This is a genomic window from Amycolatopsis sp. NPDC098790 (assembly GCF_044759945.1).
GTDB lineage: Bacteria > Actinomycetota > Actinomycetes > Mycobacteriales > Pseudonocardiaceae > Amycolatopsis.
The window spans coordinates 884,255-997,917 of record NZ_JBIWAI010000001.1; the positions used below are offsets into that span (position 1 = coordinate 884,255).

The 113,663-nt window shown below is 70.8% G+C and carries 103 protein-coding genes, 1 tRNA gene and 1 pseudogene (2 of these 105 running past the window's edge); 34 read left to right on the top strand and 71 right to left on the bottom strand.

What is annotated here, in order from left to right; all coding sequences use genetic code 11:
• Window positions 1-99: the 3' end of an HAD family hydrolase gene (locus ACIQWX_RS04525; RefSeq protein ID WP_400869388.1), read on the top strand. 699 nt of this gene lie to the left of the window's left edge; only the last 99 of its 798 coding nucleotides appear in the window; the start codon falls outside the window, past its left edge; it ends in the stop codon at window positions 97-99.
• Here the strand turns inward: ACIQWX_RS04525 and ACIQWX_RS04530 are convergent.
• The 3 genes from ACIQWX_RS04530 to ACIQWX_RS04540 form a co-directional block, all read right to left on the bottom strand.
• Window positions 96-824, bottom strand: coding sequence for a lysophospholipid acyltransferase family protein (locus ACIQWX_RS04530; protein WP_400865464.1), 729 nt, complete (start codon window positions 822-824; stop codon window positions 96-98). The genes ACIQWX_RS04525 and ACIQWX_RS04530 overlap by 4 nt on opposite strands.
• A 1,166-nt stretch (window positions 825-1,990) precedes the next feature.
• Window positions 1,991-3,574, bottom strand: a complete 1,584-nt coding sequence (locus ACIQWX_RS04535) for a hypothetical protein (RefSeq protein WP_400865466.1) — start codon at window positions 3,572-3,574, stop codon at window positions 1,991-1,993.
• Window positions 3,571-5,283, bottom strand: coding sequence for a hypothetical protein (locus ACIQWX_RS04540; RefSeq protein ID WP_400865469.1), 1,713 nt, complete (start codon window positions 5,281-5,283; stop codon window positions 3,571-3,573). Before ACIQWX_RS04540 ends, ACIQWX_RS04535 begins: the two co-directional genes overlap by 4 nt.
• Before the next feature lie 152 nt (window positions 5,284-5,435).
• Here ACIQWX_RS04540 and ACIQWX_RS04545 point away from each other — a divergent pair, with 152 nt between their 5' ends.
• Window positions 5,436-7,370, top strand: a complete 1,935-nt coding sequence (locus ACIQWX_RS04545; RefSeq protein ID WP_400865471.1) for a DUF6541 family protein — start codon at window positions 5,436-5,438, stop codon at window positions 7,368-7,370.
• Between the two features lie 268 nt (window positions 7,371-7,638).
• On the opposite strand, the gene ACIQWX_RS04550 is transcribed toward ACIQWX_RS04545, so the two are convergent.
• From ACIQWX_RS04550 to ACIQWX_RS04580, 7 genes are read right to left on the bottom strand one after another with little or no spacing between them, the layout of a single operon-like run.
• On the bottom strand, window positions 7,639-8,610 hold the full coding sequence (locus ACIQWX_RS04550; protein WP_400865473.1) for a YbhN family protein: 972 nt from the start codon (window positions 8,608-8,610) through the stop codon (window positions 7,639-7,641).
• 11 nt (window positions 8,611-8,621) lie between these two features.
• Entirely contained in the window at window positions 8,622-9,866 is a 1,245-nt protein-coding gene (locus ACIQWX_RS04555; RefSeq protein WP_400865475.1) for an acyl-CoA reductase, read from the bottom strand.
• Window positions 9,863-10,915: an acyl-protein synthetase gene (locus ACIQWX_RS04560; RefSeq protein ID WP_400865478.1), complete on the bottom strand. Its 1,053-nt coding sequence runs from the start codon at window positions 10,913-10,915 to the stop codon at window positions 9,863-9,865. The genes ACIQWX_RS04555 and ACIQWX_RS04560 overlap by 4 nt, the downstream gene beginning before the upstream one ends.
• The gene (locus ACIQWX_RS04565; protein ID WP_400865480.1) at window positions 10,912-12,306 is read right to left on the bottom strand and encodes an AMP-binding protein; all 1,395 of its coding nucleotides are present in this window, start codon (window positions 12,304-12,306) and stop codon (window positions 10,912-10,914) included. Before ACIQWX_RS04565 ends, ACIQWX_RS04560 begins: the two co-directional genes overlap by 4 nt.
• Window positions 12,303-13,040, bottom strand: a complete 738-nt coding sequence (locus ACIQWX_RS04570) for an SDR family NAD(P)-dependent oxidoreductase (protein ID WP_400865483.1) — start codon at window positions 13,038-13,040, stop codon at window positions 12,303-12,305. The genes ACIQWX_RS04565 and ACIQWX_RS04570 overlap by 4 nt, the downstream gene beginning before the upstream one ends.
• A complete protein-coding gene (locus ACIQWX_RS04575) occupies window positions 13,033-13,278 on the bottom strand; it encodes an acyl carrier protein (RefSeq protein ID WP_400865486.1) in 246 nt (81 codons plus the stop codon). Before ACIQWX_RS04575 ends, ACIQWX_RS04570 begins: the two co-directional genes overlap by 8 nt.
• 10 nt (window positions 13,279-13,288) lie before the next feature.
• Window positions 13,289-14,008 (bottom strand): UDP-N-acetylglucosamine acyltransferase, encoded by a 720-nt coding sequence (locus ACIQWX_RS04580; protein ID WP_400865489.1) that lies wholly within the window; start codon window positions 14,006-14,008, stop codon window positions 13,289-13,291.
• A 149-nt stretch (window positions 14,009-14,157) separates the two neighbouring features.
• Between ACIQWX_RS04580 and ACIQWX_RS04585 the strand changes: the two genes are divergently transcribed.
• Entirely contained in the window at window positions 14,158-15,264 is a 1,107-nt protein-coding gene (locus ACIQWX_RS04585; protein ID WP_400865492.1) for a DegT/DnrJ/EryC1/StrS family aminotransferase, read from the top strand.
• The gene (locus ACIQWX_RS04590) at window positions 15,261-16,217 is read left to right on the top strand and encodes a Gfo/Idh/MocA family protein (RefSeq protein WP_400865495.1); all 957 of its coding nucleotides are present in this window, start codon (window positions 15,261-15,263) and stop codon (window positions 16,215-16,217) included. Before ACIQWX_RS04585 ends, ACIQWX_RS04590 begins: the two co-directional genes overlap by 4 nt.
• Here the strand turns inward: ACIQWX_RS04590 and ACIQWX_RS04595 are convergent.
• The 7 genes from ACIQWX_RS04595 to ACIQWX_RS04625 form a co-directional block, all read right to left on the bottom strand.
• Window positions 16,214-17,605 carry a M28 family metallopeptidase gene (locus ACIQWX_RS04595; RefSeq protein WP_400865497.1) on the bottom strand — a complete coding sequence of 464 codons (1,392 nt, stop codon included), beginning with the start codon at window positions 17,603-17,605 and terminating at the stop codon, window positions 16,214-16,216. The two genes, ACIQWX_RS04590 and ACIQWX_RS04595, sit on opposite strands and share 4 nt — an antisense overlap.
• Window positions 17,606-17,645: 40 nt before the next feature.
• Complete coding sequence (locus ACIQWX_RS04600; protein ID WP_400865500.1) at window positions 17,646-18,353, bottom strand: hypothetical protein; 708 nt, start codon at window positions 18,351-18,353, stop codon at window positions 17,646-17,648.
• Window positions 18,350-18,856 (bottom strand): SigE family RNA polymerase sigma factor, encoded by a 507-nt coding sequence (locus ACIQWX_RS04605; protein WP_400865502.1) that lies wholly within the window; start codon window positions 18,854-18,856, stop codon window positions 18,350-18,352. The genes ACIQWX_RS04600 and ACIQWX_RS04605 overlap by 4 nt, the downstream gene beginning before the upstream one ends.
• Before the next feature lie 215 nt (window positions 18,857-19,071).
• Entirely contained in the window at window positions 19,072-19,698 is a 627-nt protein-coding gene (locus tag ACIQWX_RS04610; RefSeq protein ID WP_400865505.1) for an acyltransferase, read from the bottom strand.
• The gene (locus tag ACIQWX_RS04615) at window positions 19,685-20,881 is read right to left on the bottom strand and encodes a glycosyltransferase family 4 protein (protein WP_400869390.1); all 1,197 of its coding nucleotides are present in this window, start codon (window positions 20,879-20,881) and stop codon (window positions 19,685-19,687) included. The genes ACIQWX_RS04610 and ACIQWX_RS04615 overlap by 14 nt, the downstream gene beginning before the upstream one ends.
• A gap of 32 nt (window positions 20,882-20,913) precedes the next feature.
• Window positions 20,914-21,843 (bottom strand): NAD-dependent epimerase/dehydratase family protein, encoded by a 930-nt coding sequence (locus ACIQWX_RS04620; RefSeq protein ID WP_400865508.1) that lies wholly within the window; start codon window positions 21,841-21,843, stop codon window positions 20,914-20,916.
• Window positions 21,844-21,865: 22 nt separating this feature from the next.
• Window positions 21,866-22,999, bottom strand: a complete 1,134-nt coding sequence (locus ACIQWX_RS04625; RefSeq protein WP_400865510.1) for a DegT/DnrJ/EryC1/StrS family aminotransferase — start codon at window positions 22,997-22,999, stop codon at window positions 21,866-21,868.
• A gap of 127 nt (window positions 23,000-23,126) precedes the next feature.
• Here ACIQWX_RS04625 and ACIQWX_RS04630 point away from each other — a divergent pair, with 127 nt between their 5' ends.
• Window positions 23,127-26,240, top strand: a complete 3,114-nt coding sequence (locus ACIQWX_RS04630; protein ID WP_400865513.1) for an ATP-binding protein — start codon at window positions 23,127-23,129, stop codon at window positions 26,238-26,240.
• An 11-nt stretch (window positions 26,241-26,251) separates the two neighbouring features.
• Window positions 26,252-27,439, top strand: a complete 1,188-nt coding sequence (lhgO, locus tag ACIQWX_RS04635) for an L-2-hydroxyglutarate oxidase (RefSeq protein WP_400865516.1) — start codon at window positions 26,252-26,254, stop codon at window positions 27,437-27,439.
• Here the strand turns inward: lhgO and ACIQWX_RS04640 are convergent.
• Both ACIQWX_RS04640 and serS read right to left on the bottom strand, forming a co-directional pair.
• Complete coding sequence (locus ACIQWX_RS04640; RefSeq protein WP_400865518.1) at window positions 27,436-28,437, bottom strand: DUF3558 family protein; 1,002 nt, start codon at window positions 28,435-28,437, stop codon at window positions 27,436-27,438. The two genes, lhgO and ACIQWX_RS04640, sit on opposite strands and share 4 nt — an antisense overlap.
• A gap of 64 nt (window positions 28,438-28,501) precedes the next feature.
• On the bottom strand, window positions 28,502-29,764 hold the full coding sequence (gene serS, locus ACIQWX_RS04645) for a serine--tRNA ligase (protein WP_400865520.1): 1,263 nt from the start codon (window positions 29,762-29,764) through the stop codon (window positions 28,502-28,504).
• Between the two features lie 119 nt (window positions 29,765-29,883).
• Here serS and ACIQWX_RS04650 point away from each other — a divergent pair, with 119 nt between their 5' ends.
• Window positions 29,884-31,173 (top strand): aspartate aminotransferase family protein, encoded by a 1,290-nt coding sequence (locus ACIQWX_RS04650; RefSeq protein WP_400865523.1) that lies wholly within the window; start codon window positions 29,884-29,886, stop codon window positions 31,171-31,173.
• 490 nt (window positions 31,174-31,663) lie between these two features.
• On the opposite strand, the gene ACIQWX_RS04655 is transcribed toward ACIQWX_RS04650, so the two are convergent.
• From ACIQWX_RS04655 to ACIQWX_RS04670, 4 genes are all read right to left on the bottom strand, one after another.
• Window positions 31,664-32,569 (bottom strand): haloalkane dehalogenase, encoded by a 906-nt coding sequence (locus tag ACIQWX_RS04655; protein WP_400865526.1) that lies wholly within the window; start codon window positions 32,567-32,569, stop codon window positions 31,664-31,666.
• A gap of 68 nt (window positions 32,570-32,637) precedes the next feature.
• Complete coding sequence (locus ACIQWX_RS04660; protein WP_086678937.1) at window positions 32,638-33,090, bottom strand: DUF350 domain-containing protein; 453 nt, start codon at window positions 33,088-33,090, stop codon at window positions 32,638-32,640.
• Between the two features lie 45 nt (window positions 33,091-33,135).
• On the bottom strand, window positions 33,136-34,302 hold the full coding sequence (locus ACIQWX_RS04665; protein WP_400865531.1) for a glutathionylspermidine synthase family protein: 1,167 nt from the start codon (window positions 34,300-34,302) through the stop codon (window positions 33,136-33,138).
• Window positions 34,303-34,854: a hypothetical protein gene (locus tag ACIQWX_RS04670; protein WP_400865534.1), complete on the bottom strand. Its 552-nt coding sequence runs from the start codon at window positions 34,852-34,854 to the stop codon at window positions 34,303-34,305.
• Window positions 34,855-35,008: 154 nt separating this feature from the next.
• Here ACIQWX_RS04670 and ACIQWX_RS04675 point away from each other — a divergent pair, with 154 nt between their 5' ends.
• The 4 genes from ACIQWX_RS04675 (at window position 35,009) to ACIQWX_RS04690 (ending at window position 38,243) form a co-directional block, all read left to right on the top strand.
• Window positions 35,009-36,037 carry a septum formation family protein gene (locus ACIQWX_RS04675; protein WP_400865537.1) on the top strand — a complete coding sequence of 343 codons (1,029 nt, stop codon included), beginning with the start codon at window positions 35,009-35,011 and terminating at the stop codon, window positions 36,035-36,037.
• Entirely contained in the window at window positions 36,037-36,387 is a 351-nt protein-coding gene (locus tag ACIQWX_RS04680; RefSeq protein ID WP_364464078.1) for a metallopeptidase family protein, read from the top strand. The genes ACIQWX_RS04675 and ACIQWX_RS04680 overlap by 1 nt, the downstream gene beginning before the upstream one ends.
• An 89-nt stretch (window positions 36,388-36,476) precedes the next feature.
• On the top strand, window positions 36,477-37,718 hold the full coding sequence (locus ACIQWX_RS04685) for an MFS transporter (protein ID WP_400865540.1): 1,242 nt from the start codon (window positions 36,477-36,479) through the stop codon (window positions 37,716-37,718).
• 39 nt (window positions 37,719-37,757) lie between these two features.
• Complete coding sequence (locus tag ACIQWX_RS04690; protein ID WP_400865542.1) at window positions 37,758-38,243, top strand: hypothetical protein; 486 nt, start codon at window positions 37,758-37,760, stop codon at window positions 38,241-38,243.
• On the opposite strand, the gene ACIQWX_RS04695 is transcribed toward ACIQWX_RS04690, so the two are convergent.
• From ACIQWX_RS04695 to pheA, 3 genes are all read right to left on the bottom strand, one after another.
• Complete coding sequence (locus ACIQWX_RS04695; protein ID WP_400865545.1) at window positions 38,240-38,881, bottom strand: DUF4232 domain-containing protein; 642 nt, start codon at window positions 38,879-38,881, stop codon at window positions 38,240-38,242. The genes ACIQWX_RS04690 and ACIQWX_RS04695 overlap by 4 nt on opposite strands.
• 122 nt (window positions 38,882-39,003) lie before the next feature.
• Entirely contained in the window at window positions 39,004-39,621 is a 618-nt protein-coding gene (locus ACIQWX_RS04700; RefSeq protein ID WP_400865547.1) for a histidine phosphatase family protein, read from the bottom strand.
• Window positions 39,618-40,526 (bottom strand): prephenate dehydratase, encoded by a 909-nt coding sequence (gene pheA, locus ACIQWX_RS04705; RefSeq protein WP_400865550.1) that lies wholly within the window; start codon window positions 40,524-40,526, stop codon window positions 39,618-39,620. Before pheA ends, ACIQWX_RS04700 begins: the two co-directional genes overlap by 4 nt.
• A gap of 90 nt (window positions 40,527-40,616) precedes the next feature.
• On the opposite strand from pheA, the gene ACIQWX_RS04710 reads away from it, so the two are divergent.
• The 3 genes from ACIQWX_RS04710 (at window position 40,617) to ACIQWX_RS04720 (ending at window position 42,590) form a co-directional block, all read left to right on the top strand.
• Window positions 40,617-41,231, top strand: a complete 615-nt coding sequence (locus ACIQWX_RS04710) for a macro domain-containing protein (protein ID WP_400865553.1) — start codon at window positions 40,617-40,619, stop codon at window positions 41,229-41,231.
• Between the two features lie 113 nt (window positions 41,232-41,344).
• On the top strand, window positions 41,345-42,277 hold the full coding sequence (coaA, locus tag ACIQWX_RS04715) for a type I pantothenate kinase (RefSeq protein WP_400865556.1): 933 nt from the start codon (window positions 41,345-41,347) through the stop codon (window positions 42,275-42,277).
• 166 nt (window positions 42,278-42,443) lie between these two features.
• Window positions 42,444-42,590: a hypothetical protein gene (locus ACIQWX_RS04720; protein WP_400865559.1), complete on the top strand. Its 147-nt coding sequence runs from the start codon at window positions 42,444-42,446 to the stop codon at window positions 42,588-42,590.
• Between the two features lie 4 nt (window positions 42,591-42,594).
• On the opposite strand, the gene ACIQWX_RS04725 is transcribed toward ACIQWX_RS04720, so the two are convergent.
• The 3 genes from ACIQWX_RS04725 to ACIQWX_RS04735 all read right to left on the bottom strand — a co-directional run bounded on the left by ACIQWX_RS04725 (window position 42,595) and on the right by ACIQWX_RS04735 (window position 46,630).
• Window positions 42,595-44,106, bottom strand: a complete 1,512-nt coding sequence (locus tag ACIQWX_RS04725) for a hypothetical protein (RefSeq protein WP_400865562.1) — start codon at window positions 44,104-44,106, stop codon at window positions 42,595-42,597.
• Window positions 44,107-44,295: 189 nt separating this feature from the next.
• Window positions 44,296-45,621 carry a DUF6880 family protein gene (locus tag ACIQWX_RS04730; RefSeq protein WP_400865564.1) on the bottom strand — a complete coding sequence of 442 codons (1,326 nt, stop codon included), beginning with the start codon at window positions 45,619-45,621 and terminating at the stop codon, window positions 44,296-44,298.
• 88 nt (window positions 45,622-45,709) lie between these two features.
• Window positions 45,710-46,630 (bottom strand): nitrate- and nitrite sensing domain-containing protein, encoded by a 921-nt coding sequence (locus ACIQWX_RS04735; protein WP_400865567.1) that lies wholly within the window; start codon window positions 46,628-46,630, stop codon window positions 45,710-45,712.
• A gap of 133 nt (window positions 46,631-46,763) precedes the next feature.
• Between ACIQWX_RS04735 and ACIQWX_RS04740 the strand changes: the two genes are divergently transcribed.
• The gene (locus tag ACIQWX_RS04740) at window positions 46,764-47,075 is read left to right on the top strand and encodes a nucleotide pyrophosphohydrolase (protein ID WP_400865570.1); all 312 of its coding nucleotides are present in this window, start codon (window positions 46,764-46,766) and stop codon (window positions 47,073-47,075) included.
• On the opposite strand, the gene ACIQWX_RS04745 is transcribed toward ACIQWX_RS04740, so the two are convergent.
• From ACIQWX_RS04745 to ACIQWX_RS04755, 3 genes are read right to left on the bottom strand one after another with little or no spacing between them, the layout of a single operon-like run.
• Window positions 47,072-47,356: a hypothetical protein gene (locus ACIQWX_RS04745; RefSeq protein WP_400865573.1), complete on the bottom strand. Its 285-nt coding sequence runs from the start codon at window positions 47,354-47,356 to the stop codon at window positions 47,072-47,074. The genes ACIQWX_RS04740 and ACIQWX_RS04745 overlap by 4 nt on opposite strands.
• 23 nt (window positions 47,357-47,379) lie before the next feature.
• Window positions 47,380-47,928 carry an AAA family ATPase gene (locus ACIQWX_RS04750; protein WP_400865576.1) on the bottom strand — a complete coding sequence of 183 codons (549 nt, stop codon included), beginning with the start codon at window positions 47,926-47,928 and terminating at the stop codon, window positions 47,380-47,382.
• 25 nt (window positions 47,929-47,953) lie between these two features.
• Window positions 47,954-49,465: an exonuclease domain-containing protein gene (locus ACIQWX_RS04755; protein WP_400865579.1), complete on the bottom strand. Its 1,512-nt coding sequence runs from the start codon at window positions 49,463-49,465 to the stop codon at window positions 47,954-47,956.
• A 410-nt stretch (window positions 49,466-49,875) separates the two neighbouring features.
• On the opposite strand from ACIQWX_RS04755, the gene ACIQWX_RS04760 reads away from it, so the two are divergent.
• Window positions 49,876-50,463: an excalibur calcium-binding domain-containing protein gene (locus ACIQWX_RS04760; RefSeq protein WP_400865581.1), complete on the top strand. Its 588-nt coding sequence runs from the start codon at window positions 49,876-49,878 to the stop codon at window positions 50,461-50,463.
• Window positions 50,464-50,515: 52 nt separating this feature from the next.
• Here ACIQWX_RS04760 and ACIQWX_RS04765 read toward each other — a convergent pair whose 3' ends face one another.
• The gene (locus ACIQWX_RS04765) at window positions 50,516-51,334 is read right to left on the bottom strand and encodes a hypothetical protein (RefSeq protein ID WP_400865584.1); all 819 of its coding nucleotides are present in this window, start codon (window positions 51,332-51,334) and stop codon (window positions 50,516-50,518) included.
• The gene (locus ACIQWX_RS04770; RefSeq protein ID WP_400865587.1) at window positions 51,335-55,360 is read right to left on the bottom strand and encodes an AAA domain-containing protein; all 4,026 of its coding nucleotides are present in this window, start codon (window positions 55,358-55,360) and stop codon (window positions 51,335-51,337) included.
• A gap of 223 nt (window positions 55,361-55,583) precedes the next feature.
• Here ACIQWX_RS04770 and ACIQWX_RS04775 point away from each other — a divergent pair, with 223 nt between their 5' ends.
• A complete protein-coding gene (locus ACIQWX_RS04775) occupies window positions 55,584-57,827 on the top strand; it encodes a helicase-associated domain-containing protein (protein ID WP_400865590.1) in 2,244 nt (747 codons plus the stop codon).
• On the opposite strand, the gene ACIQWX_RS04780 is transcribed toward ACIQWX_RS04775, so the two are convergent.
• Together ACIQWX_RS04780 and ACIQWX_RS04785 are read right to left on the bottom strand one after the other, a co-directional pair.
• Window positions 57,824-58,462 carry a class F sortase gene (locus tag ACIQWX_RS04780; protein WP_400865597.1) on the bottom strand — a complete coding sequence of 213 codons (639 nt, stop codon included), beginning with the start codon at window positions 58,460-58,462 and terminating at the stop codon, window positions 57,824-57,826. The genes ACIQWX_RS04775 and ACIQWX_RS04780 overlap by 4 nt on opposite strands.
• On the bottom strand, window positions 58,459-58,947 hold the full coding sequence (locus ACIQWX_RS04785) for a calcium-binding protein (RefSeq protein WP_400865600.1): 489 nt from the start codon (window positions 58,945-58,947) through the stop codon (window positions 58,459-58,461). Before ACIQWX_RS04785 ends, ACIQWX_RS04780 begins: the two co-directional genes overlap by 4 nt.
• 284 nt (window positions 58,948-59,231) lie before the next feature.
• Between ACIQWX_RS04785 and ACIQWX_RS04790 the strand changes: the two genes are divergently transcribed.
• Window positions 59,232-59,858 carry a response regulator transcription factor gene (locus ACIQWX_RS04790; RefSeq protein ID WP_043788689.1) on the top strand — a complete coding sequence of 209 codons (627 nt, stop codon included), beginning with the start codon at window positions 59,232-59,234 and terminating at the stop codon, window positions 59,856-59,858.
• 211 nt (window positions 59,859-60,069) lie between these two features.
• Here ACIQWX_RS04790 and ACIQWX_RS04795 read toward each other — a convergent pair whose 3' ends face one another.
• From ACIQWX_RS04795 to ACIQWX_RS04815, 5 genes are all read right to left on the bottom strand, one after another.
• Window positions 60,070-61,347: a GAF domain-containing protein gene (locus tag ACIQWX_RS04795; protein WP_400865603.1), complete on the bottom strand. Its 1,278-nt coding sequence runs from the start codon at window positions 61,345-61,347 to the stop codon at window positions 60,070-60,072.
• Window positions 61,348-61,406: 59 nt separating this feature from the next.
• Window positions 61,407-64,955, bottom strand: coding sequence for an ATP-binding cassette domain-containing protein (locus ACIQWX_RS04800; RefSeq protein ID WP_400865606.1), 3,549 nt, complete (start codon window positions 64,953-64,955; stop codon window positions 61,407-61,409).
• Window positions 64,952-65,959 (bottom strand): cytochrome d ubiquinol oxidase subunit II, encoded by a 1,008-nt coding sequence (gene cydB / locus ACIQWX_RS04805; RefSeq protein ID WP_400865608.1) that lies wholly within the window; start codon window positions 65,957-65,959, stop codon window positions 64,952-64,954. Before cydB ends, ACIQWX_RS04800 begins: the two co-directional genes overlap by 4 nt.
• Window positions 65,960-66,187: 228 nt before the next feature.
• Window positions 66,188-67,657, bottom strand: a complete 1,470-nt coding sequence (locus ACIQWX_RS04810) for a cytochrome ubiquinol oxidase subunit I (protein WP_400865611.1) — start codon at window positions 67,655-67,657, stop codon at window positions 66,188-66,190.
• A gap of 38 nt (window positions 67,658-67,695) precedes the next feature.
• Entirely contained in the window at window positions 67,696-68,688 is a 993-nt protein-coding gene (locus ACIQWX_RS04815) for a S41 family peptidase (RefSeq protein ID WP_400865613.1), read from the bottom strand.
• Window positions 68,689-68,874: 186 nt separating this feature from the next.
• On the opposite strand from ACIQWX_RS04815, the gene ACIQWX_RS04820 reads away from it, so the two are divergent.
• Both ACIQWX_RS04820 and ACIQWX_RS04825 read left to right on the top strand, forming a co-directional pair.
• Window positions 68,875-69,462, top strand: a complete 588-nt coding sequence (locus tag ACIQWX_RS04820) for a TMEM165/GDT1 family protein (RefSeq protein WP_400869392.1) — start codon at window positions 68,875-68,877, stop codon at window positions 69,460-69,462.
• A 56-nt stretch (window positions 69,463-69,518) separates the two neighbouring features.
• Entirely contained in the window at window positions 69,519-70,184 is a 666-nt protein-coding gene (locus tag ACIQWX_RS04825) for a DUF998 domain-containing protein (RefSeq protein ID WP_400865616.1), read from the top strand.
• Here ACIQWX_RS04825 and ACIQWX_RS04830 read toward each other — a convergent pair.
• Window positions 70,181-70,816, bottom strand: coding sequence for an IclR family transcriptional regulator (locus tag ACIQWX_RS04830; RefSeq protein ID WP_400865619.1), 636 nt, complete (start codon window positions 70,814-70,816; stop codon window positions 70,181-70,183). The two genes, ACIQWX_RS04825 and ACIQWX_RS04830, sit on opposite strands and share 4 nt — an antisense overlap.
• Window positions 70,813-71,667: a hypothetical protein gene (locus tag ACIQWX_RS04835; protein ID WP_400869394.1), complete on the bottom strand. Its 855-nt coding sequence runs from the start codon at window positions 71,665-71,667 to the stop codon at window positions 70,813-70,815. The genes ACIQWX_RS04830 and ACIQWX_RS04835 overlap by 4 nt, the downstream gene beginning before the upstream one ends.
• A gap of 86 nt (window positions 71,668-71,753) precedes the next feature.
• Between ACIQWX_RS04835 and ACIQWX_RS04840 the strand changes: the two genes are divergently transcribed.
• The 3 genes from ACIQWX_RS04840 (at window position 71,754) to ACIQWX_RS04850 (ending at window position 75,545) form a co-directional block, all read left to right on the top strand.
• Window positions 71,754-72,926, top strand: coding sequence for a homogentisate 1,2-dioxygenase (locus ACIQWX_RS04840; RefSeq protein WP_400865622.1), 1,173 nt, complete (start codon window positions 71,754-71,756; stop codon window positions 72,924-72,926).
• A gap of 71 nt (window positions 72,927-72,997) precedes the next feature.
• Window positions 72,998-74,806 (top strand): substrate-binding and VWA domain-containing protein, encoded by a 1,809-nt coding sequence (locus ACIQWX_RS04845; protein ID WP_400865625.1) that lies wholly within the window; start codon window positions 72,998-73,000, stop codon window positions 74,804-74,806.
• 1 nt (window position 74,807) lies between these two features.
• Window positions 74,808-75,545: a hypothetical protein gene (locus ACIQWX_RS04850; RefSeq protein ID WP_400865627.1), complete on the top strand. Its 738-nt coding sequence runs from the start codon at window positions 74,808-74,810 to the stop codon at window positions 75,543-75,545.
• Here the strand turns inward: ACIQWX_RS04850 and ACIQWX_RS04855 are convergent.
• Window positions 75,542-76,750 (bottom strand): MFS transporter, encoded by a 1,209-nt coding sequence (locus ACIQWX_RS04855; protein WP_400869396.1) that lies wholly within the window; start codon window positions 76,748-76,750, stop codon window positions 75,542-75,544. The genes ACIQWX_RS04850 and ACIQWX_RS04855 overlap by 4 nt on opposite strands.
• Window positions 76,751-76,846: 96 nt before the next feature.
• On the opposite strand from ACIQWX_RS04855, the gene ACIQWX_RS04860 reads away from it, so the two are divergent.
• Window positions 76,847-77,764 (top strand): LysR family transcriptional regulator, encoded by a 918-nt coding sequence (locus ACIQWX_RS04860; protein ID WP_400865630.1) that lies wholly within the window; start codon window positions 76,847-76,849, stop codon window positions 77,762-77,764.
• Here ACIQWX_RS04860 and ACIQWX_RS04865 read toward each other — a convergent pair.
• Window positions 77,731-78,762, bottom strand: coding sequence for a hypothetical protein (locus ACIQWX_RS04865; protein WP_400865633.1), 1,032 nt, complete (start codon window positions 78,760-78,762; stop codon window positions 77,731-77,733). The two genes, ACIQWX_RS04860 and ACIQWX_RS04865, sit on opposite strands and share 34 nt — an antisense overlap.
• 161 nt (window positions 78,763-78,923) lie before the next feature.
• Between ACIQWX_RS04865 and ACIQWX_RS04870 the strand changes: the two genes are divergently transcribed.
• Entirely contained in the window at window positions 78,924-79,718 is a 795-nt protein-coding gene (locus tag ACIQWX_RS04870; protein ID WP_400865636.1) for a DUF2470 domain-containing protein, read from the top strand.
• Here the strand turns inward: ACIQWX_RS04870 and ACIQWX_RS04875 are convergent.
• On the bottom strand, window positions 79,710-80,171 hold the full coding sequence (locus ACIQWX_RS04875; RefSeq protein ID WP_400865639.1) for a PPOX class F420-dependent oxidoreductase: 462 nt from the start codon (window positions 80,169-80,171) through the stop codon (window positions 79,710-79,712). The genes ACIQWX_RS04870 and ACIQWX_RS04875 overlap by 9 nt on opposite strands.
• A gap of 22 nt (window positions 80,172-80,193) precedes the next feature.
• Between ACIQWX_RS04875 and ACIQWX_RS04880 the strand changes: the two genes are divergently transcribed.
• The 3 genes from ACIQWX_RS04880 (at window position 80,194) to ACIQWX_RS04890 (ending at window position 82,938) form a co-directional block, all read left to right on the top strand.
• On the top strand, window positions 80,194-81,006 hold the full coding sequence (locus tag ACIQWX_RS04880; RefSeq protein ID WP_400865641.1) for a CPBP family intramembrane glutamic endopeptidase: 813 nt from the start codon (window positions 80,194-80,196) through the stop codon (window positions 81,004-81,006).
• 40 nt (window positions 81,007-81,046) lie between these two features.
• Window positions 81,047-82,234 carry an arginine deiminase gene (locus ACIQWX_RS04885; protein ID WP_400869398.1) on the top strand — a complete coding sequence of 396 codons (1,188 nt, stop codon included), beginning with the start codon at window positions 81,047-81,049 and terminating at the stop codon, window positions 82,232-82,234.
• 149 nt (window positions 82,235-82,383) lie between these two features.
• A complete protein-coding gene (locus ACIQWX_RS04890) occupies window positions 82,384-82,938 on the top strand; it encodes a ferritin (protein WP_400865644.1) in 555 nt (184 codons plus the stop codon).
• Between the two features lie 70 nt (window positions 82,939-83,008).
• Here ACIQWX_RS04890 and ACIQWX_RS04895 read toward each other — a convergent pair whose 3' ends face one another.
• The 4 genes from ACIQWX_RS04895 to ACIQWX_RS04910 all read right to left on the bottom strand — a co-directional run bounded on the left by ACIQWX_RS04895 (window position 83,009) and on the right by ACIQWX_RS04910 (window position 86,192).
• The gene (locus ACIQWX_RS04895; RefSeq protein WP_400865647.1) at window positions 83,009-83,833 is read right to left on the bottom strand and encodes a hypothetical protein; all 825 of its coding nucleotides are present in this window, start codon (window positions 83,831-83,833) and stop codon (window positions 83,009-83,011) included.
• A complete protein-coding gene (locus ACIQWX_RS04900; protein ID WP_400869400.1) occupies window positions 83,830-84,342 on the bottom strand; it encodes a SigE family RNA polymerase sigma factor in 513 nt (170 codons plus the stop codon). Before ACIQWX_RS04900 ends, ACIQWX_RS04895 begins: the two co-directional genes overlap by 4 nt.
• Window positions 84,343-84,537: 195 nt before the next feature.
• A complete protein-coding gene (locus ACIQWX_RS04905) occupies window positions 84,538-84,891 on the bottom strand; it encodes a DUF952 domain-containing protein (RefSeq protein WP_400865650.1) in 354 nt (117 codons plus the stop codon).
• 134 nt (window positions 84,892-85,025) lie between these two features.
• Complete coding sequence (locus tag ACIQWX_RS04910) at window positions 85,026-86,192, bottom strand: cytochrome P450 (protein WP_400865652.1); 1,167 nt, start codon at window positions 86,190-86,192, stop codon at window positions 85,026-85,028.
• A gap of 53 nt (window positions 86,193-86,245) precedes the next feature.
• Between ACIQWX_RS04910 and ACIQWX_RS04915 the strand changes: the two genes are divergently transcribed.
• Entirely contained in the window at window positions 86,246-87,127 is an 882-nt protein-coding gene (locus ACIQWX_RS04915; RefSeq protein WP_400865655.1) for a DUF5926 family protein, read from the top strand.
• A gap of 586 nt (window positions 87,128-87,713) precedes the next feature.
• Here the strand turns inward: ACIQWX_RS04915 and mca are convergent.
• Together mca and ACIQWX_RS04925 are read right to left on the bottom strand one after the other, a co-directional pair.
• Window positions 87,714-88,559 carry a mycothiol conjugate amidase Mca gene (gene mca, locus ACIQWX_RS04920; RefSeq protein ID WP_400865658.1) on the bottom strand — a complete coding sequence of 282 codons (846 nt, stop codon included), beginning with the start codon at window positions 88,557-88,559 and terminating at the stop codon, window positions 87,714-87,716.
• On the bottom strand, window positions 88,556-89,905 hold the full coding sequence (locus tag ACIQWX_RS04925) for a DHA2 family efflux MFS transporter permease subunit (protein ID WP_400865661.1): 1,350 nt from the start codon (window positions 89,903-89,905) through the stop codon (window positions 88,556-88,558). Before ACIQWX_RS04925 ends, mca begins: the two co-directional genes overlap by 4 nt.
• An 89-nt stretch (window positions 89,906-89,994) precedes the next feature.
• Between ACIQWX_RS04925 and ACIQWX_RS04930 the strand changes: the two genes are divergently transcribed.
• Entirely contained in the window at window positions 89,995-90,591 is a 597-nt protein-coding gene (locus ACIQWX_RS04930; protein WP_400865664.1) for a TetR/AcrR family transcriptional regulator, read from the top strand.
• On the opposite strand, the gene ACIQWX_RS04935 is transcribed toward ACIQWX_RS04930, so the two are convergent.
• From ACIQWX_RS04935 to ACIQWX_RS04995, 13 genes are all read right to left on the bottom strand, one after another.
• Entirely contained in the window at window positions 90,588-91,601 is a 1,014-nt protein-coding gene (locus tag ACIQWX_RS04935; RefSeq protein WP_400865667.1) for a DUF4328 domain-containing protein, read from the bottom strand. The two genes, ACIQWX_RS04930 and ACIQWX_RS04935, sit on opposite strands and share 4 nt — an antisense overlap.
• Window positions 91,602-91,603: 2 nt before the next feature.
• Window positions 91,604-91,963, bottom strand: coding sequence for a rhodanese-like domain-containing protein (locus tag ACIQWX_RS04940; RefSeq protein ID WP_400865670.1), 360 nt, complete (start codon window positions 91,961-91,963; stop codon window positions 91,604-91,606).
• A 52-nt stretch (window positions 91,964-92,015) separates the two neighbouring features.
• On the bottom strand, window positions 92,016-93,644 hold the full coding sequence (locus ACIQWX_RS04945) for a cation acetate symporter (RefSeq protein WP_400865673.1): 1,629 nt from the start codon (window positions 93,642-93,644) through the stop codon (window positions 92,016-92,018).
• Window positions 93,641-93,991, bottom strand: coding sequence for a DUF485 domain-containing protein (locus tag ACIQWX_RS04950; protein ID WP_400865676.1), 351 nt, complete (start codon window positions 93,989-93,991; stop codon window positions 93,641-93,643). Before ACIQWX_RS04950 ends, ACIQWX_RS04945 begins: the two co-directional genes overlap by 4 nt.
• Window positions 93,992-94,108: 117 nt before the next feature.
• On the bottom strand, window positions 94,109-95,899 hold the full coding sequence (locus ACIQWX_RS04955; protein WP_400865679.1) for a cation acetate symporter: 1,791 nt from the start codon (window positions 95,897-95,899) through the stop codon (window positions 94,109-94,111).
• A gap of 30 nt (window positions 95,900-95,929) precedes the next feature.
• Complete coding sequence (locus ACIQWX_RS04960) at window positions 95,930-96,460, bottom strand: hypothetical protein (RefSeq protein WP_400865682.1); 531 nt, start codon at window positions 96,458-96,460, stop codon at window positions 95,930-95,932.
• A 13-nt stretch (window positions 96,461-96,473) separates the two neighbouring features.
• On the bottom strand, window positions 96,474-97,310 hold the full coding sequence (locus ACIQWX_RS04965) for a LytR/AlgR family response regulator transcription factor (RefSeq protein WP_400865685.1): 837 nt from the start codon (window positions 97,308-97,310) through the stop codon (window positions 96,474-96,476).
• An 82-nt stretch (window positions 97,311-97,392) separates the two neighbouring features.
• Window positions 97,393-98,784, bottom strand: coding sequence for a glycoside hydrolase family 16 protein (locus ACIQWX_RS04970; protein ID WP_400865687.1), 1,392 nt, complete (start codon window positions 98,782-98,784; stop codon window positions 97,393-97,395).
• A 158-nt stretch (window positions 98,785-98,942) separates the two neighbouring features.
• Window positions 98,943-99,788, bottom strand: a complete 846-nt coding sequence (locus ACIQWX_RS04975; protein WP_400865690.1) for a S49 family peptidase — start codon at window positions 99,786-99,788, stop codon at window positions 98,943-98,945.
• 19 nt (window positions 99,789-99,807) lie between these two features.
• Complete coding sequence (locus ACIQWX_RS04980; protein ID WP_400865692.1) at window positions 99,808-101,124, bottom strand: histidine kinase; 1,317 nt, start codon at window positions 101,122-101,124, stop codon at window positions 99,808-99,810.
• A gap of 245 nt (window positions 101,125-101,369) precedes the next feature.
• A complete protein-coding gene (locus tag ACIQWX_RS04985) occupies window positions 101,370-102,230 on the bottom strand; it encodes an Fpg/Nei family DNA glycosylase (protein WP_400865695.1) in 861 nt (286 codons plus the stop codon).
• Window positions 102,231-102,269: 39 nt separating this feature from the next.
• A complete protein-coding gene (locus ACIQWX_RS04990; RefSeq protein WP_086677814.1) occupies window positions 102,270-102,704 on the bottom strand; it encodes a DUF983 domain-containing protein in 435 nt (144 codons plus the stop codon).
• A gap of 104 nt (window positions 102,705-102,808) precedes the next feature.
• A complete protein-coding gene (locus ACIQWX_RS04995; protein WP_400865699.1) occupies window positions 102,809-104,344 on the bottom strand; it encodes a sigma-70 family RNA polymerase sigma factor in 1,536 nt (511 codons plus the stop codon).
• 188 nt (window positions 104,345-104,532) lie between these two features.
• Here ACIQWX_RS04995 and ACIQWX_RS05000 point away from each other — a divergent pair.
• A tRNA-Gly gene (locus ACIQWX_RS05000) sits at window positions 104,533-104,605 on the top strand.
• A gap of 202 nt (window positions 104,606-104,807) precedes the next feature.
• On the top strand, window positions 104,808-106,274 hold the full coding sequence (locus ACIQWX_RS05005; protein WP_400865701.1) for a phosphocholine-specific phospholipase C: 1,467 nt from the start codon (window positions 104,808-104,810) through the stop codon (window positions 106,272-106,274).
• A gap of 6 nt (window positions 106,275-106,280) precedes the next feature.
• Here ACIQWX_RS05005 and ACIQWX_RS05010 read toward each other — a convergent pair whose 3' ends face one another.
• From ACIQWX_RS05010 to ACIQWX_RS05020, 3 genes are all read right to left on the bottom strand, one after another.
• Window positions 106,281-106,574, bottom strand: a complete 294-nt coding sequence (locus ACIQWX_RS05010) for a YiaA/YiaB family inner membrane protein (RefSeq protein WP_400865704.1) — start codon at window positions 106,572-106,574, stop codon at window positions 106,281-106,283.
• Window positions 106,575-107,421: 847 nt separating this feature from the next.
• Window positions 107,422-107,820: an immunity 7 family protein gene (locus ACIQWX_RS05015; RefSeq protein WP_086676128.1), complete on the bottom strand. Its 399-nt coding sequence runs from the start codon at window positions 107,818-107,820 to the stop codon at window positions 107,422-107,424.
• Between the two features lie 22 nt (window positions 107,821-107,842).
• Window positions 107,843-108,382, bottom strand: a complete 540-nt coding sequence (locus ACIQWX_RS05020; protein ID WP_400865707.1) for a DUF2716 domain-containing protein — start codon at window positions 108,380-108,382, stop codon at window positions 107,843-107,845.
• 134 nt (window positions 108,383-108,516) lie between these two features.
• Between ACIQWX_RS05020 and ACIQWX_RS05025 the strand changes: the two are divergent.
• Window positions 108,517-109,038: pseudogene (locus tag ACIQWX_RS05025) on the top strand (alpha/beta fold hydrolase); the annotation flags it as partial.
• A 136-nt stretch (window positions 109,039-109,174) separates the two neighbouring features.
• On the opposite strand, the gene ACIQWX_RS05030 reads toward ACIQWX_RS05025, so the two are convergent.
• From ACIQWX_RS05030 to ACIQWX_RS05040, 3 genes are all read right to left on the bottom strand, one after another.
• Complete coding sequence (locus tag ACIQWX_RS05030; RefSeq protein WP_400865710.1) at window positions 109,175-110,650, bottom strand: serine/threonine-protein kinase; 1,476 nt, start codon at window positions 110,648-110,650, stop codon at window positions 109,175-109,177.
• Between the two features lie 67 nt (window positions 110,651-110,717).
• Window positions 110,718-111,323: a hypothetical protein gene (locus ACIQWX_RS05035; protein ID WP_400865712.1), complete on the bottom strand. Its 606-nt coding sequence runs from the start codon at window positions 111,321-111,323 to the stop codon at window positions 110,718-110,720.
• 107 nt (window positions 111,324-111,430) lie between these two features.
• Window positions 111,431-113,185 carry a hypothetical protein gene (locus tag ACIQWX_RS05040; protein WP_400865715.1) on the bottom strand — a complete coding sequence of 585 codons (1,755 nt, stop codon included), beginning with the start codon at window positions 113,183-113,185 and terminating at the stop codon, window positions 111,431-111,433.
• A gap of 162 nt (window positions 113,186-113,347) precedes the next feature.
• On the opposite strand from ACIQWX_RS05040, the gene ACIQWX_RS05045 reads away from it, so the two are divergent.
• On the top strand, window positions 113,348-113,663 hold the 5' end (the start) of the coding sequence (locus ACIQWX_RS05045; protein WP_400865718.1) for a hypothetical protein. It continues 815 nt past the right edge of the window; only the first 316 of its 1,131 coding nucleotides appear in the window; its start codon is at window positions 113,348-113,350; the stop codon falls past the right edge of the window.

Sequence of the window (113,663 nt, forward strand, 5' to 3'; positions counted from 1 at the left end):
ATGGAGAACGGGCACCCGAAGGTCCAGGACGTCGCGGACGAGATCACCGGTCCGGCCGGCGAAGACGGCGTCTCGCAGGTCCTGGAGCGCTGGTTCTAGCGCTGGTCCAGCTCGGCCGCTTCCTCCGGGGTCGGCGCGGTGCCGCCCAGGTGGGCGGGCAGCCACCAGCGTTCGTCCTCGGAGGCGGGCCGGTCCGGGTACTCGGCCTGGGCCCGCTCGAGCAGCGCGCTCATCCGGGTGCGCAGTTCCTTCGTGACGACGTCCCAGTCGTCGCCCTTGGCCGGGTGCATCGGCTCGCCGATGAGGATCGAGATCGGCACGTGCCGGCGGGTCAGGTCCTTCGGACGGCCCTTGGTCCAGAGCCGCTGGGTGCCCCACAGCGCCATCGGCACGACCGGGACGCCGGCCGCCGCGGCCATCCGGACGGCGCCCGACTTGATCTCCTTGACGGTGAACGACCGGCTGATCGTCGCTTCCGGGAAGACGCCGACGACCTCGCCGTCCTGCAGCTTCGCGAGCGCCTCGCGGTAGGAGGCGAGGCCCGCGTCGCGGTCGACGGAAATGTGGTGCATGCCGCGCATCAGCGGCCCGGCGATCTTGTTGTCGAAGATCTCCTTCTTCGCCATGAACCGCGTCAGCCGCTTGGCCGGGCGCGCGCCGAGGCCGCAGAAGATGAAGTCCAGGTAGCTCACGTGGTTGCACGCGATGACCGCGCCACCGCGGCGCGGGATGTGCTCCGCGCCCTCGACCCGGATGCGGTTGTCGAGCACCCGGAACATCGTCCGGGCCGCGGCGATCACGGGCGGGTACACGAAGTCGGCCATCGCGCCAGGTTACGGGACCGTAGGTTCTTGACCACCGTTCAGCGGTGAAGGCCACAAACCGGGCGAAGCTCACGCCGAACGAACGACCACTAGGCTTTTCGCGTGGGGACAGTGACTGAATCGCGCGTCAGACCAGCCGGCCACCGAGTCGCGGTGTACCTGGGCCTGGCCACGGTGACACTGCTCAACCTCATCTCCTACGCACCGGTGCAGCCGAACGCGCACGAAAAGGCGTGGGGCGACGCCGCCGAGTACTACGCCATGTCGGTGCAGACCGGTGCCCAGGTCGACAACCCCTTCGCGCTGCGGATGCTCAGCCCGTGGCTGGTCCACACCGTCAACCGGTTCACCGGGATCTCGCTGGACTCCGTGTGGCTGGCGTTCACGTTCGCGCTGGTCCTGGCCGCGGCGATCGTCTTCTTCGAGTTCCTCTGGGTCCGCCTGGACCTGCGGCTGTACACCTCGGCGCTCGCCGCCGTCGCGCTGGCCTGCACGTTCTGGTACGCGCCGTACGCGTTCAGCAACCCGTACCTGGTCGACCCGCTGAACAACCTGCTCTACCTCCTCGCGCTGTGGCTCCTGTTCGACCGGCGGCTGATCCTGTTCGCGCTGGTGATCGTCATCGGCGCGATCAACAAGGAGACGACGCTGCTGCTCGCGCCGCTCTACCCGCTGGCGGCGTGGACGCGGTCGCGGTCGCTGCGGGACAAGCAGGTCATCGGCGGGCTGGTCGCCGTGGTCGTCGCGGGTGGCCTGTACTTCGCCTTCCGGTTGTGGGCCCAGGCGCTGATCGGCGGCGACTACGGCTTCGGCGCCGGCCAGGCCAACAGCGGCCTGCTCGGCAACATCCGGTTCGCGCTGTCGTCGAACAAGGGCGTCGACCAGGCGGCGCTGTACAGCACGTTCAGCTTCTTCTGGGTCATCTTCGCCTACGGCCTCTACCGCGAGTTCCGGCGCGACCGGACCCGGAGCCTGCTGCTGGTGTCCAGCGTCTGGCTGGGGCTGTGCTGCCTGGCCGGGCGGCTGGTCGCCACGGACACCCAGCGCGTCTTCGTGATGCTCGCGCCGCTGGTCATCGGGCTGGTCGCGGTGGTGCTCGACGAGCACCGCGGCGAAGCCCGGCGCCTCTGGGTCGGCGTGGTGTTCTTCCTGTACCTCGCCGTGAACTACAAGCTGGCGTCGTCGTCGACGATCTTCCTGGTCGGCTTGGCCGGGCTGCTCGTGTTCGTGCTGCTCGAGGTGCCGCCGTTCTGGCCGAAGCCGTCGCCGAAGCGGGTCCCGTCGGACGACGGCCCGCCGACCGAGGAGTTCCTCCCCCACCGGGGCTCGCTCGACCGCGACTGAGGCAGCGCCGCCAGGACGAGCGCGAGCAGGAGCGTGAACAGCGCGACGGACTGGTGCTTGACGCCCTCGATGCCGTCACCGAGGGCCGCAGTGGCGAACTGCGTCAGCGAGACGGCGAGCAGGAACCCCAGCACGACGCCGAGCGGGCCGCGGCGCTGCACCCACACCTTGACCAGCACGAACAGCCAGATCGGCACGAGCGCGACCAGGCCGAGCGGGCTGATCAGGCGGGTCAGCCACGACACCACCGGCACCCGGTACTCCTGCGCGTGCGGCGCGAAGCCGGCCTCCTGGTCGAAGCTGCCGAGGTAGTCCGGGCGGGCGGTGAGCTGGTCGGTCGCGGCGCGGTCGAGCACTTCGAACGTGCGGCCGGGGTGGCTCGCGAAGTAGCCGAGGACGTTCTCGCGAGTCATCTTGTCGCGGTAGTTCGGGTAGAGCGGGTCCATCGTCGCCGGGTGCGGGTGCCACCAGCCGTTGCCCGCGTACTGGGCGAACGACGGCGGCAGGCCCAGCGCCGCGAGGTCGGCCTGGGTGTCGTGCCGGCCGTCGACGATGTTGAGGAAGACCGAGTTGAACATGTTGATCTCGCGCGAGTCGTCGCCCGGGAACGCGGTGTACGTGCCGTCGGGCGCGCGAGCGGGTTCAACGCTCTGCTGCGCGAACAGCGTCACGGCGCCGAGGGCCCCGACGACCAGCGCCGCGGCCGCCCACCGCTTGGCGCCGCGCAGCGTGCCCGGCCGGACGAGGAGCACCGCGAGCGCGAGGATCGGCAGGATGATCAGCGTCTGGACCTTGGCGTTGACCGCCAGAACGCCGCCGGCGAACGTCACCGCCATGCCCGCGTAGCTCCACCGGCCCTCGCGCGCGGTCAGCAGCAGGCCCCCGGCGATCAGCAGGAGGCCGAGGAAGGCCGCGCCTTCGCCGAGGATCGCCGCGAAGTAGCCGAAGAACGCCGAGTCGGCGACGACCAGCAGCAACCCGGCCGCGACGGCCAGCCGGACGCGGACCGGGTACGGCAGGCCTAGCACGATCGCCGCGATCGCCGCCGCGGCGACGAGGCTGCTCAGCAGGCCCAGGACGACCAGGCTCAGCGTCGTGGGGAAGCCGGCCAGCCGGGCGAGCCCGACGGACGCCTCCGCGAGCCAGCTCTGCGTCAGCAGGTAGGTCGGCCGGCACGGCGGCGCGCCCGGCGCGGCGGTGTAGACGAGGTGGACGAACGGCTCGGGCAGGCCCTTCCACGTGATCCCGGCGCCGCAGAGCACGCGGCCGCCGTCGCCGTTGTTCGACATCGCGATCGGCCGCGGCACCAGGAACCGCACGGCGAACAGCAGGAACGACGTCCCGAAGACCCCGATCCCGAGCCGGGCTTCGGCACCCAGCCGCGCTTTCGGGACGTCCAGCTTCACGAAGGACAGGGTACGTAGCGGAAGTCCGGGCCCCGGTCGAGGTCCGTGACCACGGATTTCGCGTCCTCCGCGCGCGGGTAGACGGCCACCCAGTAGGGCGTGCCGACGCGGCGGAAGGTCGCGACCTGGTACTTGCCCGCGTAGACCGGGTCGATCGTGCAGCGCTGGCGGTCGGCGTAGCCGCTGTCGGCGGGCACCGCGACGGTCGGGCGGCGCGCGTTGACGACGTAGTCGTAGTCCGTGGCGACGCCGCCGTCGTGCCGGCCTTCGCGGGCGATGTGGTCGTCGGTGCGGCCGAGGACGTCGACGATGAGCAGCTGGCCGCTGCGGGCGGCGAGCGCGCCGGGCGCCGCGGCGCTGACGACCGACCCGGGCGGCAGGTACTCGCCGAGCCAGCCGCCGATCGCGCTGAGCTCGTCGCCGTGCGCCCGCCAGTCGCGGACGCGGTCGAGCATGTCGGGGCTGAACACCGAGACGAGCACGGCGATGCCGGCGAGCCCGCCTGCGGTCACCGGCACCAGCCGCGTCGCGGCCGGCCAGGTCCGCGGCCGCGGCGACGGCTTCGCCTCCACGGTCAGCACGCCGTAGGTGGCGACGCTCGCGACGGCGATCAGCGGCGGCAAGGGCGCCAGCAGCCGCCACGACGGCCCGGGGTCACCGCCGATCAGCACCGCGGCGGCCGCGATGCTCAGCGCCGTCGCGAACAGCAGCCAGATCAGCGTCCGGGCCTCGGCGGCGGTGACCACCGCGGCTTCGCCCCGGGCCGGGGGCTCCACCACCTGGAGCCCCCGAGAGGTTTCGGTGCGGCGCAGCAGCAGCGCGACCGCGGCGACCAGCCCGAGCAGCAGGAAACCCTGGTGCGCCAAGGCGAACCCGGACAAGTACGGCCAGCCCGCGGCGACCTGCGACCCGAGCGGGCCGCCGAGCTTCGCGGCCAGCGGCGCGGGCAGGAAGTGCTGGTAGAACGTCGCGCGCCAGGCCAGCCGCGGGATCAGGAACACGAGCGCGCCGAGCAGGTACCCCACCGGCGCCCACCAGCTGTGCTTCTTCTTCAGCGCGGCCCCGGCCAGCCAGAGGCCGCCGAGCACGCCGGCCACCAGGCCCTCCGGGCTGGTCATCACGGCGAACGCGACGAGCACGCCGGCGACCACCGGGCGGCGTGCCACGAGCGAGTAGCAGACGGCGAGCAGCAGCAGCACGAACAGCGCGACCTCGGAGCCGGACGGCCCGTAGACGGCGAGGCCGCCGGCGCTCGCGGTGAGCACCGCGGCGGCGACGCCGATCGCCGGCCGCGGCTCGGCGCCCTCCGGCGCGGCCGCGGCGACGATCCGGTTGACCAGGAGGTGGGCAAGCAGGACGGACCCGAGCACGGCGAGGACCCCGAACACGACGGCCGACGTCCGGACTTCGGCGCCGAACGCGGCGCGCGGCAGGGCGATCAGGACCAGCCAGAGGAAGTTCGTGTAGCCCTCGACGCGTTCACCCGGGTTGAACACCGGGCCGTTGCCGTCGGCGATGTTCTGGGCGTACCGGAACGACACGAGCGCGTCTTCGGTGACGGTCGCGAACATCAGCTGGTGCAGCAGCGAAAGGCCGAGGGTGAGGGCGAGGACGAAGCCGCGCCAGCCGCGGTCGGTGTCGAGGCGGCCCCAGGTCAGCACCACGATCGCGGCGAGGACCAGCCACGCCACCACGACCGCGTAGACCACCCGGCCCCCTCGTGAAGATCTCTCCGCCCGGCGTCAGTCAAGCAGGGAAACGCACCGGTCAATATAACCCGTTCGGGTATCGCAACGGAGTGTCCCGATCGGACTCGCGCCCCCGGAACGGCTGAACGGTCGTCGTCGGCTTAGTCTCCACCGTGCTTTCCGTCTGCGTTGCCGTCGCCGTCATCGCCGTCCCGGGCCTCCTCACCGGACTCGCCGCGGGACTGCGCGGCTGGACGTTGGCCGGACTGGCACCGCTGCTGAGCTACGCGATCGGCGGCCTGACCGGTCCGTGGACGGCGGCGATCGGGTGGTCGTTCACCCCGTTGACGTACGCGCTTTCGACGCTCGTGTTCGCCGCGATCGCCTACGGTGTCCGGAAACTGACGGTCCGCCGCCGGCCGCCCGAGCCGGAACCCGGGCTGTGGGACCGTCGCGGGCACCTCGCGGTGGTGACGTGCTGGCTGTTCGGGGCGGCGGTCGGTTTCTACGCAACATTGCGTGGATTGGGCCACATCGGCGCGCTGCCGCAGGGTTTCGACGCGGTGTACCACGGAAACGCCGTCCGCTACATCGCCGACACCGGCGACGGCAGCCTGTTCGGCACGGGAAGCGTGAACTGGTACGGCGACGCTCTGCCGGTGTTCTACCCCAACGCCTACCACCTGCTGGCGTCGGTGACCTACCGCCTGAGCGGGACGTCGATCCCGGAGACGTTGGACGCGAACACGCTGCTGCTGCCCGGTTTGCTGGCGTTGTCGTTGGTGACGCTGGTCCGCGCGTTCCGCGGCCGCGCGGTCCTGGCGGGCGCGGTGGCGCTGACGGCGGTGGCGCCGGTGATGGGCGTGTACGAGTCGATGGACCGCGGGCCGCTGCTGCCGTTCGCGCTGGGCGTGACGCTGACGCCGTTGGCGGCAGTGGCGTTGCGGCGGTACCTGGACCGCGTCGCGCCGGACACGGGTTTCGTGCTGCTGCTCGCGGCGGTGGGCCTGCTGTGCGTCCATTCGTCGACGTTGTTCGGCGGAATCCTGTTCGCGGGCCCGATGCTGGTGCAGCGCTGGCTGTCGTCCTGGCGGCGCATCGGGCGAGACCTGCTGGCGCTGCTGCCGATCGCGGTGGTGGCGTTGTTCGTGGCGTGGCTGCAGTTGTTCGGAGCGCTGGGCCTGGCGACGAGCAACGTCCCGTACTACGGCTGGCCGAGCGAGTGGCGCGCGTCGGCGGCGCTGGGCGCGTTGCTGAGTTTCCAGCACTTCGAGGCGCACCCGCAGATCTGGTTGTCGGTGGCGTTGTTCCTGGGGATCGTGTTCTTCGCACGGGCGGGGGCGTTGCGCTGGATCGGCTTGACGGCGGCGGTGACGGGCCTGGCGTACATCGCGGTGGCGTCGTCGAACGCGCCGCTGGTGATGGCCTTGTCCCGCCCGTGGTGGGACGACCCGTACCGGTTCTTCTCGATGGCGGCGATCCCGCTGTGCGTCTTGGCGGCGCACGGGTTGGCGTCGGCGCAGGCGTGGTTGTGCGAGCGGTTGCCTTCGCGCGTGCCTTTCCGTGTGCCTTTCCGTGTGCCTTTCCGTGTGCCTTCACGCGTGCCTTCACGCGTGCCGGCGGCGGTCGCGGTGGTGGTGCTGCTGGGTTTCGTGGTGCTGTCGAACGGCTTGTACTTCCGCTCCAACGGCGCCCGCGTGTACACGGGTTACCAGGGGGCTCAGCTGAGGGTGACGCCGGGCGAAGAGGCGGCGATGGTGGAGTTGGGCCGCCTCGCGGCGCCGGGCGAGTGGGCGATGAACGACCGCTTCGACGGGACGGCCTGGACTTACGCGCTGTCGGGGGTCCGGACGGTCGCGGCGCATTACGACGAGACGTTGCCGCCTTCGGACGCGCGGTTGCTGGCGGAGCGGTTTCGCGACTACGAGACGGACCCGGCGGTGCGGGCGGCGGTTCGGCGGTTGAACGTGCGGTGGGTGATCCTGGGGACGCCGGTGCCGCCTCCGGCGGAGCCTTATCAGCCGGGGTTGGTGGGGTTGGCCGGGAAGCCGTTCTTGAAGGAGGCTTGGCGCAATTCCGACGCGGTGATCTACCGGCTGATTGCTTGAGGGCGGCGCGGCGGCGCCCCGCCCGTCCCTGGGGGGCGTCCCCGTCCCAGTCTATCGGCGGCGGCCGACAAAAAGCCTGGCCGAGCGCTCTTGGGCCTGAGTTGTCCACATGTGCGTTGGTGCTGTGGGTAACTTGGGGACAGGTGGTGGGCAGCCTCGGCGGTATACACGGTGACCAGGCGTTATGCGCCTAAGTGAGGGTCCTCGAACAGGCTCGGATGCGCCTGTCAGGGGAAGCAGACGCGACCGGCTGTGGATAAAACGACGGTCAGGCGGGAGTGACCGCGGGGCGGCGGGTTGACCGGGCCGCGACCGCGGCCATGCCCGCCGTCAGCAGGTCTGCCACCGTGAACATCACCCGGGACGCCACCGCGAACGCCGTGGCTTGGCCGACCGTCAAGCCACTGGCCGTCAGGACCGCTACCTGGGCCACCTCGCGGACGCCCACTCCGCTCGGGAGGATGAACGCGAACGTGCCCACCGTCATCGCCACGGCCATCGCGCCCACGCACAGGACGAAGCCGCTGAAGCCCGGCGTTCCCACCGAGTTCGCCAAGAGCCACAGGTGGATTCCCTGGAGGCACCACGCCGCCGTCGAGGCGCCGAAGACCTTGCCCACCACCTTCCAGCCCAGCGGGTGGGCCAGCGGGGGGCGGCGCAGCAACCGCAGGACCAGGGATGTTCCCCACGTCAGGATTTTCGGGTGCAGCATCGCCAGGCCGACCGGGATCAGCACGAACAGCCACAGCGCGCGCGGGCTGTTGCTGAACACCGCCGGGGCCGCCAGGAGCGACACCACCAACGCCGACACCACGCCCACGCCCAGCTGGATCAGCGAGCCCGTGAAGATGCGCGCCCGGGCCAGGCCCGCCTTGCGGCCCAGCTCCATCTGCAGCAGGTACGCCCAGACCGAGCCCGGCACGTACTTGCCGAGCGAGCCGACCAGGCAGATCTGCGCTCCCCTGGCGTAGCCGATGGGCTTGCCGAGGTCGTCGACCATCACCTGCCAGCCCCAGGTCGACACCAGGATCGCCGCGACCAGGGCCACCAGGCTCAGCAGGGACGACTCCCAAGCCACGTCGCGCAGGGTGTGCCAGAACTCGCCCCAGTTCGACGCGAGCTGCTTCGCCGCGAAGCCGATGACCAGCAGGATCGCAACCCAGCGGACGACGTCGAGGACCTTCGCCTTGGTGCTCTTCGGCTGTTTGCCGGCGGCCGGCAAGTCCTCAACTGTCGTCATCGACGGTCTCCTCAGGCCTGCACCGTGACCAGGCGGCTGAATTCGTGGAGCAGATCGTAACCGTCCCAGACCGCGGAGAACGTCAGCGCGCTGCCGAACGGCACGATCCGGTCGACGCCGCGGCCCGCCAGCTCGTGCGCGAACTCCGTCAGCTCCTCCGCCGAGAAGCCGAACTGGCTGACCGTCTGGTCCTTGCGCAGGACGATCGGCACCAGATCGGACAAAGAGGACACGTGCGCGTTCGCGAACGTGCCCGCGCCGAGCCACTCGCGCGGCAGGATCGCCGGGTCGGTCAGCTCCAGGGTGGCCAGGCCGTTGCCCGCGAACTCGATGCCGCGCACCAGGCCGTCGACCGCCGCGCCGTACGCCGACACGCGCTTCTGGACCGCCATCGCCGGCTCGGTGACGTGCTGTTTCACCGCCAGCACGTCCGCCAGCAACGTCCGGAACTCACCCCCGGCCGTGGCCGCGCCCTCGGAGTCGCCGACCCAGAACACCGCGCGCGGCGACGAGCAGGCGGCCTGGTCGAACCAGTACGAGTCGTTGTAGAAGCCTTCGGCGGCCGCACGACGCTCCTGCGCGGACGCTCGTTGCCAGCCCGCCACCGACGCGACGGCGAACGACGAGCGGTCCGGGAACGTCAGGTCACGCGCGTGCGGCGCCAGGGGGTACTTGCGCAGCGCCGCGACCGAACCGTCGCCGCCCCAGATGACGCGCAGGTCAGCGGCCAGCGACAGCGCGCCGCTCACCTCGTCGCTGCGGTCGTAGGTCACCATGCGCTGGGTGGCCCGGATGACGTCCGACACGGAAGAGTCCACTTCGGACAAAGCCGCGTTCAGCGCCTCAAGCACCGCTTCGGCGGCACCGGCCGAACGCGACGACACCCGCACGACGTTGTGGTTGCCCGCCAGCGCCGACAGCGCCCACGAGTAGACGAAGATCGTGTCGACGTTCGCCGGCGGCACGTGGAACACCAGCCCGCGCGGGAACCGCAGGGCACTGCCGGAAGTGTCTAGAGTGGACAGTGCCTTGGCGATCTCGCCCTTGCGCAGGAAGAAGCCGAGCGACGCCAGCTCCGGGAAGCGGCGCGCGGTGGCCGGCGCCAGCAGCTTGCGCGCGAACTTCGTGATGAACTCGACGACCCGCGGGTCGCCGACGCGCAACCGGCCACCCGGCGGGGCCGCACGCAACTGCGAGACCAAGGAGGCGACCGGAACCGAGTCACCCGAGGGGAAACGCTGGGTCAGGGAAGTCACGCCGCCGCTCCCGAGAACGTGTCCGAGCACCCTCGGGCCTCGGCCTTCGGCAGGCGGCCGAGCACGGAGAAGTGCTTGCCCGGCCAGTCGCCGTCGTCGATGCCGTTGTAAACGCCGAGGTCTTCGGTCAGCAGCACGTGCCCCGGGTACGACGTCGGCAGCGTCGAGACGACCTCGATCACGCCCGGCTCCCCGACCGGCTGCTCCTCCCACGTCTCCGGGTTCCGGATGACGACGTCGGCGAAGTCCGGGCAGTACAGCGAGTTGCCGGACGGGCCCTCGAGGAACACCGTGCCGATCTGCTCGATCATCCCGTAGTAGTTGTGGATCCGGGTCAGCCCGGTGTCCTCTTTGAACCGGCGGCGGAACTCGGTGTTGTCGACCGCGCGGTCGATCAGCTTCTTCCAGCCACCACTGTGGATCAGGATCCCGTTCGACAGGTCCAGGTCGTTGTCCCGCGCGACTTCGTACAGGTACAGCCACACCATGAACGTGAAGCCGAAGATCAGGAACGGCTTGTCGCCGTACTCGGCCAGGAACTTCTTGACGGCCTCGACGTCCGGCTTGTCGTTCTCGTCGAGCACGTACGTGTGCTTGCGGCCGAAGTTCGCCATGCCCAGCACACCCGCGCCGCGCGCGGAGAACGACCGGCGGTTCTTGATGATGCCGATCGTGTCGACCATCAGCATCGGCAGCCGCTCGCCGCCGAGGACCTCCTGCAGCGTCGCGCCGAGCTGCTTGGTCTGCGCGCCCGCCGACTCCTTGTCCAGGTAGATCCGCGACGCGCCGGCGCCGGTGGTGCCCGACGACGTCAGCGTCTTGAAGACCTCGGCGTCCGGAATGGACTTGAGGTCGTGCGTCTTGAACATCCGCACCGGCAGCCACGGCAGCTCCGCGATCGAGCCGAAAGCCGCGTCTGGCGCGATTCCCAAAGACGACAAGATCCGTTCGTAGCCCTCGGAATTCGCCCGGTGGTGGGCTGTCAGCGAGGCGAGTTCGGGCAGCAGCAAGGCTTCCCGGTCACCCTGCGACCGAGTGAACACGCTCATACCTTCGCCTCCAATGACCGGTAGTCGATCTTGCCGCTGGCCAGCAGCGGCACGGTGTCGATCGGGCGGACGTCGAACCCGCTGGCGTGCAGGTGCAGCCGCTCCGACAGCGCCCGCGACGCGTCCTTGCAGATGTCCTTGTCGACGCCCTCGGCGAACAGCACCACCTTGTCGCCGGCGGGCACCGCCGCCACCACGTCGATCCCGACCGCCGCCGCGCGGGCGGCGTTTTCGAGGTCGTCGAGGCTGACGCGGTTGCCGAACACCTTGCCGATGCGCTTGAGCCGCCCGGTGATGAACAGGTACCCCTCTTCGTCGAGGTACCCGAGGTCACCGGTGGCGAGCTCGCCGCCGCATTCGTCGCCCTTGGCCAGGCCGGACTCGTCGTCCGCGTAACCCAGCATCACATTGGGCCCACGGTAGACGACCTCACCGACAATTTTCGGGTGCGTGGTCTCCGAGCCGTCGTCGCGACGCACCGCGAACTTGCCGCCCGGCAGCGCCGGCCCGGCGGAACCGAGCTTTTCGGCCAGTTTTTCGGCCGGCACCGTCGTCATCCGCGGCGCTGCCTCGGTCTGGCCGTACATGACGTACATCCGGCCGCCGACCGCGAGCATCTTGTCGTTGAACTCGGCGACCAGCTCGTCGCGCAGCTTCCCGCCGGCCTGCGTCAGCGTGCGCAGCGTCGGGTACTTCGCGGGGTCGAACTTGAGCCGCCGCAGCATTTCGTAGTGGTACGGGACGCCCGAGAGGGACGTGACGCCGTAGGTGTTCACGGCGTCCCAGAACCCGCGGCCGAGCACGCCCGACGGCTCGATCACGATCGTCGCGTCGCGCACCAAGTGCGAGTTCAGCACCGACAAGCCGTAGCTGTAGTGCAGCGGCAGGCAGGTGGGCGCGACCTCGTCGGCGTCGATGTGCAGCACCTGCGCGATGGCGTCGGCGTTGGCCAGGATCGCCTGCCGCGAAAGCCGGACGAGCTTGGGGTTGCCGGTCGACCCGCTGGTCGGCAGCAGCACGGCCAGGTCGGGGTGCGGCTCCACGCCCTCCGCCGAGGACCGGACCCAGTCGGCACCACGAAGCGAATACCCGTCAGGCGCGTCACCCGAAGCCGACAGCACCGCCGCCGGCCGGAACCGCGCGACCAGCCCGGCGAGCACGTCCGAGTCGAGCGCCGGGTCGATCAGCGCGATCGCCCGCCCGGATTCGAACGCGCCGAGGTAGGTCAGCACGCTCGGCAGGTCGACCGCCATCCGCGCGAACACGACCCCGACCGGCAGCTCGGCCAGCTCTTCCACGCGCTTGCCGACCTCGGCCGACAGTTCCGCGCCCGCCAGCGTGCGGCCCCCGGCCACATCGACCAGCCGGGCTCCCGCACCCAACAGCGTCACAGCACCAAGCCTCCGTCGACGCCCAGCACCTGTCCGGTGATGAAAGAAGCCTCATCACTCACCAGGAACCGGATCGCGTTCGCCACGTCTTCCGCCCGGCCGAGGCGCCCGAGCGGCGTCTTGCCGGTGTTCTCCGCCTTCGCGTCCTCGCTGAGGCCCGCGGTCAGGTCGGTTTCGATCACGCCCGGCGCGACCGCGTTGACGCGGATGCCGGACCGGCCGAGTTCCTTCGCCGCCGACTTCGCGATGTTCGCCACCGCCGCCTTCGAGGCCGCGTACACGGTCTGACCAGCACTTCCGTACGAGCCGACGATCGACGCGAGCACCACGATCGAGCCGGTCTTCTTGCGCATCATCGCCCGAGCCGCGGCCTGGACGGTGTGCAGCGTGCCGGCGACGTTCGTGCTCAGCGTCGTGTCGACGAGCTCCTCGCGGATCATCCCGAGGAGCGCGTCCTCCATGATCCCGGCGTTGGCCACGACGATGTCGAGCTTGCCGTGCTCCTTCGCGACGCCCCTGACCAGCGAAGACACCGCCTTCGCGTCGGTGACGTCGAGGGCGAGCCCGGCCGCGGCACCGGCTGCCGAAGCAGCTTCCTTCGCGCGACCTTCGTCACGTCCGGTCAGCACCACCGTCGCGCCGGCCTCGACGAGTGCGCGCACGGTGGCCAGGCCGATCCCCCGCGTCCCGCCGGTGACGAGCGCGACGCGACCGGACAGGGACGAATCAGTCATTCTTCGACTGCAGCTCGGTCACCATGTCGACGGCGACCTTGAAGCTCGACATGTCGATGACCTGGTCGGTGTCGAACTCGACGTCGAACTCGTCCTCGATGGCCGCGACCAGCGCCATGTGGCCGACCGAGTCCCACGCCTCGAGGTCGCGGTACTTCAGGTTCTCGACGTCCACGTCCGCGTCGAGGTCCAGCGCCTCGACGAAGACCTCGCGCAGCTTGGGGGCGACTTCCGACATCAGACAGCTCCTAGTGCTCTTCGCGCGGGCGGGCGTCCCACGCCTTTACCAAGGTAGAGAGGTCGCCGGGCAGCGTGACGTCCGGGAGACCTTCCTTGCCCTTCAGCCACGGCCCGAGCGCCTCGATCGTCTCCTCGTCCACGCCGCGGCGGGACAGGCCCACGACGTTGACGCCGGTGACGCGGGCGGGGTTGCCGACGGCGATGGTGAACGCGCCGATCTCACGGCGGACCGCCGAGCCCATCCCGATCATCGCGCCGGGCCCGATCACGACCTTCTGGTGCAGGATCGCGCCCATGCCGAGGTTGGCGCCGTCCCAGATGTGGCAATGGCCACCCGTGACCGCGTTGGAGGCGATCGTCACGCCGTCGCCGACCAGGCAGTCGTGCGCGATGTGGGAGCCGCGCAGGAAGTAGCCGTCGCTGCCGACCGTCGTCGTCCGCCAGGTCCCTTGGTGGACGCTCACGTATTCGCGGATCCGGTTGCGGCTGCCGATGACGACGCCGTGGCCGTCGTGATCGGGGTCACCCACCGGCGCCTCGGTCCAGGCGTCCGGGTGGGGGCGGCCGCGGTCCTCGCCGGGCGTGCCGATCGTCACGTGCGGGCCGATCCAGTTGCCGTCGCCGATCCGGGCCGGCCCGACGATCACCGCGTAGGGCCCGATCACGTTGCCGTCCCCGAGTTCGACGCCTTCGCCGAGGACGGCGGTCGGGTGGATGCGGTTGGCCACGGGCGGGTATCCGTTCGTCGGCGGCTGGGTACTGGGCGTGCTACCGCGCCCGGTAACGTGTGGCCCGCGTTGATGCAGGGCGGCCGGGCGCAGAACCGGCGGCTCACTGTACCGGACGCCCCGAAATCGCCTGCCGAGAGAGACTGCCCATGATCCCCATCACCGTGGTCGACGTCCGCGACGCAGAGGACCTCGTCGTCGAGGTCCTGCGTTCCGGCGCCATCGCACAGGGACCGATGGTCAAGCGCTTCGAAGACGCCTTCGCGGCGGTCTCCGGGACGAAGCACGCGATCGCGGTCAACAACGGGACGACCGCGCTGGTCGCCGCCCTCCAGGTCCTCGACCTGAAGCCGGGTGACGAGGTCATCACCTCGCCGTTCACGTTCGTCGCGACGCTCAACGCGATCCTCGAGGCCGGCGCGACCGTCCGGTTCGCCGACATCCGGCGCGACGACTTCGCGATCGACCCCGACGCCGTCGCGGCCGCCGTGACGGACCGCACGAAGGTCCTCATGCCGGTGCACCTCTACGGCCAGACGGCGGACATGGGCAAGCTCGCCCCGCTCGCCGCCGAGCACGGCCTCCAGGTGATCGAGGACTCGGCGCAGGCCGTCGGCGCGTCGTTCGAGGGCAAGCAGGCCGGGTCGTTCGGCATCGGCTGCTTCTCGCTGTACGCGACGAAGAACATCACGACCGCCGAGGGCGGCGTCATCACGACGGACGACGACGCGCTGGCCGACAAGCTGCGCGTGCTGCGCAACCAGGGCATGCGCGCCCGGTACCAGTACGAGGTCGCCGGGCACAACTACCGGATGACCGACCTGCACGCCGCCGTCGGCATCCCGCAGCTGGCCAAGCTCGACCAGCTGACCGCCGCCCGCCAGGCGAACGCGAAGCGGCTCTCGGAGGGTCTCGCGGGCACGCCGGGCCTCGAAGTCCCGAAGGTGCTGCCAGGCCGCGAACACGTGTGGCACCAGTACACCGTGCTGGTCGGGCCGCACGCGTTCCTCTCGCGCGACGAGCTGGCCGCGGCGCTCACCGAGCGCGGCATCGGCAACGGCATCTACTACCCCAAGATCGTCTTCGACTACGACTGCTACGCGGGTCACGACCTGATCCCGGGCGCGCGCGTCGAGGACTTCCCGGTGGCCCGCGCCGTTTCGGAGCAGGCGCTTTCGCTGCCGGTGCACCCGCACCTGACCGAGTCCGACCTGGACACCATCATCGAAACCGTTCGCGAGGTACTGGGCGCATGACGCATCGGATCGCTCTTGTCGGAACCGGGAACATGGGGTCGCTGCACGCCCGCGTGCTCGCCCAGAACGAGCGCGTCGACCTGGTCCGGGTGATCGATCCGCGTGAGGAAGCGGGCAAGGCCGTCGCCGACCGGTACGAAACGCAGTGGACGCCGGAGATCGGCGAACTGTCCGATGTGGACGCCGTCGTGCTCGCCTCGGCCACCGAGGTGCACTACGACCTGGCGCAGGAGATCTTCCGCCAGGGCAAGCCGATGCTGGTCGAGAAGCCGGTCTGCAACAGCTTCGAGAAGTCGCAGGAAATCGTTTCGCTGGCGGCGAAGAACGACATCCCGCTGATGTGCGGGCTGCTGGAGCGCTACAACCCGGCGGTCATGACCGCGCGGGCGCTGGTGCAGGAGCCGGTGCACCTGATGGCCCGCCGCCACGGCCCGTACGCGCCGCGCATCAAGACGGGCGTCGCCTGGGACCTGCTCGTGCACGACGTCGACCTGGCGATCCAGTTCTTCGGCGGCGCAACGCCTTCGCGCGTGACGTCCGGCGCTGGGTACTTCCACCCGTCGTCGGTCGAGGGCGCCGAGGACACGATCGAGACGGTGCTGTCGTTCCCGACCGGCCTGGCCACGGTTTCGGCGTCGCGGCTGGGTCAGAAGAAGGTCCGCTCGCTGGTGGTTTCGGAGCTGGACCGGCTGATCGAGATCGACCTGCTCCGCCGCGACGTCACGATCTACCGGCACGTCTCGCACGACTCCGTCACCCCGGACGGCCTCGGCTACCGGCAGCAGACCGTGATCGAGATCCCGGAGCTGATCACGGCGCGCGAGCCGCTGGCCTCGCAGCTGGACCGGTTCTGCGATCTGCTGGAGGGCAAGGTCGACGCGGACGCCGAGCGCGACCTGATCCTGCCGTCGCACCACGTCGTCGAGCAGGTCCTGACGCAGGCCGCGGCTTAGCTCACCGGCACCGGGAACGCCGCCGGGCTCCGGCGGCCACCCGGGCCCACCGCGCGGACGGCGAAGAAGACGTTGTCCTTCGACAGGTCGATCTTCGCCGTCAGCGCCGGGCCGACGTCGAGCGCGTGCGTCCAGTCCGGCGCCGTCGTTTCGCGCCAGACGACTTCGTAGCCGGTCGCGCCCGGCGTCGCGTCCCACAGCAGTTCCGAGTCGTTCGTCAGCGCCGCTGTGCGGATCTTTACGCCCTTCGGCGTTCCCGGCGCCGTCGCCAGCGACCACAGGGCGGCGCCGTTGACCCGCGCGACCCGGGCGATGAACGGGAAGTCGCAGAACTCCGGCAGGTCGCCGTACTGGACGCCGTTCTCCACGCGGACGTCCTGGTGCTGGTGCGCGAAGTCCTCGGCAGGCTCGGTGAACCGCGCCGCCGGGTAGCCCTGCTCCAGGAAGCCGATGTGGTCGCCGCCGCGCAGGTAGCGGTCGCGGCGGTAGATGACGCGGACCGTCATGCCGGTCGCGTCGTTCTCCGCCACCGACTTCACGAACCGGGCCAGCTGCCGCGGCGGTGAGTCGTTCTCGCCGCCGATGCTGCGGCGCAGGTTGGCCTCGGCCGGCGTCTCCGCGGTCGGGACGCCCTCGGCGAACAGCCGGATCGTGAACGGGTCGCGCGTCCCGTCGTCGGCCCGGCTGGACCCGACGATGTCGTCGGTGAACATCGCCTGGACGTCGGTGCCGGAGGCCTTGAACTGCTGGGCCATGAACCGCGCGCCGTAGAGGCCCTGCTCCTCGCCCGCGACGGCGGCGAAGACGATCGTCGCGGCCGGCTGCCGCGTCGAGAGGACCCTCGCCAGCTCCAGCGCGACCGCGACACCCGACGCGTCGTCGTCGGCGCCCGGTGCGTCACCGGTGAAGTCCATGACGTCGGTCCGGCGCGAGTCGTAGTGCCCCGAGACGACGTAGACGCGGCCGGGATCGGTGGACCCGCGCAGCGTCGCGACGACGTTGGTGATCCTGGTGGGTACCGGGATCCGGTCGGCCGGCGGCTGGACGTACGACTGCAGTTCGACGCTCAGCCGTCCCCCGGACGCCGCCGCGATCTGCTGGTACTGCGCGAAGAGCCAGTCGCGCGCGGCGCCGATGCCGCGCGCGGGGTCGTCCTGCGCCGACAGCGTGTGCCGCGTGCCGAACGCGGCCAGCCGGCGCACGGTCGCTTCGATCCGCCGCTCGTCGACCTGCCGCAGCAGCGCGCGCAGGTCCGGGCCGGGCCACTGCGGACGGACGGGGACGCCGGGGCCGCGGTCGCCGAGTTCGGCGGCGCCGGCGGGGACTCCGATCGCGGACGCCGCCGCTGCCGCGGCCGACGCGGTGAGGAACGCTCGTCGTGAGGTCACGGTGGGGTTCTTACGCCCACGCGGTGCCGCCCGGTACCGCCTACTTGGTGAGCCGCTTGCCGTCCGCGTCGTAGGCGATCAGCGGGGTCAGGGAGGCGGAGTCGGGCACGGAGTCGGGGTGGAACCAGAAGATGACCACGCTGGGGTCCGCGGTCCACTTGGCCAGGTGCGCCTCGACGGTCTGGCCGTGCACGGTGGTCGTGATCTTCGCCGCCGGGCCGGCGAAGTAGCCGAAGACCGGGATGACCTGGCTGCGGATCACCTCGCCGCCGTCGGTGGCGTGGAAGCCGAAGGACCGGTCGGAGCCGCGGTACTCGTTCGTCGCCAGCGCGGCCTGCAGTGACGTGCCCGAGCGGAAGCCGGCCACCACGCCGAAGTGGATGTCCGGCCGTTCCGGCAGGTCGACGGCGCGGGCGAAGAAGACGATCTCGCCGGCCGCCGTCTGGATCCCGGTGCCGATGACGTCTCCGAGAGGCTGCTCCGCGGCGGGCTCGGCGGACGTCGACGTCGCAGGTAGCGGCGACGGCGGCTGCGCGACCGGCGCGGGGGCGGGCTGCCGCAGCTGGACGGCGAAGACGAACACGAGCACGACGGCGGCCGCGGCGGCGATCCCGGCGGTGGCGGTCAGCACGCGGCGACGGCGTCGCAGGCGCGTGCCGCCGGCCATGATGGCGGCGAGGTCCGGCTCGGCGAAGGGCTCGTCGAGCGGCTGCCGGAGCGCGGCGCGGAAGTCGTCGAGGTCGTTCATCGCCCGCCCCCTCCGATCAGCGTGTCCTCGCCGGCCTCGACCCGCAGCTTGGCCAGCGCCCGCGAGTTCGTGCTCTTCACGGTACCGAGCGAAACGCCGAGCTCACGGGCCACGTCGGCCTCCGGCAGGTCGAAGAAGTGGCGCAGCACGACGACGGCGCGTTCGCGGTCGGTCAGCGTCCGCAGCACGGCGGTGAGCCACGCGCGCTGGGTGACGGACCGGTCGACGTCGTGGCGGTCCGGCCGGTCGGGCACGACCTCGGTGGCGTACTCGCGGATCGGGCGCCGCCAGCCGTCGATGACGTGGTTGACCAGGACGGTCCGGGCGTAGCCGTAGGCGTCCTTGTGGCGGACCCGCGCCCAGGCGGCGTAGGTGCGGGTGAAGGCGGTCTGGGCGGCGTCTTCGGCCTGGTGGCGGTCACCGGTGAGCAGGTAGGCGGCGTGGGTGAGCCGCGCCGACGACGCACGCACGAAGTCCGCGAACTCGTCGTCGCCGCGCGCCATGGGTCACCTCGTTCCGTCCTCTAGCAGCGACGGCCGGGCGGCGGAAAGGTTGCGTGTCGATCTTTCGAACGTTGTGTAATCGATATCTCGCGCTCGGTCACGAAGGACTAGATTGTGCTGCGTGCGCCTCCGTGCGCGAGGACTTCGCCGCCGAAGGTTCGGGCGGTTCCACGACGGCGGCGCCGGCGTCCGGCGCCGGCGCTGCCGTCATCCACTTAGTCGGAAAAATCGCCGGAGGGCGCGCCCCAGCCGGTCGCGTCGGTGCCGCGTTCCTCGGCGATCTCGCGGCGGCGGGCGTTCTCCGTCCGCACCCGGTCCACTTCGGACTGGATGTACTCCTCGTCGTACCGCTGGAACACCCGCGCCGGGTTGCCCGCCACCAACGTCCGCGGCGGAACGTCCTTGGCCACCACCGAGTTCGGCTGCACCGTCGCGAAGTCACCGATCGTCACGCCCGCCATGATCACCACCAGGCCGCCGATGAAGCAGCCCTTGCCGATCTTCACCGGTTTGCGCTCGATCAGGTCACTGCCCGAATGGTTCTGCAGCGTCATGTTCGCGAGCCAGCTCGAGTGCGTGAAGATCAGCGTGTTCAGCCCGATGCTGGTGTGCTCGCCGATTTCCAGGCCACCGCTCGCGTCGAGGGCCGCTCCTTCACCCACCCAGCAGTGGTCGCCCATCTTCAGGTTCTCGGGGCTGATGATCTTCACGCGCTCGCGGACGCGGCACGTCGAGGGCAGCCCGTAGAACTGCGCGCGCTCGGCGTCGTTCATGTACTGCGAAACGAGCTCGGTCAGGATCTGCGGGCGCAGCCGGTGGCTGCGCTCGTCATCGAAGAACATCGGCTTCCGACACCAGCTTCTCGAACGTCCTCAAATGCTCCTCGGCGACGACGTCGAGGCCGAAGTTCGACCGCACCATCTCGCTCTCGCGCTGCGCGATCAGCGCCCGGCGGTCCGGGTCGTCGAGCAGCTCGATCACCGTGCGCGCCACGGCTTCCGCGTCGTCGGGGCGGACCAGCAGCACGTTCTCGCCGTTGCGCAGCTCGATGCCCGGGTAGTTGTCCTCGGTCACCGACGCGATCGTCGCCGTGCCGGACAGCATCGCCTCCAGTGACGCCGTGCCGCAGCCGCCGTTGAGATCGTGCGTGACGATGTCCGCCGCCGCGAAGTACGCCGGGACGTCCGCCTTCGGCACCGCGCCCGTCACCACCAGCGCGTCCGAGACGCCCAGTTCGGCCGCCCGCTTGAGGAACGCGTCGTGGTACACGCGGCCGACGACGACCACCCGGACACCCGGGTGCTTGTCCAAAATGGACGGCAGCGCCTCGATCAGCGGCAGCCGGTTGCGCAGCGGGATCACGTGCCCGAGCGACACGATCAGCGGCGCGTCCCCGATTTCGTGCTCCGCGCGGACGTCCTTCGTCACCGGCTTCGCGAAGTGCCCGGTGTCGACCGCGATCGGGAAGTACTCCGAGTTCGCGTCGCTCGTGCCGTAGCGCTCGACGCAGTAGTCGACGCCCAGCTTGTCCAGGATGACGTACTTGGGCCGCAGGTACCGCAGAATCGGCTTCACGAGCACCGCGTCGAGCAGCCGGAACACGCCGCCGTACAGCTTGTTGTCGCTGATCAGCAGCGTGTGGATGGTCAGCAGCGTCGGGACGCCGTGGCGCCGCGCCCAGATCCCGGCCAGCCACGACAGGTCGAAGAACTGGCCGTGCAGGTGGATCGCGTCCGGCTTGAACTCGTCCAGCAGCTTCCACAGCCGCCGCCAGTTGCCGGGCCGCAGCGACGCGAAGCTCATGTCGAAGTCGATCGACAGGCCGACCTGCGGCATCTTCACCGCGGGGAGGCGAACGACGCGGTAGCCGTCGCGCTCCTCCTCGGCCGGGGCGTCGGCGTAGGCGGCCGTGATGGCGAGCACCTCGTGCCCGGCCTCGACGAACTGCGCCGCCAGCGAAGCCGACATGTGCGCGCTCCCGCCCACCCGCGGCGGGAAGAAGTTGTTCACCACCGCGATGCGCATCGCACGTCCCTGGGCCGGCCCCGCGGTGGTGCTCACTCTGATTCCTTGACCAGTTCCCGCATGCCGTCCTCGACGGTGATCCGCGGCTCCCAGCCCAGCACCTCGCGGGCGCGGGAGATGTCGGCGGCGCGCCGCGAAACCAGCACGTCACGCTCGTTGAACAGCGGCTCGACGTCGACGCCGACGGCCTCGATGAGGATCTTCGCGAGCGCCGCGATCGACGTGTCGATGCCGGTGCCGATGTTGATCGGCAGGTTCGCCCGCTCCGACTCCAGCGCGGCGACGACGGCCCGCGCGAGGTCGGTGACGTGCACGAAGTCCATCGACTGGTCGCCGCGGCCGTCGATGATCGGCGGCTGGCCGGCGCGCAGGCGCTGGATGAAGTGGTTGATGACCGACGTGTAGTACGCCTCGATCTTCTGGCCAGGGCCGTACACGTTGAAGAACCGCAACGCGTTCCAGGACAGGCCCTTCTGGCGCTCGTAGAAGCCCAGCAGGTCCTCGCCCGCGCGCTTGGAGATGCAGTACGGCGTGAGCGGGCGCAGCTCGTCGTCCTCGTGCATCGGCAGCCGCTTCGGCTCGCCGTAGACCGACGCCGTCGAGGCGAACACCAGCCGCTCGACGCCCTCGTCGGCGGCCGCGGCGAAGACGTTGTGGTTGCCGATCATGTTGATGTCGATCGACTCGTGCGGGTCGGCGATCGACTTGTTGATCGACACCGTCGCGAAGTGGACGACGTGCGTGCAGCCGCGCATGGCCTCGCGCACCGCGCCGCCGTAGCGGACGTCCTTCTCGACCAGCTCGACCTGGCCGGTCGCGACGAACTCGTCGACGCGCGCGCGGTCGCCGCGGGTCATGTTGTCGAGGATCCGGACCGTGTAGCCGCCCTCGATCAGCAGCGGGATGACGTGCGCGGCGATGAACCCACCGCCCCCGGTGAAGAGCACCTTCTTGTCGGACACCAATTTCTCCTCGGTAGGGGCTTCAGGACAGGGACTGCACGGCTTCGCGCACGACCTCGCCGACGCGGGTGACCTCGGCGTCGGTGAGGTTGGCGTGCATCGGGATCGCGAGCTGACGCGCGAACGCGTCCGCCGAGACGGGCAGCGGCGCCTGGGGGCCGTAGATCGGCTGCAGGTGCGAGGCGTAGGTGCCGAAGTTGCACTGGACGCCCTGTTCGCGCACGCGCAGGGCGAGCGCGTCCCGGCTGACCTCCGGCGCGACCGTGAGCAGGTAGGCCTGCCACGGGTGCTCCCGATCGGACAGTTCCACCGGGACGGTCAACGCGTCGACGTCGTCGAACGCCTCGTGGTAGCGCTTCGCGACCGACCGGCGGGCGGCGAGGAGGTCCGGCAGCCGGTCGAGCTGGACGTTCATGATCGCGGCCTGGACGTCCGACATGCGGAAGTTGTAGCCGAGCTCGTGGAACTCCGGGATCGGCAGCGCGGTGGAGCCTTCGCGGCTGATCGCCGGTTCGATGCCGTAGGTGTGCAGCTTGCGGGCGTGCGCGATGAGGTCTTCGCGGTCGGAGACCAGCGCGCCGCCCTCGCCCGCGGTGATGCCCTTGCGGCCGTGGAACGAGAACGCGGCGAGGTCGGCGAGGCTGCCGGCCGGGCGCGTCTTGTACGTCGCCCCGGCGGCGCAGGCGGCGTCCTCGAAGAGCCAGAGGCCGTGTTTGTCGGCGATGGCGCGGTACTCGTCGAAGTCACCGGGCTGGCCGGCGACGTCGACCGCGAGGATGCCGACCGTCTTCGGCGTGACCAGGGACTCGACGTGCGCCGGGTCGGCGCTGAAGACGTCCGGGCGGATGTCGGCGAACACCGGGGTCGCGCCGGCCTGCACGACGGCGTGGCCGGTGGCGGGGAACGTGTAGTCGCCGACGATGACCTCGTCGCCGGGTTTCACCCCGAGGACCTTGAGGCCGAGGAAGAGCGCGGAGCCGCAGTTGGCGGTCGTCAACGCGTGCGCGGTGCCGGTGACCTGCGCGAACCGCTCTTCGAAGCGGCGGCACGCCGGTCCGGCACCGGCCAGCCAGCCGGATTTGAAGACCTCGGCGACCGCGGCGAGCTCTTCTTCTCCGACGGTCGGCTGACCGAGGGCAATGCTGTCGGTCGACATACCTCTCCCATTGCGTGGGGACCCGGCGAAGTGTATAGACGCACACTCAGGTGATTCACAGGCCCACGCCGAAGACCACTTTCGAGTGACAACTTCCGCAGGTCGGCCACCGTCTTAAGCTGGGCACATGCGTTTCGGGGTACTGGGGGCCGTCGCGGCGTGGGAAACGGACGGCACGCAGGTGGCGGTGGGCGGCCCGCGGTCGCGGACACTGCTGGCGTTGCTCGCCCTGGAGGCCGGCCGGTTCGTCCCGGCGGACCGGCTGATCGACGGCATGTACGGCGAACACCCGCCCGAGGGCGCCGCGAACGCCCTGCAGTCACAGGTCTCGCGGCTGCGGACGGCGGTGAAGCACCTGGCGCCGGTCGAATTCACCGCGGCGGGCTACCGGCTGGTCGTCGAACCGGACGAAGTGGACGCATCTGCCTTCGAACGCCTGGCCCGCGAAGGCCGCACGCTGCTGAAGAACGGCGAGCACGCGCGCGCGGCGACTGTCCTCAGTGAAGCGATGGCGTTGTGGCGCGGGCCCGCGTTCACCGACGTGGCCGACGCGCCCTTCGCCGCCGCGCAGGCCGTCCGGCTCGACGAGCTGCGGGCCGACGCCGCGGACGACCACGTCGAGGCCCGGCTGGCGCTGGGACGCGCAGAGGACGTCCTCGCCGAGCTGCGCGAAACCGTCGCCGCGCAGCCGCTTCGCGAACGCCCGCGGGCGCAGCTCGTCCGCGCGTTGACCGCCGCCGGACGGCCGGCCGACGCGCTGGCCGCGTTCGAGGACGCCCGCCGCACACTCGCCGACGAGCTGGGCGCCGACCCTGGTCCAGACCTCGCCGAAGCGCACCTCGCCGTGCTGCGCGGCGAGACCGAGAAGCCGGCGATACCGGCGTTGCCCGCGCAGCTGACCAGCTTCGTCGGCCGCGACGGCGAGCTGCGGCAGGTCGCGGACCTGCTGGGACGCAGCAGGCTCGTGACGCTGACCGGGCCGGGTGGCACCGGCAAGACGCGGCTGGCCGTCGAAGTCGCGGCCGCGGAGGCGGGGCCGGTCGCGTTCGTCGAACTCGCGCCGCACCGCGGTGCCGACGTCGCCGGCGCGGTGCTGGCCGCGCTCGGCCTGCGCGAAAGCTCGCGAGGCGGCCCGCAGGACCCGGCCGAACGGCTGATCTCGGCGCTGCGCGACCGCTCGGCGCTGCTCGTGCTCGACAACTGCGAGCACGTCGTCGACGTCGCGGCCCGGCTGGCCGCGCGGCTGCTCGCCGCGTGCCCGGGACTGCGGGTGCTGGCCACCAGCCGCGAGCCGCTCGGCATCACCGGCGAGCAGCTGGCGCCGGTGCCGCGGCTGGCCGTCCCGCCGCCGGGCACGCCCGCCGCGGAGGCATTGGCGTACCCGTCGGTCCGGTTGTTCGCCGACCGCGCGGCGGCGAGCGACCCCGCGTTCGTCCTCGACGACGACACCGTCGGCGACGTCCAGCACCTCTGCGCGGCCCTCGACGGCCTGCCGCTGGCGCTGGAGCTGGCCGCGGCCCGCGTCCGCAGCCTGGCGCTCGGCGAGATCGCGGCCCGGCTCGACGACCGGTTCCGGCTGCTCGGCCGCGGCAGCCGGACGGCCGCGGCGCGCCACCGCTCGCTGCGCGGCGTCGTCGAATGGAGCTGGGACCTCCTCGGCGACGACGAACGCGAGCTGGCCCGGCGCCTGGCGGTGTTCCCCGGCGGCGCGACGCTCGCCGCGGCGGCCGAAGTCGGCGGCGCGGACGATGGGCTGGTGCTCGAACTGGCGGACAAGTCGCTGGTCGAGGCCGTCGGCGGCCGGTTCCGGATGCTGGAGACGATCCGAGCGTTCGGCGCCGAGAAGCTCGCCGAAGCGGGCGAGACGGAGGCGATCCACCGCGCGCACGCCGAGTACTTCCTGCGGTTCGCCGAGGAAGCCGACCCGATGCTGCGGACGGCGGCCCAGCTGGAGTGGCTCGACCGGATCGACGCCGAGTACGACAACCTCCTCGCCGCGCTGCGCTGGGCAACCGAGCACGACGTCGCGCTCGCGCTGCGGCTGGTGCCGCTGCTGGCGATGTACTGGTGGATGCGCGGACGGCGGTTCGAGGGCGCCGGACTGTCGCTGGCCGTCGTCTCGCGGACCCCGCCGGAGCTGCGCGAGGAGTACGTCGAGGAGTTCCTGGTGTGCGTGCTCGGCGCGTTGTCCGGGCACCCGGACGAGTCGCTGGAGCAGTACCTGCCGCTGGTCCGGCGGTACGCGGCGGACGGCGACTGGTCGCCCCGGAACCCGATGCTGGTGATGCTGATGGGTGTCGTCGTGGGCCCGCCCGGCGACGACGACGAGCTGCTCGGCCGCGGCGAGGGCCTGCTGGCGACCGGCGACGCCTGGGCGTGGGCGCTGCTGCCGACGGGCATGGGCCTGCGGTCGATGATGACCGGCGACCTGGCCGGCGCCGAGGAAGGCCTGCGCGAGGGCGCGGCCCAGTTCCGCGCGCTGGGTGAGCGGTGGGGCTTGTCGATGGCGCTGGACCACCTGTCGCAGCTGCTGACGTGGCGTGGCGAGCACGACGCCGCCGTCCCGCTGATGGACGAGGCACTGGCGCTGATGCACGAGATCGGCGCGACGGACGACGCGGCCGACCTGATCTGCCGCCGAGCGTGGACGCGCTTGCTGGCGGGCGACCCGGCGGGTGCCCGCGCGGACTACGAACTGGCGGCGGCGACGGCCCGCCGGTCGGGCATGCCGGAGTCCCGCGCGGCGGCGTACGTCGGCTTGGCGAACCTGGCCCGGCTGGCCGGTGACCTGACCGCGGCCCGTACGTGGTGCGAACAAGCGCTGGCGGAGTGCCCGGGCGGCTCGTTCGCGGCGGAGACGGTCCGCGCGATGACGATGATCTCGCTCGGGTGGCTGGCCGTGGCCGAAGGACGTCCCGCCGAAGCGGCCCAGCTGCACCGGTCGGCGTTGCTGACCGGCCGCCAGTGGCACGCGGGCGACGTGGTGGCGTTCGCCTTGGAGGGTTTGGCCGGGGTCGTGCCGCCGGACCAGGCGGCCACGCTCCTGGGCGCGGCGGCGGGCGTGCGCGGGACGTCGATCGCCGGTGACCCGGACGTGTCGTCGGTGCGGAGCCGGGCAGCGGCGGAGCTGGGCGCGGACGGTTTCGAGCGCGCCTACGCGACGGGGCTGGCGATGAACACCCAGAAGGCACTGAGCGCGGCCGGACTGACCGCCTCACCAGGCCCTTCCCCGCTCGCGTAGCCTGGTCGACCGTGCGCAACGTCGTAGTGGTCGGGGGCGGGATCGTCGGTCTGGCCGTGTCCTGGGAGCTGACCAGGCGCGGGCTGGACGTCACCGTGCTGGAGAAGGAATCCCGCTGGGCGGCCCACCAGACCGGGCACAACTCGAACGTCGTGCACGCCGGGCTCTACTACAAGCCAGGGTCGTTCAAGGCGCGCATGTCCGTCGCCGGCAACCGGTCCATCGTGGACTTCGCGCGGCAGTACGGCGTGCCCGTCGAGGTGTGCGGGAAGCTCGTCGTCGCGACCGACGAGCGCGAGATCCCCGCGCTGAACACCCTCGCCGAGCGGGCCGAGGCCAACGGCGTGCCCGCGAAGAAGGTCTCCCCCGCCGAAGCGCGCGAGTACGAGCCCGAGGTCGCCTGCGTCGCCGCGCTGCGGGTCGAGTCCACCGGGATCATCGACTTCCCCGGCGTCTGCGCCGCGCTCGTCCGGCTCCTCGACGAAGCCGGTGTCGACCTGCGGCTGAACAGCCCCGTGCTGGCCATCCGCGCGGGGGCGAACGGCGGCGTCGAGGTCGCGACCGGGGAAGACGTCGTCCAGGCCGACGCGCTCGTCAACTGCGCCGGCCTGCACTCCGACCGCGTCGCGCGGCTGGCCGGGCTGACGCCGTCGGCGAAGATCGTGCCGTTCCGCGGCGAGTACTACGAGCTCAAGCCCGAACGCCGCGGCCTGGTCAAGGGCCTGATCTACCCGGTGCCGGACCCGACGCTGCCGTTCCTCGGCGTGCACCTCACGCGGATGCTCGACGGCAGCGTCCACGCCGGCCCGAACGCCGTGCTCGCGCTGCGCCGCGAGGGCTACCGCTGGCGCGACTTCTCCGCGAAGGACGTCGCCGAGGTCGCCGCCTTCCCAGGCGCGTGGCGGCTGGCGAAGAAGTACGCGTTCCCGACCGGCCTCGACGAGGTGCGGCGCTCGTTCTCGAAGAAGCGGTTCGCCGCGAGCCTCGCCCGGCTCGTCCCGGCCGTCACCGCCGACGACATCGTCCGCCACGGCTCCGGCGTGCGCGCGCAGGCCATGCGCCGCGACGGCTCGCTCGTCGACGACTTCCTCATCGAGACCGCGCGCGACCAGGTGCACGTCCTGAACGCGCCGTCGCCGGCCGCGACGAGCGCGCTGGAGATCGCGCGCCACATCGCCGACCAGGTGGCGAAGGACTAACCCGGCAGGTTCGCGGTCACCAGCGGCAGGCCCTGCTTGACGACGTCGCACGTCTTCGCGTCGTCGCCGATGAACCCGCTGACCACCTGCACCGACGACGTTTCGGTGATCGGCAGGAACGCGCCGCACGTGACGCGCAGGCCGCCGAGGTTCGGGTAGACGCCCCACTTCTTGCCGCCGACGTCGACGGTCTCGAGCGGGTTGACGCCCTTCACGCCCGGCCAATCGGTCATCGGCGTGCTCGGGCCGAACCAGACCTCGAACGCCTTCTGGCCCTCGCTGCCGTCGGTGTCGTCCCAGAGGCAGTAGGACGCGTTCGGCACCGTGGACGACGTGTCCTTCTCGCCGGTGGGCGAGATGTTCTTCAGCTGCGCCACCTGGTCCGGCTTCAGCATCGCGCACGGGTCGGCCGACAGCAGCGGCCCGCCCGGCTCCGCCTTCTTCGGCCCGGCCGGGGTGATCGGCGGCGCGGCCTGGCCACCGGGCAGGTGGGCCGCGACCTGCGGGACCACGGTCTTCGCCAGCTCGCACGACTTGGCCAGCTCCGGGCCCGAGACGCTGACGAACGCGAAGGACTGGTCACCGAGGATGGCGTAGAACACGCAGTCGTCGGCGAGGATCGACGGGTACTGCGTCCAGGTGAAGCCGCCGAGCTGCTGCGGATCGGACTTCGGGACGGCGCCGGCGATGTACTCGTTGAAGTCCAGGTCCGTCGCGTAGCCGACGTTGAGCGTGGCCGACGGCTCGATGTCGTCCTTGCTGCTCCACAGGCACATCGGCGCCTGCAGCCGCTCCTTGTTCTCCTGCACCGAGCGGCCGGGGGACTCGTAGCCGAGCGCGTCGACCTGCTCCTGGTCGAGCAGCGTGCAGGCGTCGACGGCCGTCACGATCGGCCCCTGACCCGGCACCGGCGACGCCGTCCCGTTGACGGCCACCGAGCAGCCGGAGACCACGGTCAGGGCCGCCACCGCCGCCACGACCTGCCACTTCATCCGCATGGATCCTCCCGTTCGGCCCGGACACTACTGGGACGAACGGAGCGGCACCGCGGATCCACCCAAATCAGCGAGGCGTGAGGACTTCCTTGCCGCCGACGAACGGTCGCAGCGCCTCGGGCACGCGGACCGAGCCGTCCTCCTGCTGGTGGTTCTCGACGATCGCGACGATCCACCGGGTGGTGGCCAGCGTGCCGTTGAGCGTCGCGGCGATCTGCGGCTTGCCGTTGTCGTCGCGGTAGCGGACCGAGAGGCGGCGGGCCTGGAACGTCGTGCAGTTCGACGTCGAGGTCAGCTCGCGGTAGGTGTCCTGCGTCGGGATCCACGCTTCGCAGTCGAACTTGCGGTGCGCGGACGTGCCGAGGTCGCCGGTCGCGGTGTCGATCACCCGGTAGGGCACCTCGATCTTCGCCAGCATCTGCTCTTCCCAGCCGAGCAGCCGTTCGTGCTCCGCCTCGGCGTCGGCCGGCTTGGCGTAGACGAACATCTCCACCTTGTCGAACTGGTGGACGCGGATGATGCCGCGGGTGTCCTTGCCGTACGAGCCGGCCTCGCGCCGGTAGCAGGACGACCAGCCCGCGTAGCGGTTCGGGCCGTCGTTCAGGTCGAGGATCTCGTCGGCGTGGAAGCCGGCGAGCGGCACCTCCGACGTCCCGACGAGGTAGAGGTCGTCGTCCTCGAGGTGGTAGATCTCGCTCGAGTGCTGGCCGAGGAAGCCGGTGCCGGCCATGATCTCCGGGCGCACGAGCGACGGCGTGATCATCGGCGTGAAGCCGTTTTCGAGGGCCTGCGCGATGGCCATGTTGAGCAGGCCGAGCTGCAACTGGGCGCCGACGCCGGTGAGGAAGTAGAACCGCGAGCCCGAGACCTTGGCGCCGCGTTCCATGTCGACGCCGCCGAGCGCTTCGAGCAGCTCGAGGTGGTCCTTCGGGGTGAAGTCGAACTTCGTCGGCTCGCCGACGTGCTTGACCACGGCGAAGTCGTCCTCGCCGCCGACGGGCGCGTCCGGGTGCACGAGGTTCGGCACGGTCCGGAAGAGCTGGTCGAACTCCTCCGACGCGGTGTTCTGCTCGGCTTCGGCGGCCTTGACCTGCGCGGCGAGGTCCTTGGCGGTGGCGAGCAGCTGCTGCTTCTCCTCCGGCGGCGCCTTCGGGATCTGCTTGCCCAGGAGCTTCTGCTCGTTGCGCAGCTTGTCGGCGGCCGCGATCGAAGACCGGCGCCGGGTGTCGAGGGAGAGCAGCTTGTCGACCACTCCCTCGTCTTCACCACGGGCGCGCTGCGACGCGCGCACGGCTTCCGGGTCATCGCGCAGAGTCCTGGGGTCAATCACGAGGACTGAGGGTAGTCCGTACAGACTGTGCGTCCCTACTGGGTTATCCCGACAGTCTGATCGTTGAAGCGCTGTTCACGGCCTCCTCATACTCGCTTGAGACCCCGAGGAGGCGTTCGATGACCGACGAGCTGCTGGCCCGCCACCGCGCAGTCATGCCGTCCTGGATGTCCCTGCTCTACGAAGAGCCGATCGAGATCGTGCACGCGCACGACCGCCGCATGACGGACTCGCAAGGTCGCACGTACCTCGACTTCTTCGCCGGCGTGCTGACGAACTCGATGGGCTACGACGTCGCGGAGATCGGCGACGCGGTCCGCAAGCAGCTCGACACGGGCATCCTCCACACGTCGACGCTGTACTTGATCCGGTCCCAGGTCGAGCTGGCCGAGCGGATCGCCAAGCTGTCGAACATCCCGGACGCGAAGGTGTTCTTCACGAACTCGGGCAGCGAGGCCAACGACACGGCGCTGATGCTGGCAACGCAGTTCCGCCGCAGCAACCAGGTCCTGGCGATGCGCAACAGCTACCACGGCCGCTCGTTCGGAACGGTGGCGATCACGGGCAACCGAGGCTGGTCGGCATCGGCGCTGAGCCCGGTGAAGGTCAACTACGTCCACGGCGGCTACCGGTATCGAAGCCCGTTCCGTGCTTTGTCGGACGCGGACTACATCGACGCGTGCGTGGCGGACCTGGTGGACGTCCTGGACACGGCAACGGCGGGCGACGTGGCCTGCCTGATCGCGGAGCCGATCCAGGGGGTGGGCGGCTTCAGCCTCCCCCCGGACGGCCTGTTCCGGGCGATGAAGGAAGTGCTCGATTCCTACGGAGTGCTGTTCATTTCGGACGAGGTCCAGACGGGCTGGGGCCGAACGGGCGAGCACTTCTGGGGCATCGAGGCCCACGGCGTAACCCCGGACATGATGACGTTCGCAAAGGGACTCGGAAACGGGCTGGCGGTGGGCGGCGTGGTGGCCCGCGGAGACGTGTTGGACTGCTTCCAGGCCCAGTCGTTCTCGACGTTCGGCGGCAACCCGGTATCAATGGCGGGAGCAACGGCGGTCCTGGACTACATCAAGGACCACGACTTGCAGGCCAACTGCGCAGCCCGAGGAGCGCAGCTGATCTCCGGCCTCCAGGCCGCGTCTTCACCAATCGTGGCCGAGGTACGAGGCAAGGGCCTGATGATCGGAGTAGAGCTGATCAAGCCGGGAACAATGGAACCGAACGTCCCGGCAGCGGCAAGAATGCTGGAGGAGACGAAGAAGCGAGGACTGCTGATCGGAAAGGGTGGATTGCACGGAAACGTGCTGAGGCTGGGCCCACCCATGACGCTGACGGCAGAAGAAGCGCAAGAAGGATTGGACATCCTGGTGGACGCGCTGAAGGCAACGCACGCGGCGCTTTGAACCAGAAGAAGCTGGGTGGTCATCCCGTCGCCTGAGGCCGGTAAATCACTTTGAGCCAGGCCCGCAACCCACGGCCCGAGGCGAGGGAAAAAACAAAAGCTTGCGGGCCTGGCTCAAAGTGATAGGCCTCGTTCAGGCGACGGGATGACCACCCAGCGGACCCACCCGAGAAGGTGAGGGGACAGCGAAACCCCGGCCATCCCGGAGCCTGCCCGTCCGGCGAGGACAGGTCTTTTGCTTTTTGTCGCGACGAAAAGCAAAAGACCATGGCTGGCTTTCGATGTCCGTCCCGGGTGAGCGGGTCCGACCTCCCCCGCCCCTCCGGTTGGATTTTCAGTCGCCGCTCAGGTTTGTCAAGGCGGGAAAGCGTGCCTTGACAAACCTGATCGTCGACTGAACTGCGGCTTGGGACGAGGGGCGGGGGAGGTCTGGTGACCTCGTGGTCTGCCTGCGTTGCCGGCCGCCTGTTCTCTTGCTGGCTCAGGGTTGCTCAGCCGCGCACAAACCGGGCTACGTGCCCCGCCAGCTCCTCGCCCTTGTCCTCCTGCAGGAAGTGCCCCGCCCCCGCGATCATCGGGTGGTCCAAACCTTGCGCGCCCTTCATCGAACGCTTCAAGATCGGGCCCATTCCGCCCGTGATCGGGTCTCCGTCCGAAAACGCCACCAGGAACGGGATCTCCAGCTCCGTCAGCGTCTTCCACGCCGCCCGGTTCGCCTCCGATGCCGGGTCGTCCGGGCGGTACGGCACCAGCCCCGGCATCGCCCTCGGCGCCGCCTTGTACATCTCGTTCGGGAACGGTGCGTCGTACGCCGCCCGCTCCTCTTCCGACAGCTTCGAAGTGCACCCCGACTGGACGAACCTCGCGACGTCCAGGACCGGGGCCTTCTGGACCGCCTCGCGGAACGAATGCCACACCGCCGGCATGTCGATGTCGCCCGTCGGCAAGCCCGTGTTGGCCGCCACCACCCGCGCGAACCTCGTTGGGTTCTCCGCCACCAAGCGCAGCCCGATCAAGCCACCCCAGTCCTGGCCGACGAGTGTGACGTCGTGGAGGTCCAGCGCGTCGAACGCGAATCCTCGCATCCACTCCACGTGGCGCGCGTACGTGTGGTCTGTCAGGTCGCCCGGCTTGTCGGACCGGCCGAAGCCGACCAGGTCCGGGGCGATTGCTCGCAGGCCCGCCGAGGCCAGGACCGGGAGCATCTTCCGGTACAGGTACGACCAGCTCGGCTCGCCGTGGAGGAGGAGCACCACCGGGCCGTCGGCCGGGCCCGCCTCCACGTAACCCACTCTGATCACGCCGCCGTGGGGGTCGTCGAGCTCGACGTACTTGGGCTCGAAGGGGAAGTCGGGCAGGTCCGTGAACCGGTCGTCCGGTGTCCTCAGCAGGCGCACGAACCCCACGCTAGTGCGAACGGAGGAGCCGGGCCACGCGCTGCGTGACCCGGCTCACAATCATCGGGTCAGGAGATGCCGACCGCCACCACGAGGCCCAGGCCGAGGTGCGCCGCCGCGACGACGATGCTCACCGGGGCGAACTTCTCGCTCTCGATGGTCGAGGCCACGTCGATGCGGGTCGCCCACTCCAGCAGCCGGACCGCGATCACCTGGACGATGATGCCGAGCAGGCCGTAGACCAGCGACGTGATCAGGCCTTCCGTCAGGTCGCTGGCCGAGTTGAAGATCGCGACGACCACGATGAACGCCATCGAGAGCATCCCGGACGCGGTGACGATCACCGCGTTCGGCAGGCCCTGCGTCACTAGCTTCGACAGCTTGCCCGGCGTGGTCCAGTCGATCGCGTAGAAGCCGGCGAACATCAGCAGCAGGCCGATGACGCCGTACAGCAGGATCGCGCCGATCCCCCGCACGAGGTCGGAGCCGAACGTGTCGGACAGCGCAAGGGTCGTGTTCACGAGTTGTCTCCCAGGAGGAAAGAGCTGATCAGCGACGGTGTTGTATCACGCTTCGGGGATGCGATGTGGGACGAATGCGGCACCGTCGTCGGTGACGAGCCCGCCGGTCTCCCGGATGCCCAGGCCGGCGGAGCTGTCGCCGACGATCCACGCGCCGAGCGCCGGCCGGTAGCCGTCGAACTCGGGCAGCGGGTCGAACGCCTGGTAGACGAACCCTTCGGCGCCGTAGACGCCGTCGGTCTGGGTCTCGTAGCCGGTCGCGACGATCTGGACGTTCGCGCCCTCGCGGCCCAGCTTCGGCTTGCGGACGTACTCGGTGAGCAGGCCCGGGTCGTCGGCGAACGCGGGCAGCAGGTTCGGGTGGCCCGGGTAGTTCTCCCACAGGATCGCCAGCAGCGTCTTGTTGGAGAGGATCATCTTCCAGAGCGGCTCGATCCACAGTGTCCGCGGCAGCGACTCGACGGCGTGGCGGCCGAACTCCTCGTCGACCACCCACTCCCACGGGTACAGCTTCAGCACGGTCGCCATCTGCGACTCTTCGAGGTCGACGAACCGCTTGAGCACCGGGTCCCAGCCGATCTCCTCGATCGCCAGCCCCACCGTGTCGAGCCCGGCCTCGGCCGCCGTCTCCTGCAGGTACGCCGTGGTGACGTTGTCCTCGCCACTCGGATCGGCCGCCGACCAGGTGAAGTGCAGCTCGTTCGACGGCAGCTTGTCCTGCAGGAAAGCCCAGCGCTCGACGAGCTTTTCGTGGATCGAGTTCCACTGGTCGTCGTCCGGGAAGACGTCGGTCTTCCAGTGCCACTGCAGCAGCGACGCCTCGAGCAGCGTCGTCGGCGTGTCCGCGTTGTACTCCAGCAGCTTGGCCGGCGACTTGCCGTCGTAGCGCAGGTCGAACCGGCCGTAGACGTGCGGATCCTGCCGCTTCCACGACTCGGCGATGTGCGGCCAGACCCACTCGGGGATGCCGAACCGCTGGTAGCCCTCGGTCGTCACGACGTTGTCGACGGCCTCCAGGCACATCGAGTGCAGCAGTTCGACGTCCGCCTCGAGCGACAGGACCTCGTCCATGTCGAATACGTAGTGCACCGACTCGTCCCAGTACGGCCGCGTGCGGCCGCTGGCGTCGCGGGCCGGCGTGCCGTAGACGAGTCCCTGCTCCTCGACGATCCGCTGCCAGTCGCGCCGCGGCTCACGCCGGTCCCGGTACACCTACGATCCCCCGCTCTTGCCGCTGCCGCCGGTGCTCCCGGTGCTGCCGCTCTTGCCGCTGATGCCGAAGCCGCCGCGCTGGACGGACTTGCCGGACTTCGTGTTGACGCTGGTCCGCGACGACGGCGCGTCGTACGAGCCGCCGCTCACCCGCTGCCCGATGACCCCGGTGCCGCCGTAGTTGTAGCGGTAGCTGTTGTAGCCGCCACCGCCGATCGGCAGGAACAGGAAGCCACCGCTGTGGTAGCCGCCGTGGCTCGTCACGTAGTTGTCGTCGCAGTAGTCGTCGTTCTGGACGATGCCGTTCGAGTCGGTGCAGACCGCGGTGACCTCGCCCTGCGGCTTGGCGACCGTGTAGAACGTCGCGACCAGGCCGACGAGCCCGACCGTGACACCGCTGCCGATCAGGATCTTGCGCCGGGTCGCCGCCTTGGCGTCGGCCTGGCGGGCCAGCTCCTCGTCCCGCTCCTCCTGCTTGAGAGCCTGCTGACGAGCCCGCTGCTCCGCGACCGAAGGCTGTTTGGGCTGTGTGTTCGAGTCCTGGAATCTCATCGAACCGCGCTTCGGCGGCTCGGGGGGCGGCTGGTCCCCAGTGTTGTTGTCCTGCGTCATGTGCGCTCCGTAATCCCGGCCACCACGAAACCGTGACCCACCCTAACCACCCAGGTCGCGCACGTCGCGCGCGGCGCGGGCATCATGGACTGCGATGTCTCCCAGCGCCGATCGGTTCCCCACCGCCACGCAGACGCTGCGCACCCGCGTCGTGATGGGCGGGATCTTCGCGGGCGCGCTCATCGCGCTCGCCCTCAGCGTCCTGTTCACCGGTACCGACGGCTTCGCCGGCGGCGCCGGAGGTGGCGCGGGCAAGCTCTCGCCGGAGGCCGAAGAGGCCTTCCACTCGCCGCCCGGCAGCTGCCTGACCTGGGACAACCCGGACGCGAGCGACGCGCGCAAGGTCGTCTGCACCCAGCCGCACCTGTTCGAGGTGACGGCGCTCGTCGACATCGGCGCCCAGTTCCCGGAGGGTGCGCCGGTGCCGTCGCTGGACCAGTGGCAGCAGATCGCGCAGCAGAAGTGCACCTCGGACGTGAAGCCGTACCTCGGCCACAACCTCGATCCTTACGGAAAGCTGACGACGAACCTGCTGCGCCCGACGCCGTCGCAGTGGGACGACGGCGACCGCCAGCTGCGGTGCGGCCTGCAGTGGGCGGGCCCGGGCGGCAAGCTGCTGCCGACCACCGGGCCGGCGAAGGAGCAGGACCAGTCGCTCGTGTTCGAGCCGGGCACCTGCCTCGCGCTGCAGGGCAAGGGCGTCGGCGACCCGATCGACTGCGCGAAGCCGCACTCCTACGAGATCATCGCGACCCTCGACCTCAAGTCGAAGTTCAAGGACGCGTACCCGAAGCAGGACGACCAGAAGGCCTGGCTCGACACCGAGTGCACCAAGCAGGCCGCGGACTACACCGGCGGCGCCGACCTCGACGCGAAGAAGCTGATCCTGACCTGGGACCTGCGGGAGCAGGAGAGCTGGGACGCCGGCTCGACCAAGGTCAACTGCAAGGTCGCGGCGCTGCTGCCGGACAAGAGCGGCCTGCAGGCGGTCACCGGCAGCGTCAAGGCCGCCCCGGCGGGCCCGGACGGCGGCCAGCCCCAGGACGGCGGCCCGCCGTCGGACGGTGGCGGCGGCCCGGCGACGTCGAGCTCCGCCCCGCCGTCGACCAAGACCAGCGGCTGATGCCCGTCGAGATGAGCCGGGAGCGGTTCGAGGAACTGGTCTCGGAGGCCCTGGACGAGGTGCCCGCCGAGTTCGCGCGGGCGATGGACAACGTCGTCGTGCTCGTCGAGGAGTTCAACGAGGAGGCGCCGGACATCCTCGGGCTCTACCACGGGATCGCGCTGACCGAGCGGACGTCGTCGTACGGCGGGGTGCTGCCCGACCGGATCTCGATCTACCGGCAGCCGATCCTCTCGATGTGCGAAGACGAGGACGAGGTCGTCGAAGAAGTCCTGATCACCGTCGTGCACGAGCTGGGCCACCACTTCGGCATCGACGACGCCCGGCTGCACGAGCTCGGCTGGGGCTGAAGCCACAACGTGACCGCAGGCGGCTGACCGCGCGCTTATCCTGTTACCCGAAGTCATGGGGCGACTGCGATACGTGCTGGGGGCCCGGAATGGACCAGACCCGAAGACTCCGGTGGCTGCTGACGTCGAGTGCCGTGTCGAACCTCGGCGACGGCATCGGCAAGGTGGCCCTGCCCCTGCTCGCCACGACCCTGACCCACGACCCCGTGCTCATCGCCGGGCTGTCCGCGACGCAGTTCCTGCCCTGGCTGCTCTTCGCCGCTGTCGCCGGCGCGCTGGTCGACCGGATCGACCGGCGGCGCGCGATGGTCGTCGCGAACACCGCCCGCGCGGCCGCGGTCGGCACCCTCGCCGTGCTCGTCGCCGCGGGCGGGATGACGATCTGGCTGGTCTACCTGACCGCGCTGGTCATCGGCACCGCCGAGACGGTCGCCGACAGCGCGGCCAACGCCCTGGTCCCCGCCGTCGTCGGCGACGGCTCGCTCGACGGCGCCAACAGCAAGCTGCAGGCGTGCGAGATCGTCGGCCAGACGTTCCTCGGCGGCCCGATCGGCAGCCTGACCTTCGCGCTCTTCGCCGCGTTCCCCTTCATCCTCAACTCCGCGGGCTTCGCGATCGCGGCCGCGGTCCTGCTCGGGCTGGCCGGCACCTACCGCGGCCGCGGCGAGGAACCGACGGCGCGGTTGCGCACCGACCTGGCCGACGGCCTGCGCTGGCTGCGCGGCAACGCCCTGCTGCTGCGGCTGGTCGTCATCGCCGGGCTGCTCAGCCTGGTCAGCGAGCTCGCGCAGGCGCAGCTGGTGCTCTACGCGCTCGACGACCTCCACCTGTCCGACGCGACCTTCGGTTTCTTCGCGTTCGTCGGCGGCATCGGCGGCCTGCTCGGCGCGGGTGCCGCCCCGCGGCTGGTGCGCGCGGCCGGGCGGCGCGCGGTCGTGGCCGGCGGGATCGTCTGCTGCGGTGCCGGTTTCGGCGGGATGGGCCTGGTGCGCTCGCCGGTCGCCGGCGCAGCGCTGTTCGGCCTGTTCGCGGCCGCCGTCGTCGCGGTGAACGTCGTGCTCGCGACCGCCCGGCACACGCTCGTGCCCGGCGAGCTGCTCGGCCGGGTGCTCGGGGTGTGGCGCACGGTCGTCTGGGGCGCGATCCCGCTCGGCGCGCTGCTCGGCGGGGTGCTGACCACGGCGCTCGGGACGGCGGCGCGGACGTTCGCCGTCTCGGGGCTGGCGATGCTGGTGATCGCCGCCTTCGCGGCCGTCGCGCTGCGCCGCTTCCCGCTGGATGACAAATCGGACTCAGCCGCGCCGCTACAGCACCAGGAACCGGGTTTGTGAGCTGAAATGTCTCATCACCCCGGCGGTGAGGAGGCGGCTATGCGCACCGTGGACCCCGGAACCGGCACCGACGCCGGCCCCGACTTCGACGAGCCCTCCGGCGAGTCCGAGTCCGAAGAGGTCAAGGCGGCGCCGCAGTCGCGCCGGATGCTGGTGCTGTGCGCGGTGGCCGGGTTCGTGCTGGGCGGCGGCGTGCTCGGGCTGCTGTGGGGCCTGTCCGGCGTGCACGCGGGCGCGCTCGACGACGCGCTGGCCGCGTGCCAGGCCCTCGACCGCGTCGGCGAGCTGCCGGACACGAGCCGGGACACGCAGCCGTCGCTGACGCCCGGCCTCACGCCCGAACGGCTGCACCGGATGACCGCGGCCCGCGAGCTTTCCGCGGCCGCGGCCCAGGTCAACGCCACCTACCAGCCGCTGGCCGACCACATCGACGGCGTCGCGAGGATGGTGCTCAGCCTGCACTTCAACGACATCTCCGGCCAGCGGCACCTCGTGCAGGCCCAGGAGATCTGCGGCCGCATTTAGGCGGGGTGGACCGTCTTCACCGAGAGCTGGTTGCCCGGGATCTTCGTGCTCGCGCACGCCGTGCCGTCGGTCGGCACGAACTTCGACGCGGTCTCCTGCGGCAGGTAGATCCGCAGGCCCTTCACCGCCGTCGGCTGGCAGGTGCCCGGGTCGAAGTTCTGCACGTTGACGAACTGGATGTCGGCGGCCGCCGTCTGGCCCGGGTCCAGCTTGACCGCGTTGCCCTTGGTGCCTTCGCGGAACGCGTCCTTGCCGACCTGGTGGCCGTCGTTGCCCGCCACGTAGGAGACCCCGGGGAAGCCCTGGATCTCGCAGGCCTTCGCGCTGGTGTTCTTGATCAGCAGCGGCCGGTACATCGAGCCGGCGCCCGCGTCGCCCTGGCCGAGCGACAGCGTGACGTCGCCGGCCTTGCAGAGGCCGTCACCTGCGGGCTGCGCGACCGGCGGCGCGGCGACCGTCGAGCTGGGCGTGCTGGGTGCCGTCGAGGTGACGGTCGTGGAGGTGGGCGAGGCCGTCGTCGACGGGGTCGAGCTGCTCGCCGCGTTGGTGGTCCCGCCACTCCCGCAGGCGGAAAGCGCGAGGACGCCCGCCGAAGCCGCGACAACCGGCAGCAACCGAGAAAGCTTCGTCCGAACCATGTCAATCGCCTCCCTGGTGTGGTGCTACTGGGTAGACGTACGGATCTCCGGCAGGTTGGTTCGTACCGTTAATTCCCCACCAAACGTGTCTCAAACGTGACGGGATCACACTTTCGTGACGATCAGAGCGGGGTGTCAACCCAAGTCAGGCAGTGCCATTGGCCGTCCGGCCGGGCTTCCAGCTCGATCAGGCCGGTGTTCGGGATGAGCGCCGCGTTGGCGACGTCCGCGTGGACGTTCGACGCCAGCCACTCGCCCGACAATCGGATCGCGCCACCGTGGCTGACCAGCGCGATCACGCTGTCCGGGTCGGCCTGCTCGTGCTTGGCGCGCAGCCTGCCGACCGCGTCGAGCATGCGGGTGCGCACGTCGGTGCCGCTCTCGCCGCCGGGCAGCGCCGGTGCCAGCTCGCCGAGCGTCCACCGCCGCACGGTCTCCATGTACGTCCGGATCGACTCGTGGTCGGTCGCGCCCTCCAGGTCGCCGGCGGTCACCTCGTGGACGCCGTCGACGACCTGGACGTCCAGGCCGAACTGCGCGGCCAGCGGCGCGGCCGTCTGCTGCGCGCGGGTCGCCTGCGACGCGTAGACCGCGGCGATCGGCTCCTCCGCCAGCCGAAACGCGAGGTCCGCGGCCTGCGTGCGGCCCAGTTCCGTCAGCGGCGGGCCCGGCAGGGCGGTGTCGAGCGCGCCGCGGACGTTCCCGTCGGTCTGCCCGTGGCGGATGAGCAGCAACCTCACGCCAGGTCCCCCTTGCGGACCGCGTCGGCCCACACGGCGGCCTCGACGAAGTCGTCGTTGCCGAAGCCGGGCTCGATCGTGGTGCGCGTCCCGTCGGCACGCGGGTGCGAGCCGAGGAACCGCAGGTTGCGGCAGTGCCGGCGCAACGCCGTCAGCGCGTCGAGGATCCGCGGCTCGGCCAGGTGGCCCTCGAAGTCGATGAAGAAGCGGTATTCGCCGAAGTTGTTCCGCGTCGGCCGCGCGTCGAGCCGGGTCAGGTTGATCCCGCGGTCGGCCAGCGCGGTGAGCAGCTCGGCGAGCGTGCCGGTGCGGTTCACGGCCGCGGCGACCACGGACGTCCGGTCGGCGCCCGTCGGCTCCGGCAGCTCGCCCGGCGGGCGGACCAGCAGGAACCGCGTGGCCGCGTCGCCGACGTCGGCGACCTCGGTGGCCAGCACGTCGAGGTCGTAGTGCTCGACGGCGACCGGCGCGCACACCGCCGCGTCGAACTGGTGCTCCAGCACCCCGACCGCGGCTGCCGAGGTCGACGACGACGCCACCGGGCGCGCGTCCGGCAGGTTCGCCTCCAGCCACTCGCGGACCTGCGCGAGCGCGTGCGGGTGACTGGCGACGGTCTTGATGTCGCCACCGCCGCGCCGGGTCAGCACGCTGAAGTGGATCGGCAGGATGGCCTCGGCGACCGCGACCAGCGGGGTCGACTCGCTGAGCGCGTCGAGGGTGGCGGGCACCACGCCCTCGACCGAGTTTTCGATGGGGACGCACGCGGCGTCCGCCTCGCCCTTGCGGACGGCCGTCATCGCCAGCCGGACGGTCTCGACCGGAATCAGTTCTCCGCCGCCGGCGAGGACCCGCGCGGCCTGTTCGGTGAAGGTCCCCTGGGGGCCGAAGTATGCGATGCGTGACACATCCCCAGGCTACGGGGGTGGCGACTTTCACTCGGACAGCCGGTACGCCAACTGGTTACGCCCGGTGGCATTTTTTGCGATGCTAAGGGCGTGACCGCCGACTCGGGCACGCACACCGGCCGTGAGGGCACGCACCCGCCGGTCTCCCCTCGCACACCGGAGCTGGTGCTGTGCGCCGTCGATGAACCACTCGCCACCGCGTGGGCCGCCGCCGCGAAGAAGCTGACGGGCCGCGTCCGGGTGCACCGCGGGTCGGTCCTCGACGTCGTCGCCCAGGCCGTGGTCAGCCCGGCCAACTCCTACGGCTGGATGCGCGGCGGCATCGACGCGGTGTACGCGCGGGCGTTCCCCGGGGTCGAGCAGAGCGTCCGAAGTGCGGTTTTGGCTTTTCACGGCGGTGAGCTGCCGATCGGCGAGGCCGTGGTCGTGCCGACCGGCGAGGCCGAGCCGGCGTGGCTGATCAGCGCGCCGACCATGCGCGAACCGGGCGAGCGGCTGCCCGCCGACACCGTGCACCCCTACCTCGCGGCGCGCGCGGTGTTCCTGCAGTGGCGCGACGGGCGGCTCGACGAGGGTCCGGTGCGCGAGATCGTCGACACGATCGCGATGCCGGGCCTCGGCACCGGCGTCGGCGGCGTCGACCCCGCCACCTGCGCGCGCCAGGTCGCGGCGGCCTGGGAAGAGGTCTTCCGTCACACGCGGTGATCACCCGAAACCCGGGGTGGACTACATCACAGCGCGTTCACCGGCCGTAAGCCCTACCGTTAATCACGCAGGTGAACGTCCGCCAGTGCAGGCGACGGCCGGAGGAGTGTGCGATGACCCGGGTCCGCGAACTCAGCCCGTATGTCGAGCTGCACCGGGAACAGTGGAAAGAACTGCGAAGTTCGACGCCGTTGCCGCTGACCGCGGCCGAGCTGGTCAAGCTGCGCGGTCTCGGCGAGCAGGTCGACCTGGCCGAGGTCGCCGACGTCTACCTCCCGCTGTCCCGCCTGATCAACCTGCAGGTCGCCGCGCGCCAGCGGCTGTACGAAGCGACCACGACGTTCCTCGGTGACGACTCCCGCGGCACGAAGGTCCCGTACGTGATCGGCATCGCCGGGAGCGTGGCGGTCGGCAAGTCGACGACCGCCCGCATCCTGCGCACGCTGCTCGCCCGCTGGCCGGACCACCCCCGCGTCGACCTGGTCACCACGGACGGGTTCCTGTACCCGCGTGCCGAGCTGATGCGCCGCGGGATCATGCACCGCAAGGGCTTCCCGGAGAGCTACGACCGCCGCGCGCTGCTGCGGTTCGTCACCGAGGTGAAGTCGGGCGCCGAGCGCGTCGCCGCGCCGGTGTACTCGCACCTGGCCTACGACATCCTGCCCGGCCAGGAGCAGGTCGTGCAGCAGCCGGACATCCTCATCGTCGAAGGCCTGAACGTGCTGCAGCCGGGCCCGCGGCTGATGGTGTCGGACCTGTTCGACTTCTCGATCTACGTCGACGCGCACACCGACGACATCCAGCGCTGGTACATCGAGCGGTTCCTCGAGCTGCGGCACACGGCGTTCGCCGACCCGGCGTCGCACTTCCACCACTTCGCCGGCCTGCCCGACGACGAGGCCCGCGCCGAGGCGCGGCACCTGTGGCGCTCGATCAACGAGCCGAACCTGATGGAGAACATCAAGCCGACCCGGCCGCGGGCGACCCTGGTGCTGCGCAAGGACTGCGATCACGCGATCAACCGGGTTCGCCTGCGCAAGCTCTGATTCTTCACCCACACGCGCACCATCCGCACGCTGCGCCCCGGAACACCGGCCGATCGGCCGAGGGGAGGCAGCGAGGCCTAACCGGTTGGCCGATACCGGACGCCCGTTCGGAAAGCGACCCTGAAGGAGTCAGGAAAACGGCTCTGAGCTGGGGAGGAGGCCCGCGATGTTCACGATGGTCCTCACGTGGGTCGGCGCGTTGCTCGGTCTGGTCTTGCTGATCGCGATGGCCGCCGGAACGTTCGTCGTCGACTTCGACGACCGGCTGCAGGAGCGCCGCCGCAAGGCGAAGTCCGCGAACCCCCTCCCCTAACGCGTCAGAGCTCGGCCAGCGCCTCCACGTAGGCGTCGGCGTCGTACTCCAGCGATTCCTCGGACTCCAGCAAGCTGCCTTCCAGAGCGTCGATCAGCTGCTCGAAGATCTCGTCGCGGTCGAGCTCGCCCTCCTGCAGGCGCTGCGCGGCCTGCCAGGCTTCGGCGGGCTCGTCGTCCCACAGCTGGTCGACGACCGTCGCCCGCAGCACCAGCCGCTGCTCTTCCTCGTCCTCGTCGGCCTCGGCGATGACGAGCGCCCGGCGCTGGTCGGGGTCGGTGGGGTCGAGGTCGACCTCTTCGTCCTCGATCTCCGTGGTCAGCGACGGCACGGCGAACATCCGGCGTTCCAGCGCGTCCGCCAGCTCGGTCGGCGACAGGTCGCCGACGTCGCCGAAGTAGCGCTCGAGCGGCGAGTCGTCCTCGTCGGCGTACTCGCTCAGGTAGTCGGCGACGGCCTCGTCGAGCGCGGCGACCGCCGTCTCGGTCAGCCCGGCGCGGTCCGCCGTCCACTGCACCCAGGCCAGCACGACCGGCTCGACGGCGTCCGCGTGGTCGGCGTCGAGCTCGAACTCCTCGCCCAGCAGGCCTTCGAGGAAGCGGGCGATCTTCTCCGGCCCGACGCGCAGCGGGTTCGCGGGGTCGGTCTCCAGGCCGTGCTCCAGCAGCAGGCGCCCGATCGCGCGGGCGGCGCCGGCGTCCTCACCGCTCGCCGCGACGAACTGCTCGACGACAGCGGCGCGTTCGGTGTCCGACCACTCGGCGACCTCAGGCACGAGCGCGGGCTCCGGCAGCGCGCGCGACCACGTCAGCGCGACGGCGTGGAAGCGCGCGTAGTCCTCGCTGACGTCGGCGTCGTCGAGGTGGTCGGTCGCGGCGAGACCGTCCGACAGCAGGCGGTGCGCCTCCGCGGGGTCGACCGCCTCGAAGGCGACCAGCTCCGGGTCGGCGTCGGCCTGCGCCCGCATCTCGGCGAGCACCTCCCCGGGCTGCTCGATCACGACGAGGTCCCGCACGCGGCCGCCCTCGGTGAAGTCGAGCAGCGCGAGCAGGCCGTGCGCCTGGTCGCCGTGGGTGAAGACGCAGAGCAGCGACGACTCGTCGCCGTAGACGTCCCCGGTCCGCCAGCACTCGCCGGCGGTGACCTGGCCCAGCGCCCCGGCCCAGCTCGGCGCGGGGATGCCGCGGCCGAGGACGACCTGCAGGCCGTCTTCGGCGGCCTTGCGCTCGACGTCGGTCTCGGCGACGACCTTCAGCGCGGCCAGCAGCGCGGCGGCACCCGGCGTGATCTTGCGCTGCGCGAAGGCGATCAGCTCGAGGCCCAGCGGCTCTTCGCCCTCTTCGAGGGGCACGTCGTGGAACTGGCCGAGGACCTCGGAGGCGAGCAGCTCGACGTCGACCGGCGCGGGGTCGGCGCCCAGCGCCGAAAAGTCGTTCAGGACGTCCTTGAACAGGCCGGTCACGCTGTGGGTGACGGGCTGCGGTGCCTTCTTGCGGGCGCGACTCACCGGGCTCATGGACTCATGCTTTCATCGCGTCACAGAGCTGGTCGCGGTGGCCCTGGCGCGGGTCCCGCCGCGTGCTCGACGGGGAGGCGCCGAGCCGGACGGCGGAACAGGGCCACCGCGACATCGCTGGCCAGAGGCGTCACCGCCCGTGGCGGGCCTTCGATGTCCCGGTGCACGTGAATCACCGGTTCACCTCGCTCAACGAGGTGCGCGCGAGGGGGTTACGGGTTTCGGGATGGCGATTCGCGCGGTCCGGATTTCCGTGATCAGCCGGGTTTTCCGGCGGTGGGTTTCCACCAGCGTCGCGAGGTAAGCGGTGAATTCGTCCTGGGTTTCGGCGCGCTTGTGCAAGCCGCGCAACAACTTCAGCCGGCGCGCGGCTTCCTGGTAGGCCTGCGGGTCCTTGCGCTCGATCAGCTCGTCGACGTGCTCGCGGAAGACGGGGATCGTCTCGGCCGGGTGCTCCGCGGCGCGCTGCTCGGCGAGTTCGAGCTTCAACTCCGGCGTCGCCCCGAACCGCACGCAGGCGCGCCAGGCTTCGTCGGGACGGCCGTCGTCGAGCAGGACGCGGACGAGCTCGTCGGCCCCGCCCTCCGCGGCGCGTTCACGCAGGCACGCCAAGGCGGCCCGGCGCTGCGCGGGCCACTTCCCGTCGGCCGTCGCGGCTTCGCGCAGCGCGGCGTAGGTCTCGCGGCCCGGCTCGGCGTCGAACTCCTGGCGGCGCCTCGACGTTTCGTCTTCGGGTTCCGGCTCGGGTTCGCGCGGTTTCTTGTCCTGGGTGAGCGCGCGGGCGGCGTGCGCGATGGCCTCGCTGTGCCGCCCGGCGGCCCGCAGCACCCGGACGATCTTGAGGCTGACGTCCCGGCGCGGCGGCTTGGCGGACAGGATCGCGACCAGCTCGTCGACGTCGCCGAGCACCTCGGCCAGCTGTTCGCGCAGCCCTTCGGCCACGTCACGGCGGTGGCCGGGCCCGCTCGCCGCGAGCACGTCGTCCACAGTGGACTTGATCCGGCGCAGGCCGGGCTCGCCCAGCGCCGTCGCGAAGTCGGCGAGGTCGATCGCCGGGCGCCCGGGGCCGTCGAACTCGACCTCGAGGATCCAGTCGGCCAGCTTCTCCGGGTCCGGCGGCCGGGCGGCGCACGCGCGGGCGTACAGCTCGACGGCGCGGTCCAGCCGGTCGCCGAGGTCGCCGGCGTGGTCGCCGGACCGCTCCAGCACCTCGCTGATGTCGTCGACCGTGCGACGCGCGAGCGGAGCGAGGTCGGCCGGGCTGCCGGCGTCGAGCATCCGCTGCAGCGTGTCGAGGACGGCGCCGACCTTCGCGGTGTACTCGCCGTTCCCGTCGGTCACCGCGGTGTCGAGCAGCCGGTGCGCTTCGCTGACGTCACCGGATTGGGTGGCGGCACGCAGTTCGAGCGAATGCCGCAACTCAGGGTCACGCTCGGCCTGGGCGTGCAGGAGGTCCGCCAGCGTCTCCGCGTCCAAAGTGCGCAGGTAGGGGCGAAGATCCGAGTGGGGACTCACGCGGACCAGTCTGCCCGACCGCGCCAGTCCGGCGTGTGGTCCAACCGCGTGCTCTTTTCGGCGTAGCCGGTGACTGGTGGTGACGTCCTCATCGGCGGCGCAGGTCGTCGAGCACGGCTTTCATCGGCCACGGCTCGGGGACGCGCGGCCGTCGTGACCGTGCGTGGCGGGGACGCGGGATCGCGGCCTGGATCGTCGGGACCATGATCGGCACGACCGGCACGGGCACGCGCGCGACGAGCCGGCGCACGACGACGAGCAGGAGCCCGGCGCACAGCAGCAGGGCGGCACTCGCGGCGATCGCACCGGCGAGCGTCCGGCGGCCGTCGTCGAGGGTGAGCTGCACGGCGTACTGGCTCTGCTGCGAGTACAGGTTGCCGAGCTGCTGCGAGACGCGGTAGGCGGCGCTGCGCCACGTGGACTCGGGAACGGGCAACGGTTCGGCGGCGGCCAGCGCGTCCTCGACGGCAGCCAGCCTGCTCCAATCGGCGCTGCGGGTGAGCGACTCGTACGCGGTACGGCCACTTTCGGTGAGCTGCGGCGCAATCCGCTCCAGATCGGCCCGGTAGGCGGCGACGGCCTGGGTGAACGGCCGCCGCGTCACGCCGTCGATCCCCGCCAGGGCGAGGGAATCGGAGCGGTCCATGCCTTCGGCGACGGAAAGCAGCTCGACGGCGGTGGTCTGCTGGTACGCGGATTCCGCGTCGGGCGCGTGCCGGGCGTACTCGCGCAGGCCGGCGATGGCGGTGTCGATCCGCTGGGTGAAATTCGCGTACGCGGCGGTCCGTTGGTCGGGCACGGACATCGCGGCACTGCGCTGGTTCTGCAGCGAACCGACGGCACTGGCGGTGCGCCCCGCGACTTCGGCCGTTTCCATGGCGCCGTCGCGCGTCCGGTTCGCTTGGTGGACCAGGAAGAACGCGATCACGACGGCCACGACGACGAGCGCGCCGCCGGGCACGAACGCGATGCACAGCATGCGGCCGCGGACGGATCGCAGGTACTTCAAGACGTTCCTTTCCCAGCCTCAAGCCCCGCAAGCATCCCGACGGAGTTCAACCTATTGAGTGAGAGATTCACCGGTCAACGCAGGTCCGCCATACGGCCGTTAGCGCACCGTGACGGCCGAGGACAATCGCCGAGTGACCTTCGACGACGTGACCCAGCGCCTCAGAGATTTCGCGGCGGCCCGAGCCTGGGAGCCGTACCACACCCCGAAGAACCTCGTGATGGCGTTGTCCGGCGAGGCAGGCGAGCTGACCTCGCTGTTCCAGTGGCTGACCCCGGAGGAGTCCGACGCGTGGCGCTCCGACCCGGAGCTGGAGGCGAACGTCCTGGACGAGATCGCGGACGTCACGTTGTACTTGCTGCAGCTGGCGGACCGGTTGGGCGTCGATCTGGCCGCCGCGGCGCACGCGAAGATCGACCGCAACGAGAAACGGTTCCCGGCTTAGATCTCGCTCAACAGCGGCGGCGGTGTGCTGGCGACGGGAACGTCCGGATCGGCCAGCCACCCGCCCCGGCCGTCGGACCGCAGCATCGACCAGATCCCGAACTCGTCGAACCGCAGCTGCGCGATCCCGGTTTCGGAGCCGTCGTCGATCCGGCATTCGACGATGGTGACGACACCGTCCAGCACGCGGCACTCGACGCGGAGGCGGTCACGGAGGTGTTCGGGAACCCGCTGGGCGCACCACCGTTCGATCTGTCGCAACGCGAGTTCGGGGATCGCCATGCGCCAAGTGAACCGCACGGCGATCAAGCGGCCTCGCCGAGGACCGCGACGACGTCGGCGTAGGTCTGCTCGGGCGCCCGCCCATCGGTGGGCACGACCCGGCAGCGAGGCCGCTGCGGCAGGTAGGCGGCGAGCTGGTCGTGGATCCGTTCGACGACGGCGACCCCGCCGAGCTGGTTGATGACGTCGTCGACGCCTTCGGAGCCGCCCTGCGCGGCCCGCCCGGCGAACCGCGCCCCGGCGACGGCTTTGCCGGCGGTGAGCAGGATTTCCCGGTACTCGGCACCGCACCGGTCGGCGGCGTCCTCGAATGCCTGGATGTCGGCGACGCGGGTGGCGAGCTGCGGCATGACGACGTCGTGCCCGGTCCGCAGGTGCGTCTCGGCCATGGCGAGGGTGAGCAGCTGCGCGGCCTTGAAGGTCTCGAAGAAGGTGTCCCGCCAGCCCCCGATGAGGCAGACGACCCGATCGGTGTCCAGATTCAGCACCCCGGCCCGCCGCTCGGCGTAGGCCTGCGCGATCGTCGACTTCCCGATTCCGGAGGGCCCGTTCAAGTGGATCAGTCTCGGCACCGGATCGACGGTACCGAAACCCCGCTCACCGCGGCGCGGGCTCGGCGATCCACCACCCGCCGAGCAGCGCGCCGACCCCGAGGACCGCGACGAAGATCCCGGCCGCCAGCGGTGTGCCGCCGAACATCGCCAAGACGACGCTGAACATCAGCAGCAACCCGACCCCCATCAGCACCCGGCCGCCGACCACCTTCGTCAGGCGACCCGCGGGCTGAGGAACGGGTGGCGGTGCGACCGGCCCAGCCAGCTGCCGCCGCGGCGGCGCGGGCCGAGGCACAGCCGCGACAGCCGGGGGCACGACCGGCGGCGGAACGGACGGCGGCTCACGTCGCGACGCTTCGAAGCCGAGCACGACCGGTGCCGCACCTACGTCGACCACCGTGGCGCCCAGCTCCGCGGCTCGCGTCAGCCTCGGCTCGTGGGCCGCGACGGTGTCGTCGCGGACGAGGTGGGTCACGGTGGCGGTCAGCTTCTTGGCGAGCTGGACGCCTTCGGCGAGCACGCGGGCGCGGAAGCGGTCCGCCGCCGCGGTGGTCCCGAGCACCAGCACCCGGGTGGGTTTGCCGCCGGAGCCGGACGGCAGATCCCCAACGAGTTCGGCCAGCCCGAGCGCAGTCGCCACCTGACGCAGTTCACGAGCTTCCGACGTGGTCACGACCCCGTCTGCCTCCGCGACGTCACGCAGCGCCGCCACGAACTGTTCGTGCACTGTGCGGACATGCGCTTCGGGGAGTCCCGCCTCGGTCGCCAGAGCCGCGAGCGCCCACACCTCGTCGTGCGTCAGGTGCGCATCCGAAACCACCCCCGCGAGCAGATCCAGATACGCGTACCCGAGGGCCGCGTCGCCGGCCACCGGACCGATCGTCACCCGCTCGACAACCTCGGCCATCCAGCTTTGGGCGCCCGGCGACACGTCGGCTCGCGGGCGAAGCCGACCGGGGACTCCGTACGTCGGCAGCACCGGGAAGCCCGGCCTGGCGGCGAACGTGAGCCCGTGCTTGCCGAAGAGCGCGAGCGCCAGCTGAGCTGCCGTGCGGGCACCGGTCGACGCGGGCTGCGCCGGCGTGCCGGGTACGCCGAAGGCGTGGGCCACGGTCGCCAAGCGGTAGTTCGGCAGCCCGATGACCGACTGCGCGGCGGCCAGGGTGCACACACCGGGCAATGCCGGTACGCGCACTCCGAGCCGGGCAGCTTCCGCGGCGAGGAAACCGGCGACGAACGGCAAGTTGTGCGCCACGACGACACTGGCCTGGCACAGTTCCAGCAGCGGTCCGAGCGCGGCCCCGAACGGCGGCGCCTCATCGAGCTCCGCCGGGGTGACGCCGTGCGCGATCGCCGATCCGGACGGTACGCCGCGCCCTGGGTTGACCAGCGTCGTGAACTCACCGGCAACGGACCCGTCCGGTCGGACGCGCACCGCGGCCAGTTCCACGACGTGCCCCGGACGCAAGCCGGTCGTGCGGATTTCGACCGCCGTGAAATCCACACCGTGCGCGGGAAGCCCTCCGGGGCCGGACAGCGGAAGAGATTCGATCACGCCGAGGAGATCGTCGGCGATAAGTGCGGTGTCACTGATTTTCGGGTCTATATCGAGGTTCGTGATCCGATCGTGACAGAAATATTCCGCCGGATAACGGATGCTAGTCGGTTACGCGCCCAGGCGTAACGTCGGCCGGTGTTTTCGCGAACCCAGGGTCGGCACGTCGCGTCAAGGGATCGAGGAACGTTCACATGCATCCGTCCGGCCAGGCAAGCCAAGGCGGGAAGAGGCGCTTTCCCAACTGGCTCAAGATCACGTTGGCAGTTTTCGCCGTCTTGTTCGTTCTCGGCGCGATATTCGGGGAGGCTCAAGAGAAGACCGCGGCAGCACCCGCGACGCCGACCGCGCCGGGCACCGCCACCTCCAGCACACCGACTCCCGCTGCGGTGACCTACACCATCACGCGCGTGCTGGACGCTGCGACGTTCGAAGTCGCGGGAAGCGACGGCAGCCACCAGACGGCGCACGTCCAGGGAGTGGCGACGACCGGCGCCGCCGCTGACTGCTTCGGGCCCGAATCGATCGCGTGGGCCGGCACCGAGCTCACCGGATCGTTCGTCCGGCTCAGCACCGACGGCGCGACCGTCGTGCTTTCGGACGGCCAGGACTACGCGGCGGTGGCGGTCGCGAACGGGTACCTCAAGTCGGCGAACTCGGTGCTGACGACGGCGGAAACCGCGGCCCGCCAGGCGGCGAAGGGTTTTTGGGGACCGCCGTGCAACGGGTCGGCGCGCCTCGTGGCCCCGGTGGTGCCGGTCGCCCCTCAGCCCTCGTCGGCGGCACCGGCACCGGCACCGACGACCAAGGCGGCCCCGAAGCCGCCGCCGGTCCGGACGACCGCTCAGGATCCGCCGGCTCCTGAGCCGGACAAGAGCGTCTACTACAGCAGTTGCGCACAGGCGAAGGCAGCTCACGCAACTCCTCTGTACGCCGGGCAACCGGGTTACCGGTCCGGACTGGACCGTGACCACGACGGCGTGGCCTGCGAAGACTGAGCGTCACCGACTGAACCGAAGGGCCGGCCGCGTGAAAGCGCCGGCCCCTTTCTCACCTTTCGCCGGCCGGCACCAGCTTCTGTTCCAGGTCGTTCAGGATGGCGTGCACGGGCGCCCAGCAGAGCATCACGCTGTCCGCGTCGAACCGGGGCTGCTCGACCATTTCTTTGCGCGGGTGGATGAAGTTGCGGAAATCGCGGACGTTGTGGGCGAACGTTTTGGCGTCGAGCTGGATCCAGTCCCGCAGATGCGCCGTTTCGATCAGCTGGTGAAGGGTGAGCCGGTCACCAGCTTTGACCTCACCATCGCGTTCGCTCAGGATCGTGAGCAGGAGCCCCTCGACAAAGCTGCCGATGCCGATGATCGCCATGGTGTACGCCCCGCCGGCCTCGCAGACTTGGGTCTCTTCGACCCGGCGGTTCAGCATTTCGACCGCACCGGCATCGGCGATCAGGGAATCTAGCCGCTTCCGGAGGTCTGGCGGCACGCTGTACCTCGGCTGCTCGCCGTCCGCCGTGAGTTCCCCCAGCACCGGGCGGCCGCCGACCGACGTGACCACCAGTCCCTCCGGTGCCAGCTTCTCGTTGACGGACAAGCGGAATTCCTCGGCAGTCACCACGCCGTCGTCGTACTCGATGGGATCGCAGACCCGGCAGATCAGCCGTTCGATCTCGGCGCGGTTTCCGGCGCGCTCGACGAGCTGCTCCCGCAGCCAGGGAATCCGCGGCGAACCGTCGTACTCGGGAGGTTGCGCCCAGCCGGCGCTCCGGAGCAGCTCTTCGAGCTGGTACCCCTTGCGCTCGTACGGGCCGCCCAGGTCGACGATCACCTCGGCGAGCCGGTCGATCGTCCGGTGGTCGAGCGGGGACATTCAGTTCTCCTCTTTGTCGGCGAGGTTCTGCGCGATGTCGATGGCCCGGCCGAGCCGTTCGGTGATGCGGGGACCCCGGCGCTGGAAACCCAGTTCGGCCATCACCTGCCGAAGCCGCTCGTCCCGATCGAGGAGCAGGCCGTCGCTCATATGCCAGCGGCAGATCTCGATGAGCTGCCGCTCGCTGTACTCCTGGATGGACATCCCGGCAGGCACGCGGGGCCGCGGGCCGCGGAAGGCTGCCGGCGGCGGATCCGCGGGCTGCGGGGCAACCGTCCGTGACACCGTCGGTGGCGCGGCATCGGCGTCGGCCATCGCCTGCTGCCAAGCGATCACGATGTTGTCGGCCTCCTTCGCCGGATCCGCGAACCAAGCCGACGACCAGACCCGGTGGAACCGCCAACCGAGGTTCTCCAGGTGCGCCTGCCTCAGGCGGTCTCGGTCACGAGCGCTGTGCGCTTGGTGGTAACGGTGGCCGTCGGCTTCGACCGCCAGGACCATCCGTCCCGGCCGGTCTCGGTGCCCCAGCGCGAAGTCGATGCGGTAGTCCGAGAAACCCCACTGCGGGAACACGGGGACACCCCGCTCCACCAACGCGTCGCGGATCGCACCTTCGAACCCGTTCAGCTCGGCGTTTTCCGGCCGCCCGACGTGGTCGAGCTGCAAGTGAGTGGCGAAGTCCAAGTAGCGCCGGAGCAGTTCGGTCCCGGTCACTTCGTCCGACGGTGCCAGGTCATCGTGGCTGAACGAAGCCACCAAGGTCATCCGCCGCTTCGCGCGGGTCACGGCGACATTGACCCGCCGCTCGCTGTCCTTACGGTTCAGGATGCCGAAGGCGGTCCGGTTGATCCTGCCCGCCGCGGTCCGCGCCACCCCGATGGTGAGGATGATCGCGTCTCGCTCGTCACCCTGGACGCTTTCCAGATTCTTCACGAAGAACCTGCGGCCGAGTTCGACTTCGTCGGAGAAGAAGTCGTCGAGCTCGGGGTGGCTCCGACGAGCCTCGATCAGCCGTTGCTCGACCCGGGCTTGGTGTTTCACACCCGGCGTGATGACGCCGAGGCTCTCCCCGGGCCGGGTCCGGGCGTGCTCCATGATCAGCTCGACGACGCGCTCGACCTCAACCGGCGCGGAACCGTTCTGCCCGGGTGACGCCTCGCCGTCGACCGTGACCAGGGTGACCGGGCTCTCTTGCCGGGCACCCGGGAATGTCACCAGGTTGTCGCGGTAGATCTCCCGGTTGGAGAACGCGATCAGCCGCTCATCGGTGCTGCGGTAGTGCCAGCGCAGCATCTCCGTCGACGGCATGATCGGGCGCAGCGCGGTCAAGATTGACTCGTAGTCCGACAAGTCCCCTTCGACCTGGTCGTCCTCTTCGTCGGCGGCGATGGCGCGGTCGAAGAAGTTCGACGGCGGGAGCTGTTTCTCGTCGCCGGCGACCACGAGCCGGTCGCCGCGCATGATCGACGTGATCGCCTCGTGCGGCCGGATCTGGCTCGCCTCGTCGAAGATCACCAGGTCGAAGAGCCGCTCGGCGGGCAGCATCCGGCTCACCACCAGCGGCGACATCGCCCAGCAGGGACGGAGGGAAAGCAACACGTCGGAGGTCTTCTCCACGAGCTTCCGGACCGGCATGTGCCGCGTCTTCAGGCTCGCCTGCTTCTTGAGCACCTGAGCCTGGTTCGGATAGTCGTCCTGTGCTTCCCGTGCACGCCTGGCGACGTGCCGCCGGACGCGCCGCGCCGCGGTCGCGAAGTGCTCGCGATCCGCGGTCCGGAAATCGGCCGCGATCCGGCTTTGCCGCTCGGCGACGAACTCACCGAGCGCCGGCACCCGCAGCTTGAAGTCGTCTTCGATCGACGTCAGCCAGATCCGCTCGAACGCCTGCCACGCCGCTTCCGGGGCCAGGTTCCGCGCACTGATCTCGGCGAGCAGCGGGCCGAGGCCCAGCTGGTGGAACCGGTCGAGCAACGCGTTCAGCTTCGGCATCTTGAACAACATCTGGCGGTCCTCGGCCAGCGCCGTCAACCGCTGTTCCACCTCGGGGGCGGGACCGGTGTCCAGCTCCGGCCACTGCGCCGACATCGCGACCGCCGCCAGCTGACGCCGCATCTGCTGGTAGCCGGCGACGACCCCGTCCAGACCGACGATCTCGGCCGGTGCGACATCCTGGCCGCCGAGTTCTCGCCATCGACGGCGTTGCTCGACAACCGCCGCGAGCGCTGCGTGGAGCGCGCCCTTCTTGGTCACCCCGGTTGTTACCATCATCCGAAGTTGCTTCACGAGAGCTCGACGCTGTGTCCACGACAGCTTCTGCTGATAACGGGAGCGCGTCGCGCGGTCCGCCGTCGCCTGGACGAAGCCGTCCAGCTGCGTCCCGAAGATCATCGGGCCGAAGTCCTGCACGCTGCGCGAAACGCCGTCGAGCAGCGCGAGCACGTTGTCCCAATCGGCGAAGTCACGCGGCTGGCGCAACCCGACGCGGGCCACCAGCTTGTGCATCCCGTGCTGGCTGCGTTTGAGGGTCTGCCCCGCGACTTCGTCCAGCTGGACCAAGATCGCCTCGGCCTCGTCCGGAGTCCGGATCCGGGTGTTGCACCAGGGGGTTTCCCGGCGCAGGATCCGCAGCCCGCCGGATTCGACGAATTCCTGCAGCTTCTGCTCGAGTTCGGCGGCGACGTTCGCGTCGAGTGCGCGCAGGTGGTTGCCGCGGAAGGCAACGGGGATCCCGAAGCCTGGAGGCAGGTCCAACAGCCGGCTCCGGACTTCGTACGCACTCAGGCCCCACGGCTCACGGCGGGTGTGCAGTTCGCGGGAGTGTTCGAGCAGCCGCTGCCGGGCGCCGGCCAAGCGGCTGTGCAGCCCGTCGACGTCGACGGGAGGTTCCTTCGACAGGCGGTCGAGACTGCTCGCGAGCTGCTGGGCGACCTGCCGCTTGTTGATCTTCTGCTGGTGCAGGTCGAACATGAGACCGTCGAGGCCGACGGCGGCGAGCCGGTTCAGGACGGCCTCGATCGCCGCGCGCTTTTCGGCGACGAACAACACTTTCTTACCGGTCGCCGCGGCACCGGCGATGATGTTCGCGATCGTCTGGCTCTTGCCGGTGCCGGGCGGTCCCTCGATGAAGACGTGACGACCCGACAACGCCGTCATGATCGCCCGGTGCTGCGACGAATCGGCGTCCTGGACGAGGAACTCGTCGGCGGGCCGGAGCGAGTCGACCGACGGTGGGTGGTACCCGCTCGCCCCGGCCACCGGTTCGTCGGCCGGGACGAACCCCGCCATCGCGGCGATCAGGTTGTGGGACGCCAGCAGCTCCGTAGCGTTGGCCAGGTCCTCAACCATCGGCAGCTTCTCGTAGTTGAACGTGCCGACCACAACGGCCGGCTCGAGCTGCAGGTTGATCCCCTGCGCCGAGGCGGCCTCGGCGAGCTGGGAGTACGCCAGCTCCACCTGCTCGGCGTAGTCGGGCGTCGCGTCGATCACCTGGGCCAGCCGCTCGGCCAGCCCCTCGCTGTCCACTCCGTGTTCTTCGTTGAGCGCGTGCAGGAGCACGGGGTTGAGCTCGGGTTCGTCGGTCAGCTCCAGCGTGTAGTCGCTTTCCGAGTTCGTCCTCGCCTTCAGCACGAGCGGCCGGAGCAGCAACGGGGCTCGCAACGCCGGCACCGGCACCGCACCACGGCGCTGGCCGGGGACCGTCCGGACCAGGCCGTAGGCGATCCGGCCGACGTCCACGCCCTGCTCCTCTTCGAACAGCTGGATCCGCTTGCCGAGGGTGCGCGCCCGGCCGCAGGCGTCGCGAAGCTTGTCGCCGTCGGAGATCAGCCCGCTGAGCCGCACCTTGGTCCCCTTGGCCAGCTGAGCCAGGGCCGCGGGATCGGCTTCGGTCAGGTCGAGGCTGCCCTGTTTCGTGTTCTTGAAGTACAGCAGGGTGTTGCGGTAGCTCAGATCGATCAGATTGCGACGCCACTCGGCCGCCTTCTCGGCGACTACGTCGAGCCGGCCGCTGTCCAGCTGCGCGGTCATATCGTTTCCCCCTCGCCTGAACGGAGACGAACGTTCCAGGATGCCAGAAGATCACTTCTTGCGGCAGTCACCCGTTGGATTGACGTCACCCATCCCCGTGGTCACCCTCTTCCCGGCTTCCGGGAAAGATCGTTTACCCGGACGCGCTTGTCACACCGCGGACCGGGAACCACCCGGATGGCCCTGTCATCTCCCACTGCCCGGGAGTGGCTAACCTGGGTCGATGACCACCGCCGACGACCTGCTCGGCAGGCTCGCCGCCCTCGACCGGGACGGCCTGGCGAAAGTCCTCGCCCACCGGCCCGACGTGCTGCACGAACCGTGGCCGCGGCGGCTCGACGTCGTCGCGGCGCGGCTCGCTTCGGCGGAGTCCCTCGACGAAGCCGTGCTCGGGCTTTCGCTGCCCGAGGTTCAGGTCCTGCGCGCCGTCCAGTTGTGCTACGCGCTCGGGCTCCGGCCGGCGCCGGTCGCGGAAGTCGGGAAGCTGCTCGGCTCTTCCGTCGAGTCCTATGTGGACGATCTCGCCGAGCGTGCCCTCCTGTGGCGCGACGACGAACGCGTGAGCCTGCCGGATGCCCTGCGCCGCGGTGACTTCCACGCCGAAGGGCTCGGCCAGCCCGTCTCGGACCTGCTGGTGGAGCTGGGCCGCGGCCGCATGGCGCAGCTGTCCCAGGCCCTCGGGCTGCCCGAGGGGCTCAAGGAGCTCGTGCACTTCTTCCGCGACGGCGACCGCGTGCGCGAGCTGTTCCGCACCGCGCCCGAGCCGACGCGGAAACTGCTGCGGGACATGGCCGACGGCGTCCCCGAAGCCGAGGGCGTGCTGCCGTTCCACACCGAGGAGGGCTGGGCGTTCGAGCACGGCTTCCTCATCAGCACCTACTACGGCAGCGCGGCGATGCCGATCGAGGTTTCGCTCGCCCTGCGCGGCCCGGATCACCAGCTGCCGTTCACGCCCGACGAACCCGAATGTCCCGTCAGGCACGTCGGGATCGAGTCGGCCGAAGCGACGTCGTCGGCCGCCGCGCTGCGGTTGCTCGACCGCGTCTCGGCCGTGCTCGACCTCGCCGCCGCGGAGCCGTTACCGCTGCTCAAGGACGGCACGATCGGCGCGCGGCTCGTCAAGAAGGTCGCCAAGGACACCGGCGCGACGCCCGCGGAGATCGAGCTGGCCATCGACCTCGCGGCGCAGACCGGGCTGCTGCTGGCCGACGAACCACCGGCACCGCGCCGGGGTCAGAAGGCAGTGCCGCCGACGCTCGCGCCGGACCCCGACCTCGTCCGGCCCGCGCCGGCGCTGCTCTACCGCCTGCTGCTGACGACCTGGTGGGACCCGGCGCCGTCCGATCTCGGGGCCGACGTCGGCGGGCTGGTGCGCCGGCTGGTCGTCCGGCTGCTCGCGCGGCTCGACCCCGGCACCGCGATCGTCGACGGCCTGGAGCGCCTCGCCGAGTGGCACGCGCCCATGCTGCCGACCGAGGACTTCGCCGGACACGTCCAAGACGCGCTGGAGGCGGCCGAACTCCTCGGCGTCCTCGCGCACGGCGCCGTCACGTCGGTGGGCCGCGCGCTGCTCGACGGGGGCGGACTCGTCGAGGTCACCGACGGGCTGGTCGCCCGCGCGCGGACGACGGCGCTGTTCGGCACCGACCTCACCGCGATCGTGCCCGGCTCGCCGGACGCGCGGCTCGCCGCGTCGCTCGACCGCGTCGCCGATCGCGAGGCCCAGGGCACCGCGACCAGCTGGCGGTTCTCCCCCGCGTCCGTCCGGCGGGCGTTCGACCAGGGCGCGACGACCGACGGGCTCCTCGGCGAATTGCGCGCGCTGGCCGCGGGCGAACTGCCGCAACCGCTGGTGTACCTGGTCAACGACGTCGCACGGCGCCACGGCGAGGCGCAGGTCCTCGACGTCGCGAGCGTCGTCGTCGGCGAACCCGCCGTCCTCGCCGAGCTCGCCGCGCACCGCAAGCTCGCGAGACTCGGCCTGCGCGCGGTGGCGCCGACCGTGCTGACGTCCACTGTGGACGCCGCTGGGACGCTCGAAGCCTTGCGCGAAGCCGGTTACTCGCCGACCCACCACGCCGCGGACGGCAGCATCGTGCTGCCCGCGCGCGAACCGGCGTCGCCGACGGTCACCTTCCAGGACCCCGAGCCGAACCACGGGCCGCCCGACCCGCGCGAGCACGCCGAGCGGCTGCTCGCGGCGCCGTCGAGCGGCCCCACCCTGCTGCGCGGCCAGCTCGCGCGCGCGATGAGCGACCGCTACGCGGGCCGTCTGACGCCCAAGCAGCAGCAGCTCTGCTGGCAGCTCGAAGCCGGCATCCCGGCCGACATCGGGTACCAGGAGGACGACGGTCCCGTCCGGCTGGTGATCGCGTACCCGGAGCTCGACGGCGAAGTCCTCGACGTCTGGTCGCTCGGCGACCACGCGTACCGGCGGCTCGAGCTGGCGAAGATCGACCTCGGCTAGGCCTCGACGCCGGTGAGCCGCGCGTAGGCCACGACGTTGTCGAGGTAGTTGCCGCTCGACCGGTCGAACTCGCCGCCGCAGGTGATGAGCCGCAGCTCGGGCTCGGCGGTGTCGCCGTAGACCTGGTCGGTCGGGAACTGCGCCTTGGCGTAGCGGTCGACGCGGTAGACGGTGAAGACGGCGGTCCGGCCGTCGGACCGCCCGACCCTCGCCTGCTCGCCGGGCTTCAGCTCCTTGAGCCGCGAGAAGGCGCCCGGGACGTGCTTGTAGTCGACGTGCGCCGCCAGCACGGCCGGGCCGACCTCGCCGGGCGAGGGCGCGCCGGTGAACCAGCCGACTGTCGTGGCGTCGCCCGGGACCTCGAGCTCACCCTTCGAGGTCAGTCCGAGGTCCTTGATCGCGTCGGCGCGCACGCCGATCGCCGGGATGCTCAAGGAGGCCGGTTTCGCCGCCGGGAGCCCGCCGCCGGACGGCGCGGCGGTGGACGACGGCGTGGCCTCGACGGGCACGGCGGACGGTGGGGCGACCTGCGCCGGCGCGTGCGGCGAAAACGCGAGGACGAGGGCCACCACCAGAACCGACCCGAGCGCGGCGACGACCGCCGTGACCGCCGGCCACAGCCGCGGGTGCCTCAACTCGCGCGCCGGCGCAGGTGGAGCACCATGCCGCCGGACGCCGCCGCGGCGAGCAGCGCGCCGCCCAGCACGAGGAACCCGGGTGCGCCTTCGTCCGGCTCGCCGCCGCCGGTGGCCACGCCGCCGACCGGCTTCACCTTGACCTGGCCGCCCGTCGTCGTGGATTTCTTGGTGGTGGTGGATTTCGGCGCCGTGTGCGTCTTCGTCGTGGTCGACGACGGCTGTTCGGGCGTCGTCGTGTTCTGCTGCGGACGGTGCGGCCGCGATTCGCAGGCGATCCCGTCTTTGTCGTCGTCGAGGTGGTTGGGATCGGACTTGTCCTGGTCGAGAACCGCTTGCGCGTCTTCCTGGTATTGGAAGTCGCCGCAGTCGAGATCGGCCGCGAGCGGGGTCGCGAGCTGCGCGGAGGCGGGGAAAACGGGGCCGAGGAGAGCCAGGCCGGCGACGGCCGCGGCCGTCGTCAGGGCACGACGAAACAAGGACACCGGAAGGTCCTTTCAGGGAGAATCGGGGCGATTGCGTGGTTAGTATCGCGGTGCCGCGAGCCCTGTTACGGACGATTCCGGAATTTCCGGAACGCCAGCGCTCCACCGGAAAGCGCCGGTCTCGTGATTCTTTGCCATTTCGGCGTTGACCTGCTGAATCAGTGACGGAAATATGTGACTTCGAAAATGTTACGAGATCCGCGGTCACACTTTGGGCGTAATCGCCGGTGTGACGTGCGGACCGGGCGGCACCACGGCGTCCGCGTACCCCGTAACCTGGGGATATGCCGATCCAGGTACTGCTCGTCGACGACCACGAACTGGTCCGCCGCGGGCTTCGCGACCTCCTCGGCGACGAGCCCGACATCGAGGTCGTCGCCGAGGCGAGCAGCGTCGAAGAGGCGCTGGCGGTGGCGATGCACGTCGAGCCGGAGGTCGCGGTGGTCGACGTCCGCCTCGGCGACGGCGACGGCATCACCCTCTGCCGCGAGCTGCGGTCCAAGCCGAACCCGCCGGCGTGCCTGATGCTGACCGCGTTCGACGACGAGGAGGCGATGGTCGGCGCGATCATGGCCGGCGCCGCGGGCTACCTGCTGAAGCAGGTGCGGGGGCAGGACGTGGTGAACGCGGTGCGCGAGGTCGCGGCCGGGCGGTCGCTGCTGGACCCGGTGAGCACCGCGCGGGTGCTGGACAAGATGCGCCACCCGCCGACGGACGAGCTCGCGACGCTGACCGAGCGCGAGCGGGACGTGCTGGAGCTGATCGGCCAGGGGTTGTCGAACCGCGAGATCGCCGAGCGGCTGTTCCTCGCCGAAAAGACGGTCAAGAACTACGTGACGTCGGTGCTGGCGAAGCTCGGCATGCAGCGCCGGACGCAGGCCGCCGCCTGGATCGCGCGCCGGGAGAAGTAACTCCCCGCGACGGTCACGTCCGCAAGCCGCCGTTCGCTGCGACCTTTTCAGCCGTCGTCACGATCCGCCACGTCGATCGGCGCTTTTGACCTGCAGTTTTCACTCGAACGTGAGTCGAATGCGTGTTCGAAAAGCCGGTACGATCTTTGGTGAGGGCGATGAAGGGAGGCTGGATGACCCGAGAAGGATAGGTCGCGGTCAGTCAAGTGGTTCAGTCAAGTGGGAGGTCGAACGCGACGAGCGTGCCGAGACTGGGCGAGGAGTTGAGGAAGAACTTGCCGCCCGCGGCGTCCGCGCGTTCGGCGAGATGACGCAGGCCACGGGTGGCGACGCCTTGGGGGACGCCGGAACCGTTGTCCCGGACACGGAGTTTCACGCCGTCGGAGTCCCTGGCCAAGGTCACGCGGGTCTCGCTCGCGCCGGAGTGTCTGACCACATTGGACAGTGCTTCGCGCAGGGCGGCCCGGATGTGGTCGGCGCGTTCCGCGGGGATGTCGGCGAATTCGCCGGACAGCTCCAGGGTCGGCGGGTACCCGAGTAGCTCGCCGGCGATGCGGACCTCGCCGCGCGCCGACTCGGCGAGGTCGGTGGGCGTGCCGGTGTCGTGGCGAGGCTCCGGTGAGCGCAGCGCGCGCACGGTGCCCCGGATCTCCTCGATGGTCTGGTCGAGCTGGTCGATGGCGTCGGAGAGCCGCGCGCCGTCCGCCTGGGCGAACCGCTTGCGCATGTTGCGCCGAACCCGGTCGAGCTGCATGCCCGCGCCGTAGAGCCGCTGGACGATGACGTCGTGGAGTTCGCGCGCGATCCGTTCCCGCTCTTCGTAGAGCGCGACGCGGTGCCGCGCGTTCGCGCCTTCGGCGAGCGCGAGCACGACGCCGGCCTGAGCGGCGAAGGCGACGAGCATCTCGACGGTCCCGGCGGAGAACGGCTCGCGCCCCCGCTTGCGGTAGACGGTGAGCGCGCCCAGCACGCGTCCCCCTGACCCGAACGGCGCGGCGGCGAAGGCCCCGTAGCCGTGGAGTTCGGCGGGCACGAAGGGCGCGGTCCGCGGATCGACGGTGAAGTCGGCGCTAGCGACGGGCTCGCCGCCACGCGCAACGCGTCCGGCGGCGGAGTCGGCGGGGAGGGCGAGCCCGCGCAGGGATTCGCCGTTGTCAGTGTCGCCGTTGTCAGTGTCGCCGTTGTCAGTGTCGCCGTTGTCAGTGTCGCCGTTGTCAGTGTCGCCGTTGTCGGTGCCGCCGTTGTCCGCGTCGCCGTTGTCCAGGTCGCCGGGTCCGCTGGGTCCGCCGGCGGTGGCGTAGTGCGCGGCCTCGACGACAACGCGGCCATCATCGGTGCTGACCATGGCAAGCCCGAGATCAGCATCGGCGAGCTCAGCCGCCCGGGCGACGACGGTGTCGAGCACGGCGCCCGGATCGTCGCCGGACAGGGCGGTGCTCGTGATCTCGGTGGCGGCGGACAGCGCCCGCGCGGCAAGCGTCGGATCCATGAGTTCCGTCATTATCGCGCGCCGCTGCGGCGGCACGCCAAGCGCGCTGGTGGAACGGATCACGACACGGGCACCCGCGTGACAACCCGGCCGTCACGAACCTCGAGCACGAGGTCAGCCCCGTCGGCCTCCTCCACGCGATGGGTGACGTGAACAACGGTCCGCCCGGCAAGCGCCTCCCGCAGGTGCGCGCGCACGACGTGCGCGGTCGGCTCGTCGAGGTGCGAGGTGGGCTCATCGAGCAGCACAAGCCCGGCCGACGGCGCCCCGAGCAAGGCCCGCGCAAGGGCGACGCGCTGGGCCTGCCCACCCGAGAGCCCGCTGCCACCACTGCCCAGCAGAGTGGCGGAATCAACATCACCGACGGCCGCCAGCCGCAGGGCCTGGGTCAGCTCGTCATCGGTCGCGGCCGGCCGCGCGAGCCGAAGGTTTTCGGCAACAGTGGTGGCGGCAAGCATCGGCTCTTGAGGAGCCCAGGCAACTCGCTCCGGGACATCAACCAGACCGCGCCTCGGCGCGAGAAAGCCGAGCAGAGCGGCAACAAGGGTCGACTTCCCGGCACCGCTAGGCCCAACGACAGCGGCATAGGTACCGGGCGCGAGGTCAAGATCGACACCACGGAGAACGAGAGGGCCACCAGGCCACTCCAGATCAGCCCCCCGCAGCACCACGCGGCCACAAGCACCCTCACGGGACGAGGTGGCGGCCTCGTGCGGTGGTCGACGGCGCTCGAAGCAATCCCCATCCCGCGCGCGGCCGCGCTGAGCCTCGGCTTCGCCCTGCGCGCCGCTGCTGCTGGCCTGAGCCATGCCCCACTTGGCGTCGGCCTCTGCCCGCGCGCCACTGCGGCCGACCTGCGCCATCCCCCGCCACCCGGCGCCAGCCTCGCCGCGCCCGCCACTGCGGCCGACCTGAGCCATCCCTCGGCTGGCGCCGGCCTCGCCCTGCGCGCCGCCGTGGCCACCCTGAGCCATCCCCCACCTGGCGACGATCTCGCCATGGGCGCTGTCTTCGTCGCCGTCCTCGACCTGCGCCGGAGCGTCGGCCAAGCGGTGGCGCGCCCGCTGCAGCGTGTCCCAGTGCTGGGCCACCGCCGGCAGCAGCGCCAGCACCTCCGCCAACGCCAACGGCGCCAACGCCAACAGCGGCGCCAGCACCGGGTCGAGACTCCCCGCCGCCACCGCACGCGCTGCGAAGGCCGTGCTGATCACCGCTCCCGCGCCGCATGCCAACGTCACCAGGGCCTCCGCCGCGCCTGCGCCGAATGCCTGGCGGCGGGCTTCACCCACCAACCGCGTGTCCGCGTCCGACAACGCCTGGCGGTGCTCGCGATCCCTGCCGAACGCCAGCAACTCGGCCGCCGCTTCGAACAGCACCAACACCCGCGACGCCACCTCGCGCCGGCCGTCCGCCAGTGCCGATGTCGCCCGGCGCTCCGCCCGCAACGCCACCCACGGCGCGCACAACCCCACCGCCACCGCCGCCAGCAACGTCAGCCCGGCCGCGGGCAGCACCCACGTCTGCACCGCGATCGCGCCCGCCGCGACCAGTGCCACCACCAGCGGGGGCGACACCACTCGCGGCAGCAGGTCCCGCACGGTGTCGACGTCGGCCACCAAGCGCCGCTGTCCCTCGCCCGCTCGCAACCCGCGTGCCGGACCCAAACGGACCAGTGAATTCCACAGCCGGACCCGTAGACGACCGGCGATGCGGAACGCCGCGTCGTGCGTGACCAGCCTTTCCACGTACCTCAGCGTCGCGCGGCCGAGGCCGAACGCGCGGACGCCGACCACCGCGACCGTCAACGTCAGGATCGGCGGCTGCTGCGACGCCTTGGCGATCAGCCAACCCGACGTCGCCGTCAGCGCCACCCCAGCCAGCAGCGCCACCGCGCCCAGCGCCGCGCCGGCGAAGAGGCGTCCGTCGAGCAGTGCCCGCCACGGCAACGGCGCACGCGATTCGTCCACTGTGGACACAGAAGTGACAGTCGGGGCGTCAGGCGACATGTCGACCGCCGCCGTGCGTTCGTGGGCCGCGATGATCGCCGCGGCGCCGTTGTCGACCGCGTGTTGGACCGCCGCGAGCACCAGGCGTGCGTTGGCCTCGTCGAGGTGGGCCGTCGGCTCGTCGAGCAGGAGCAGCCACGCGCCGTCGCGGATTCGGTGCAGCGCCCGGGCCACTGCGACGCGCTGACGCTGTCCCAGCGAAAGCTGCGCCACCGGGAGGTCCGCGATCCCCTCGAGGCCGAGTTCGGCGAGGAAGTCCTCGCCGCCCAGTTCCTCCCGGACCGTCCCACCGGTGAACACCGGCGACTGCGGCACCCACGCGACCTGTTCGCGCCAGCGGGTGAGGTCGGTGTCGGCGAGGTTCGTCGCGCCGACCGTGATGGCGCCGTCGTCGGCCGCGACGAAGCCGAGGAGCGCCGAGAGCGTCGTCGACTTGCCGCCGCTGCTCGGGGCGCGCAACCAGACCGTCTCGCCGGGGCGGACCGTGAACGTCTCGCCGTCGGGCGCGAATCCGCCACGCCGGGAAACGCGCAGGGCCGACACGCGCACCTCGCCGCGCGACACGACCTCGGCGCCGGCAGGAGGCGCGGGGACGGCCAGCAAATCGGCGACGCGCCGGACCGCTTCGACGCCGTCCTCGCTGGCGTGGAACGCGGCGCCGACCGCGCGCAGCGGCTGGTAGCACTCGGGCGCCAGGATCAGCACGCCCAGGCCGATGGCCAGCGGCAGGCTGCCGCCGACGAGCCGGACGCCGATCACCACCGCGACCAGCGCGACCGACAGCGTCGCGATCAGTTCCAGCACGAACGCCGAGGAAAACGCGACCTTCAACGTCTTGAGCGTCGCGCGGCGGTGGCGTTCGGACAGCTGCCGGACGGTCTCGCCCTGCGCGGTCGCACGCCGGAACGCGGTCAGCACCGGCAGCACGCGCACGAGTTCGAGGAGCCGTTCGGACATCCGGTGCGTCGCGTCGGTCGCGCCGGCGACGCGCCCGGCCGTGAACTTGCCGACGAGGATCGCGAACACCGGGAGCAGCGGCACGGTCAGCGCGACGATCACGCCCGACGGCCAGTCGGCGAACAGGATCGCCGCGCCGGCGCCGAGCGGCACGACCGCCGCCGTCACCAGCGCGGGCAGGTACTCGCGGAAGTACGCGTCCAGCGCGTCGAGTCCGCGGGTCGTCAACGCGGTCAGCTCGCCGTGGCCGCGGCGGGCGATCCACTCGGGGCCGAGGCGCAGCGCGTGGTCGACGGCTTTGTCGCGCAGCTCGCGTTGCGCGGTGGCGGCTGCGCGGGCAGAGACCGTGCGCACCGCCCAGCCGGTCAACGCGCGCGTCGCGACGAGCGCGAGCAGCGCGGCCAGCTGGGCGGTGCGTCCCCCGGAACCTGCTCCGACGATCGCCGCGAGGACGTCGGCGAGCAGGAATGCCTGTGCGACCAGCGCGGCGGCGTGGAGGAAGGAGAGGAACCCGACCAGGGCCAGCGCCCGGCGCACGGCCGGCACGAGAGCCGGCAATGCGCCGAGCGGGCCCTTTCCCGGCCGCGCTGAGTCCACTGTGGACTCCGAGGCGAGAAGGGTTGCGCGTCCGGGAAGTTTCGTCATGGCGCGTGGACCGCCGGGATGTGCTGGGTGCCGATGCGCTTGCGGAACACCCAGTACGTCCAGCCCTGGTAGACCAGCACGGCCGGCGCGCCGAAGACGGCGACCCAGGTCATGACGGTCAGCGTGTACGGGCTCGACGCGGTGCCTTCGACGGTGAGGGTGTTGGCGGCGTCGAGCGTCGAGGGCAGCACGTTCGGGAAGAGCGCGCCGAAGAGCGTGACGGCGGCCCCGGCGATGACGACGGCGAGCGCGGCGAAGGCCTGCCCGTCGCGGTCGGCACGCAGCCGCAGCCATGCGATGACCGCCGCGAGAGCACTGATCCCGAACGAGAGCAGTGTCCACAACGTGCCTTCGCGCCACTGGACGACCGACAAGAACGCGACGATCGGCACCATGGCGACCGGCAGTGCTTTCACGGCGAGGTTCCGCGCACGTTCCCGCAGGTCACCGCTGGTCTTGAGGGCGAGGAACGCGGCGCCGTGGGTCAGCGAGAAGGCGGCGATGGCGACCGCGCCGAGCAGGGTGTCCCAGCGGAAGGCGGCGAACGCGGAGCCGACGCGGTTGCCGTCGGCGTCGAGCGGCAGGCCGAGGACGGTGGTGGCGATGATGAGGCCGACGCCCAGCGGCGCAACCCACGAGCCGGTCATGATCACGCGGTCCCAGGTGCGCCGCCAGCGTTCGGTGTCGACCTTGCCGCGGTACTCGAAGGCGACGCCGCGGCCGATGAGCGCGAGCAGGACGATGAGGAGCGGCAGGTAGGCGGCCGAAAAGAGCCCGGCGTACCACCCGGGAAAGGCGGCGAACATGGCGCCGCCGGCGACGATGAGCCAGACTTCGTTGCCGTCCCAGACGGGCCCGATGGTGTTGACCATGACGCGGCGCTCGGTGTTGTCCTTCGCGAGGACGGGCAGCAGCATGCCGACGCCGAAGTCGAAGCCTTCGAGGAAGAGGTAGCCGAGCCAGAAGAAGGCGATGACGGCGAACCAGACCGTTTCGAGGGTCATCGGGCACCTACCACACTGGTCGGACGCTTTCGGCTCGGCGCGGCGCGGTGGCCGTGAGTTATCCACACCCGGGCGAGTTGTCCACAGATTTGCTGTGGGTAACCCGCGAGAGTGACCAAGCCGATACGCTGGGTTCGGGGACGCCCCCCGGGAAGGGCGGGGGCTGCTCTGGTGAAGTCTGGGGCTGCTGCACAGCCGCTGAGCTGCGGGTTTGTCATCTTGGCCCCCTCAGTACGCGAAGGCGAGCGTGTCGCCTTCGGCCTTGTCCGGGTCCTTTGGTGGCGGCATTACCGCTTCTACGCCGCCGCGGATGTACTTGCGCATCAGGTACAGCTCCACCACTCCGAGCGCCGCGTACACCGTGGTCAGGGCGATCAGCGACGTCCAAACCTCGCCGGTCGTCAGCCGAGAGACCGCCTGGGCTGTGAACATCCAGACCCCGTCGACGCCGCTCGGGTTCGGGACCACCACGAACGGCTGACGGCCCATCTCCGTGAAGATCCAGCCCGCGCTGTTGCCCAGGAACGGTGTGGCGATGCCGCCCAACACCAGTAGCGGGAACCAGCGGCCGGTCGGAATGCGGTTGCGGCGGGTCAGCCACAGCGCCAGCAGGCCGATGCCCGCTGATACCGCGCCGAAGCCGATCATCATGCGGAAGCCCCAGTACGTCACCGGCAAGTTGGGTACGTAGTCGATCGGCTTGCCCGCCAGCGACCCCAGCGAAGGATCGTCCGGGTAGTTCGTGCCGTACTTCGCCTGGTACTCCGTGATCAGGTCCTCGACGCCCTTGACCTCCGTCTTGAAGTCGTTGTGCGCCAAGAAGGACAGCAGCGCCGGGACGTTGAACGTCTTCACGTCCTCGCAGTTCGCCCCCGCGACGTCGCCGATCGCGATGATCGAGAAGCTCGCCGGCTTTTCCGTGTGGCACAGCGCTTCCGCCGACGCCATCTTCATCGGCTGCTGCTCGAACATCAGCTTGCCCTGCGTGTCACCGGTGATCGCGAGGACCGCGAACGCCGCCACGCCGACCCAGCCGCCAAGGCGCAACGACGAGCGCCAGACGTCCTGGTTCGAACCACGCCGCCAGAGGTGCCAGCCTGCGACGCCCACCAGGAACGCCGCCGCCACCGAGAATGCGCCGGCCAGGGTGTGCGGGATCGCGGCCAGTGCCGTGTTGTTCGTCAGCACCGCCCAGATCGAGTTCATCGTCGGCTTGCCGTTCTCGAACGTCACGCCGACCGGGTGCTGCATCCACGAGTTCGCCGCCAGGATGAAGTACGCCGACGCCATCGTGGCCAGCGAAAACGCCCACGCGCACGCCAGGTGGACCTTCTTCGGGAGCCGGTCCCAGCCGAAGATCCACAGGCCGAGGAAGGTCGACTCGACGAAGAACGCGACGAGCCCTTCCATCGCGAGCGGCGCGCCGAAGACGTCGCCGACGAAGCGCGAGTACGCGCTCCAGTTCATCCCGAACTGGAACTCCTGCACGATGCCGGTCACGACGCCCATCGCGAAGTTGACCAGCAGCAGCTTGCCCCAGAACTTCGTCATTTTGAGATGCCGCGGATCGCCGGTGCGGACCCACTGGGTCTGCATCGCCGCGACCAGGATCGACAGCCCGATGGTCAGCGGGACCATCAGGAAGTGGTAGACGGTGGTGATGCCGAACTGCCACCGCGCTAGCTCTAGGACCTCCACGTGGTCCAGCGTGCTCCGGCGCGGGTGGGCCAGCTAGATCAAACGGTCCCGTCCCTCCCGGGACCAACGTCCTTCACCTGGTCGAGTGCCTGCCGCGCCTCCTCGGCGACGCCGCGCCGCGGCCCGTCGGCACCCAGCTCGAGGACGTGCCGCAACGCCAGCTCGTACGCCGTGTCGAACGCCTGGTCCGCGGCCACCGCGATGTCCGGGCGGACACCGACGCCTTCCCAGTTCTCCCCCGTCTCCGGGTGCAGCGACCGCGCGATCGAGACGGTCACGTCGAGGTAGGTGTCCACTTTGTACTGCTCACGCGGGTGGGCGCCGCCGCGGGTGGCCTCGCCGACCGTCTTCGCGCGGCCCTGCTGCTGCAGCGAGAAGGCGAGGTCTTCGCCGCCGGAGAACGTCCGCGGCCCGGTCAGCACCCAGACCGGCTTGGTCCCGCCGAACCGCGCGCCCGGGACGTACGGCAGCGTCCACATCTGCGTCGTCTTGTGACCCTCGCGCTCGTAGATGTCGAGGTAGTGGACCTGCTCGTCGACGAGGTAGGTCTGCAGCAGCGCGCTCGTCCCCGGGGTGCCGCCGCGGTTGCGGCGGACGTCGAGCAGCAGCGCGTCGGCGGGCGCGAGCAACGTCATCGCCGCCGCGATCGCCGGCCCGGCCAACTCGGGCGGGTAGAGCAACGTCGTGTCGAGGTAGCCGACGTTGCCGGCCAGCCGCCGCACCTCGGCGATGCCGAACGCCTCCAGCTCGGCCTCGACGCGGAAGCTCTCCGAGTTCACGGCCGCGTCGCCGTCGTCGGCGACCGGGTCTTCGTGGTGCCGCAGGCGCAGGTGCTTGTCGCCGTTGACCGACTGCAGGTCCGTGGTGACGAGCGTCGCAAACCCGGCGTCGTCGACATCCGCGTACGCGCCTTCGCCGAGACGCTGGCGCAGCACGTCCGCCAGCTTCGCCGCGACGTCGGGGAAGACGTAGTGCGCTTCCAACCGGCGGATGACCTCTTCGACCTGCGCAGCACGCGCTTCAGACCCCATGGTGTCAACCTACCGGAGGCCACAATCGAATTTTCGGCGTGCCGAAGAAAATTGTGCGACACGGCTTGACGACAAATTCATGGCCACCGATCCGGCAATTTCGCGGAAGCCATCAGCTTGCGGCGGGATTGAACCGCCCTTTATCGTTGCAGTGAAAGGGGCGAAGAAATACTCATGACTGCCGCGATGGTGGCGTTGATCAGCGCGTTCGGCCTGGTCCTCGCCGTGGAACTGCCGGACAAGACGCTGGTCGCGACCCTGGTGCTGACCACCCGTTTCCGCGGTGGTCCGGTATTCGCCGGGGTGTGCGCCGCGTTCGCCGTGCAATGCGTCATCGCGGTCGCGTTCGGCAGTGTGCTGACGCTGTTGCCGGACGTTGTCCTTTCGCTCGTCGTCGCCGCGATGTTCGGCCTCGGCTCTTTCATGCTCCTTCGCGAGGGATTCAGCGAAGCGGACGAAGCCGGCGAAGACGCTTCGCGCGTCGGCCCCGCTCCACTGTCCTTCATGCGCTCCGCGATGACGTCGTTCGGCGTGCTCTTCGCCGCCGAGTGGGGCGACGCCTCCCAGCTCGCGACGGCGAGCCTCGCCGCGCGGATCGGCAACCCCGTCGCGGTCGGCGTCGGCGCCTTCGCCGCGCTGATCGTCGTCGCCGGGCTCGCGGTCTTCATCGGCGGGAAGATCCGCAGCCGGATCAAGCCGAAGCTGATCCAGCGCTGCGCCGGGTTCGCGTTCGCCGGGTTCGCGGCGTTCGCGCTGCTCCAGCTCGCCTTCTGACCGATCTTTCACAGGTTCGCCGGGTAACCTTTCGGGAACGAAAGGATGAGCGCCCGGTGAACAAGCCTTTGACCGCCGCCGTCTCGCCACTGCACGGGCGGCTCGCGCTCGGCGGTATCGGCTTGGCCGTGGCCATCTCGATCGACCTGCACCTGCGCCTGTCGGGCCAGGTCAGCCCCGTCTGGCAGACGCTGTCGGAGTACGTCTACGGCAAGCTCGGGCACGGCTCGGCCGCGCCGCTGTTCAGTGTGATGTGCCTGGCCCTGTCGCTCGGCTCGGTCGCGCTGCTCGCCGGCATCGCCAAGGCCCACCGGCCCGGCACCACCGCCGTCTGCGTGCTCCTCGGCGTCTGGTCGGCCGGCCTGCTGGTGTGCGGGCTCGTCCCCGTCGACCCGGACGGACAGGCGCGCTCGACCGCCGGGCAGGTCCACAACCTCGCCGCGCTCACGGCGTTCGTCGTCCTGCCGGCCGCCGCGTTCGTGCTGACCAAGCAAGGCCGCGAGCGCTGCCCGTGGGAGCCGCGCCGGACGACGATCCGGCGCCTGGCCGCGGCAAGCTTCGCCAGCGTCGGCGTGGTGCTCGGCGGGTTCGTCCTCACGCTCGTCCTCGGCCCGGCCAACCAGGAGGTCACGCTGGGCCTGTTCGAGCGGCTGCTGTTCACCATCGACGTCGCCCTGCTGCTGACCATGGTCCGGCCGCTGCTGGCGGTCTCGCGGCGTTAGACGCGCAGGATGTCGGCCAGCCGGACGGCGGCCGCGACGACCTGCGGACCCACTTCGGCGGCCTTGAGCGGCTCCATCGAGACGACGCCGACGCTCGCCTTCAGCCCGGGCACCCCACGCACCGGCGCCGCGACGCCGGACGCGCCCGCCTCCAGCTCGCCCGTCGACGTCACCCAGCCGTCGCCACCCGGGCGCAACGACATCGCCTTGCCGGCCGCGCCCGCCGTCAGCGAGTGCCTGCTCCCGACGCGGTAGGCGACGTGGAAACTCGTCCACGACGGCTCGACGACGGCCACCGCAAGCGCTTGCGTCCCCTGCGCGACCGACAGGTGCGCGGTCGCGCCGACCTTCTCGGCCAGCTCGCGCAGCACCGGGCCGGCCGCGTCCCGCAGCTGCGGCAGCACCTGCCCGGCCAGCCGGAGCAGGCCGACGCCGAGCCGGACCTTCGTGCCGTCCCGCCAGACCAGCCCGCGCTCCGACAGCGGCACGAGCAGCCGATAGACGGCCGCGCGGCTGGCCCCGATGGCCACGGCCAGCTCGGAGATGGTCGCCGCGTCGCCGCCGGCGTCGGCCACTGCCTGCAGCAGCGCCAGCCCGCGGTCGAGCGTCAGCGACCCCTCCCGGCTGGTCACAGCAAGCCGAGTTCGCCCATGTCGCGCACCGGCTGCTCGAACGACGCCGCCGCGTACGACGCGAAGAGCGCCCTGACGGCCTTCGCGGCCGGCTCGGACAACGCGCGGGCCTCGTCCGCCAGTGCTTCGGCGTCGGTCGACTCCAGCGCCGCCCGGACGTCACCGCCGGAAAGGCTGCGCGCGGAGGCCACGAGCAGGTTCAGGAAGCCGTGGTGCACGAACCCGGTGTCGGGGTCGGCGTGCCGGACCGCGCGGTGCAGGCTGTTCGTCGCCTTGAACGACGCCCCTTCCGACCCGCTGACGACGGCGAGGAAGTCCGCCACCTCGTCGACGCTCGGGAAGTTCTCGCCCGCCTGGCCGCCGCAGCGGATCTTCGGCCAGCTGCCGTGCTCGATCACCTTGCGCACGCCGTCCAGCCAGCCGACGCCGCGCCGCGGTTCGACGACGCGGATGACGTCCTCCGGGACGAACTCCGAGACGCGCTCCAGCCAGACCTCGTCGACGTCCGACGGCGCCGGCATCTCGACCATCCGCAGCGCCAGCAGCTCACTGCGCGACTCGACGATGGAGATGGCCTTCGGGACCCCGCCGAGACCGGTGTCGATGATCAGCGAAAGCGGCAGCGGCTGCTTCGGCTTGATCTTGATCAGCTCGGTGATCAGCTCCGGCAGGCGCGACGCCTGGCAGAGGAAAACCCCCAGGACACCGGCGTGTTCGGACTCCCGGCTCGCGAAGTGCGCGCGCAGGGCTTCGGGCATGGCGGCATCGCCCGGAGGGAACAGCGCCGAGTCGTCGACGAGCCTCGCGAACAGGGGAGGAATTCCACGGGGGCCGGGGGGCGTGAGTTCCACAGCGCTTGACACGACTGACACGCTAGTAGCGTACGACATGAGGACAAAATCGTTCGCACAACGGACACCTTTTGGAGGGAGCGCCGATGCCTTACTACCGGCAAGTAGGCGAGATCCCGCACAAGCGGCACACCGCGTTCCGCAAGCCCGACGGCGGCCTCTACGCCGAGGAGCTGATGGGTGTCGAGGGCTTCTCCGCCGACTCCGCCCTGCTCTACCATCGCGGCCTGCCGACGGCGATCGTCGACGCGGTCGCCGTCGAAGAGGACCGCGGGTCGCTGACGCCGAACCACCCGCTCAAGCCGCGGGCGTTCCAGACCCGGGACCTCAAGTTCGGTGGCGAGGCCGACGCGGTGACCGACCGGCGCCGGCTGTTCGGCAACAACGACGTCACCATCGGGTTCGTCACGGCGACCGCGCCCAGCCCGCTCTACCGCAACGCGGCCGGCGACGAGCTGTTCTACGTCCAGGGCGGCTCCGCGACCGTCGAGACGATCTACGGCCGCCTCGAGGTCGGCGACGGCGACTACCTCGTCATCCCGACGTCGTGCACCTACCGGGTCGTCCCCCACGGCGAAGTCGGCCTCTTCATCCTGGAGGCGCGCGGGCACATCGGGCCGCCGAAGCGGTACCTGTCGGCGAAGGGCCAGTTCCTGGAGCACTCGCCGTACTGCGAACGCGACGTCCGCGGGCCCACCGAGCCGCTGCTGGAAGACGGCGAGGACGTCGAGGTCCTCGTGCGCCACCGCGCGGGCCTGACGCGCTACACGTACGCGACGCACCCCTTCGACGTCGTCGGCTGGGACGGCTGCCTCTACCCCTGGGCGTTCAACATCGACGACTTCGAGCCCATCACCGGCCGCGTCCACCAACCGCCGCCGGTGCACCAGACGTTCGAGGGCCCGAACTTCGTCGTCTGCTCCTTCTGCCCGCGGAAGGTCGACTACCACGAGGACTCGATCCCGGTGCCGTACAACCACGCAAACGTCGACTCCGACGAGCTGATGTTCTACGTGCGCGGCAACTACGAGGCCCGCAAGGGCTCGGGCATCGGGATCGGCTCGCTGTCGCTGCACCCGTCCGGCTTCACGCACGGCCCGCAGCCGGGCGCGGCGGAGGCGTCGATCGGCGCGGAGTTCTTCGACGAGACCGCCGTCATGGTCGACACGTTCGCGCCGCTGGAGCTCGGCGAGGCGGCCGACGCGTCCGAGGACCCCGGCTACGCGTGGACGTGGTCGCGCCGCGGTCCTAAGCAATAGTCAAATTACCGTCCCCTTCTCGTTCCGCTGCCCGATAATGGTATTTCGGTGGCGGAACGGGGAGGGGTTCGATGATCAATTCCCAACCAGCTCGGCGAAAGAGAAAAATCCTCCCGTTCGTGGCCGCGATCGTGGTCGCCGCCGGGCTGATCATCGGGATCCGGGCCTGGACCAGCGACTCGGGCGATGAGGCGGAGGCGCCGAAATGCACGGGCGCGGACGCGATCGCGCTCAACGTCGCGTCGTCCCCGGAAAAGGTCGGAATAGTCCAAGAAGCCGCCAAGGCCTACTCCGGACGGACCGTCGCCGGCCATTGCGTCGACGTCGTGGTGAAGTCGAAGTCGTCCGGTATCGCGATGCAGGCGCTGGCGAACGGCTGGAACGAGGCGACCGACGGGCCGCGCCCCGACGTCTGGACGCCGGCCGCGAGCGGCTGGGTCAACCTGCTGCGCGTCAACGCGAAGGGCGACACGGGGTCGATCGTGCCGGACGGCGACCCGCAGTCGGTCGCGAACTCGCCGCTGACCGTCGCCATGCCGAAGCCGATGGCCGAAGCGCTGGGCTGGCCGGCCAAGCCGATCGGCTGGAAGGACCTCGCCACGTTCGCGACCGACCCGGCGGGCTGGGCGAAGTACGGCCACCCGGAGTGGGGCAAGTTCCGGCTGGGCAAGACGAACCCGAACATCTCCACCGCCGGTCTCAACGCGACCATCGGCGCGTACTACGCGGCCACCGGGACGTCGTCCGACCTCACCGCCGCCGCGCTCGAGAAGCCCGAGGCCAGGCAGTTCGTCTCGAACATCGAGCAGGCGATCGTGCACTACGGCGACAACACGCTGACCTTCCTGACCAACCTGCAGAAGGCCGACGACCGCGGCGCCGCGCTGTCCTACATCTCGGCGGTGACCGTCGAGGAGAGCTCGCTGATCGGCTACAACCAGGGCAACCCGACGAACGACCCGGCGAAGGTCGGCCAGCACGCGCCGCCGAAGGTGCCGATCGTCGCGATCTACCCGGCGGACGGCACACTCAACTCCGACCACCCGTTCGTCACGCTGAACTGGGCCGACCCGACGCGCAAGCAGATCGCCGCCGACTTCCTCGGCTACCTGCGCGGCCCGGAGACGCAGCAGCGGTTCGCCGCGCTCGGCTTCCGCTCGTTCGAGGGCAAGCCGGGTCCGCAGGCGACGACCCAGAACGGCGTCCAGCCGGACGCGAAGATCAACTTCATCCGGCCGCCGTCGCCAACGGTGTTGTCGAAGCTGCTGGCGTCGTGGACCGAGCTGCGCAAGAAGGCGAACGTGCTGCTCGTCGTGGACGTCTCGGGCTCGATGGGCGACGAGGTCAAGGGCACCGGCAAGAGCAAGATCGACCTGGCCAAGCAGGCCGCGATCGACGCGCTCGGCCAGTTCGTGCCGCGCGACCAGGTCGGGCTCTGGCAGTTCTCGACCCACCTCGACGGCGACAAGGACTACCAGGAGCTGTTCCCGGTGCGGGCGCTCGGCACCGACGGCCGCGAGATCCTGGCGTCGCGGCTGAGCGGGCTGACACCGCAGGCCGGCACCGGGCTCTACGACTCTTCGCAGGCCGCGTACGAGTACATGAAGGCGCACGTCGACCCGGCGGCGATCAACGCGGTCGTCGTCTTGACCGACGGCCGCAACGAGGACTCCGGCGGCGTCGACCTCGAGCACCTGCTGCCGCAGCTGCGGCCGGAGGGCAACGCGGAGACGGTCCGGCTGTTCACCATCGCCTACGGCTCGGACGCCGACCAGGGCGTGCTGAAGCAGATCGCGGAAGCGACCGAAGGATCGGAGTACGATTCGTCCAAACCGGACACGATCAACCAGGTGTTCACCTCTGTGATCTCGAATTTCTGACATGAAGTTCGCCCGTGAGCTCGCCGAACCGTGGGGTCTGCTGCTGGCCGCCACGGCGGCGGGGGTGGCGTGGGCCGTCCAGCTGCCGGTGCTCCTCGCCCTGCTGATCGGGGTGGCGGTGCTGGCCGCGCGCGCGGGCGTGGCGGCGTTGGGCCGTGAGCAGCAGCCGGCCCCTCGCGAAGTGCGGGTCCTCGACGTGGTTCCCGGGTCGGACGAGGAGAACTGGCTGCACCGGGCCGAGGGCGCGGCCGACGGGTTCACGTCGCTGAGCGCGTCGCTCGACGCCGGTCCGCTGGCCGACCGCGTCTCGGACATGGAGCCGGTGGTCGAAGAGACGCTGGAAACGCTGCGGCGCTTGGCGGGCCGCGCGTCGGCGACCGGGAAGGCCCTGTCCCGCGTCGACCTCGACGCCGTGACGCGCGAACGCCGCCGGCTGGAGGGGTCGCTGCCCTCGGCGCGCGAGGAGGTCCGTGGTGACCTCGAGCAGGCGTTGTCGGCGGTCCAGGCGCAGCAGGACGTCCACACGCGGCTTTCTGGCGCGCGCGACAAGCTGCTGGCCCAGCTGCAGTCGGGTGCGCTGGGGTTGGACAGCCTGGTGGCCAGGGTTGCCGAGCTGACGGCGGCGACCACGGACGTCGCGGTCGACACCGGCGCGGTGCGTGAGCTGAGCGATCAGCTGGAGGGCATCCGGCAGGGCGTGCTGGAGACCGAGCAGGCGACGCGGAAGTCGCTGGGCTAGACGGCCACGGGCGTCCGGTCGCGGCGCGGCAGCAGCACCGGCGTCACCAGGACCAGGACCCCGGCGACGCCGATCGCGACGCGCGGGCCGGTGAAGCTCGCGAGCACGCCCCAAAGCGCGGTCAGGGTGGCGATCGACGCCTTGGTGCTGACCGACCACGCCGAGAGCGTGCTCGCGACGCGGTCCGCCGGGAGCTGCTCGAGCCGGTAGGTCGCGAGGACGGGGTTGAACACGCTGCAGCTCACGATCAGGCCCAGCTCGACGAGCATCACGAAGACGAGCCCGCCGGCACCGCCCGGCAGGAAGGCCAGCGCGAGCAGCCAGCACGCGCGGACCGCCCCGGACGTCAGCAGGACGGGGTGCCTGCCGAACCGCCGGACGAGCCGCGGGGTCAGCCGCGAGCCGGCGAGCCCGCCGAGGCACGGCACGGCGAACGCGAGCCCGTACTGCCACGGCGTGAACCCGAGCTGGTTCAGCATCAGCACGGCGAGGAGCGGTTCGGTGCCCATGATGAGGCCGTTGAAGAGGACGACGTTGAAGTAGAGAGGGCGCAGTCCGGGGTGGGTGAGGATGGTGCGCCAGCCGTCGGCCAGGTCGCGCGCGCGTAGGCGGGTCGTATGGCGCGGGCGTGCTTCGCCCCCGCCGATCGCCCGGATCCCGAGTGCGGAGAGCAGGAAGCTGACGGCGTTGGCGGCGATCGACGTCACCGGGCCGAAGAGCGCGAAGGCGGCTCCGCCGAGGGGTGGGCCGAGCGCGGTGGCGGTCCAGTTCGTCGACTCGAAGCGGCCGTTGGCGACGAGGAGGTCTTCGGGCGGGACGAGTCCTTTGAGGAAGGCGCCGCTGGCGGAGGTGAAGGTGATGTCGGCCGCGGCGACGACGGCCGAGACGACGAGGAGCTGCGCGAAGGTGAGCGCGCCGAGGGCGTAGAGGGCGGGGACGCTGACGAGGGCGCCGAAGCGGACGAGGTCCATCGCGACCATGACCGGCCGTTTGCTTCGCCGGTCTACCCAGGGCCCCAGCGGGACGGCGACGAGGGCCCCGACGGCCGGCCCGACGGCGGCGAGTGCGGAGACTGCGGCGGGGCCGGAGTGGAGGACGAGGATGGCCAGCATCGGGAAGGCTCCGAAGCCGAGCCAGGTGCCGAAGGCGCTTACCGCGTAGGCCGACCAGAGCCATCGGAATCGCGGCCCGAGCCGTCTGCGCATCACGGGGGAGATCAAAGCCGGGGAGGGTGGGGCGGAGCAAACAACCGACCCGGCGGCGAGCCACAACACCGCGTTGTGAATCTAGAGTCGACCGCTGTGGACCTCGATGCCGTGCGCACCTTTGTCGCCGCCGCGGAGGCCGGGCGGTTTCAGGATGCCGCGGTCGATCTCTCCGTCACGCAGCAAGCCGTCTCCAAACGCATTGCCGCGCTGGAGAAGTCGCTCGGTGCGCGGCTGTTCACCCGGACCGCGCGGGGAGCCGTCCTCACCGGGGACGGGCGCGCCTTCCTGCCCCACGCCCGCGAACTCCTCCGCGCCGAGGTCCGAGCCCTTGCTTCGGTGCGCAGCGGGCCGCTCCGGGTCGACGTCATCGGGCGGCGGCTGTGTCCCGCTTCGCTACTACGCAGGTTTCACGAAGCCCATCCGGACATCGCGCTGGAAGTCGTGGCGCTCTTCGACACCGCCGCGGTCCGGGACGGCTCGGTCGACGCCTCCTTCCGCGCCGTCGTCGAGCTGCCCGAGGACCTCGATGCCCAGTGGGTGTTCGACGAGCCCATCCAGCTGCTGTGCGGCCCGGCCCACCCCCTGGCCCGATCGACTTCCATTGCGCCAACCGACCTCGCCGGACATCGGCTCTGGATGCCCGGCGTCGTCCCCGGGACCGAGTGGGGCGCTTACTACGCCGAGTTCGCGGCCGCGTTCGGCCTGTCGATCGACGCCGCCGGGCCGAACTTCGGGACCGAAGTCGTCCTCGACACCATCGCGGAATCAGCCGAGGTGGCGACCCTCGTCGGGGCGGGCAGCCGCGTTCTGTGGCCGCCCGGGCACGACCTCAAGCTCGTGCCGATCGAAAATCCCGTGCCGGTCTACCCGCATTCACTGGTCTGGCGCCGGGACAACGCGCACCCCGGGCTGGCCGCGCTTCGGCGGCACTTCGCGGACAACGAGCGCGCCGCCGGGGCGTGGCGGCCCAGCTGGGCTCAGCCCAGCCAGACTGTGCCCAGCACGGGGTAGCCCGGCACGCCCGTCTTCGCCGCGCCCGGCTTCGGGACGCCCGCGATCCACAGGCGGCCCGTCGCCGCGATGTTCGCCGCCATCGACGGGTCCGCCTTGGGGAGGCGGAAGCCGATCACCGTTCCGTCGGCCAGCATCGTCAGGCCACTCAGCCGGGCCGCGCCGCCTCGGCGGCTCATCCGGACCGGGCCGTCCAGCACCGCCCGCAGCTCGGTCCAGTGCTCGGCTGCGAGGGGGCGGCCGTGGGCGAACGAGCGCGCCACGGCCGCGAACGCACTCAGCAGCGCGCCGGCCGCGAACGGCCACGCGACCCACCCCACGGCCGGGAAGCCGAGCCGGACCCACAGCGCGAACCCGGCCAGGACCAGCAGGAACGCCGCCGTCGCGCGCAGCTCGCGGGCGATCTGGCGGCGGTGCGCGGTCAGCACGGGATCGAGCCGCGGCGAACCGGACCAGGCCGGGGCGGTCACCGCCACGGCACCGGCCGGCGGCGCGTCGTGGATCCGCGCCCGGCGGACGCGCACCACGCCGGAGAAGCCGACGAACACCTTCGGACCCCGGCCCAGCAGCCACACCCGCCGGTGCCCGGCCACCAGCAACCGGTACGCCTCGTCGAGCCGGACGCGCAGCCACCGGCCGTCCGGCAGGCGCACGCCGACCGTCCGCCCGGCCGCGACCAGCCCGTCCGCGGCGATGTCCACCTGCCGGAACGCTTCCCGCTTCAGCCTCGTCTCCGGCACCCTGGCGTACGCGTGGCAGAACCACCACACCTCGATCGACCCGGCCAGCGCGAGCGTGCCGAGCGGCAGGGCGACCCCCGCGCCGGTGACGAACTGGGCGACCCCGAACGCCAGGAACAACCAGGTCAGCAACCGCCGGTCCCCGGCGCCGCGGCCGATCCGGTCGAGGTACTCGCCGAAGATGGGCAGCGCGCCGGACGGCATCGCGGGGTCGAGCTCGAACGCGGGCACGCGTTCGGGTACCGGGACGATCTGCACGCTGGCCCCCAAGCCTCACTGTTCACCGGCCTTTTCGGGAATTTGCACACCGGCGTTACCGGATGGGCCGTTCAGCGGAGCACCGCGTGACCCGGACCGCAATCGAACGACTATCCAGACCGCCGGATTCAGGTTAGGCTCACCTAAGTAGGAGGTGAGCCGTGACCGAGGCCCCGACATCCATCCGCCGCCCGCCGGCGCCGAACCCCGCCGAGCGCGCCAAGACGATCGCGACCCGGAACGGTCCCGCGTCCTTGCTGCCCACCTGCGAACGAGCCGGTCTCGACGGCGAGCGCGTCGTCCCGGTCCTGCACCACGTGCACCACAGCGGCAGCGTCAGCGTGCTGCTCGCCGACGACCACCCGATGGTCGCGGCGGCGAAGCAGACCCAGCGCGGCGAGCTGGCCGTGATGGTCGAGCTCGCCGACCAGGCGCCGGTCGACCTGCGCGAACCGATCCGCGGGCTGCTGTGGATCACCGGCTGGCTGCGGCCGCTCTCGCCGGTCTCGGCCCGCGCGCGGGCGGTGGCGATCGCCGAGTCGCGGCCGGACGAACGCCTCCTCGACGTCGGCCACGGCGTGACGCTGCTGCGGCTCACCCCGGCGTCGCTCGTGCTCGCCGACGCCGAAGGCACGCACTCGCTGCGCCCGCACATGTTCAGCGCGGCGCCGCCGGACCCCTTCCACGACTACGAGGCCCAGTGGCTGCGGCACCTGGAGAGCGACCACTCCGACGTCGTCGACCAGCTGGCCAAGCACCTGCCGGCGGAGCTGCGCGGCGGCCGGATCCGCCCGCTCGGGCTCGACCGGTTCGGGCTGCGGCTGCGCGTCGAGTCCGACGCGGGCGACCACGACGTCCGGCTGGCGTTTTCGAAGTCCGTCGACAGCCCGCCGCAGCTCGCGATGGAGCTGCGGCGGCTGGTCGGCTGCCCGTTCCTGCGGGGCGCGTCAGGCTAGTTCGGCGGGGAAACCGCCCTTGGCGATCGGGCCCCAGCTCTCGATCGTCACGCGGATGATGCTCTTGCCCTGCTTGACCATGGCTTCGCGGTATTCGTCCCAGTCCGGGTGTTCGCCGGAAATCGCGCGGAAGTACTCCACGAGCGGCTCGACGGAGTCCGGGATGTCCAGCACTTCGGCGGTGCCGTTGAGCTGGACCCACTGGTCGTTCCACTCGTCGGACAGGATGCAGGCCGAGACCTTCGGGTTGCGCTTGATGTTCACGATCTTGGCGCGCTTCGGGTAGGTGGAGATGACGAGCCTGCCCTCGGCGTCGACGCCGCAGGTGACCGGCGAGAGCTGCGGGCCGCCGTCGGCCTTCGTGGTCAGCAGGATCGCGCGGTGGCGGGTGGACAGGAACTCGACCAGCGCGGCGCGGTCGACGGTTTCGTTGGTGGCGATGCTCCTCGGCATGTCCCGACGGTAGCGTGCGGACATGACGTTCACCGCGCGATCGTGGCTGGCCCCGGCCCGCCCCGAGTTCCCCGGCGCGATCGAAGACCCGGTCGAACGCCGGGCGATCAAGGTCGAGCTGCTGATCGTCTTCGGCATCACGCTCGGGCTGTCCGGCGTGCGCAGCTTGCTGTCCCTTGTGGACTCCCTGCTGCAGCCGGTGCCGCTGGCCCAGCAGCAGGTCCAGCTCAACGTGCCGCAGGCCGCGGCGAGCCTGATCGACCTGCTCAAGCAGCTGCTCTCGGCCGCCCAGCTGGTCGGGTGGGGCGCGCTCGGGCTGTACTTCCTGTGGCGCGCGGGCATCAAGATGGCCCAGGTCGGGCTGGACCGCCGGTCGCCGCGGCGGGACGCGTTGCTGACCATCGGGCTCGCGGCGCTGATCGGGATTCCCGGCCTGGCGCTGTACTTCATCTCCTACCACCTGGGCTTCAGCCTCGCGGTGCAACCGTCCACATTGGGCGACACGTGGTGGCGGCCGATCACGCTGACGCTCTCGGCGTTCGGCAACGCGTTCGCCGAAGAGGTCCTGGTCATCGGGTACCTGCTGACGCGGTTGCGGCAGCTCGGCGTCCGGGAGAACACCGCCGTGTTCGGCGCGGCCGTGCTGCGCGGGTCGTACCACCTGTACCAGGGGTTCGGCGGGTTCGTCGGCAACTTCGTCATGGGCCTGGTGTTCGGGCGGCTGTGGCAGAAGACGAACCGGCTGTGGCCGCTCGTCGCCGCGCACACTCTGTTCGACTTCGTGTCGTTCGTCGGGTATTCGCTGCTCAAAGGTCACGTTTCCTGGTTGCCCTGACTAAGCTCGGGTGGTGATCGACGAAACGGCACCTCCCCGGGTGGACAGCGAAGTCGGACCCCTGCGCGCGGTGCTGCTGCACCGGCCCGGCAACGAGCTCAAGAGGCTGACGCCCCGCAACAACGACCAGCTCCTGTTCGACTCGATCCCGTGGGTCGACCGGGCCCAGGCCGAGCACGACGCGTTCGCCGAGGTGCTGCGCAGCCGCGGCGTCGAGGTGCTGCTGCTGGCCGACGCCCTGCGCACGGCGCTGGAGGACGACCGCGCCCACGCGGCGGGCGTGCACGCGGCGGTCGACGACCGGCGCCTCGGCGGCGACCTCGCCGACTCGCTGCGGTCGCACCTCTCCGGCGTTTCCTCGGCCGGTCTGGCCGAGGTGCTGATGGCCGGGATGACGTTCGAGGAGCTGCCGTCCGCGGAGGGCGCGTCGCTGGTGCGGATGATGAACCACCCGCACGGCTTCGCCGTCGACCCGCTGCCGAACCTGCTGTTCACGCGCGACTCGTCGGCATGGATCGCCGATCGGGTGGCGATCTCGTCGCTGACCATGCCGGCGCGTCGCCGCGAGACCGCGGTGCTCGACCTGATCTACGCCTACCACCCGTACTTCCGGCACGCGGCCCGCGCGTACGGCGCCCATTCGGCGCCGATCGAGGGCGGCGACGTGATGCTGCTGGCGCCCGGTGTGCTCGCCATCGGCGTCGGCGAGCGGACGACGGCGGCCGGCGCGGAGTCGCTCGCGCGGTCGGTGTTCGCCGACGGCATCGCGCACACCGTGCTGGCGGTGCCGATCGAGCAGTCCCGCGCGACCATGCACCTGGACACGGTGTGCACGATGGTCGACGCCGACGCCGTGGTGATGTACCCGCTCGCGCGCGACTCGCTGACGGCGTTCACGCTGCGCCCGACCGGCGACGGCGGCGTCAAGGTGGCCGGCCCGGCGCCGTTCCTGGCCGCCGCGGCGGAAGCGATGGAGATCGACCGGCTGCGCGTCATCGACACCGGCCTCGACCCGGTGACCGCCGAGCGCGAGCAGTGGGACGACGGCAACAACACGCTCGCGCTGGCGCCGGGCGTGGTCGTGGGCTACGAGCGGAACGTCGAGACGAACGAGCGTCTCGAGGCGGCGGGCATCGAGGTGCTGCCGATCGCCGGCTCGGAGCTGGGCTCCGGGCGGGGCGGGCCGCGGTGCATGTCGTGCCCGATCCGCCGCGAACCGCTGAAGTAAATGAAGTGAGCCTTCCCTAAATTGCCGTACGCATTTAGGGAAGGCTTACTTAAATAAGGTTCGTCTTCTTTAGGAATGGTAACCCTAATAGGGTCGAGATCACCACCCCCGAGTGGCATTTGCGCCAAACTTGACCTATTCTGTTCTGCATGGCCCTCACCAAGAAGAAAGAACCGCGCTCGAAGTTCTTCGAACTGCTGCAGGCGCAGATCCACAACGAGTTCAACGCGTCCCAGCAGTACATCGCGCTCGCGGTGTGGTTCGACGCCGAGGACCTGCCGCAGCTGGCGAAGCACTTCTACAAGCAGTCCGTCGAAGAGCGCAACCACGCGATGGCGCTCGTGCAGTACATGCTCGATCGCGACCACCACGTCGAGATCCCCGGCACGGGCGAAGTGCGCAACGAGTTCTCCGGCGTCACCGAAGTCATCGAGCTCGCGCTCGAGCAGGAGAAGGAAGTCGCGACCGACATCTCCGCGATGGCCAAGGCCGCGCGCGCCGAAGAGGACTACATCAGCGAGCAGTTCACGCAGTGGTTCCTCAAGGAGCAGGTCGAAGAGATCTCGCAGATGAACACGCTGCTGAACGTCGTCAAGCGCGCGAACGGCAACCTGTTCGAGGTCGAGAACCACCTGTACCGCGAGTCCGTCGGCGACGGCGGCCGCGACTCCGGGATGCCGCCGGTGGCCGGCGGGGCCCTGTAGTACTTCGGAGAAACGAAAACCCGGGCTCTCCCCCTGTGGACAGCCCGGGTTTTCGCATGCGGCCGGCGGTTCAGCCGGCGCAGTCCTGGTTGACGCTCGCGACGCTGGTCTGCACGACCCCGGAGTCGCCGAGCCGGAAGTGGAAGTCGGTGCCGGTGGTGACCGGCGCGACGACGCCACCCGTTTCGTCCTTGGCCCCGGGGTAGGCCGCGAGCACCTGGTCCTTGGTCGACCCGGCGCCGATGCCCTCGGCGGTGTGCGCCGCCTGCGCGGGGGTGACGACCGCGACCCCGAGCGCCTTCGAGACCACCACGGTCGCGGCCGCGGGCACGCCGCCGCCTTGCGCGGTGTAGACGGTGCAGCTGCCGCCGGCCTGCGCGTCGCTGAGCGTGATGCCCTGCGCGGCGATCTGGGTCTCGGACATGCCGAGCTTGAGGGTGCCGAAGCCGTCCGGGTCGAGCCGGGGCCCGCTGAGCACGGGCGGCAGCTTGGACGACGGCTGGGCCGACGGCGGCCGGGAAGCCTTCGACGTCGGCGATTGGGGCGGCACGGAAGCGTGGATGTCCTGGGTGCTGGTCGGACCCGGGACCGAGGGGTCGGGTTGCCGGCCCGCCGTGAGGTTCTCGGGCGGCTTGACGCTGATGGACGAGCCGTCGGCGGACATCACGGCGGTGCCGTCCTCGCCGTGGAGGCGGACCATGGTGAGCCCGCCCGAGACGGCGACGACGGCAGCGGCGACCCCGGTCGCGGCCAGGACGCCCTGGCGGCGGCGTCGTCGCCGACGCGCACCGGAGACGATGGCCGTACGAGCGTCCGGCGGCGGCGGCAGGTCCAGCCGCTCGTCGGCGAACAGCGCGCGCAGGCGCTGCTCCAGCTCGTCCTCGGAGATGTTCAACCCGCGTCACTCCCTTCGCCTTGGATGTCGGCCGCGGTGAGTTTCATCCGCAGCGACGCGATCGCCTTGCTGGCCTGGCTCTTGACGGTCCCCTGCGTGACCCCGAGGGCGCCGGCGATCTCCGCTTCGGACAGACCTTCGTAGTAACGCAGGACCATGACGGCCCGTTGTCTCGGCGGCAGCGTTCGTAACGCGCGCCACAGCGGCTCGTGCTCGAACGGGTCGTCCGGCACGTGCGGGCTGGTGTCCGGCAGATCGGCGACGAGGTTCTCGCGCCGCGTCCGCCGCCACCGGCTGACGTGCGCGTTCGCCATCGACCGGCGCACGTAGGCCAGCGGGTCGCCGGTCTTCTCGTGCACGTAGGTCCAGCGCGAACCCATCTTTTCGAGCACGGTCTGGACCAGGTCCGCGGCGTCGTGCGGGTTGCCGGTGAGCGCGTGGCCGTACCGCAGCAGCCCCGGCAGGGTGGCCTGCACGAAGTCGCCGAAGTCGGTGAACTCGACCGGCAACGTCGCGGCCCTCCCTCGGCCTGCGCTGGTCACCCAGGTATCTCCCCCGGTGAAGACGGGTGCCGCAGCCGTCACCGTATCGCCTCCCATCGGGGTTGAGCCGCTTTCCTCCCCAACACGCATCACAGCCCCCTCAGGTTGCCCGCGTTCCCGCCCGATTTCGGAGACGTCCGGGCGGGTGATGAGTTGCCCACCTCAGCGGCGGGCGAGCGCGTCGGGCAGCCGGAAGCCACCGTCGGCGGTTTCGGTGAATTCGTGCACCCCGGCGACAGCGGAGTGCGGGATCGGCCCGTAGACGTGCGGGAACCAGACGCCGGCGGGATGCGGCGGTTCGCCGTCTTCCCACCGGACGGGCACGTCGAGCTTGTCCGGGTCGATCTCGAGCAGCACCAGATCGGTGCGGCCCCGGTAGAGCGCGTTGGCGGGCAGGTGCGCGGTCCCGAAGTCGGAGCAGTGCACGAACCCGACGTCCCCCAGTGACGGCGGCCGGTACTCGCCGCCTTCGCCCACTTCGGCCCAGTCGGCCGCCCCGCAGATGTGGAGTATCACGCGGAGAATCGTCCCACCGCGGGGTTCCGGTGGCGGTGTCTGGTGCGCCACATAAGTGCTGGTTGAACGCTCATCGAGGCGGTTACCGGTGAGCGGGACGGGCCGGTGGTTCGGTGCTTTCCGACGGGGCCCGCTCAGACAGTGACTCGAAGCTCCCGCAGCCCCCGGATCACGAACTCCGGCCGCCGCGGCGGGGTCTCGGCCAACCGCAGCCCCGGCAGCTTCTCCGTCAACGCGCTCAACGCGGCAGCGATCTCCACCCGAGCGAGAGGAGCACCCACGCAGTAGTGAATCCCCGGCCCGAACCCGAGGTGTGCGTTCGGCGTCCGGCCGATGTCGAGCCGGTCCGGCTCGTCGAACACCTCCGGGTCCCGCGCCGCCGCACCCAGCAGCGCGCCGATCTTCTGCCCGCGCGGCACCTCGAACCCGCAAATCGACACGTCCTCGGTCGCCGTCCGCTCGAACAGCTGCAGCGGCGCGTCGAACCGGATCAGCTCCTCGACGCACGAGTCCAGCAAGGAAGGCGTCGTCACCAGCCGTTCCCACTGATCGCGATGGGTGAGCAGCGCGGTGATGCCGTTGCCGAGCACGTTGACCGTCGCCTCGTGGCCCGCCATCAGCAGCAGGACCGCGGTCGCGACCAGCTCGTCCGGCGTCAGCTCGCTGCGCAGCAGGTCGCTGATGATGTCGTCCCCCGGCGACGAAGCACGCTCGTCCGCCACCGATCGGATGTACGACACGAACTCGGCGGCCGCCCGCTCGGCGGCGTCGCGGCCCTCCTCGGGCAGGCCGTACTCGTACATCTTCACGATCGCGTTCGACAGCTCGACCATCCGCGGCCCGTCCGTGCCGGGGACGCCCAGCAGTTCGGCGATCACCGCGACCGGCAGCGGCTGGGCGAGGTGCTCGAGGAGGTCCGCGCTGCCGTCGGCGGCGATGGCGGCCGCCAGGTCGTCGACCATCCGGGTGGCGAGTGTCCCGACCATGGGACGCAACCGCTGAACGTGGCCGCGGCCGAACGCGCCCGCGATCAGCCGCCGGAGCCGCGTGTGCGCCGGCGGTTCGTTCTCCAGCAGCGAGTTGCGGTGCAGCAGGTTGAACGACGCGAACCGTTCGAGCGGCTGCGCGTCCTGCCAGATCCGGCCCAGGCCGCGGTGGCGCAGCACCGCCGACGCCGCGGCGTGCGACACCGCCACGGCGAGGCCGAGCCCCTCGTGGTGGTGGACGTCGCCTTCGGCGCGGAGCGCGGCGAACGCCGGGTACGGGTCTTCCAGGAACGCGGGATCGCGGGGGTCGAACACGTCGCGAGACTAACCCTTCGATAGCGTTCCAAGCCGAGCCAGAGGAGGCAGCAGTGGGCAAGGGCGCGCGCAAGAAGGGTCCCAAGCAGGCGTCGGACCGCAAGCCGAAGGTGCGCGACGTCTTCGTCGGCCAGCCGTTCGAGGGACTGGTGGCGGAGCCCGAGCTGATCGCGCTGCGCGAGTTCGTCCCGTCCGCGACGGCCAAGCTGACCCTCGCCGACGGCGGCGACGTCACCCTCGGCACGGTCCTGCCGATGGCCGCGGCCGCGTTCGTCCGCTCCGACGGCGAGCGCTACCTCGGCCTCCAGGTGCAGACGCGCTCGTCCGACATCAGCCGCGACCTCGGCCGCTCGCTGAAGTGGCTGCTGGACGCGAAGGAGGGCGACGTCCTCGGCGTGCCGGACACGACAACCCCGCCGTCCGCCGACGAGCACGCCCGCCTCCAGGACCTGCTGACGCCGGGCGCCGAGCTCGACGTGACGCTGCACAAGGACTTCGCCTGGTGGCTCCCGGAGGACGCGGACGCCACCGGCGACGTAGCGGTCTCCCTCGAGCGCGCGAACGCGGCGATCATGCCGACCGAGCGCCTCGGCTCGGGCGCGTACTGGGTGCTGGCCGGCGAGAAGGCGCACCTGCGCTGGGTCCGCCCGGAGCCGGAGAACCTGCTGCTCCAGGCCCTGGCCCGCCTGTCCGCGGCCGGCGAGCTCGGTCTGGGAGAGGGCTCGCGCTACGCGGGTTCGTTCCGCGCGCACGGCCTCCTGGTCCCGGTGTGGGATCTCGACCCGGAGGCCCACGCCCGCGAGTGGGCCGAGGCCAAGGAAGCCCTGGGCACCCGCCTCGAGACGGCGCTGAAGTCCCTGGACACGGAGCCGCTGAACGCAGCGGAGCGCCGAGCCCGCGACGGCCTCATCGGCCGCCAGCTCACCCTCCGCTGACCCAGCGGCCGCCGCTCCACCAGGCGGCGGCCTCGCTGGACCCGGACGCGGCTTGAGCGACGCCACCACGCGGCGATTGCTCCGCCGCGCCCTTGGGGCGACCGCCGTTGGCGGGCGGTAGCGGCCGCCGCGCCCAGCTAGCCACCTCGGCGGCCCACCGCCGGATGGCGGCCGCCCTGCTGTGCCCGGCCGGCCGCTCCCGTGGTTGGCCACCGGGCGGCAGTTGCGCTGCCGCGCGTGAGCGGACCACTCCGGCGGCCGGTCATTGACCGGCAGCCGTCCTGTCGCGCCGAGCTGGCCAACCCGGGGACCGGTCATCAACCGCCAGCTGCCCTGCCAGCTGGCAAGTTGGCGGGCTGTGGTGGGCCGAGACCCCGCCACAACCGGAATTCGTCATTCGCGGGCTGCGGGAGCTTCGGGTCACTGGTTGAGCCGGGCCGGGACCTTCCGTGACCTTGCGTGGGCTCGGGCGCAAAGGGTGGACGGGAGCGCCGTGGCTTTGAGCACCCCAGCTGGCAAGCAGATGGGGCTGCGGCTGGCCGAGACTCGGCGCGGCGGGCGGAGTCCGTGATTCGGGAGCTGCGAGTCACAGCCTGACTCCGGTGAAGAGGTCGTCTTCGAGTTCGAGGCGAGGGGCCGGGTGGGCCAGGTGGTAGTCCTCGTGGGGCCAGACTTTTTGTTCGATCTCGCGTGAATGGGCGAAGAACGGGTGGGCTGGGTCGACCTGGGTTCGGTGGGCCAGGAGGGCTTGGTCGCGGGTGGCGAAGTACTGCTCGCAGCGGATCTTGGTCGTGATCGGGAACGGTGGGGCCGTGGGGAGTTCGGAAAGGACTTCTCCCATTGCCGACTCCAGGCCGGCTGCCAGGGTCGCGTCGTGGAGGGCTTGGAACCAGGCTCGGCTCAGCGTTGCCTGGTAGTACAGCTTCTGCGGTTGCCACGGGTCGCCGGTGCCGGGGTAGCGGTCGGGGTCGGCCGCTGCCGTGAACGCCTCCAGCGTCACCTCGTGCGTGCGGATGTGGTCCGGGTGGGGGTAGCCGCCAGTTTCGTCGTACGTGATCACCACGTGCGGGCGGAACTCGCGGATCAGCGCCACCAATGGCTCCGCAGCCACTGACAGCGGCAGGGCGGCGAAGCAACCGTCCGGCAGCGGTGAACCCTCGGCGGGCAGGCCGGAGTCGGTCATGCCGAGGAAACGTTGGCGGACGCCCAGGATCTCGGCTGCCGCCGCCATCTCGCGGCGGCGGATCGCCGGGAGGTCGGCGAGGTTCTCCGGGGTGTTCATCGCCGGGTTGAGGATGTCGCCGCGTTCGCCGCCCGTGCACGTGGCCACCAGGACGTCGGCGCCCTCGGCCGCGTAGCGGGCCAGTGTGGCCGCGCCCTTGCTGGACTCGTCGTCCGGGTGGGCGTGGACGCTCAAGAGACGGAAAGTCATCGAACACTCCTCGAAGGGAAGAACGCAGCGGGAAGGAGAGTCAGCGCGGACAGTGCCAGCGACCAGGTGAACGTCGTCGCGAATGCCGTGGGCAGTGGCGATGTCGAACTGTGGAGGATCGCCGCCAGCAACGCCGTTCCCAGCGAGCCGCCGACGCGGTTGAGCACGTTGAACGCGCTCGCCGCCCGGGGGATGCGGGACCGCTCCAGCGAGCCGTACAGCGTCGTCATGCCGGGTGCGGTTGCCGCGCCCAGGCCGGCGCCGCGGATCAACAACGACAGCGTCAGCAGCACTCCGCTCGGTGCTGAGCCGAGCTGGGTGAACGCGATCGTCCCGAGCAGGGACAACCCGATGCCGGCCAGCATCATCCGGCGGGGGCCGAAGCGGGCCAGGAGGCGGCCGCCCGCCAGGAGGACCGCGGCTGAGCCGACGGCCTGGGGTGCCAGCAGCAACCCCGCTTCCCACGGGCTCGCGTGCGCCACCTGCTCGTAGTACAGCGGCAGCAGCAACATCGAGCTGTACAGCGACGCGCCCAGCAGGAACGTGCTGATCGAAGCCACCCGGAAACCCTTGTCCCGAAACAACTCCAGGTCGAGCACCGGCGACGGCGTCCGGGACGCGTGGACACCGTAGGCCAGCAGCAGTACGGCTCCGGCTGCCCAAGCGACAGTCACATTCGACGCCAAGCCGTAGACGAACGCGGCGAGACCGGGCGACAGCAGCAAGATCCCGCGGACATCCAACGGCACGCGGACACTGCGCGAAGAAGGGGCCGGCAACACCGAGCGCGCGACGACGAACGTCGCCACGCCCAGCGGGACCACCCCGAAGAACATCCAGCGCCAGCCGAAGTCCGCCACCAGGGCGCCGCCCAGCAGCGGGCCGAGGACCGGGGCCACCGTCGCCGGCAGCGTCACCACGCCGATCATCCGACCCAGCGCCGGCCCCGCTGCCTGGGCGAACACGGCTTGGCCGACCGGCTGCATCAGCCCGCCACCCAGACCGTGCAGCACCCGGAACGCGATCAGCGCCGGTGCCGACCACGCGAAGCCGCACAGCAGCGTGCCCGCCGTGAAGATCGCCACCGCCGTGAGCCACACTGCGCGGCCGCCGAAGCGGTCGGTCAGCCAGCCCGACAGCGGGATCGCCGCCGCGGCCGCGAGCAGGTACGCGCTGGCCACCCACTGCACCGTCGTCACCGGACTGCCCAGGTCACGGGCGATCGAGTCGATCCCGACGGTCACGATCGTCGCGTCGAGGATCGACAGCACCGCGCCCATGATCAGGACGCCGCCGAGCCGCCACAGCGCCGCGTCGGGACGAGCCGCTGTCGGAGTCACATCCACCCCCAGAAGATTAGGTCGAACCTCAGATTAGGTCCGACCCACCGACTGGGTCAAGCACAAACTTGGGTCCGACCCAGTAGGGTGACGTCATGAGTGAGGGACTCCGTGCCCAGAAGAAGCACGAGACCAGGAAGAACATCTCGGACGTCGCGACGAAGCTGTTCATCCGCGAAGGCTTCGAGGACGTGACGATCGCGGAGATCGCCGCCGAGGCGCGGGTCGCCAAGATGACCGTGACCAACCACTTCCCGCGCAAGGAAGACCTGGTCTTCGACATCCGCGCGGACTTCACGGCCTGGCCCACGACGCTGATCCACGACAGCGTCTTCCACGACACCCGCGAGCTCTACTTCGAGGCCCTGGACGCCCAGCACGCCCTGGTCGGCTTCTCGGGTCCGGGGTTCGCCCGCATGATCCAGCAGAGCCCGATCCTCACGAACGCGCTGCACGAGCTCCACCGCGAGCGCGAAGCGACCCTCAAGGACCTGCTGTCCCGGCGGCACCCGGACGACGGCCTCAAGCCGCGGCTCGCCGCCGCGCACCTGGCGACGGTGCTGCGGGTGCTCTTCGAAGAGGTCTTCGACCGGATCCTCGACGACCAGCCGAAGGACAAGGTCGTCGACGCCGTGTGGCCGGCCGCGGAAACGGCGTTCGACCAGCTGGAACCGGTGCTGGGCGGGTACTAGCGCGCCGCGCCGGCGGGGCGTGCGGTGCGCAGCTCGGGCTCCGGGGCGTCCGTCACCTTCAGCACGCGCATCGAGCGCACGGCCCGCGCGTCCGACGGCGCCAGCAGGGCCGAGAACCGCCGCACGACCAGGGCGGTCGTCACGGCCAGCAGCGCCGCGGCCAGGTCGGTCAGCGCGACCAGCACGACGCTGTCGGCCATCGACTGCACGTCGTCGCCGAAGCGCCAGACGATCGTCGCGCCCAGCAGCAGCCAGTTCAGCAGCCAGGCGCCCCACCACACCACGATCTGCCGCGACGGCTTCGGCCGGACGTCGCGCGGGCGGCCCAGCACCGCGTGCTCCAGCTCGCCGGCGATCGACAGCGCCATCGGCAGGTTCGCCACCGGCACGAGGATGCCGACGAGCACCTGCCACACGGGCCGCGGCGGGTCGTCGCCCGAGACCTCCGCGGCCGCGCGGCGGGCGACCAGCAGCCACCAGATCGACAGCCCGGCGGGCAGCAGCGCGAGGATCGAGGCCAGCAGGCCGGCGGTGAGCACGAAGCCGTCGGAGAACGCCACCACCGAGCGGTTCAGCGCGGATTCGCGGCCTTCGACAAGCAGCACGTACCGCCAGATCTCCGCGCCGGCGGCGACCACCGACAGGACGGCGAACGCGAACAGGACGCCGATCAGGCTGCGGCTGAGCACCGGCACCCGGTCGATCGGGCGGACCTCGTCGGACGCCGTGCCGGGCACGGACGTCGGGCGGCGCCAGACCAGGTTCGGGAAGCCCCAGCGCGGCGGGACCGGGTACGACGGCGGTCCGTAGTACCGCTCGGGCGGCGTGACACGGCGGCGCGGCCACGCGCCCGGCGGCGGGGTCGCCACCCAGCGCAGCTTCGGCCGGTGCGTCGGACGGCGGTGGTACGGGTACGGCTCCGGCTGGGCGGCCAGCGTCCGGCCCTGCAGCTGCTGCGCCGAAGGCGGCGGCACCTGGCGCGGCCAGTACCCAGGCGGAGGCGGCTGCAAGGCTAGATCACTTCGGGGTCGATGCCGGGGTGCTCGCCGACCATCGGCCGGCCTTCGCGCTGCCACGCGCCCATGCCGCCGGCGACGTTCACCGCGTCCCAGCCGCTCTGGTTGAGCCACGCGGCCGCCCGCGCGGACCGGCCGCCGCTGCGGCAGATCACGTGGATCGGCTGGTCGTCGGGCAGGTCGGCCAGCTCGCCGACGCGGGCGGGCAGCTCCCCCATCGGGATGTGCACGGCGCCGGGCGCGTGGCCGGCGGCCCACTCGTCGTCTTCGCGGACGTCGAGCAGCACGAGGCCGTCCTTGGGCAGGTCGCGGACCTCGGCGGTCGGCAGTTCAACAGGGCTCACCACGATCTCCATGCTGCCATGCGGGGGCGTTGCCCGCGCGTGAGGTGGACGCCCCCGCACAGCGTCAGTGCTGGACGGCCTTCTCGGCACCCGCGCCGGTCAGCGCGCGCACCTCCATCTCGGCGTACTTCGCGGGGTTGCGCTCCTTCGACAGGACCGTGCCGAGCCAGCCGAGCAGGAACGCGGCCGGGATCGAGACGAGACCCGGGTTGTCGAGCGGGAACCAATGGAAGTCGACGCCCTGGATCATCGACGCGCTCTTGCCCGTCTTGGCGTCCACCGGCTTGCCCGAGACCGCCGGCGAGAACACGATCAGCACGATCGTGACCAGCAGGCCGCCGTAGATCGACCACAACGCACCCTGGGTGTTGAACCGCTTCCAGAACAGCGAATACAGGATCGTCGGCAGGTTCGCCGACGCCGCCACCGCGAACGCCAAGGCCACCAGGAACGCGACGTTCTGGCTCTTCGCCAGGATGCCGCCCGCGATGGCCAGCGCGCCGATCACCAGCGCGGTGATCCGGGCGACGCGGACCTCGCCGCCGGTCGAGACCTGGCCCTTCTTGATCACGTTCGCGTAGACGTCGTGCGCGAAGGACGCCGACGCCGTGATCGTCAGGCCGGCGACCACCGCGAGGATCGTCGCGAAGGCGACCGCGGAGATGAAGCCGAGCAGGACCGGCCCGCCCAGTTCCAAGGCCAGCAGCGGAGCCGCCGAGTTCGTCGTCCCGGGCGCCTTGGAGATCTTGTCCGGCCCGACGATCGCGCCCGCGCCGTAGCCGAGCACCAGCGTGAAGAGGTAGAACACGCCGATCAGCACGATCGCCCAGACGACCGAGCGACGCGCGTCGCGCGCAGTCGGCACCGTGTAGAAGCGCATCAGGACGTGCGGCAGCCCCGCCGTGCCGAGCACCAGCGCGATGCCGAGCGAGAGGAAGTCGAGCTTCGTCGTGCCCGTCTTGCCGTACTGCTTGCCCGGGTCGAGCAGCGCCGCGCCGCCCTTGCCGCCCTTGTCGACGGCGGCCTGGAACAGGTCGGAGAGGTTGAAGCCGTACTTGCCGAGCACCCACAGCGTCATCGCGAACGCGCCGACGATCAGCAGCGCGGCCTTGATGATCTGCACCCAGGTCGTGCCCTTCATCCCGCCGATGAGCACGTACAGGATCATGATCACGCCGACGACGGCGATCACGACGTCCTGCCCCGCCTCGCCGGAGATGCCGAGCAGCAGGTTGACCAGGCCACCGGCGCCCGCCATCTGCGCGAGCAGGTAGAAGAACGACACGGCCAGCGTCGAAACCGCCGCGGCCGCGCGGACCGGCGTCTGCTTCATCCGGAACGCCAGCACGTCGCCCATCGTGAACTTGCCGGTGTTGCGCAGCAGTTCCGCGACCAGCAGCAGCGCGACGAGCCACGCGACCAGGAAGCCGATCGAATAGAGGAAACCGTCGTAGCCGTTGATCGCGATCGCACCCGCGATGCCGAGGAACGAAGCCGCGGAAAGGTAGTCACCGGAAATCGCGATGCCGTTCTGCGGGCCGGTGAACGCGCGGCCGGCGGCGTAGTAGTCCGACGCCGTCTTGGTGTTCCGGCTGGCCCGGAACACGATCACCAGCGTGATCGCGACGAAGACCAGGAAGATGATGATGTTGAGGGTGGAGTTGCTGCCCTCCACACCCGCGGCGAGTGTCATTCGGCAGGCTCCCCTTCGATCCGGGCACGGATTCCGTCGGCGACCGGATCGAGCTTCCGGTTGGCGTAGCGGACGTAAAGGCCCGTGATGACGAACGTCGAAACGAACTGCAGGAGACCGAAGACCAGGCCGACGGTGATGTTTCCGAAGAGCTTGGTGCTCATGAACCCGTGCGCGTAGTCGGCGAGGAGCACGTACAGCAGGTACCAGAGCAGGAACAGCGCGGTCATCGGGAACACGAACACCCGCAAGCGGCGACGCAGGTCCGTGAATTCGGGACTCCCCTGGATGCTTTCCCAGTCGGTCTGCGGCTCCGTGCCACCGACGTCGTGTTCGGTGCTGCTCACAGCCGATCTCCACCTTCCCGGTTCTCGTACTGGTAGAAACCAACGGAACGTATGGAGTCGAACGTGTAGTTCGTAATCCCTCGATCGGGTAATACTTTCTTACTGACTGTCAGCGCATTACTTGCGGTGCCGACCGCGCCCGGCGATTCGCGTCTTTTCTTCGGCTTGTCCGAATCGCGCGACCGCCCTGTCCCGCATGAACCCGAGCGGATCGGGCGCGTGCAGCCGCAGCATGATGTCGTGCACGTGGTCCGGGCGCCCGTACCCGGTGACGCGGCTGACGAAGTACGTCGTCACGAACGCGGCGGGCACGGTGATCAGCGCCGGCTGGTTGACGAACCACGGCGCCCAGCCGCCGGTGTAGCCGCTCACGACGTTGACCACCAGCGCGGCCAGCACGAGACCGCCGCCGACGAACATCCCGGCCAGCGCACCCGGCCAGGACAGCTTGCGCCACCAGATGCCCAGCACCAGCAGCGGGCTGAACGTCGACGCGGCGAGCGCGAACGTCAGCCCGATCGACAGCGAGATGTCCTCCGGCCGCAGCGCGACCGCCAGCCCGATCGGGAACAGCGCGACCAGCCCGGTCGCGACGCGGAAGTCGCGGACGCGGCCCGGCAGCAGGTCGGTCGACACGACCCCGGCGACGCTCACCAGCAGCCCGGACGTGCTGGAGAGGAACGCCGCGAACGCGCCCGCGGCGGTCACCGCGCCGAGGACCTGGCCCCAGACCCCCGGCAGCATCGCCGAGGGCAACCGCAGGATCGCCGCGTCCGTCTTGCCGGTGACCAGCAGCTCCGGGACGTACATCCGGGACAGCGCGCCGAGCAGCGTCGGGAAGAGGTAGAACAGGCCGAGCAGCAGCAGGACGTGCACCGTGGTGCGGCGCGCGGCCTTGCCGTCGGGGTTGGTGTAGAAGCGGACCAGCACGTGCGGCAGGCCCATGGTGCCCAGGAACGTCGCGAACATCAGCGAGTACGTCTGGAGCAGGTCGGTGAGGCTACCCGACGCCGGGTGCAGCCAGTTGGTGTTGTCGGCGACCGAGTCGCTGACCACCGGCACCGGCGTGCCGGCCAGGAACTTCAGCTTCGTGCCTTCGGAAACCTGGTGCGGGGCGAGCGGGGTCCAGTGCGTCGGCCCGGCGGCCGGGCCGTTGTCGGTGCGGCCGTAGGCCCAGAGGAAGGTGTCGCTGCGGACGTGCAGGGTGACGTCGGTTTGGACGTCCACTGTGGTGTCGCTGGGGAACACCGGCGGGGCGGCCGCGCCGAGCGGGCGGAAGCCGTCCGGGCCGCCGCCGGCGAAGAAGACCATGCACAGCACGAACGCGGGCACCGCGATCGCGAACAGCTTGAGCCAGTACTGGAAGGCCTGGACGACGGTGATCGCGCGCATGCCGCCGGCGATGACGTTGAACGCCACCACGACCATCACCGCGACCGCGCCCGCCCACACCGGCACCGGGAGGACCGTCGCCAGCGTCAGACCGGCGGCCTGCAGCTGCGGGACCATGTAGAGGATCCCGATGAACACGACGAACCCCGTCGAGAACCGGCGGAGGCCCTTCGAGCCGAGCCGCATTTCGACGAAGTCGGGCAGCGTGTACGCGCCGGAGCGGCGCAGCGGCGCGGCGACGAAGAGCATCAGCGCGAGGTAGCCCGCGGTGAAGCCGATCGGGAACCACAGCGCGTCGGCGCCGTCCTTGAGCACGATTCCCGCGATGCCGAGGAACGACGCCGCGGACAGGTACTCACCGGAGATCGCGGCGGCGTTGCGGCGCGACCGGACGGTCCGCCGGGCCACCAGGAAGTCGTGCGTGCTCGTGGCCGAACGCGAAGAGCGGTGACCGAGGAAGAACGTCACCACGGCGACCAGCACTATGCCGGTCAACGCCCACGGGTTCAGCTGCACGGGGGAATCCTCGCACGAGTCGTGCGGAAACTAGTTTTCGATCATGTCCACGAAAGCGCGTTCGTTGCGCTCGGCCAGCCGGTTGTACCAGATCCCGACGCCGAACAGGAACGGAAAGGGCAGCACGCCGAGGATCAGCCAGGCCACCGGGATGCCGACGACGCTCAACCGGGAGAACCCGGGAACGAGGTAGAACAGCACCGGCAGCGAGCCGAACACGAGGACGACGAGCCCGGCCAGCAGCAGCGCCGTCCGCAGCTGGACCTTCACCAGGTGGTCCTTGACGAGCAGCTTCCCCCAGCTGGTCTGCTCCTCAAGCTCGACGCGGGCGCGCAGGGTGCCGGAGCCGCGGCGGGGGTCGGCGAGGATCACCCGCTCCCGCTTGGGTTTCGCGTGGTGCTCCGGCTTCGGCGGCGGCTCGTCCTCCGGCGCGGGCGGCAGCGACTCGACGACGGCCCGGTCCGTCGGCTGCGGCAGCGGCCGCTGGCGGGGACGGCGGCCGAGCGTCGGATCGGGCTCGCGCACGCCGTTCGGGCGGCGGTCGTAGAAGTCGTCGGTCATGACCGGTCCCGGCTCAGCCGTTCCGGCCCGAACCGACCAGCCGGTCCTTCAGCGCCCGGGTGTGCCGCCTGCTGACCGGCAGCACCTTCTCCTCGTTGCCGATCACGACCTGGTAGCCGCCCTGGCCCATGCGCAGCTCGGTGATGAGCGGCAGCGCGACCAGGAACGACCGGTGGATCCGGACGAACCCGGCCTTCTCCCAGCGCTCTTCGAGCTGGGCCAGCGGGATGCGGACCAGGTGGCTGCCTTCGGTGGTGAACAGCCGCGCGTAGTCGCCCTGCGCCTCGACCCAGCGGACCGAGGAGCGCGGGATGAGCTTGGTGGTGCCGGCCAGCTCGACCGGGATGACCTCGTCGTCGTTCTTCACGCCCGGCTCGCCGCCCATGGCGCCGGGCGGGGGCGCGGCGGCCGAGGCCAGCTTGTCGATCACGCGCGTGATCGCGCGGTCGAGGCGGTCCTGCTGGTACGGCTTGAGGACGTAGTCCAGCGCGCCGAGGTCGAAGGCGTTGACCGCCTCCTCGGCGTGGCCGGTGACGAACACCAGCGCCGGCGACGGCCGCAGCGCGGCGAACACGCGCGACATCTCCATGCCGGACAGGCCGGGCATGTCGATGTCGGCGAAGACGGCGTCGACGATCGGCAGGCCGCGGTCCTTGCGTTCGCGTAGCCTCGGGTCGTCGGTGGACAGCAGCCGCAGCGCCTCGGACGCGTCGATCGCCGGGAACACCTTCGCCACGTGCGGGCTGTTGCGCAGGCAGTGGACGAGTTCGTCAAGACCGTTCGGCTCGTCGTCCACGGCCAGGACCACGAGCTTCCGGGTGTCATCGTGAGCACTCACAGTGAAACGCATCCTGCCCATTGCCGAGTGCAATGTCCAGCCCCCGTCTGCCTGATGTGGGAGAACCCGCGGCCGGGGCCGCGGGTCCCTCGTCTCAATGCACGAACGTGAACCAGTTGAGGTTCACGAAATCCGCGGGCTGGCCGCTCGTGAACGTCAGGTAGACGTTGTGCACGCCGGTGACCGCGCCGATGTTGGCCGGCACCGTCCGCCAGCTCTGCCAGCCGCCGGTGTTGCCGACGGCGAAGCTGCCGACCGGCGCGTTCGACCGGCTGTCCAGCCGCACCTCGATCAGCCCGCTGACACCGGACGCCGCCCCGGACGCGACGCGCGCCTGGAAGTTGGTCGCCGCGCTGCTCCCGAAGTTGACGTTGGGGTACAGCGCCCAGTCGCCGTTGGCCAGCGCGCCGAGGTTCTGGCCGCCGCCGGAGTCCGTGGTGGCCTCGGTGATGGAACCCGACTGCTGGCTGAACGACTCGGCCTGGATGGTGCTGTACGCGCTGGTCCCGCCGCCGGGCGGAGTGGTCGTGGTCGGCGGCGTCGTCGTGCCGCCGCCGGTCCCGCCGCGGGTGGTGACGGTGACGTAGTCGACGACCATCGGGCGCCCGGGCACGATCCCCGGCCCCGGCGTCGTGGTGCCGGAGTTGTTGTTGGGGAACGCGCCGCCGATGGCGACGTTCAGCAACACGAAGTAGCCCTGGTGGGTCGTCATGTTCGCCCAGGTCGTGGCGTCGACCTGGTTCTGGCTCACCGAGTGGAACTGCTGGCCGTCGACGAACCAGCGGAACACCTGCGGGCTGGTGCTCGCGTCCCATTCGAAGCGGTAGGTGTGGAATGCCGACTGGCAGCTGCTGCCCGGGCAGGCGCGGTTGGCGGGCAGGCCGGTCGTCTCGTTGCACGGGCCGCCGGGGTTGACGCCGCAGTGCAGGACGCCCCAGACGGAGTTGATCCCGTTGACGTTCTCCATGATGTCGAACTCGCCGATGGCCGGCCAGTTCCACCAGTTGCCGCGGTAGGGACCACCGAGGGCCCAGAAGGCCGGCCAGTAGCCGAGCGCGGCCGCGCCGGTGACGTTCGGCATCTGGATCCGGCTTTCGATCCGCATGACGCCGCCGGCGGGCGGCTTGAAGTCGGTGCGCTGGGTCTCGATCCGCGCCGACGTCCAGTTGCCGGCGCCGTCGCGCAACGGCGTGATGCGGAGGTTGCCGGACCCGTCCTGGGCGAGGTTGGCGGTGCTCGACGTGTAGTTCTGGATCTCGCCGGTGCCCCAGTTGCCGGGGCCGCCGGGGTAGGCGTGACCGGTGTCGATGATCCAGTTCGAGCTCGCGGGCAGGGTGTTCGCGCCGCCGGTGAAGTCGTCGGCGAAGACGGTGGTCCAGCCGGACTCGGGCGGTGGGATCGACGCTTCGGCGTTCAGGGTGAGGGGAACGGTGATGAGCGCGGCGCCGACGACGGCACCTAGGGCGAGTCTTCGGGAGTGGGGCATCGGGTACGACCTCCTTGTCGACCGGATTTGTTGCCGTTCGCAACAAAGCCCGTTCACAAGGAGAACCGACGCCCCACCGCAACTCCAGGGGCGTTACGCGGGTTGGGTGATCCAGGTCACAAAGTCTGCCCGGAAGTGCTCAAACCGGACAGCGGGGTTCAGAGGCCGAAGCGGGACCAGGCCGCCTTCTGCGTCACCGCTTCCAGCACCGCCGACGCCGCGGCCGGGGCACCGATGCCGAGGCGCGCGAGCAGGGCCTTCTTCGGCTCCGCCACCGAGATCTCCGCCTCCGGGAAGCGGTCCGTGACGATCTGGCGGAGGCTGCCCAGCCCGTCGATCAGCCCCAGCTCGACGGCCTTCGCGCCGAGCCAGACGTCGCCCGTGAACAGGTCCTCCGTGTCGACCAAGCGGTCGCCGCGACGTTCCTTGACCCAGCTCACGAACAGCTCGTGGAGCTGGGCGTGCATCTTCTTCAGCCATTCGACGTCTTCGGGCTTCTCCGGCGAGAACGGGTCGAGGCGCGACTTGTTCGCGCCCGCCGTGTGCAGGCGGCGCTCGATGCCGAAGCGCTCGAGCAGGCCCGTGAAGCCGAAGCCGCCGCTGATCACGCCGATCGAGCCGACCATCGACGTGCGGTGCGCGTAGATCTCGTCGGCCGCGCAGGCCAGCCAGTACCCGCCCGACGCGGCGACGTCCTCGCAGAACGCCAGTACCGGCACGCCCTTCTCGTCGGCCAGCTGCCGGATCCGCTCGGCGACCAGGCCGGACTGCGTCGGCGCGCCGCCCGGAGAGTTGATCAGCAGCGCGACCGCCTTCAGCCGGTCGTGGCCGAACGCCCTGGTCAGGGCCGATTCGACGGCGGCCAGGTTGATCGCGCCCCGGCCCAGCGGCGACGGCGACGGCGTGATCACGCCGTGCAGCTTCACCACGGCCACGACGTCCTTGCGCTCGACCCGGTCGGCGAGCACCGGGATCCGCGAAGCCAGCTTGTCCGTAACGCTCATACCGTCAGGCTAGCGGGATTCAGCTCATGGGGAGGATGCCCGACCGTGTGCCGTTGACGCCGTTCACCTCGGCGCCGTTCAGCTGGGCCGGGCCGCCCTGGGCGGGGACCTCGGCGTCGGCGTCGGCGCTGTAGTCCGGCATGTTCGGCCGGACGCCCGGGACGAACTTCGGCACCCGCAGCGTCACCTTCATGCCGGCACCCGGCGCGGTCTCGACCATCACCGCGTAGTCGGTGCCGAAGACCTGCTGCATGCGCTGGCTGATGTTGCCGAGCCCGACGTGCGCGCCGGTGCTGTGCGCGTTCTTGACGTCACGCAGCCGCCGCGGGTCCATGCCGATGCCGTCGTCCTCGACGCTGATCAGCGCTTCGGTGCCGTGGTCCTGCGCGATCACCGTGACGCAGCCGCCGCTGGGCTTGCTGGCCAGTCCGTGCTTGACCGCGTTCTCGACCAGCGGCTGGATGATCAGGAACGGCACGACGACGCTGAGCACCTCGGGCGCGATCTTCATCCGCACCTCGAGCCGGCCGCCGAAGCGGGCGTTCTCGATGGTCAGGTAGCGGTCGATGTTGCGCAGCTCCTCGGCCAGCGAGGTGAACATGCCCGACGTCCGGAACGAGTAGCGCGTGAAGTCGGCGAAGTCCTGAAGCAGCTCTCGCGCCTCTTCGGGGTCCGTGCGGATCAGCGCGGAGATCGTGTTGAGCGCGTTGTAGACGAAGTGCGGCGAGATCTGCGCGCGCAGCGCCTTGATCTCGGCCTGCTGGAGCTGGTGCTTCGACTCGTCGAGCCGCGCGAGCTCGAACTGCGTGCAGACGAACTGGGCGACGGCGTCGGCCATCTGCACCAGGCGCCCGCGGGTGCGGCCGACGACGATCAGCGCCGCCTCGGTCTCGCCTTCGACCAGCAGCGGCACGATGACGGCGGTCTTCATCCGGCACGTGCCGCGGTGGTTGCACGGCATCCGGTCGTGCGCGACGACCTCGCGGCGGTGCTTGCGGATGGCCGCGCCGATCGCGTCGACGAGGTCGACGTAGTGCTCGTTCGCCTCGCCGTCCCACGACAGCAGCGTGCCCTCGCTGTCGGTGATCCCGACGGCGACGCAGTCCAGCATCTGCAGCAGCTGGGTGGTGATCTTGTCGGCGGCGTCCTCGTCCAGGCCGGAGCGGAGGTTCGGGGCGGCCTTCGACATCCGGTGGACGGCCTGCAGCATGGCGTCCTCCACCACGCTGGCCGGTTTGCGCTGTTTCACGAGCAGCACGATCACCGCGATGCCGAGCAGCACCGCCAGCCCCCACGGAACGATCTGCGCAAGCGGAAACCCGGACACGGCGTCCATGCTCTGCGCTCGACCAACCGGGTGCAAGGCCTGATCCCACTTTCTGTCCAACTGTGATGACCGAGGGTGGAGCGAACCCTACCGAGAGTCGGAACCGGCCCGGCACGGTCACTGTCCGCAACACGCGGAGGGCGCCCGCTGTTCCACTCCTTCCGGCGAACGGCCAGGAAGAACGCGGTTTCGCCTAGCCCCCACCCCCTGGCGGCGACGCGCGGCGCAGTACGTGCGGCCGAACGGGCGAATCTTTACTTGAGCAGGCGGGACATCCGGCGGTCGGCCAGTGGCTTGCCGCCCGTCTGGCACGTCGGGCAGTACTGGAACGACTTGTCCGCGAACGAGATCTCGCGGATCGTGTCGCCGCAGACCGGGCACGGCAAGCCCGTGCGCGCGTGGACGCGCAGGCCCGAGCGCTTCTCGCCCTTCAGGCGCGCGGCCTTCTGGCCCACCGAGCGCTGGACGGCGTCGGACTCGATCTCGACGATCGCCTCGGCCAGGGTCTCCAGGGCGCCGTCGTCGAGCTTGCCGATCGTCGCGTACGGGGAGAGCTTCGCGCGGTGCATGATCTCGTCGGAGTACGCGTTGCCGATGCCGGCGATCAGCGACTGGTCGGTCAGCGCCCACTTCAGCCGGGTGTTCTTGCCGGCGAACAGCTCGCGCAGCTGAACCGCGTCCAGTGAGAGCGCGTCCGGGCCGAGGCGCGCGACGCTCGCGATCTCCTGCGGGTCCTTCACGATCCACACCGCGAGGCCCTTCTTCGTGCCCGCCTCGGTGAGGTCGAAGCCGGGACCGGTCGCGGACTCGAGGTGCACGCGCAGCGAGATCGGGCCCTTGCCCGGCTTGAGCGGCGCCGCGGCGAGGCCGTCGGACCAGCGCAGCCAGCCCGCGCGGGCCAGGTGGACGACCAGGTGCAGGTCGCCCGCGATGACGTCGAGGTGCTTGCCGTGGCGGGTCGCGCCGGTGATCTCGCGGCCGTGCAGGTCGGTCCACGGCGGCGTCGCCGTCTTCAGGACGCTCAGGGATGCGACATCGATGCGGAAGATCGTCTGGCCGACCGCGTTCTCACGCAGGTGGTGCGCCAGCGCTTCGACCTCGGGCAGTTCGGGCATGCTCCCAGTTTCACCCCTTCGGCCGAATTCCGGTACCGGCTACTCGACCGGGTGCAGCGGCCCGTCGAAGTCGGGCAGCGAGTGCCGCTGGATCGTCTTGGAGATCTTCTTGACCTCGCCCTGCACGGTGAACATGCCGCGGATCGTGCCGACCCAGCGTTCGGACGGCCGGTCGCGGTCGCCGTCGGTCTCCGCGACCACCGTCCACGGGCGGCGCAGGATCCACCGCAGCGGGAAGAACAGCACCACCAGCAGCAGGGCCAGGAGCACCCACGCGGGGATGTTGACCTCGTTCGGCGTCCACACGACCAGGATCACGGCCAGCAGCGCGGTCACCACGATCATCGCGATGCCGGGGCCGTAGCTGCCCGCGACGTCGTGCTCGAAGTCGTCGGCCGTCGCCGGTGCGCGCCATTCCATCTGGGCACGGACCACCCAGTCGCGGCCGTCTTCGCCGCGTACCAGCCGGTTCATTCAGTTGCCTCCCGGGGCGCCCGCAGGGTGAGCACGGACAACGTTACCGTGCCCGGGCTCGCCCGCGCGAGGGATGAACCGGACATCCCACCCGGCGAAGTTGATCACTGCTGTTCAGGGGCCGTCGAGGTCGGCTCGGCCGGGCCGCTCGAACCAGTGACGGCGGACGCGCTGCTCGGGCACGGTTTTCCGGAGGTCGGCGTCACCGTCGTCGACGGCTCGGTGGTCGTCGTCTCGTCACCCTTGGGCTTCGTCTCGCCCGGGGGTGACGGCGGCGAGCTGGGACGGCCGGTCGGCGACAGCTCGGGCGCCTCCGCGTCCTCCGGCACGCCGGTGTCGGTCGACTCGGTCGTGACGGTCATGAGCGGGCTCGTCGTCTCGTCGAGCCGCGGCGACGTCGAGTGGTCGGGCGTGCTGAAGGTCGACGACGTGATGTCGTCGCGCGGGGTGAGCCCCTCGCCGCCGCCGGTGTCGCCCACCGGGACGTCGCCCGGCACGGACGGCACCTCGTTCGCCGCGACCTGGCGGCCGCCGGCGCGCTGGCGCGCCGGGACGTTGACCCCGGTGCCGCGGCCGTTGAGCACGCCGACGCCGATCCGCGGGTCCTGCTGCGGCTGCGGCGGCGGCTGGTGGTGCGACTCGGCGGGCGGCACGACGACGAGCTCGGGCGCGCCGCCGGTCAGCCCGACGTCCTGGACGGCCGTCGGCCCGAACAGCACCGGACCGGCCGCGACGCCGACGGCGCCCACGGCGGCGGTCGACGCCAGCGCGAGCCCGATCTTGACCTTGGAGCCGACCAGCACGCCCTTGATCGTCGTGCCGAGCCCGGCCAGCACGCCGCTGCCGCTCGCGGCGGCACCCGCGGCCGGCACCAGCAGCACCAGCACCCCGGCGTGCGCGCGCAGCGACGAGCAGACGTCGCGCAGCTCGTCCTGGGTCGCGCGGCACGACGAGCAGCCGTGCAGGTGCGCCTTGATGCGCTCGGCCTCGGCGCCGGTGACGCTGCCCGCGGTGAACCCGCCGAGCTTTTCGACGACCGCGCGGCAGGAATCCGGCCCGCGGTTCACCGAAAGGTGTGCCTGCAAGTACGCCGCGCGCAGGCCCTGACGGGCACGCCGGGCCAAGGCCGCGGTCGCGTTCGCGCTCAGCCCGAAGTGGGTGGCGACCATGGCGGGCTGCTCGCCCTCGACCTCGGTCTGCCACAGGACGGTCCGCCAGCGCTCGGGCAGGCTGGTGAACGCCGTCGTGATCAGCGTGTGCTCGGCCGTGCGGGCGTGCGTGTCGGCACCCGCGCCGGCGCGGAAGGTCAGCTCGTCGTCGGAGACCGGGACGTCGCGGCGGGCGCCGTGCCACTCCCAGGAGACGCGGCGGGCGACGGTCAGGAGGTAGGCGCGGACGTAGTCCCGGGGGCCGGCGCCCCGGCGGAGGGCCTGCAGGACGCGGAAGAACGTCTCCGCGGTGATGTCCTCGGCTTCGGACCGGTCGGAGGCCAGGCTCTGGGCGAGCCGGCGGACGGCGGCGGCGTGCAGCTCGAACAGCTCCCCGAACGCGGCGTCCTCGCCGTTTCGAAGTCGTTGCAGCAGTGCCTGCTCGTCGGATTCCGAGGCCGCTGGTGGCGGCACCGTGCCCAGCTCGGTCATCCGGCCCGGCACCTCCTCCCCGAAGGTCTCCCCATTCGGTCGAATGGGGACACCATACGGAGGGATTCAGCCGTCGTCACCCCTTGTACGCCAGCTGTGACACCGAAGCACCGGGTCAGGGCACTTCGGGACCCGCCCATCGGAGCAGTTTCAGGAGGGTATAGAGTTCTCCTCAACAGCAACGCAGTGCGGATGTAGCGCAGCTGGTAGCGCATCACCTTGCCAAGGTGAGGGTCGCGGGTTCGAATCCCGTCATCCGCTCAAGATCGAAACGCCCCTGCTCAGGACATCGAGCGGGGGCGTTTCGCTTGCCCGGCGAGGTTCGCCGTGAGCGCGGTCACAAGACTTTCGTTGCTTTCTGACCGGGTTCGTGCCGGTTCGGCAACTGTTTTCATCTGGTGTTCCGGCCGAGTTTTCGCGATGCCACCTCTTCGGGTGATGCTCGGGCGTGATGGTGCTGGGCATGACCGAACTGACTCGTCGCCGTCTTCTCGGCTCCGCCGCCGGGGTCGCCGCCACCGCGGCCGCGGCCACCCTCATGCCGCCGAACGTCCAGCGCGCGCTCGCCCAGGGCGCCCCCAAGCACGGTTCGCTGAAGGACATCGAGCACGTCGTGCTGCTGATGCAGGAGAACCGGTCCTTCGACCACTACTTCGGCACGCTCTCCGGCGTCCGCGGGTTCGGCGACCCGCACGCGGCGAAGCTGCCGAACGGCAAGTCCGTCTTCTACCAGCCCGACGCCGAGAACCCCGCCGGGTACGCGCTGCCGTTCCACCTGGACACCCACGCCACCAACGCGCAGAAGATCCCGTCGACGTCGCACGCGTGGCAGGTCCAGCACGACGCCTGGAACGGCGGCAAGATGGACAACTGGCTGCCGGCGCACCGCAAGGCCGACGGCAAGAACGGCCCGTACGTCATGGGCTACCACAACCGCGCGGACCTGCCGTTCCAGTTCGCGCTCGCCGAGGCGTTCACCATCTGCGACGCCTACCACTGCTCGGTGTTCGGCCCGACCTGGCCGAACCGGATGATGTGGATGACCGGCACGATCGACCCCGACGGCGAGCACGGCGGCCCGATCCTCGACAACCACGCCCCCGCCGGCGGCTACACCTGGACGACGTACGCGGAGCGGCTGCAGGCGGCCGGCGTCAGCTGGAAGGTGTACGAGCAGAGCGACACCTACGGCTGCAACATGCTCGAGCAGTTCGCGAACTTCCGGAACGCACCCGCGGACTCGCCGCTCGCGGTCAACGGCCTCACCCACCGGCCCGAAGGCCAGTTCGAGTACGACGCGCGCAACGACAAGCTGCCGACGGTCTCGTGGATCATCTGCACGTCGACGGCGTCGGAGCACCCGCAGTACACGCCGGCCGAGGGTGCCGCGTTCGTCGCCTCGAAGATCGACGCGATCGCGGCCAACCCGGACGTCTGGGCCAAGACGGTGTTCATCCTCAACTACGACGAGAACGACGGCCTCTTCGACCACGTCGTCCCGCCGACGCCGCCGGCGGGCACCCCCGGCGAGTTCGTCACGAAGACCTCGCCGGGCGGCACGCCGGGCAACGGCCTCCCGGTCGGCGCGGGCTACCGCGTCCCGGCGATCGTCGTCTCGCCGTGGACCGCGGGTGGCTGGGTGTGCAGCGAGAACTTCGACCACACGTCGACGCTGCGGTTCCTGGAGAAGGTGACCGGGGTGGCGGAGCCGAACATCTCGGGCTGGCGCCGCCGCACCTTCGGGGACATGACCTCGGCGTTCCGCTTCGACGACCACAGGGCGAAGCCACCGGTGCTGCCGGACACGTCGGGCCCGCTGACGCTCTCGCGCTACGAGCAGGCCAACTTGCCGGCGCCGACGTTCCCGGGCACGGACCAGAAGCCGCCGAAGCAGGAGCCGGGCGGGCGGCCGCGGGTGCCGCGCCACTAGCTGTCCTTAGACGGCAGGGGTTTTGAACGGGTCGTGCTCGGCGAGGAGCTTGTCGAGCCGGGCCTGGTCGACGCGGGAGACCACGGAGGTCTCCTCCTGTCTGTCGCGGACGCACTTGGCGAGCGTGAAGGTGGAGGTGACGAGGTAGAGCGCGCCGAGGGCGAGGAACCCGCGGATCCAGCCGTCGACGGGCAGGTACGCGATGCCGCCGATGACCGCTGCCAGCGCCAGGCCGAAGGAGAGCGCCGCCTGGATGTAGAAGGCCGTGGTGGTGGGGGACGCCGTTCCGGATTTCGTCATGTGACGAGGGTCTCGCCGGGGTTGGGCGGGTGTCTTGAGCAGTACTACTCAGCCCCGGTTGCGATCGGGCCACAGGTCGACGGCTTTGGGCGGGGTCCTTCTGCGACCCCCGCGCGTAGGCAGCCGCCGCCCTTCCTGGCAGGGCTTCGGCAAAGTTCGCGGTGGCGTGACCGGGGGTCCCGCCAAACGTCTTGAATGAGTCATTCAGGACCTCGGAGGTCCTGAATGACTCATTCAAGACGTCCAGGAGCCCTGACATCGGGCGAGGTGAACGAGTCGTTCGTTCATGACTTCCCTGCCGGCACCGGCACTTCGGGAGGACCGCCCAGCACCCCGGCTTCGCCGAAATTCCCCTGCCCACCCCCGACGAGCAAACCCCACCCATCCCTGGGGGCTGACCCCGGTCCAGTCTATCGGCGCCGACCGACGGAACCGGGTGAATGGCCCTCCCGGCGGCCCGCTTGTCCACATCACAGCGGGGCTGTGGACAACGAGCGGCTACCAGCCAAAAGCCGCCAGGGAGTACGGCGACGCCTCGACCGAACGTCATGAACGACTCTTTCATGCCGTCCGACGCGCTGAAAGAGTCGTTCATGCCATCCGGCCCACCCGCACCGCACCTGGCCAGGTTGCCCGACGGCGAGAATCGGAGAGCAGCAAGCAGCAGGCTCGACTTCGCGCCAACCCCCGCGCGTAGGCAGCCCCCGCCCTCCCTGGGGGGCGTCCCCGCTTCCAGCGTATCGGCGGGGGCGGACGAAAAAGCCCGGGACGAGCGGAAACCGGCGGTGTTGTCCACATTCGCGAGCGGGTGTGGACAACTCGCGGCCGAGGTGCGGAAGGCGGCCGGCTACAGCTCGTAGACGTCCAGGACCGTCGGTGCGACCGGGGTCAGGTGCGGGTCTTCGCGTTCCGTCACCTGGCCCCGGGCCATGCGGTACACGCGGAACTCGTTGTCGTGCTCGGTGTCCTGGTCGTCCCAGACGTGGAGCAGGCCGTACGAGCCCGCGGCCAGCTCGCCGACCCTGGCGAAGAGGTCGAGGAGCTCCAGACCGGGGCCGCCGTGTTTGTCGAAGCCCGCCAGGTGGAGCATCGGCATGCCCGCGCTCCAGCGGAGGTCGACCAGGTCGAAGTCACCCGCGTCGCGGATCGCGCGGTGTACGCGGTCGACCAGGCGCTCCAGGAGCGCCGCGTCGTCGTCGCCGCTCGCGGTCGCCTGGATGGTCACCCAGCCGTGGTATTCGTACACCCGCAGAACGGTAGCAAGGACCTCAGCGGGCCAGCGCGGACGGCTTCCCGTCGCGGCGCAGCACGTTCGTCAGGACGCCTTCGCCGTGCTTCTCGAACGCCTTGACGAGGTTGTCGCCGAACACGCAGAGCGTGCGCTCCCACGGGTGGCCGAGCGTGCCGAACGAGAAGTCCGACGCCAGGAACAGGTGGTAGTCCGCGCGCGGGAACACCGGCACCGGCCAGCGCGCGCCGTCGGTCATCCGGTGCGGGCGGACGCGGAACGACTGGTGCTGCCAGTGCAGGGCCCACATCCAGCCGTCCGGGCCGCAGACCTCGCGGAACGCGGCGAGCGCGATGGCCGCGACCTGGTGCTCTTCGACGGCGTACGGGCCGAGGCGGAACTCGGCCGACGCGCGGTCCAGGTCGCCCGGCGAAAGGTCCCAGGTCCGCGACGGCGCCGGCTCGCGGAAACCCGGCCAGGCGTGCGCGTAGGTGCTCGGCCAGAACGCCAGCTTGTCGTACACCCAGTACCAGGCGGGTTCGTCGGCGACGCGGGAGACGGCTTCCCAGGCAGCATTCACTGTTACGACCTCTGACTCGGCCGGGCACGGAAGAACACGCGAAAGCTTCGTGTTCGCCCTCCGGTTTGTCCAGTCCTCGTCCGCTCGCCGCGAACTGTGTCACTCGACCGGGTGGGTTCTGCCAGATTGTCACCATGCGGATCGTCTTCGTCCACGGTGCCTTCGTCCGCGACGGCGCCTGGTGGTGGCAGCCGACGGCGGACGTCCTCGCCGGACACGGTTTGCGCAGCTCAGCGGTGGTGCTGCCGAGCTGCGAACGCGAGCCGCGCGGCGATCTCCACGACGACGCCGAGGCCCTTCGCGCGCTGCTCGACACCTCCGACGAGCCCGCTTTGCTCGTCGGACATTCCTACGGCGGGATGGTGATCACACAAGCGGGTGACCACCCCGCGGTCCGCCGGCTCGTCTACGTGACGTCGTTCCTGCCGGACGTCGGCGAGGCGCTCGCGGACTTCGGCGGCAGCGAGCCGCCGCCCTGGCACGTCAGCCACGGCGACGGCACGGCGAGCGTCCGGGAGGAGTTCGTGCGGCCGCTGTTCGCCCAGGACTTCGACGACACCACCTACGCCGGTGCGGCCGCCCGGCTCACGCCGCAGAACGAGACCGTCTTCGGCCAGCCCGTGACGTCGGCCGCCTGGCGGAAGGTCCCGTCGACCTACCTCGTCTGCGCCGACGACCGCGCGACGCTGCCGGAGACGCAACGACGCCAAGCGCGCGTGCGACCGACGTCGTCGAGCTGCCGGTGGCGCACCACCCGTTCGTCACGCGGCCGGAGCTGGTGGCCGAGGTGCTTCAGACGACGACGTAACCCATCAGGAACTCCTTGGTCTTGCCCTCGCACCCCGCGTCGAGCGAGTCGAAGTGGCTCGCGCCCGCGTTGCAGCGGTAGAGCGCGCGGGCGCCCGCCCAGGACGGCGGGTTCGCGTAGATGTGGCCGAGCAGCCCGAGCGCCTGCTGGCCTTCGCACTTGCCGCTCTGGTCGGTCGAGGTGAACCAGTCCTTGTGGTCCTTCACCTTGCAGGCGAACAGTTTCCGCGTACCCGGCTCGGCCTTCTCGACGAGCGAACCGAAGACGCCCTCCTTGGTGAACCCGGACGGCGGGGAGACTTTCTTCGTTCCGCTGAAGTGGCCACCGTCGGACTGGTGGTAGCGGATCAGCGGTACTTCGGCCGGGTGCGGCTTGTCCGCGGTCGACGACGACGGCGTGGCAGAAGTCGCGGACGTGCTCGGGGACGGCGTGGGTTTCTTGGTGCTGTGCTTCGGAGTGGTGGTGGCCGGCGTCGCGGACGTCGACGCGGGAGCGGCGACGGGCGCGGGCGTGGTGCGGTCCGGCTTGAGGAGGAAGATCGCGCCGAGCGCCGCGATCACCGCGACCGCCACTCCGGTCAGGACCAGCGGCAGGCGGCGCTTCCCCTTCGACGGACTGTCCACTGTGGCCGGTGACGGCGTGGCGAGCCACGCGGTCCGCGACGGCGGTGCCGGAACGCCGGTGCGCGCGGTTTCCAGCAGCCGCCGCAGTTGCGGCGCGGTCAGCCGGTCCGAAGCGGACTGGGTGAGCAACCCGCGGACGGCGTCGGCGAGCGGGCCGCGGGTGCGCTCCAGCACGGGCTGGTCGTACATGATCGCGTGCAGGGTCGCGGCCGTCGTGGTGCGCTGGAAGGGCGCGCGGCCTTCGGCGGCGTGGAAGAGCGTCGCGCCGAGCGACCAGAGGTCCGCCGCCGGCGACGGCCCGGCCCCGGCGAACAGCTCGGGTGCCATGTAGCCGGGCGAGCCCATGACGCCGCCGGTCTGCGTCAGCGACGGGTCGTCCATCGCCCGCGCGATGCCGAAGTCGGCGAGCTTCACGCGGTCGCCGGGCAGCACCATGATGTTGCTGGGCTTGACGTCCCGGTGCACGACGCCCGCCGCGTGCGCGCTCTCCAGCGCGCCGAGCACCTGCAGGCCGAGCGCGGCGACGCGGCGGTTGTCGAGCGGCCCTTCGCGCTCGATGATGTCCGCCAGCGTCGGCGCGACGACCAGCTCCATGACGATGAAGGTGGCGCCCCGCTCGCTGACGACGTCGTACACCGTGACGACGCCGGGGTCGTTGAGGCGCCCCGCCGTTCGGGCCTCGCGCATGACCCGCTCGAGGTTCGTGCCCGGCGGCGTGGCCAGCTCCTTGAGCGCGACCGGCCGCCCGAGCACCCTGTCCTCGGCGCGCCAGACGACGCCCATGCCGCCGCGGCCCAGCTCGGCCGAGATCGCGTACCGCCCCGCGACCACTCGCATCGTCGCCCCCCTGAACGTCGGGGGCGATGCTAGGGGAGGCGCCGGGCGGGCCCGGCGCCTCCCCGGCTCAGGCGGCGTCCCAGAGCGTCAAGAACGCCGAAGCCTCGCTTCGGGCCCACGGGCGCAATCGTTCGCGGTCACGCGCCGAGAGCTGGTACTCCTTGCTCCGCCGGACGTCGATCACCAGGGCGTGCCCGCCCGGCAGGAGGTCCGGCATCGCCTGCTCCAGCACCCACAGCGCGAGCTGCGCGGAGTCCTTCGCCAACGGCTCCTCCTTGAAGTAGAGCCAGGTCGCGTACCGGCGGCCGTCGCTCTTGCGCAGCCCGATCTGCGGGCTGACGCCGATCTCGAGGTCGCCGATCCGGCACCGGCCGCGGCCGACTTCGACCAGCCGCGGCGACTTCCGGCCGAGCCAGCGCAGCCAGCCCTCGGCGATCGCCGCGTAGTGCGGTTTCGTGCGGTCGTCGGCGGCGTTGACGAGCGCGCGCAACGCTGTCGCGTCCTGCCCCGCCGCCCGCCCGGACCGCACGGCGTTGGCCGCCCGCCGGTAGTAGTTGAACGCGGCTCGTGCCGGGTCCTCGTACTGCCGGCGCTGCCGCCGGACGAACGACGACCGCGACGGTCCGTTGCTCGCGCTGTAGCCCACGAACGTGGACAGGGTGATGTAGGCCATGGCCCTGCCTTCCTCCATCACGCCACCCGCGGACGCGGGCGGCATCTCCCCTGGACAACGCCCATTTTAGAACATATGTACGACAGTTTCGGCGTCCGAGAAGGTGACTAGCGCAAGGTGAACGTGACGAGGTCCGTCGAGTCGGTGCGGGTGATGCCCAGCCCGTCGAGCGGCCGGGTCAGCACCTGGGCGTACGGCCCGTCCGCGGCCGCGGCCTTCAGCAGCACGACCTGCCCGACGCCGTACTTGCGCAGCACGGCGACACTGCGCGCGTCCGGGAACGTCCTGGTCGCCCGGACGATCTCGCCGTACTGCGGCGGCAGCAGGCCGTTGTGGCCGTTGACCAGCGACGGGAAGCCGTCGGTCGACCAGAGCTGGTAGACGTACTCGCTGAACTCGCCCAGCCCCTGCCGCACCGGCAGGATCAACGTCGGCGGCGGGGACCCCTGGAACGTCCGGGCCAGGTCGGGCGGGATGCCCGCCGGCGACGAGTGCGGCTCGGCCGGGACGCCTTCGAGCAGCGCCAGCAGCAGCGTGACGCCGATCAGCGCGCGCAGGTACGGCGCGTCCTGGCGCTCGCGGACCAGCTCGCCCCACCTCGTCACCGCGCCCGCGGCGAGCAGCGCCAGCAGCAGGATCACCCACAGCATCAGCCGGCCCGGCGTGCGCAGCGCGTCCCAGCCCGGCAGGAAGTGCCAGAGCACGTAGTAGGTGAAGTACCCGCCGAAGAACTGCGCGCCGAGCGCGAACACCGTCCCGATCACGACGCCGGCGCCGAGCCAGGCCCGCACCCGGACCGGCCACGCGCTGACGAACAAGCCCGCCACCGCGACCACGAGCAGGGCCAGGCCGGGGAACAGCAGCTTCTCGGACGCGCCCGTCGCCGACAGCCACGCGGGGTCGGCGAACACGCCGCTCTTGAGGTTGAACGGACCGTGCTGCCAGAACCACGTCTCCGTCGGGGCGGCGAGCAGGCCCTGCGGCGGCGGGGAGAACTGCTGCACCTCGCGCCAGGAGCGGGTGAAGCCGTACTGGTCGACGACCCGGCGGTACGGGATGGTCATGAGGTAGGTGACGACGGCGAACACCGCGATGCCGGCGCCGTCGGCGACCGCCGCGCGGGTGCCGAACCGGCGCCGCTGCCGGACCGCCGTCACCACCAGGATCACGCCGACGACGCCGAGCAGGTAGGCGAACGGCAGCCCGATCGCGAACCCCAGGCTGATCTGCCAGGCCGCGACCACCCAGCCGGCGAACGCCCACCACGGCCGGGACAGCTCGGGGCGCCACCCGTGCCGCAGCGAGAACCCGTGCCCCCTGGCGAGTGCGAACAGCGCCAGCGCGATCCCGCCGGTGGACAGGATGTTGAGGTGGCTCGCGTGGCTCAGCCGCCACGGTGCCCAGGCGAACGCGAGGCCGGCCAGCACCGCGGCCGGCCGGCTGCCGCCGAGCTGGCGGACGAGCACGTACGCGCCGGCGTAGGCGAGCGCGCCCGCGATCAAGTAGGCGGCGTTGTAGCGCAGGAGCGCGGCGTACGGGCCGTCGCCGAAGAAGCTCAGCGGGAGATAACCGAGCAGGGAGTCCGAAAAGGCGTAGCTGCCGGTCGCCGGGAACAGCGTGTTGCCCGTCCACAGGTCACCCCCGGAGGTGACGAAGTGGTGCTGCCACGCCAGCTGCCACGCCTGCAGCAGCGGGTCGCCGGGTTCGCCCGCGACTGTCGACTTCGGATGGAGCACGACCGGGAGGTTGAACACCGCGGCGAGCAGGAACCCCGTGAGCACGGCGAAAACGCCTTCCCGGGCGTGCCCGCGACCGGTGCGCACGCGGGCCGGGAGCGCCCGCGCGTGCTCGTCGGTGATCAACTACGTCCCCTCTCGATCGCCTCCTCGTGATCGGTGCCCACGGGAAGGACTCCCGAAACGGCGTCGCGTGCGCTACGTTGCCGATCAACTTCAAAACGCAACCTCGCAGGTCGGCCGCGCGTGCCAGACTGATGCCCCGAACGGTGGATGGGGGTCGGAACCATGAGCTGGCAGGAAGAACTGCGCCGTCTCGACGCGGACCTGGCGGCCGGCCGGATCGAACCCGCGGCGCACCGCAAGCAGCGTGAAGAGCTGCTCGCGCAGGCGTCCGGGTCCACCGTGCCGTCACCGGTGCCCGCGCCCTTGCGCCGTCCCTCCTGGCACAGCGCGAACCCGGCGGCGAACCCGGTGCCGCCGGTCAACCCGGTCAGGTCGCCGCCGCCGCCACCGCCGCCGCCCGCGCGCGTCGAGGTGCCGTGGGCGCGCCCGCCGAAGCAGCCGGCCGGGCCGCGCTCGTTCCAGACGCCCGCGACGAACG

Bases quoted from the DNA above. Each gene is read 5' to 3' on its own strand.
- ACIQWX_RS04610 (WP_400865505.1), bottom strand. From the start codon at position 19,698: ATGTTCTTCGATGACGAGCGCAGCCACCGGCTGCGCCCGCAGATCCTG.
- ACIQWX_RS04680 (WP_364464078.1), top strand. From the start codon at position 36,037: ATGCCCGTCGAGATGAGCCGGGAGCGGTTCGAGGAACTGGTCTCGGAG.
- cydB (WP_400865608.1), bottom strand. From the start codon at position 65,959: ATGACCCTCGAAACGGTCTGGTTCGCCGTCATCGCCTTCTTCTGGCTC.
- ACIQWX_RS04615 (WP_400869390.1), bottom strand. From the start codon at position 20,881: ATGCGCATCGCGGTGGTGAACAACTTCTTCCCGCCGCGGGTGGGCGGG.
- ACIQWX_RS05030 (WP_400865710.1), bottom strand. From the start codon at position 110,650: ATGCGAGTGGTCGCGGGGCGGTACGCGATCTCGGCCGAGCTGGGCCGC.
- ACIQWX_RS04725 (WP_400865562.1), bottom strand. From the start codon at position 44,106: ATGAGCCCGGTGAGTCGCGCCCGCAAGAAGGCACCGCAGCCCGTCACC.
- ACIQWX_RS04845 (WP_400865625.1), top strand. From the start codon at position 72,998: ATGATCAATTCCCAACCAGCTCGGCGAAAGAGAAAAATCCTCCCGTTC.
- ACIQWX_RS04775 (WP_400865590.1), top strand. From the start codon at position 55,584: ATGACCACCGCCGACGACCTGCTCGGCAGGCTCGCCGCCCTCGACCGG.
- ACIQWX_RS04585 (WP_400865492.1), top strand. From the start codon at position 14,158: ATGATCCCCATCACCGTGGTCGACGTCCGCGACGCAGAGGACCTCGTC.
- ACIQWX_RS04995 (WP_400865699.1), bottom strand. From the start codon at position 104,344: ATGACCGAGCTGGGCACGGTGCCGCCACCAGCGGCCTCGGAATCCGAC.
- ACIQWX_RS04570 (WP_400865483.1), bottom strand. From the start codon at position 13,040: ATGACTGATTCGTCCCTGTCCGGTCGCGTCGCGCTCGTCACCGGCGGG.
- ACIQWX_RS04945 (WP_400865673.1), bottom strand. From the start codon at position 93,644: ATGACACTCGCCGCGGGTGTGGAGGGCAGCAACTCCACCCTCAACATC.
- ACIQWX_RS04575 (WP_400865486.1), bottom strand. From the start codon at position 13,278: ATGTCGGAAGTCGCCCCCAAGCTGCGCGAGGTCTTCGTCGAGGCGCTG.
- ACIQWX_RS05010 (WP_400865704.1), bottom strand. From the start codon at position 106,574: ATGACGAAATCCGGAACGGCGTCCCCCACCACCACGGCCTTCTACATC.
- ACIQWX_RS04875 (WP_400865639.1), bottom strand. From the start codon at position 80,171: ATGCCGAGGAGCATCGCCACCAACGAAACCGTCGACCGCGCCGCGCTG.
- ACIQWX_RS04790 (WP_043788689.1), top strand. From the start codon at position 59,232: ATGCCGATCCAGGTACTGCTCGTCGACGACCACGAACTGGTCCGCCGC.
- ACIQWX_RS04840 (WP_400865622.1), top strand. From the start codon at position 71,754: ATGCCTTACTACCGGCAAGTAGGCGAGATCCCGCACAAGCGGCACACC.
- ACIQWX_RS04930 (WP_400865664.1), top strand. From the start codon at position 89,995: ATGAGTGAGGGACTCCGTGCCCAGAAGAAGCACGAGACCAGGAAGAAC.
- ACIQWX_RS04990 (WP_086677814.1), bottom strand. From the start codon at position 102,704: ATGAACCGGCTGGTACGCGGCGAAGACGGCCGCGACTGGGTGGTCCGT.
- ACIQWX_RS04550 (WP_400865473.1), bottom strand. From the start codon at position 8,610: ATGACGACAGTTGAGGACTTGCCGGCCGCCGGCAAACAGCCGAAGAGC.
- ACIQWX_RS04765 (WP_400865584.1), bottom strand. From the start codon at position 51,334: ATGTCCCCGCTCGACCACCGGACGATCGACCGGCTCGCCGAGGTGATC.
- ACIQWX_RS04880 (WP_400865641.1), top strand. From the start codon at position 80,194: ATGACGTTCACCGCGCGATCGTGGCTGGCCCCGGCCCGCCCCGAGTTC.
- ACIQWX_RS04815 (WP_400865613.1), bottom strand. From the start codon at position 68,688: ATGGGGTCTGAAGCGCGTGCTGCGCAGGTCGAAGAGGTCATCCGCCGG.
- ACIQWX_RS04650 (WP_400865523.1), top strand. From the start codon at position 29,884: ATGACCGACGAGCTGCTGGCCCGCCACCGCGCAGTCATGCCGTCCTGG.
- ACIQWX_RS04890 (WP_400865644.1), top strand. From the start codon at position 82,384: ATGGCCCTCACCAAGAAGAAAGAACCGCGCTCGAAGTTCTTCGAACTG.
- ACIQWX_RS04745 (WP_400865573.1), bottom strand. From the start codon at position 47,356: ATGGCGATCCCCGAACTCGCGTTGCGACAGATCGAACGGTGGTGCGCC.
- ACIQWX_RS04690 (WP_400865542.1), top strand. From the start codon at position 37,758: ATGCGCACCGTGGACCCCGGAACCGGCACCGACGCCGGCCCCGACTTC.
- ACIQWX_RS04720 (WP_400865559.1), top strand. From the start codon at position 42,444: ATGTTCACGATGGTCCTCACGTGGGTCGGCGCGTTGCTCGGTCTGGTC.
- ACIQWX_RS04975 (WP_400865690.1), bottom strand. From the start codon at position 99,788: ATGAGCGTTACGGACAAGCTGGCTTCGCGGATCCCGGTGCTCGCCGAC.
- ACIQWX_RS04590 (WP_400865495.1), top strand. From the start codon at position 15,261: ATGACGCATCGGATCGCTCTTGTCGGAACCGGGAACATGGGGTCGCTG.
- ACIQWX_RS04850 (WP_400865627.1), top strand. From the start codon at position 74,808: ATGAAGTTCGCCCGTGAGCTCGCCGAACCGTGGGGTCTGCTGCTGGCC.
- mca (WP_400865658.1), bottom strand. From the start codon at position 88,559: ATGACTTTCCGTCTCTTGAGCGTCCACGCCCACCCGGACGACGAGTCC.
- ACIQWX_RS04855 (WP_400869396.1), bottom strand. From the start codon at position 76,750: ATGCGCAGACGGCTCGGGCCGCGATTCCGATGGCTCTGGTCGGCCTAC.
- ACIQWX_RS04970 (WP_400865687.1), bottom strand. From the start codon at position 98,784: ATGCCCCACTCCCGAAGACTCGCCCTAGGTGCCGTCGTCGGCGCCGCG.
- ACIQWX_RS04560 (WP_400865478.1), bottom strand. From the start codon at position 10,915: ATGAGCGTGTTCACTCGGTCGCAGGGTGACCGGGAAGCCTTGCTGCTG.
- ACIQWX_RS04800 (WP_400865606.1), bottom strand. From the start codon at position 64,955: ATGACGAAACTTCCCGGACGCGCAACCCTTCTCGCCTCGGAGTCCACA.
- ACIQWX_RS04630 (WP_400865513.1), top strand. From the start codon at position 23,127: ATGCGTTTCGGGGTACTGGGGGCCGTCGCGGCGTGGGAAACGGACGGC.
- ACIQWX_RS04670 (WP_400865534.1), bottom strand. From the start codon at position 34,854: ATGAGATTCCAGGACTCGAACACACAGCCCAAACAGCCTTCGGTCGCG.
- ACIQWX_RS04980 (WP_400865692.1), bottom strand. From the start codon at position 101,124: ATGGACGCCGTGTCCGGGTTTCCGCTTGCGCAGATCGTTCCGTGGGGG.
- ACIQWX_RS04770 (WP_400865587.1), bottom strand. From the start codon at position 55,360: ATGACCGCGCAGCTGGACAGCGGCCGGCTCGACGTAGTCGCCGAGAAG.
- ACIQWX_RS04985 (WP_400865695.1), bottom strand. From the start codon at position 102,230: ATGCCCGAACTGCCCGAGGTCGAAGCGCTGGCGCACCACCTGCGTGAG.
- ACIQWX_RS04695 (WP_400865545.1), bottom strand. From the start codon at position 38,881: ATGGTTCGGACGAAGCTTTCTCGGTTGCTGCCGGTTGTCGCGGCTTCG.
- ACIQWX_RS04795 (WP_400865603.1), bottom strand. From the start codon at position 61,347: ATGGATCCGACGCTTGCCGCGCGGGCGCTGTCCGCCGCCACCGAGATC.
- ACIQWX_RS04530 (WP_400865464.1), bottom strand. From the start codon at position 824: ATGGCCGACTTCGTGTACCCGCCCGTGATCGCCGCGGCCCGGACGATG.
- ACIQWX_RS04820 (WP_400869392.1), top strand. From the start codon at position 68,875: ATGGTGGCGTTGATCAGCGCGTTCGGCCTGGTCCTCGCCGTGGAACTG.
- ACIQWX_RS04960 (WP_400865682.1), bottom strand. From the start codon at position 96,460: ATGACCGACGACTTCTACGACCGCCGCCCGAACGGCGTGCGCGAGCCC.
- ACIQWX_RS04965 (WP_400865685.1), bottom strand. From the start codon at position 97,310: ATGCGTTTCACTGTGAGTGCTCACGATGACACCCGGAAGCTCGTGGTC.
- ACIQWX_RS04605 (WP_400865502.1), bottom strand. From the start codon at position 18,856: ATGGCGCGCGGCGACGACGAGTTCGCGGACTTCGTGCGTGCGTCGTCG.
- ACIQWX_RS04940 (WP_400865670.1), bottom strand. From the start codon at position 91,963: ATGGAGATCGTGGTGAGCCCTGTTGAACTGCCGACCGCCGAGGTCCGC.
- ACIQWX_RS04685 (WP_400865540.1), top strand. From the start codon at position 36,477: ATGGACCAGACCCGAAGACTCCGGTGGCTGCTGACGTCGAGTGCCGTG.
- coaA (WP_400865556.1), top strand. From the start codon at position 41,345: ATGACCCGGGTCCGCGAACTCAGCCCGTATGTCGAGCTGCACCGGGAA.
- ACIQWX_RS04625 (WP_400865510.1), bottom strand. From the start codon at position 22,999: ATGTCGACCGACAGCATTGCCCTCGGTCAGCCGACCGTCGGAGAAGAA.
- ACIQWX_RS04675 (WP_400865537.1), top strand. From the start codon at position 35,009: ATGTCTCCCAGCGCCGATCGGTTCCCCACCGCCACGCAGACGCTGCGC.
- ACIQWX_RS04640 (WP_400865518.1), bottom strand. From the start codon at position 28,437: ATGCGGATGAAGTGGCAGGTCGTGGCGGCGGTGGCGGCCCTGACCGTG.
- ACIQWX_RS04600 (WP_400865500.1), bottom strand. From the start codon at position 18,353: ATGAACGACCTCGACGACTTCCGCGCCGCGCTCCGGCAGCCGCTCGAC.
- ACIQWX_RS05005 (WP_400865701.1), top strand. From the start codon at position 104,808: ATGACCGAACTGACTCGTCGCCGTCTTCTCGGCTCCGCCGCCGGGGTC.
- ACIQWX_RS05035 (WP_400865712.1), bottom strand. From the start codon at position 111,323: ATGGCCTACATCACCCTGTCCACGTTCGTGGGCTACAGCGCGAGCAAC.